Origin of the sequence: Bacillus sp. I-2 (genome assembly GCF_001974945.1) — a bacterium.
Classification (GTDB): Bacteria; Bacillota; Bacilli; order Bacillales; family Bacillaceae; genus Bacillus; species Bacillus safensis.
Genome location: NZ_LZRW01000011.1, coordinates 1 through 115,343, shown reverse-complemented (window position 1 = coordinate 115,343; position 115,343 = coordinate 1). Strand labels below are relative to the sequence as shown.

The 115,343-nt window shown below is 40.9% G+C and carries 126 protein-coding genes (1 of these 126 running past the window's edge); 28 read left to right on the top strand and 98 right to left on the bottom strand.

The window, feature by feature from the left end:
- The 19 genes from ftsZ to BAE31_RS03980 form a co-directional block, all read right to left on the bottom strand.
- On the bottom strand, window positions 1–256 hold the start of the coding sequence (gene ftsZ, locus BAE31_RS04070; protein ID WP_024426931.1) for a cell division protein FtsZ. Its footprint begins 890 nt before the window's first position; 256 of the gene's 1,146 nt are visible here — the first part of the coding sequence; it begins with the start codon at window positions 254–256; its stop codon lies beyond the left edge, outside the window.
- A gap of 33 nt (window positions 257–289) precedes the next feature.
- Window positions 290–1,612 (bottom strand): cell division protein FtsA, encoded by a 1,323-nt coding sequence (gene ftsA, locus BAE31_RS04065; protein ID WP_041108908.1) that lies wholly within the window; start codon window positions 1,610–1,612, stop codon window positions 290–292.
- A 159-nt stretch (window positions 1,613–1,771) separates the two neighbouring features.
- Entirely contained in the window at window positions 1,772–2,140 is a 369-nt protein-coding gene (locus BAE31_RS04060) for a small basic family protein (RefSeq protein WP_003210988.1), read from the bottom strand.
- Window positions 2,140–2,865, bottom strand: coding sequence for a DUF881 domain-containing protein (locus BAE31_RS04055; RefSeq protein WP_076839526.1), 726 nt, complete (start codon window positions 2,863–2,865; stop codon window positions 2,140–2,142). The genes BAE31_RS04060 and BAE31_RS04055 overlap by 1 nt, the downstream gene beginning before the upstream one ends.
- 20 nt (window positions 2,866–2,885) lie before the next feature.
- On the bottom strand, window positions 2,886–3,575 hold the full coding sequence (locus tag BAE31_RS04050) for a DUF881 domain-containing protein (protein ID WP_076839525.1): 690 nt from the start codon (window positions 3,573–3,575) through the stop codon (window positions 2,886–2,888).
- A complete protein-coding gene (locus tag BAE31_RS04045) occupies window positions 3,572–4,351 on the bottom strand; it encodes a cell division protein FtsQ/DivIB (protein ID WP_076839523.1) in 780 nt (259 codons plus the stop codon). The genes BAE31_RS04050 and BAE31_RS04045 overlap by 4 nt, the downstream gene beginning before the upstream one ends.
- Before the next feature lie 125 nt (window positions 4,352–4,476).
- Window positions 4,477–5,388, bottom strand: coding sequence for a UDP-N-acetylmuramate dehydrogenase (gene murB / locus BAE31_RS04040; RefSeq protein ID WP_076839522.1), 912 nt, complete (start codon window positions 5,386–5,388; stop codon window positions 4,477–4,479).
- A 31-nt stretch (window positions 5,389–5,419) separates the two neighbouring features.
- A complete protein-coding gene (gene murG, locus BAE31_RS04035; protein ID WP_075622993.1) occupies window positions 5,420–6,514 on the bottom strand; it encodes an undecaprenyldiphospho-muramoylpentapeptide beta-N-acetylglucosaminyltransferase in 1,095 nt (364 codons plus the stop codon).
- Between the two features lie 196 nt (window positions 6,515–6,710).
- Entirely contained in the window at window positions 6,711–7,811 is a 1,101-nt protein-coding gene (gene spoVE / locus BAE31_RS04030; protein ID WP_024424259.1) for a stage V sporulation protein E, read from the bottom strand.
- A 59-nt stretch (window positions 7,812–7,870) separates the two neighbouring features.
- Entirely contained in the window at window positions 7,871–9,217 is a 1,347-nt protein-coding gene (gene murD / locus BAE31_RS04025; RefSeq protein WP_076839835.1) for a UDP-N-acetylmuramoyl-L-alanine--D-glutamate ligase, read from the bottom strand.
- Window positions 9,218–9,226: 9 nt separating this feature from the next.
- The gene (gene mraY, locus BAE31_RS04020) at window positions 9,227–10,201 is read right to left on the bottom strand and encodes a phospho-N-acetylmuramoyl-pentapeptide-transferase (protein WP_003211854.1); all 975 of its coding nucleotides are present in this window, start codon (window positions 10,199–10,201) and stop codon (window positions 9,227–9,229) included.
- 135 nt (window positions 10,202–10,336) lie between these two features.
- Window positions 10,337–11,812, bottom strand: coding sequence for a UDP-N-acetylmuramoyl-L-alanyl-D-glutamate--2,6-diaminopimelate ligase (locus tag BAE31_RS04015; RefSeq protein ID WP_024424262.1), 1,476 nt, complete (start codon window positions 11,810–11,812; stop codon window positions 10,337–10,339).
- Window positions 11,813–12,023: 211 nt separating this feature from the next.
- Window positions 12,024–13,943, bottom strand: coding sequence for a stage V sporulation protein D (locus BAE31_RS04010; protein ID WP_076839520.1), 1,920 nt, complete (start codon window positions 13,941–13,943; stop codon window positions 12,024–12,026).
- A gap of 128 nt (window positions 13,944–14,071) precedes the next feature.
- Window positions 14,072–16,222: a penicillin-binding protein gene (locus tag BAE31_RS04005; protein WP_076839833.1), complete on the bottom strand. Its 2,151-nt coding sequence runs from the start codon at window positions 16,220–16,222 to the stop codon at window positions 14,072–14,074.
- A 7-nt stretch (window positions 16,223–16,229) separates the two neighbouring features.
- Window positions 16,230–16,577, bottom strand: a complete 348-nt coding sequence (ftsL, locus tag BAE31_RS04000; protein WP_076839519.1) for a cell division protein FtsL — start codon at window positions 16,575–16,577, stop codon at window positions 16,230–16,232.
- A 37-nt stretch (window positions 16,578–16,614) separates the two neighbouring features.
- A complete protein-coding gene (rsmH, locus tag BAE31_RS03995) occupies window positions 16,615–17,547 on the bottom strand; it encodes a 16S rRNA (cytosine(1402)-N(4))-methyltransferase RsmH (RefSeq protein ID WP_024426925.1) in 933 nt (310 codons plus the stop codon).
- Between the two features lie 66 nt (window positions 17,548–17,613).
- Window positions 17,614–18,045, bottom strand: coding sequence for a division/cell wall cluster transcriptional repressor MraZ (mraZ, locus tag BAE31_RS03990; protein WP_003211163.1), 432 nt, complete (start codon window positions 18,043–18,045; stop codon window positions 17,614–17,616).
- Window positions 18,046–18,173: 128 nt separating this feature from the next.
- Complete coding sequence (bshC, locus tag BAE31_RS03985; RefSeq protein ID WP_076839517.1) at window positions 18,174–19,793, bottom strand: bacillithiol biosynthesis cysteine-adding enzyme BshC; 1,620 nt, start codon at window positions 19,791–19,793, stop codon at window positions 18,174–18,176.
- Between the two features lie 65 nt (window positions 19,794–19,858).
- The gene (locus BAE31_RS03980) at window positions 19,859–20,758 is read right to left on the bottom strand and encodes a 2-dehydropantoate 2-reductase (RefSeq protein ID WP_076839516.1); all 900 of its coding nucleotides are present in this window, start codon (window positions 20,756–20,758) and stop codon (window positions 19,859–19,861) included.
- A gap of 210 nt (window positions 20,759–20,968) precedes the next feature.
- Between BAE31_RS03980 and BAE31_RS03975 the strand changes: the two genes are divergently transcribed.
- A complete protein-coding gene (locus tag BAE31_RS03975) occupies window positions 20,969–21,448 on the top strand; it encodes an N-acetyltransferase (protein WP_007499784.1) in 480 nt (159 codons plus the stop codon).
- Between the two features lie 45 nt (window positions 21,449–21,493).
- Here the strand turns inward: BAE31_RS03975 and gerR are convergent, their stop codons facing one another.
- The 3 genes from gerR to BAE31_RS03960 form a co-directional block, all read right to left on the bottom strand.
- Window positions 21,494–22,033: a sporulation-specific transcriptional regulator GerR gene (gene gerR, locus BAE31_RS03970; RefSeq protein ID WP_076839514.1), complete on the bottom strand. Its 540-nt coding sequence runs from the start codon at window positions 22,031–22,033 to the stop codon at window positions 21,494–21,496.
- Window positions 22,034–22,172: 139 nt separating this feature from the next.
- Window positions 22,173–22,346, bottom strand: coding sequence for a 50S ribosomal protein L32 (gene rpmF / locus BAE31_RS03965; protein WP_008354700.1), 174 nt, complete (start codon window positions 22,344–22,346; stop codon window positions 22,173–22,175).
- A 21-nt stretch (window positions 22,347–22,367) separates the two neighbouring features.
- Window positions 22,368–22,886 carry a YceD family protein gene (locus tag BAE31_RS03960; protein ID WP_019743276.1) on the bottom strand — a complete coding sequence of 173 codons (519 nt, stop codon included), beginning with the start codon at window positions 22,884–22,886 and terminating at the stop codon, window positions 22,368–22,370.
- Window positions 22,887–23,092: 206 nt separating this feature from the next.
- Between BAE31_RS03960 and BAE31_RS03955 the strand changes: the two genes are divergently transcribed.
- On the top strand, window positions 23,093–24,340 hold the full coding sequence (locus tag BAE31_RS03955; RefSeq protein WP_076839832.1) for a nucleotidyltransferase: 1,248 nt from the start codon (window positions 23,093–23,095) through the stop codon (window positions 24,338–24,340).
- Window positions 24,341–24,371: 31 nt separating this feature from the next.
- Here BAE31_RS03955 and BAE31_RS03950 read toward each other — a convergent pair whose 3' ends face one another.
- Both BAE31_RS03950 and BAE31_RS03945 read right to left on the bottom strand, forming a co-directional pair.
- Window positions 24,372–25,400 (bottom strand): SepM family pheromone-processing serine protease, encoded by a 1,029-nt coding sequence (locus BAE31_RS03950; protein ID WP_024424271.1) that lies wholly within the window; start codon window positions 25,398–25,400, stop codon window positions 24,372–24,374.
- A gap of 4 nt (window positions 25,401–25,404) precedes the next feature.
- Window positions 25,405–26,184 carry a patatin-like phospholipase family protein gene (locus BAE31_RS03945; protein WP_076839513.1) on the bottom strand — a complete coding sequence of 260 codons (780 nt, stop codon included), beginning with the start codon at window positions 26,182–26,184 and terminating at the stop codon, window positions 25,405–25,407.
- Between the two features lie 156 nt (window positions 26,185–26,340).
- Here BAE31_RS03945 and ylbJ point away from each other — a divergent pair, with 156 nt between their 5' ends.
- Window positions 26,341–27,549 (top strand): sporulation integral membrane protein YlbJ, encoded by a 1,209-nt coding sequence (gene ylbJ, locus BAE31_RS03940; RefSeq protein ID WP_041108885.1) that lies wholly within the window; start codon window positions 26,341–26,343, stop codon window positions 27,547–27,549.
- A gap of 13 nt (window positions 27,550–27,562) precedes the next feature.
- On the opposite strand, the gene coaD is transcribed toward ylbJ, so the two are convergent.
- From coaD to BAE31_RS03895, 9 genes are all read right to left on the bottom strand, one after another.
- Window positions 27,563–28,045, bottom strand: a complete 483-nt coding sequence (coaD, locus tag BAE31_RS03935) for a pantetheine-phosphate adenylyltransferase (protein WP_024426917.1) — start codon at window positions 28,043–28,045, stop codon at window positions 27,563–27,565.
- A gap of 1 nt (window position 28,046) precedes the next feature.
- Complete coding sequence (gene rsmD, locus BAE31_RS03930; RefSeq protein WP_041108883.1) at window positions 28,047–28,604, bottom strand: 16S rRNA (guanine(966)-N(2))-methyltransferase RsmD; 558 nt, start codon at window positions 28,602–28,604, stop codon at window positions 28,047–28,049.
- 310 nt (window positions 28,605–28,914) lie between these two features.
- Window positions 28,915–29,187, bottom strand: coding sequence for a YlbG family protein (locus BAE31_RS03925; RefSeq protein ID WP_024424276.1), 273 nt, complete (start codon window positions 29,185–29,187; stop codon window positions 28,915–28,917).
- Window positions 29,188–29,252: 65 nt separating this feature from the next.
- Window positions 29,253–29,702, bottom strand: coding sequence for a regulatory iron-sulfur-containing complex subunit RicF (ricF, locus tag BAE31_RS03920; RefSeq protein ID WP_007499807.1), 450 nt, complete (start codon window positions 29,700–29,702; stop codon window positions 29,253–29,255).
- Window positions 29,703–29,759: 57 nt separating this feature from the next.
- Complete coding sequence (locus BAE31_RS03915) at window positions 29,760–30,170, bottom strand: hypothetical protein (RefSeq protein ID WP_249895839.1); 411 nt, start codon at window positions 30,168–30,170, stop codon at window positions 29,760–29,762.
- Between the two features lie 70 nt (window positions 30,171–30,240).
- Window positions 30,241–30,489, bottom strand: a complete 249-nt coding sequence (locus tag BAE31_RS03910) for a YlbE-like family protein (RefSeq protein WP_024424278.1) — start codon at window positions 30,487–30,489, stop codon at window positions 30,241–30,243.
- 19 nt (window positions 30,490–30,508) lie between these two features.
- Window positions 30,509–30,922, bottom strand: a complete 414-nt coding sequence (locus tag BAE31_RS03905; RefSeq protein ID WP_041108880.1) for a YlbD family protein — start codon at window positions 30,920–30,922, stop codon at window positions 30,509–30,511.
- Window positions 30,923–31,032: 110 nt separating this feature from the next.
- On the bottom strand, window positions 31,033–32,076 hold the full coding sequence (locus tag BAE31_RS03900) for a CAP domain-containing protein (RefSeq protein WP_024424280.1): 1,044 nt from the start codon (window positions 32,074–32,076) through the stop codon (window positions 31,033–31,035).
- Window positions 32,077–32,198: 122 nt separating this feature from the next.
- Entirely contained in the window at window positions 32,199–32,648 is a 450-nt protein-coding gene (locus BAE31_RS03895; RefSeq protein ID WP_024426912.1) for a CBS domain-containing protein, read from the bottom strand.
- A 134-nt stretch (window positions 32,649–32,782) separates the two neighbouring features.
- Between BAE31_RS03895 and BAE31_RS03890 the strand changes: the two genes are divergently transcribed.
- The gene (locus BAE31_RS03890) at window positions 32,783–33,148 is read left to right on the top strand and encodes a YugN family protein (protein WP_041108878.1); all 366 of its coding nucleotides are present in this window, start codon (window positions 32,783–32,785) and stop codon (window positions 33,146–33,148) included.
- 73 nt (window positions 33,149–33,221) lie between these two features.
- On the opposite strand, the gene ctaG is transcribed toward BAE31_RS03890, so the two are convergent.
- From ctaG to cyoE, 6 genes are all read right to left on the bottom strand, one after another.
- Window positions 33,222–34,100, bottom strand: a complete 879-nt coding sequence (ctaG, locus tag BAE31_RS03885) for a cytochrome c oxidase assembly factor CtaG (RefSeq protein ID WP_034281665.1) — start codon at window positions 34,098–34,100, stop codon at window positions 33,222–33,224.
- Window positions 34,101–34,130: 30 nt separating this feature from the next.
- A complete protein-coding gene (gene ctaF, locus BAE31_RS03880) occupies window positions 34,131–34,460 on the bottom strand; it encodes a cytochrome c oxidase subunit IVB (protein ID WP_024426910.1) in 330 nt (109 codons plus the stop codon).
- A 2-nt stretch (window positions 34,461–34,462) separates the two neighbouring features.
- A complete protein-coding gene (gene ctaE, locus BAE31_RS03875) occupies window positions 34,463–35,083 on the bottom strand; it encodes a cytochrome c oxidase subunit III (RefSeq protein WP_024424780.1) in 621 nt (206 codons plus the stop codon).
- Window positions 35,083–36,954, bottom strand: a complete 1,872-nt coding sequence (ctaD, locus tag BAE31_RS03870; RefSeq protein WP_076839511.1) for a cytochrome c oxidase subunit I — start codon at window positions 36,952–36,954, stop codon at window positions 35,083–35,085. The genes ctaE and ctaD overlap by 1 nt, the downstream gene beginning before the upstream one ends.
- A 175-nt stretch (window positions 36,955–37,129) precedes the next feature.
- Window positions 37,130–38,197, bottom strand: a complete 1,068-nt coding sequence (gene coxB / locus BAE31_RS03865; protein ID WP_041108876.1) for a cytochrome c oxidase subunit II — start codon at window positions 38,195–38,197, stop codon at window positions 37,130–37,132.
- A gap of 279 nt (window positions 38,198–38,476) precedes the next feature.
- A complete protein-coding gene (gene cyoE / locus BAE31_RS03860; RefSeq protein ID WP_034281660.1) occupies window positions 38,477–39,394 on the bottom strand; it encodes a heme o synthase in 918 nt (305 codons plus the stop codon).
- A gap of 393 nt (window positions 39,395–39,787) precedes the next feature.
- On the opposite strand from cyoE, the gene BAE31_RS03855 reads away from it, so the two are divergent.
- Complete coding sequence (locus BAE31_RS03855) at window positions 39,788–40,711, top strand: COX15/CtaA family protein (RefSeq protein WP_076839830.1); 924 nt, start codon at window positions 39,788–39,790, stop codon at window positions 40,709–40,711.
- A 64-nt stretch (window positions 40,712–40,775) separates the two neighbouring features.
- Here the strand turns inward: BAE31_RS03855 and BAE31_RS03850 are convergent, their stop codons facing one another.
- The 5 genes from BAE31_RS03850 to glsA all read right to left on the bottom strand — a co-directional run bounded on the left by BAE31_RS03850 (window position 40,776) and on the right by glsA (window position 48,568).
- A complete protein-coding gene (locus BAE31_RS03850; protein WP_262089388.1) occupies window positions 40,776–42,185 on the bottom strand; it encodes a cryptochrome/photolyase family protein in 1,410 nt (469 codons plus the stop codon).
- 101 nt (window positions 42,186–42,286) lie between these two features.
- Window positions 42,287–45,733 (bottom strand): pyruvate carboxylase, encoded by a 3,447-nt coding sequence (pyc, locus tag BAE31_RS03845; RefSeq protein ID WP_076839509.1) that lies wholly within the window; start codon window positions 45,731–45,733, stop codon window positions 42,287–42,289.
- A gap of 79 nt (window positions 45,734–45,812) precedes the next feature.
- On the bottom strand, window positions 45,813–47,024 hold the full coding sequence (ftsW, locus tag BAE31_RS03840; RefSeq protein WP_024426905.1) for a putative lipid II flippase FtsW: 1,212 nt from the start codon (window positions 47,022–47,024) through the stop codon (window positions 45,813–45,815).
- Between the two features lie 210 nt (window positions 47,025–47,234).
- Window positions 47,235–47,516, bottom strand: coding sequence for an Fpa/YlaN family protein (locus BAE31_RS03835; protein WP_003212509.1), 282 nt, complete (start codon window positions 47,514–47,516; stop codon window positions 47,235–47,237).
- 122 nt (window positions 47,517–47,638) lie between these two features.
- Window positions 47,639–48,568: a glutaminase A gene (gene glsA, locus BAE31_RS03830; protein ID WP_056766357.1), complete on the bottom strand. Its 930-nt coding sequence runs from the start codon at window positions 48,566–48,568 to the stop codon at window positions 47,639–47,641.
- Window positions 48,569–48,688: 120 nt separating this feature from the next.
- Here glsA and BAE31_RS03825 point away from each other — a divergent pair, with 120 nt between their 5' ends.
- Window positions 48,689–49,171, top strand: a complete 483-nt coding sequence (locus BAE31_RS03825) for a hypothetical protein (RefSeq protein ID WP_076839507.1) — start codon at window positions 48,689–48,691, stop codon at window positions 49,169–49,171.
- Between the two features lie 15 nt (window positions 49,172–49,186).
- Here BAE31_RS03825 and BAE31_RS03820 read toward each other — a convergent pair whose 3' ends face one another.
- Entirely contained in the window at window positions 49,187–50,509 is a 1,323-nt protein-coding gene (locus tag BAE31_RS03820; protein ID WP_034281649.1) for a PhoH family protein, read from the bottom strand.
- A gap of 140 nt (window positions 50,510–50,649) precedes the next feature.
- Between BAE31_RS03820 and BAE31_RS03815 the strand changes: the two genes are divergently transcribed.
- A complete protein-coding gene (locus tag BAE31_RS03815) occupies window positions 50,650–51,267 on the top strand; it encodes a YhcN/YlaJ family sporulation lipoprotein (protein WP_041108870.1) in 618 nt (205 codons plus the stop codon).
- A 102-nt stretch (window positions 51,268–51,369) separates the two neighbouring features.
- Complete coding sequence (locus BAE31_RS03810) at window positions 51,370–51,600, top strand: YlaI family protein (RefSeq protein ID WP_024424769.1); 231 nt, start codon at window positions 51,370–51,372, stop codon at window positions 51,598–51,600.
- 31 nt (window positions 51,601–51,631) lie between these two features.
- On the opposite strand, the gene BAE31_RS03805 is transcribed toward BAE31_RS03810, so the two are convergent.
- Window positions 51,632–51,913: a YlaH-like family protein gene (locus tag BAE31_RS03805; protein WP_051009092.1), complete on the bottom strand. Its 282-nt coding sequence runs from the start codon at window positions 51,911–51,913 to the stop codon at window positions 51,632–51,634.
- Window positions 51,914–52,009: 96 nt separating this feature from the next.
- Window positions 52,010–53,848, bottom strand: a complete 1,839-nt coding sequence (gene typA, locus BAE31_RS03800; protein WP_041084955.1) for a translational GTPase TypA — start codon at window positions 53,846–53,848, stop codon at window positions 52,010–52,012.
- Between the two features lie 113 nt (window positions 53,849–53,961).
- Between typA and BAE31_RS03795 the strand changes: the two genes are divergently transcribed.
- Both BAE31_RS03795 and BAE31_RS03790 read left to right on the top strand, forming a co-directional pair.
- On the top strand, window positions 53,962–54,141 hold the full coding sequence (locus BAE31_RS03795; RefSeq protein WP_024424767.1) for a DUF5325 family protein: 180 nt from the start codon (window positions 53,962–53,964) through the stop codon (window positions 54,139–54,141).
- Window positions 54,142–54,416: 275 nt separating this feature from the next.
- Window positions 54,417–55,052 carry a hypothetical protein gene (locus BAE31_RS03790; protein ID WP_041108868.1) on the top strand — a complete coding sequence of 212 codons (636 nt, stop codon included), beginning with the start codon at window positions 54,417–54,419 and terminating at the stop codon, window positions 55,050–55,052.
- A 42-nt stretch (window positions 55,053–55,094) separates the two neighbouring features.
- Here the strand turns inward: BAE31_RS03790 and BAE31_RS03785 are convergent, their stop codons facing one another.
- The 6 genes from BAE31_RS03785 to BAE31_RS03760 all read right to left on the bottom strand — a co-directional run bounded on the left by BAE31_RS03785 (window position 55,095) and on the right by BAE31_RS03760 (window position 59,330).
- Complete coding sequence (locus BAE31_RS03785) at window positions 55,095–55,391, bottom strand: anti-sigma factor family protein (protein WP_041108866.1); 297 nt, start codon at window positions 55,389–55,391, stop codon at window positions 55,095–55,097.
- Window positions 55,388–55,906 carry a sigma-70 family RNA polymerase sigma factor gene (locus BAE31_RS03780; protein WP_041109739.1) on the bottom strand — a complete coding sequence of 173 codons (519 nt, stop codon included), beginning with the start codon at window positions 55,904–55,906 and terminating at the stop codon, window positions 55,388–55,390. Before BAE31_RS03780 ends, BAE31_RS03785 begins: the two co-directional genes overlap by 4 nt.
- Window positions 55,906–56,169 (bottom strand): hypothetical protein, encoded by a 264-nt coding sequence (locus BAE31_RS03775; RefSeq protein ID WP_041108864.1) that lies wholly within the window; start codon window positions 56,167–56,169, stop codon window positions 55,906–55,908. Before BAE31_RS03775 ends, BAE31_RS03780 begins: the two co-directional genes overlap by 1 nt.
- On the bottom strand, window positions 56,159–58,090 hold the full coding sequence (locus tag BAE31_RS03770) for a hypothetical protein (RefSeq protein WP_076839505.1): 1,932 nt from the start codon (window positions 58,088–58,090) through the stop codon (window positions 56,159–56,161). The genes BAE31_RS03775 and BAE31_RS03770 overlap by 11 nt, the downstream gene beginning before the upstream one ends.
- 111 nt (window positions 58,091–58,201) lie before the next feature.
- Window positions 58,202–59,008, bottom strand: a complete 807-nt coding sequence (locus BAE31_RS03765; RefSeq protein WP_076839503.1) for an inositol monophosphatase family protein — start codon at window positions 59,006–59,008, stop codon at window positions 58,202–58,204.
- Between the two features lie 133 nt (window positions 59,009–59,141).
- Complete coding sequence (locus tag BAE31_RS03760; RefSeq protein WP_076839501.1) at window positions 59,142–59,330, bottom strand: hypothetical protein; 189 nt, start codon at window positions 59,328–59,330, stop codon at window positions 59,142–59,144.
- A gap of 287 nt (window positions 59,331–59,617) precedes the next feature.
- Here BAE31_RS03760 and BAE31_RS03755 point away from each other — a divergent pair, with 287 nt between their 5' ends.
- The gene (locus BAE31_RS03755) at window positions 59,618–60,253 is read left to right on the top strand and encodes a DUF1054 domain-containing protein (protein ID WP_024426894.1); all 636 of its coding nucleotides are present in this window, start codon (window positions 59,618–59,620) and stop codon (window positions 60,251–60,253) included.
- Window positions 60,254–60,280: 27 nt separating this feature from the next.
- Here the strand turns inward: BAE31_RS03755 and BAE31_RS03750 are convergent, their stop codons facing one another.
- On the bottom strand, window positions 60,281–60,550 hold the full coding sequence (locus BAE31_RS03750) for a UPF0223 family protein (RefSeq protein ID WP_076839499.1): 270 nt from the start codon (window positions 60,548–60,550) through the stop codon (window positions 60,281–60,283).
- 190 nt (window positions 60,551–60,740) lie between these two features.
- On the opposite strand from BAE31_RS03750, the gene BAE31_RS03745 reads away from it, so the two are divergent.
- On the top strand, window positions 60,741–62,213 hold the full coding sequence (locus BAE31_RS03745; protein WP_139336367.1) for an aminotransferase class I/II-fold pyridoxal phosphate-dependent enzyme: 1,473 nt from the start codon (window positions 60,741–60,743) through the stop codon (window positions 62,211–62,213).
- A 43-nt stretch (window positions 62,214–62,256) separates the two neighbouring features.
- Here the strand turns inward: BAE31_RS03745 and BAE31_RS03740 are convergent, their stop codons facing one another.
- Window positions 62,257–62,376 carry a GapA-binding peptide SR1P gene (locus BAE31_RS03740; RefSeq protein ID WP_003212464.1) on the bottom strand — a complete coding sequence of 40 codons (120 nt, stop codon included), beginning with the start codon at window positions 62,374–62,376 and terminating at the stop codon, window positions 62,257–62,259.
- Window positions 62,377–62,692: 316 nt separating this feature from the next.
- Here BAE31_RS03740 and BAE31_RS03730 point away from each other — a divergent pair, with 316 nt between their 5' ends.
- Window positions 62,693–63,073, top strand: coding sequence for a hypothetical protein (locus BAE31_RS03730; RefSeq protein ID WP_226014930.1), 381 nt, complete (start codon window positions 62,693–62,695; stop codon window positions 63,071–63,073).
- Window positions 63,074–63,199: 126 nt separating this feature from the next.
- Here the strand turns inward: BAE31_RS03730 and lpdA are convergent, their stop codons facing one another.
- The 5 genes from lpdA to BAE31_RS03705 form a co-directional block, all read right to left on the bottom strand.
- On the bottom strand, window positions 63,200–64,612 hold the full coding sequence (lpdA, locus tag BAE31_RS03725) for a dihydrolipoyl dehydrogenase (RefSeq protein ID WP_039178233.1): 1,413 nt from the start codon (window positions 64,610–64,612) through the stop codon (window positions 63,200–63,202).
- Window positions 64,613–64,616: 4 nt separating this feature from the next.
- Complete coding sequence (locus tag BAE31_RS03720; protein WP_076839494.1) at window positions 64,617–65,957, bottom strand: dihydrolipoamide acetyltransferase family protein; 1,341 nt, start codon at window positions 65,955–65,957, stop codon at window positions 64,617–64,619.
- A 107-nt stretch (window positions 65,958–66,064) separates the two neighbouring features.
- A complete protein-coding gene (gene pdhB / locus BAE31_RS03715) occupies window positions 66,065–67,042 on the bottom strand; it encodes a pyruvate dehydrogenase complex E1 component subunit beta (RefSeq protein WP_012009824.1) in 978 nt (325 codons plus the stop codon).
- Between the two features lie 3 nt (window positions 67,043–67,045).
- Window positions 67,046–68,161, bottom strand: coding sequence for a pyruvate dehydrogenase (acetyl-transferring) E1 component subunit alpha (gene pdhA / locus BAE31_RS03710; RefSeq protein WP_024424754.1), 1,116 nt, complete (start codon window positions 68,159–68,161; stop codon window positions 67,046–67,048).
- Window positions 68,162–68,570: 409 nt separating this feature from the next.
- A complete protein-coding gene (locus BAE31_RS03705; protein ID WP_076839492.1) occupies window positions 68,571–69,239 on the bottom strand; it encodes a YkyA family protein in 669 nt (222 codons plus the stop codon).
- A gap of 233 nt (window positions 69,240–69,472) precedes the next feature.
- On the opposite strand from BAE31_RS03705, the gene BAE31_RS03700 reads away from it, so the two are divergent.
- Together BAE31_RS03700 and def are read left to right on the top strand one after the other, a co-directional pair.
- Window positions 69,473–69,652, top strand: a complete 180-nt coding sequence (locus BAE31_RS03700) for a YjcZ family sporulation protein (protein ID WP_026050085.1) — start codon at window positions 69,473–69,475, stop codon at window positions 69,650–69,652.
- Window positions 69,653–69,763: 111 nt separating this feature from the next.
- A complete protein-coding gene (def, locus tag BAE31_RS03695) occupies window positions 69,764–70,321 on the top strand; it encodes a peptide deformylase (protein ID WP_024424751.1) in 558 nt (185 codons plus the stop codon).
- A 39-nt stretch (window positions 70,322–70,360) separates the two neighbouring features.
- Here def and BAE31_RS03690 read toward each other — a convergent pair whose 3' ends face one another.
- A complete protein-coding gene (locus BAE31_RS03690) occupies window positions 70,361–71,140 on the bottom strand; it encodes a Cof-type HAD-IIB family hydrolase (protein ID WP_076839490.1) in 780 nt (259 codons plus the stop codon).
- 396 nt (window positions 71,141–71,536) lie between these two features.
- Here BAE31_RS03690 and BAE31_RS03685 point away from each other — a divergent pair, with 396 nt between their 5' ends.
- Together BAE31_RS03685 and rnjA are read left to right on the top strand one after the other, a co-directional pair.
- On the top strand, window positions 71,537–71,746 hold the full coding sequence (locus BAE31_RS03685; protein WP_008345114.1) for a DNA-dependent RNA polymerase subunit epsilon: 210 nt from the start codon (window positions 71,537–71,539) through the stop codon (window positions 71,744–71,746).
- A 5-nt stretch (window positions 71,747–71,751) separates the two neighbouring features.
- On the top strand, window positions 71,752–73,419 hold the full coding sequence (rnjA, locus tag BAE31_RS03680) for a ribonuclease J1 (RefSeq protein ID WP_012009818.1): 1,668 nt from the start codon (window positions 71,752–71,754) through the stop codon (window positions 73,417–73,419).
- Window positions 73,420–73,511: 92 nt separating this feature from the next.
- Here the strand turns inward: rnjA and ade are convergent, their stop codons facing one another.
- From ade to BAE31_RS03655, 5 genes are all read right to left on the bottom strand, one after another.
- Entirely contained in the window at window positions 73,512–75,242 is a 1,731-nt protein-coding gene (ade, locus tag BAE31_RS03675) for an adenine deaminase (RefSeq protein WP_076839488.1), read from the bottom strand.
- 262 nt (window positions 75,243–75,504) lie between these two features.
- Entirely contained in the window at window positions 75,505–76,173 is a 669-nt protein-coding gene (locus tag BAE31_RS03670; protein WP_008345123.1) for a potassium channel family protein, read from the bottom strand.
- Window positions 76,174–76,210: 37 nt separating this feature from the next.
- Window positions 76,211–77,047 (bottom strand): gamma-glutamylcyclotransferase family protein, encoded by an 837-nt coding sequence (locus BAE31_RS03665; protein WP_076839486.1) that lies wholly within the window; start codon window positions 77,045–77,047, stop codon window positions 76,211–76,213.
- A 4-nt stretch (window positions 77,048–77,051) separates the two neighbouring features.
- Complete coding sequence (locus BAE31_RS03660) at window positions 77,052–78,362, bottom strand: ATP-binding protein (RefSeq protein ID WP_076839484.1); 1,311 nt, start codon at window positions 78,360–78,362, stop codon at window positions 77,052–77,054.
- Window positions 78,363–78,506: 144 nt separating this feature from the next.
- The gene (locus BAE31_RS03655) at window positions 78,507–78,785 is read right to left on the bottom strand and encodes an AbrB/MazE/SpoVT family DNA-binding domain-containing protein (protein WP_024424746.1); all 279 of its coding nucleotides are present in this window, start codon (window positions 78,783–78,785) and stop codon (window positions 78,507–78,509) included.
- Between the two features lie 276 nt (window positions 78,786–79,061).
- Here BAE31_RS03655 and mreBH point away from each other — a divergent pair, with 276 nt between their 5' ends.
- The 3 genes from mreBH (at window position 79,062) to BAE31_RS03645 (ending at window position 81,615) form a co-directional block, all read left to right on the top strand.
- Window positions 79,062–80,069, top strand: coding sequence for a rod-share determining protein MreBH (gene mreBH / locus BAE31_RS03650; protein ID WP_024424745.1), 1,008 nt, complete (start codon window positions 79,062–79,064; stop codon window positions 80,067–80,069).
- Between the two features lie 74 nt (window positions 80,070–80,143).
- A complete protein-coding gene (locus BAE31_RS19570) occupies window positions 80,144–80,275 on the top strand; it encodes a protein YkpC (protein ID WP_003210922.1) in 132 nt (43 codons plus the stop codon).
- Window positions 80,276–80,382: 107 nt separating this feature from the next.
- Entirely contained in the window at window positions 80,383–81,615 is a 1,233-nt protein-coding gene (locus tag BAE31_RS03645) for an aminopeptidase (protein WP_076839482.1), read from the top strand.
- Between the two features lie 38 nt (window positions 81,616–81,653).
- On the opposite strand, the gene BAE31_RS03640 is transcribed toward BAE31_RS03645, so the two are convergent.
- Window positions 81,654–83,273: an ABC-F family ATP-binding cassette domain-containing protein gene (locus BAE31_RS03640; RefSeq protein ID WP_024426884.1), complete on the bottom strand. Its 1,620-nt coding sequence runs from the start codon at window positions 83,271–83,273 to the stop codon at window positions 81,654–81,656.
- Window positions 83,274–83,416: 143 nt separating this feature from the next.
- On the opposite strand from BAE31_RS03640, the gene BAE31_RS03635 reads away from it, so the two are divergent.
- The gene (locus tag BAE31_RS03635) at window positions 83,417–83,692 is read left to right on the top strand and encodes a hypothetical protein (protein ID WP_041108837.1); all 276 of its coding nucleotides are present in this window, start codon (window positions 83,417–83,419) and stop codon (window positions 83,690–83,692) included.
- Window positions 83,693–83,755: 63 nt separating this feature from the next.
- On the opposite strand, the gene lepB is transcribed toward BAE31_RS03635, so the two are convergent.
- The 8 genes from lepB to yknW form a co-directional block, all read right to left on the bottom strand.
- Complete coding sequence (gene lepB / locus BAE31_RS03630; RefSeq protein WP_029706712.1) at window positions 83,756–84,328, bottom strand: signal peptidase I; 573 nt, start codon at window positions 84,326–84,328, stop codon at window positions 83,756–83,758.
- Between the two features lie 211 nt (window positions 84,329–84,539).
- Entirely contained in the window at window positions 84,540–86,432 is a 1,893-nt protein-coding gene (locus BAE31_RS03625) for a PTS fructose transporter subunit IIABC (protein ID WP_076839480.1), read from the bottom strand.
- A 13-nt stretch (window positions 86,433–86,445) separates the two neighbouring features.
- Entirely contained in the window at window positions 86,446–87,357 is a 912-nt protein-coding gene (pfkB, locus tag BAE31_RS03620) for a 1-phosphofructokinase (protein WP_076839478.1), read from the bottom strand.
- A complete protein-coding gene (locus BAE31_RS03615) occupies window positions 87,354–88,109 on the bottom strand; it encodes a DeoR/GlpR family DNA-binding transcription regulator (RefSeq protein WP_039178192.1) in 756 nt (251 codons plus the stop codon). Before BAE31_RS03615 ends, pfkB begins: the two co-directional genes overlap by 4 nt.
- A 318-nt stretch (window positions 88,110–88,427) precedes the next feature.
- Window positions 88,428–89,621 (bottom strand): ABC transporter permease, encoded by a 1,194-nt coding sequence (locus BAE31_RS03610; RefSeq protein ID WP_076839476.1) that lies wholly within the window; start codon window positions 89,619–89,621, stop codon window positions 88,428–88,430.
- A complete protein-coding gene (locus BAE31_RS03605) occupies window positions 89,608–90,309 on the bottom strand; it encodes an ABC transporter ATP-binding protein (protein WP_041108829.1) in 702 nt (233 codons plus the stop codon). Before BAE31_RS03605 ends, BAE31_RS03610 begins: the two co-directional genes overlap by 14 nt.
- Window positions 90,306–91,412, bottom strand: a complete 1,107-nt coding sequence (locus tag BAE31_RS03600; protein WP_041108827.1) for an efflux RND transporter periplasmic adaptor subunit — start codon at window positions 91,410–91,412, stop codon at window positions 90,306–90,308. Before BAE31_RS03600 ends, BAE31_RS03605 begins: the two co-directional genes overlap by 4 nt.
- A gap of 9 nt (window positions 91,413–91,421) precedes the next feature.
- A complete protein-coding gene (gene yknW, locus BAE31_RS03595; RefSeq protein WP_041108825.1) occupies window positions 91,422–92,048 on the bottom strand; it encodes a YknW family membrane protein in 627 nt (208 codons plus the stop codon).
- A gap of 517 nt (window positions 92,049–92,565) precedes the next feature.
- Between yknW and BAE31_RS03590 the strand changes: the two genes are divergently transcribed.
- Entirely contained in the window at window positions 92,566–92,943 is a 378-nt protein-coding gene (locus BAE31_RS03590) for a Rok-like winged helix domain-containing protein (protein WP_024424734.1), read from the top strand.
- Window positions 92,944–92,990: 47 nt separating this feature from the next.
- Here the strand turns inward: BAE31_RS03590 and moaD are convergent, their stop codons facing one another.
- Genes moaD through BAE31_RS03560 form a run of 6 tightly spaced genes read right to left on the bottom strand, consistent with a single transcriptional unit; the run spans window position 92,991 to window position 97,126 of the window.
- Entirely contained in the window at window positions 92,991–93,224 is a 234-nt protein-coding gene (moaD, locus tag BAE31_RS03585) for a molybdopterin converting factor subunit 1 (protein WP_041108823.1), read from the bottom strand.
- A complete protein-coding gene (locus tag BAE31_RS03580) occupies window positions 93,217–93,708 on the bottom strand; it encodes a molybdenum cofactor biosynthesis protein MoaE (protein WP_056766335.1) in 492 nt (163 codons plus the stop codon). Before BAE31_RS03580 ends, moaD begins: the two co-directional genes overlap by 8 nt.
- Window positions 93,705–94,229, bottom strand: coding sequence for a molybdopterin-guanine dinucleotide biosynthesis protein B (gene mobB / locus BAE31_RS03575; protein WP_041109736.1), 525 nt, complete (start codon window positions 94,227–94,229; stop codon window positions 93,705–93,707). The genes BAE31_RS03580 and mobB overlap by 4 nt, the downstream gene beginning before the upstream one ends.
- The gene (locus BAE31_RS03570; protein WP_076839473.1) at window positions 94,211–95,488 is read right to left on the bottom strand and encodes a molybdopterin molybdotransferase MoeA; all 1,278 of its coding nucleotides are present in this window, start codon (window positions 95,486–95,488) and stop codon (window positions 94,211–94,213) included. The genes mobB and BAE31_RS03570 overlap by 19 nt, the downstream gene beginning before the upstream one ends.
- Before the next feature lie 9 nt (window positions 95,489–95,497).
- Entirely contained in the window at window positions 95,498–96,514 is a 1,017-nt protein-coding gene (locus tag BAE31_RS03565) for a thiazole biosynthesis adenylyltransferase ThiF (protein WP_076839472.1), read from the bottom strand.
- Window positions 96,515–96,544: 30 nt separating this feature from the next.
- Entirely contained in the window at window positions 96,545–97,126 is a 582-nt protein-coding gene (locus BAE31_RS03560; protein WP_076839470.1) for a molybdenum cofactor guanylyltransferase, read from the bottom strand.
- 85 nt (window positions 97,127–97,211) lie between these two features.
- Here BAE31_RS03560 and BAE31_RS03555 point away from each other — a divergent pair, with 85 nt between their 5' ends.
- Window positions 97,212–98,129 (top strand): coiled-coil domain-containing protein, encoded by a 918-nt coding sequence (locus tag BAE31_RS03555; RefSeq protein ID WP_076839468.1) that lies wholly within the window; start codon window positions 97,212–97,214, stop codon window positions 98,127–98,129.
- A gap of 47 nt (window positions 98,130–98,176) precedes the next feature.
- Here the strand turns inward: BAE31_RS03555 and rok are convergent, their stop codons facing one another.
- From rok to ahpA, 3 genes are all read right to left on the bottom strand, one after another.
- Complete coding sequence (gene rok, locus BAE31_RS03550; protein WP_041108810.1) at window positions 98,177–98,749, bottom strand: transcriptional regulator Rok; 573 nt, start codon at window positions 98,747–98,749, stop codon at window positions 98,177–98,179.
- A gap of 481 nt (window positions 98,750–99,230) precedes the next feature.
- Entirely contained in the window at window positions 99,231–99,689 is a 459-nt protein-coding gene (locus BAE31_RS03545; RefSeq protein ID WP_024424727.1) for a TlpA family protein disulfide reductase, read from the bottom strand.
- Between the two features lie 82 nt (window positions 99,690–99,771).
- Window positions 99,772–100,314, bottom strand: coding sequence for a biofilm-specific peroxidase AhpA (gene ahpA, locus BAE31_RS03540; protein WP_003211758.1), 543 nt, complete (start codon window positions 100,312–100,314; stop codon window positions 99,772–99,774).
- A gap of 271 nt (window positions 100,315–100,585) precedes the next feature.
- Here ahpA and BAE31_RS03535 point away from each other — a divergent pair, with 271 nt between their 5' ends.
- Window positions 100,586–101,395 carry a mechanosensitive ion channel family protein gene (locus tag BAE31_RS03535; RefSeq protein ID WP_076839466.1) on the top strand — a complete coding sequence of 270 codons (810 nt, stop codon included), beginning with the start codon at window positions 100,586–100,588 and terminating at the stop codon, window positions 101,393–101,395.
- Between the two features lie 22 nt (window positions 101,396–101,417).
- Here BAE31_RS03535 and BAE31_RS03530 read toward each other — a convergent pair whose 3' ends face one another.
- The 14 genes from BAE31_RS03530 to fadH form a co-directional block, all read right to left on the bottom strand.
- Complete coding sequence (locus BAE31_RS03530) at window positions 101,418–101,660, bottom strand: YkuS family protein (RefSeq protein WP_024424725.1); 243 nt, start codon at window positions 101,658–101,660, stop codon at window positions 101,418–101,420.
- Between the two features lie 50 nt (window positions 101,661–101,710).
- On the bottom strand, window positions 101,711–102,889 hold the full coding sequence (locus BAE31_RS03525; RefSeq protein WP_075622950.1) for an N-acetyldiaminopimelate deacetylase: 1,179 nt from the start codon (window positions 102,887–102,889) through the stop codon (window positions 101,711–101,713).
- Between the two features lie 34 nt (window positions 102,890–102,923).
- Window positions 102,924–103,634: a 2,3,4,5-tetrahydropyridine-2,6-dicarboxylate N-acetyltransferase gene (gene dapD / locus BAE31_RS03520; RefSeq protein ID WP_008347987.1), complete on the bottom strand. Its 711-nt coding sequence runs from the start codon at window positions 103,632–103,634 to the stop codon at window positions 102,924–102,926.
- A gap of 109 nt (window positions 103,635–103,743) precedes the next feature.
- Window positions 103,744–104,202, bottom strand: coding sequence for a flavodoxin (locus BAE31_RS03515; protein ID WP_075622949.1), 459 nt, complete (start codon window positions 104,200–104,202; stop codon window positions 103,744–103,746).
- Between the two features lie 16 nt (window positions 104,203–104,218).
- Window positions 104,219–105,112 carry a WD40/YVTN/BNR-like repeat-containing protein gene (locus BAE31_RS03510; protein ID WP_076839464.1) on the bottom strand — a complete coding sequence of 298 codons (894 nt, stop codon included), beginning with the start codon at window positions 105,110–105,112 and terminating at the stop codon, window positions 104,219–104,221.
- Window positions 105,102–105,578 carry a flavodoxin gene (locus BAE31_RS03505; protein WP_041108802.1) on the bottom strand — a complete coding sequence of 159 codons (477 nt, stop codon included), beginning with the start codon at window positions 105,576–105,578 and terminating at the stop codon, window positions 105,102–105,104. The genes BAE31_RS03510 and BAE31_RS03505 overlap by 11 nt, the downstream gene beginning before the upstream one ends.
- A gap of 123 nt (window positions 105,579–105,701) precedes the next feature.
- A complete protein-coding gene (locus BAE31_RS03500) occupies window positions 105,702–106,583 on the bottom strand; it encodes a LysR family transcriptional regulator (protein ID WP_024424721.1) in 882 nt (293 codons plus the stop codon).
- 97 nt (window positions 106,584–106,680) lie between these two features.
- Window positions 106,681–107,124, bottom strand: coding sequence for a cyclic-di-AMP-binding protein CbpB (gene cbpB, locus BAE31_RS03495; protein ID WP_034281593.1), 444 nt, complete (start codon window positions 107,122–107,124; stop codon window positions 106,681–106,683).
- Between the two features lie 146 nt (window positions 107,125–107,270).
- A complete protein-coding gene (gene abbA / locus BAE31_RS03490; protein ID WP_003210802.1) occupies window positions 107,271–107,462 on the bottom strand; it encodes an antirepressor AbbA in 192 nt (63 codons plus the stop codon).
- Between the two features lie 149 nt (window positions 107,463–107,611).
- Window positions 107,612–108,127 (bottom strand): ribonuclease H-like YkuK family protein, encoded by a 516-nt coding sequence (locus tag BAE31_RS03485; protein WP_024426864.1) that lies wholly within the window; start codon window positions 108,125–108,127, stop codon window positions 107,612–107,614.
- A gap of 146 nt (window positions 108,128–108,273) precedes the next feature.
- Window positions 108,274–108,516, bottom strand: coding sequence for a YkuJ family protein (locus BAE31_RS03480; protein ID WP_003212254.1), 243 nt, complete (start codon window positions 108,514–108,516; stop codon window positions 108,274–108,276).
- 184 nt (window positions 108,517–108,700) lie between these two features.
- Window positions 108,701–109,597 (bottom strand): manganese catalase family protein, encoded by an 897-nt coding sequence (locus BAE31_RS03475; RefSeq protein WP_075622945.1) that lies wholly within the window; start codon window positions 109,595–109,597, stop codon window positions 108,701–108,703.
- Between the two features lie 420 nt (window positions 109,598–110,017).
- Window positions 110,018–111,238: an EAL domain-containing protein gene (locus BAE31_RS03470; RefSeq protein WP_076839827.1), complete on the bottom strand. Its 1,221-nt coding sequence runs from the start codon at window positions 111,236–111,238 to the stop codon at window positions 110,018–110,020.
- 64 nt (window positions 111,239–111,302) lie between these two features.
- Complete coding sequence (gene fadH / locus BAE31_RS03465) at window positions 111,303–112,067, bottom strand: 2,4-dienoyl-CoA reductase (protein WP_076839463.1); 765 nt, start codon at window positions 112,065–112,067, stop codon at window positions 111,303–111,305.
- 138 nt (window positions 112,068–112,205) lie between these two features.
- Here fadH and BAE31_RS03460 point away from each other — a divergent pair, with 138 nt between their 5' ends.
- From BAE31_RS03460 to BAE31_RS19445, 4 genes are all read left to right on the top strand, one after another.
- Window positions 112,206–113,063 carry a metallophosphoesterase gene (locus BAE31_RS03460; RefSeq protein WP_076839461.1) on the top strand — a complete coding sequence of 286 codons (858 nt, stop codon included), beginning with the start codon at window positions 112,206–112,208 and terminating at the stop codon, window positions 113,061–113,063.
- 156 nt (window positions 113,064–113,219) lie between these two features.
- Window positions 113,220–113,717: a L,D-transpeptidase family protein gene (locus BAE31_RS03455; RefSeq protein ID WP_034623332.1), complete on the top strand. Its 498-nt coding sequence runs from the start codon at window positions 113,220–113,222 to the stop codon at window positions 113,715–113,717.
- A gap of 73 nt (window positions 113,718–113,790) precedes the next feature.
- Window positions 113,791–115,068 (top strand): MFS transporter, encoded by a 1,278-nt coding sequence (locus BAE31_RS03450; RefSeq protein WP_034281582.1) that lies wholly within the window; start codon window positions 113,791–113,793, stop codon window positions 115,066–115,068.
- A 109-nt stretch (window positions 115,069–115,177) separates the two neighbouring features.
- A partial coding sequence (locus BAE31_RS19445) for a transposase (protein WP_481747477.1) occupies window positions 115,178–115,343 on the top strand: 166 nt, incomplete at its 3' end.

Below are 115,343 nucleotides of genomic sequence, written 5' to 3'. Positions count from 1 at the left end.
TGCTTTCCTCAGCAGCTTTTTTACCGACTTCAGGATTCGCACCTGCTCCAAGCCCTCTTGTCAGCTTAGCACCGATTTGCATTTTCGTTTCTGCTTTTGATAGATTTAACGCCTGTGCATCTGTGTTGACTGCAATGAAATCGACACCTTGTACGTCATTTTCGATCATTCGGTTGACAGCGTTATTTCCGCCTCCACCTACTCCGATTACTTTAATTGATGCTAGGCCGTCTATATTTGTTTCAAACTCCAACATGCTGAATCCTCCTAATCCGTCGAAAATCTAATTCTATTCCCAGAACATATTAAATAGTTTTTTCATTTTGCCCGGTTTTTTATTTGTCTCTTCTTGTGCTTTTTGTTTTACTTTCGGTCTTGGCTGCGCTTCTTTCACTTGTGGTGCAGAAGAAACCGGCTCCATGGATGCGCCTACTTCATGAAACGCCTCATCCGGCATTTGGAATCCAACTTGTCTGCCCTGAATCTTTGCATTGCGATAAGCAAAGTGGATCAGACCCACTCCTGTCATATACTGAGGTTCTCTCACCCCAATATAATTCGGACTTGCAATTCTAACATTGTTTTGCAAGACCGTTTGTGCAAGAGAAAGGATACCTGGTATAGCTGCCTGTCCACCTGTTAGAACGAATCCGCCAGGCAAATCATGGACACCCATATTTCTTAATTCCTCTGCCACAAAGAGCAAGATTTCTTCCAGCCGAGCTTCGATGATATTAGCCGCTTCAAGCTGTGTATACGTCTGTTTCTGGTCGGTACCGATGACAGAAACTTCAAATGTTTCCTCAGACGATGCCTCATCATAAAACGCATGTCCAAATTGTTTTTTGATTCGTTCAGCTTCTTCAGTAGAAGTTCTAAGTCCTATAGACAAATCTTTTGTAATGTTCTCTCCGCCCAAAGGGATACTGTGAGTAGAATAGAGATGCCCGTTTTCAAATACGGAAATCGTTGTAGATCCGCCGCCAATATCGACGAGAGCTACCCCTAGATTTTTTTCATCTTTCGATAATGCTGCCGAGCCCGATGCGAGCGGCTGCAAGCAAATATCCATAATTTCAATTCCAGCTCTCTCTACACATCGGAGCCAGTTATGTAGAATCGTTTTAGAACCTGTAATTAACGATCCATCCACCTCTAGCCGAACACCAAGCATTTTTTTCGGATCAGTGATCTCATCTCTTCCGTCGACGATAAATTGTCTCGGGATGACGTCTACGACGAGATGTTCTTGAGGAATAGATACTACCTGTGCAGCATCTAAGACACGTCTCACATCTTCAGCATGTATTTCTTTGTTTTCACTAGATACTGCGACCACGCCGCTCGTATTCTGAACATGAATGTGGTTTCCGTTAATTCCGACAATCGCCTTTTGTAATGGAAAACCTACCATTCTTTCAGCCTGTTCAAATGCTTGTCTAATAGAATGAACTGTCTCATCTATATCAACAATCGATCCTTTTTTTAACCCTTCTGAAGGGACATTTCCAACACCTATAATGTTAAGCGAATCATCCGCCATTTCTCCGACGATGACTTTAATATTGGATGTACCGATGTCAAGGCTGACGTAAATTTCATTGTTGTTCATTCTATGGCACCTCCTCACATATCAATACTTTCTATTCTATTATTTGCTGAACAACAATACAATGAATGTGTTTTTACAAGTGTGTAACAAAACTTAAAAAATCAACATTTTTTATTAGGATTACTGAAAATATTCGTTACATCATATGTATATCCTTTTTTATGACTCACTTTTTTTCTTTTTTTCTCTAGAAATTGTCCATTTTGTTAGTAGAATTCTTCGAATAACTGCTATATTTTGAAACAATCTAACGCCGAAAGCAAACATTCCGACTAAATACAAGTCTACACCAAGATGGACGCCCAGAAAAGCTAAACTTATTGCAAGTATAATATTAAAGAAAAAGCCTGATACAAACACTAGTTCATCGTATGCCCCTTGCAGATGTGCCCTGATTCCACCAATCAATGTATCAAGTGCAGCAAGTACAGCGAGGGAAAGATAATTAGAATACTCATTCGGTATCGTAAAATTTGTTAAGAAACCGATCGCAACTCCTATGATTAAGCCAAGTACAGGAAGCCACATTAAGATTTTCCCTCCTTTACATCGTCAAGAGGCTTCAACTCGTTTAACTGAATCGCACCGTCATATGCTTTTAATTGAATTTGCGGCTTCGGCTGGCTAATACTTAAGCCGAAATTTTCCTGAGCAAATAAATCACCAATATCTGATACATTTAAACGGCTGTATAATTTGTCGGCCTGGTCGCTGATCATCTTGATGGTCACTTCATCACCATCTAAGCTGTAGCCATCCATTTTCGTCGTGCCATTAATATCTCGAATCACACTTGTATTAATCACACGGTGGTCATTAATGGAAATATGTTTTGCCCCATACATATTGGCTTCGTTGATTAGCTTTTTCAGAAGATCAGGCGGGATATTTTTCACTTCTTCCCCGGTCAGATCCTTGGAGAAAAGCTGAGAGATGTCAACCTCAATTCCCTCCCCTGTCACTTCTGTAAAACCAGCCTTTTCTTTTAAATCTTTTAATGTTTTTGTTAGTTGAGCTTCTTTTGATTGATCTCCTTGATGACCATACTTTTTCAGCATTTCATCATATTTATCAATTTCTTTCAGCAAATCCAATTCTTTACTTTTAGATGCAGATAAATCCTCTCTTAGCTCCCACACATCGCGAGTATCACGAACTTTGGGCTTTTGCAATGAATTAAATTGGATGGAGACCATGATGCCGAATATCACCATTAAGGCTGTCAAACTAAGTAAAGGCTTCTTTTTCCTCAACACCACTCACCTTTTCACTTTTAATCTTTGTGTTTTAAAAGAGGATTCATACGAATATCCTTTTTTTCAATCGTCATCGAAATGTGATCACTTGTCAGCTGATCGACCACTCCTCCTGCAATATTTAATGCAGGTATTAACACAGCCGGATCACCAATAGCAGAAATAACAAATGGCGCTGGATGCTGAACCCCGTCAACTGTGACAACTGGGCCGTTACAATGTATGTATGATTGGTGTGTAATTCTCTGTCCATTAATAGATACGGCAGAGGCCCCTGATATAAACAGTTCGTTTATCACATGAAAAATGTGGCTCTCATGAACAATGTAATTATTGACATTTTGTCCACTCGGGATATAAGATGCATCTTCAAGGGATACTTTTACCCCTTTTCCTTTTACACCGATCTCTCCTGTAAACATCCTGTATTTCTCAACATCTTCCAATACATTAAAATACTGCTCTTTTTCATTTTTCAAATTGTACTCAGTGGCTTGAACCTGTGATTGAAGACTGTATAATTCTTTTTCAAGTTTCTGATTCGCCTTTTCTTGCTTTGTCAGCTGACTTTTCAAGGAGTATTCTTTTTTCCATTGCTCTGTTCGAATGACATCTGCCTGATGCTGCTTAGTATATTGGTATGAAAAAGAAATCAGAAAACCAAGAACAAGCATGACAATTGAGAATATAACTGTTTTGCCTCTCAACGTTCATCTTCCTTTTTCTTAGATTTAAACGCTTCAAAATACGTCGCGACTTCCATATGGATTGTGCCTTTTTCAGATGGCGAAAGTTCTTTTACAATGGCAGGATAGGTTTTCATTTTATTAGCGAATGTTTTAATTGATGCAATCACGGTGTTCCCGTCATTCATATAAAATTTAACGAGCCACTGGTTTGAGCTTGTTGGCACATAATATATTTCTGAGATGAGTTCCTGAATAGAGGCTGGCAGCTGATTTAAAGATCTAACCGTTTGCTTCAGCTTCTCTTTATTGTCCCAATCAACAAAAATAGGTCCTGCATGACTTGGTGTGACTTCTTCTGGTAATGCTGTCCCATTTTCAAGAAGCTCATAGTATAAATTTCCCTTTTGAAGATAAGCAATATTGGCATATTCTTTGACAGCAATACTAACCTTATTTGGAAAATGTTTTTTGATACTGACACTTTTAATCAGTTTGTTTTGTTTAATATGATCTGCTGTTAAATCTTTATTTAAATTCCAAAACTCTGTTTCGCCTTCTTTAATCTGGGAAAGTTTCACAAGCTGTTTTGTAGGGACATGCTCGTTACCCGTAATAGTTAAAGAAGAAATTTTACTGATTGGTGTCTGCAAATAAATAATGATTAAAACCATGATAAAAAACAGTAGAATAAAAGAGATTAGTCTCCGATTCGCTTTCTGCTTCCTTTGTTCTTTAATTTTAGGAATTCGTTCTTCTATATTGACGATCTTTTCATTTTCATGATCAGGCCGCATATATATTCTTCACCCCATTCAAAGCTGCTTGTCCACACCTTTGGGTCATCTTTTGATGAGAAAACAAACGGCATGAAAGAATGCCGTTTGTTTTCCTGCGATGCCATCATTCATAAAACTTGCTTTTACTTTGCTTCACCGATAATTTCTACTTCTGTATGCATATCTACATTGTAGTCATCTTTAATTTTCTTTTGGATGTACTGAATTAAGTCCAGCACGTCTTGAGCAGTAGCCCCGCCAGCGTTCACAATAAAGTTTCCATGCATATCAGAGATTCTTGCTCCGCCAATTTGGTACCCTTTTAAATTCGCTTTTTCTACAAGCTGTCCTGCATATTCAGGCAGCGGATTTCGAAAAATACTTCCGGCACATGGTCGATTATAAGGCTGTGTTTCCTTACGATAGTCTTTATTTTGCTGCATTTTCTTTGTGATTTTCTCTCGATCATCCTGTTTGAGCTTAAACACGGCCTCGAGAACAATGCCTGGTCGTTCCTTTTGAAGGACAGACGTTCTGTAGCTAAAGTTCATCTGCTCATTTGTTAGCCACTCGATGCTTCCATCTTCAAATAAGATTCTTGCTTTCACAAGAATCTTACTGATATCAGATCCGTGCGCACCTGCGTTCATATAAACAGCGCCGCCAATAGACCCTGGAATACCAGCTGCAAATTCCAGCCCTGAAAGACCCTGCTTACTAAGAGACGTTGCAAGCCTTACAACAGAATAGCCGCCGCCAACTGTAATTTCTTCATCATTTACAGTTAAGTGATCAAGTCCAGCGCCTAACTTCAGAACAACACCACGTATTCCTTTATCAAGTACGAGTAAATTTGACCCTCTTCCAATAACCGTCCACTCCGCGTGGTGTTTTTTTATCTGATCCATGATCGTTTTAACTGAATCGATATCTTTAGGAACGATCAATAGATCTGCCGGCCCGCCTATTTTCATTGTCGTATGATTTGCAAGCGGCTCATTTTCAAGCACTTTACCGACTTGCGCTTCTAATAATTCATTCTTCAAGTTCTCCATATTACCCTCCGCCTTACCTAATATCATTCCATCATGTAGTCGTAATTTCTTTTAATACATTATATAAACGTCCAGCCGCATCTGGTACTCCAAGTTCTTTTGTTAATCGGCTCATTTCGTTTAATTTTTCTTCATGACCAGCAATTTCATCAATGGCATGAAGGAGGCTTTCTCCAGAAAGCTCTGATTCTCTTAAAACGATTGCAGCGTCATGCTTTTCTAGTGATCTTGCATTGATTTCCTGGTGATTTGCCGTCACGTATGGGCTTGGGATAAAAATAGTTGGAATTCCAAGGGCTGTCACTTCAGCAATCGTTGTGGCACCGGCTCTTGCAACAATCACATCAATCGATTTCAAGTACTCCGGCATTTGATGCAAGAAAGGCTTTGTGATCATATTAGGTGCTGCACCTTTTTCTTTTAGTTCGTTCAGCACTTTTTCATAATGAACCTCACCCGTGATATATAAAAGCTGATAGTTCTTAGCCTTTAATTCATCTTGCATGTCAATGACTGCTCTATTAATCGGCGCAGCCCCCCGGCTCCCGCCAAAAATAAGAACCGTTTTTTTCGTTTCATCCAGCCCAAACTCCTTCAGAGATTTCCCCTCTTTTATAGAGACGACTTCAGAGGCTCTAGGGTTTCCCGTAAATACAACCTTTTCAGAAGGAAAATGTGCCTTTGCTTCTTCAAAGCAGATGGCTACCTTATCAACATATCTTGCTAGAAACTTATTTGTGATACCAGGCAGGCTGTTCTGTTCGTGAATAATGGTCGGGATTTTCAGCTTAGAAGCTGCATAAACGACAGGGCCGCACACATAACCACCTGTTCCAATGACCGCATCTGGCTTAAATTCCTTTAAGTAAGATTTGCTTTTTTGAACGCCTTTTAGAAATCTCATCACCGTTTTTACGTTATCAAAGGAAAGCTTTCTTTTAAAACCTGAAATTTCTATGGACTTGAAAGGGATATTTTCTCTTTCTACAATTTTCTTTTCAAGTCCATTTTCAGTACCAATATATAAAAATTCTACATCAGGATGCAGTCTTTTCACTTCTTTAATAAAAGCTAAGGCCGGATAAATATGTCCGCCTGTTCCGCCTCCACTGATTACTATACGCATTATACCATTTCCCCTCAATTTTTTTCTGCTCTGAACAAAGTATAAACCCTGTTTTAAACAACAGGGCTCCGTTAAAACCTGTAAAGAAGAGTCAAAAAACACGTTTTCAATACAAAATCTGTCATTTCTACTCTTCAAATCATTTTTTTGTACTTTTGCAAAATAAATGTCATCATGGTTTCATGAACTAGCAGCATTAATATCTAGCGTACCTGCTTACATTCAAAAGTACGCCAATTGCCATCAGCATTAATGTCAGTGATGAACCGCCATAACTTAGGAATGGGAGCGTGATACCTGTCACAGGGATAAGTCCAGTAACAACTGCGATATTAATCATCACTTGAATGGCAACCATTGAAATAATACCAACTGCTAGGAAACTTCCATATAAGTCTGGGGCTCCAAGTGCTATTCGTATGCCTCTCCATAATAGAACACTAAAGAGCAGCAAAATGAGTGATCCTCCAATAAAGCCAAGCTCTTCAGACAATATTGCAAAGATGAAGTCTGTTTGAGGCTCAGGTAAATAAAAGAATTTTTGTCTACTTTGACCGAGACCCATTCCGAACAGACCGCCTGGACCAACAGCGTATAAGGATTGAATAATTTGAAACCCACTGCCTAGTGGATCTTCCCAAGGATTTAAGTACGATGTAATTCGTTTTATGCGGTAGGGCGCTGATAAGACTAGTGCAGCAAATCCGCTGAGCCCTAAAAGACCGAGAAATATAAAGTGAGCAATTCTCGCACCTGAAACAAATATCATAATAATACAGGTTCCAACCATTACCGTCCCTGTTCCCAAATCTGGCTGCAGCATGATGATGGCAAATGCAGAAAACACAATGCCTAATGCTGGTGCGAAACCTTTACGAAAGGATGTGATATTTTTTTGTTTTTCAGATAAGAATTTTGCAAGAAACGCAATCATCGCAAGCTTCATAAATTCAGAGGGCTGAATACTAAACGCACCGACACCGATCCAGCTTCTTGATCCATTTCTCTCCATACCGATACCAGGAATAAGTACAAGCAGCAAAAGGAGAAAACAAACAGCAATCAATATCTTTGACCAAGTCCGCCACGTCCAATAATCGACTCGCATAATGAAAAACATCGCGATAACTCCGATTCCGGCAAACAAAAGCTGTCTTTTTGCAAAATAAAACGAATCATCAAATTTATACGATGCCCACACAGCACTAGCGCTGTACACCATAATTAAACCAATCGTCAATAAAAGTAACGTAATGACAACAAGCAAAAAGTCCGGAGAAGTTTTCTTATTCGTCAAGAGACCGACACCCCAAGCATAATTTCATTTGGGCTGTCAGTCATACGAGAGACAAGCCCTTATTTAAGCATATGCACGGCGTTTACAAACATGTCTCCACGTTCTTCAAATGTTTTATGTTGATCCCAGCTTGCACAAGCCGGGGATAATAAAATCACGTCTTCTTCTTCAGAAATGTTAAACGCCGCAGGTACTGCTTGTTCAACATTATCGACATGTTTTACGTGATGTATTCCCAGTTCTTCACCAAGCTTCACAAACTTAGGTGCCGTCTCACCAAATGTGATAATTCCTTTTACATTTTTCATAAAAGGTTTCAATTCATCAAATTCATTGCCGCGGTCAAGCCCGCCAGCTAGTAAAATGGTCGGCTGATTAAAAGCTGACAATGCTTTACTTGTTGCTAGTATATTGGTGGCTTTACTATCGTTATAGAATTTTCTGCTTTGAATTGTATCTACAAACTGCAGACGATGCTTCACTCCACTAAATGTCGTGAGAACGTGTGCGATTGCTTCATTTGAACAGCCTGCATTTTTCACCACACAAATAGCTGCCAAAATATTTTCTTGATTATGCTCACCAGGAAGAACAACATCCTTTAAATCGATGATATGTTCATTCATGTAGTAGATCGCACCATTTTTAATATATGCACCATGTTCTACTTGCTCTTTCACCGAGAAAAACACTTTTTTTGCTTTTGAAGCTTCAGCCAGTTTTACGACTGATGGATCATCGAGGTTAATAACAGCTATGTCATCTTCAAGTTGATGTGCGTATACCTTCTGCTTTGCTTTTTCATATTCATCACGAGTGTGGTGATAGTCTAAATGTGCATCAAAAATATTTAATATTAAGCTGATTTTAGGTCTGAAATCAACTGTTCCCATTAACTGAAAAGAAGAGAGTTCAGTTACGATCCACTCATCGCCAGCTGCCTTTGCAGCGACTTCGCTGGCAACTGTGCCAATATTACCTGCCACTAAAGTTTTTTGACTGTCTTGTTTCAGCATGTCATAAATCAAAGTCGTGGTAGTGGTTTTTCCATTTGATCCAGTAATCCCAATAAAAGGAGCTGAGGTTAAATGATAAGCTAATTCTATTTCCGTCCAAACTGGAATTTGGCGGCGAAGCGCTTCTTGAACCATCACATTTTCATATGGAATTCCCGGATTTTTAATTAAAATTGTAATTTCTTTATCATCGAATATTCGAAGAGGATGACTGCCACAAATGACATCAATCCCCTTTTCAGATAGAAGCTGAGCAGGTTCATTTTCTTCAAACGGCTTTTGATCATTTACTGTAACATTTACGCCATGCTCATGAAGAATTGAAGCTGCCGCATATCCGCTTTTTGCAAGACCTAATACTAGTACATGTTCGTTTTTTAACATTTGCATCTTATTCAATTATAACCACACCTCGATGTAAATTCCTAAAACAGCAAGTAATAAACCAGCTGTCCAGAAGGTGACAACTACTCTCCACTCAGACCAGCCAACTAATTCATAGTGGTGGTGAAGCGGACTCATCTTAAAGATTCTTTTTCCAGTTGTTTTAAAGGAGATCACTTGAAGAATAACGGATAACGTTTCGACAACAAATACTCCTCCAATAATGACAAGTAAAATTTCAAGCTTTGTTAAAATCGCAATTGCTACAATCGCTCCGCCTAAAGCAAGCGACCCTGTATCACCCATAAATACTTTTGCAGGATGCGCGTTAAACACAAGAAACCCAAGAACGGCTCCTGCAACAGCTACTGAAAAGATCGCTACATCGTACTGTGATTGATTCCAAGCCAGTATAGCAAAGGCTCCAAAGGCAATAGCCGCGGTTCCAGATAATAGACCATCCAGTCCATCCGTTAAGTTCACGGCATTAGAACCTCCGACAAGCATGAAAACAACAAGGATAAAGTAAGCCCATCCTAAATCGAAGCTCACATCTGTTCCTGGAATGCGAATCGTCGTTGCAAACTGATAATAATGGAAGACTGCATAAAAAATCACTGCGATCACAATTTGACCAATTAATTTCTGTTTCGATGTTAAACCTAGGTTTCGTTTCATCGCTACTTTAATATAATCATCTAAAAATCCTAATAGACCGTAGCCAAGCGTGACAAATAACAATAAAAACATTTCTGGACTAATCTCAGAAAATTTGTTGATCATCACAATCGTTGTAATGGTAATAGAAAAGATAATCATAATTCCGCCCATTGTCGGAGTACCTGATTTCTTTTGGTGAGACTGTGGTCCTTCTTCTCTAATACTTTGACCAAATTTAAGTCTTCTTAAAAACGGAATAAAAATCGGGGATAAAAGAACACTGATTAAAAATCCCATTATGATTGTAAACAATATCACCTGTTCAAGCATCGTTCTTTACTCCTTCCGAATTTCCAAAACCGTTTTCCATCAGAAAATTACATTCATTATTAAGGTATTCATTCGCGTTCTTCGTATGTTGTTTTTGTACAAAATGCTTCATTTCATTACACTCTTTTCATCATTTTAAGATTTGTTTAGATCTAAAATAGCGTCCATAGCAACCTTTGCATCATCAAAATCGTAAACTTGATCGCCAACGATTTGATAAGTCTCATGACCTTTACCCGCTATTAAGACTGTATCGCCTTTTTTCGCATTGGCAATTGCAAAAAAGATGGCTTGTTTGCGATTCACAAAACTATGATAATATGCGTCTGGCACCCCATTTTCCATATCCTTTAAAATAGCTGAAGGATCTTCGCTTCTTGGGTTGTCTGATGTAAATACAGGTTCATCTGCATACTTCACAGCGATTTGGGCCATTTGAGGACGCTTTGTTTTATCACGGTCGCCGCCGCAGCCTATCACACAGAAAATTTTGCCCTCTGTTAATTCTCTACACGTTGTCAGGACATTTTCTAAACTGTCAGGTGTATGGGCGTAATCGACGATAACAGGGAAATCTTGATCACAGTTCACAAGTTCAAATCGGCCTTTGACTCCCTCCAGCTCTTCAATAGCACTCACAATCGTTTCAAATGTTAAGCCAGATACGATCCCTACTGATACAGCTGCTAGGATGTTGTACACATTAAACTTACCGATGAGGGCAACTGTCACATTTTTTGTGCCAATTGGAGTGATCAAATCAAATTGAGTTCCCTTCGGTTTGATTTGAATATTCTTTGCCATCACATCTGCTTTTTGCTCTAAGCCATATGTCATGACTTCAGCAGCTGTAACTTTTTCATAATAACTCGAAGCGTCATCATCTGCATTTAAAATCGCATGCTTCGGCTTATCGTGATGAAAGGCACTGCCAAGCTGTGAGAATAGCAAGCTTTTCGCATGTTTATATTCTTCCATTGTGTTGTGGTAATCAAGATGGTCCTGCGAAAGGTTTGTGAAAACGGCAATATCATAATCACATCCATGTACCCTGCCAAGATGCAGTGCATGTGATGATACTTCCATAATGGCTGTGTCTACATCTTGGTCAAGCATCTGTTTAAAGGTTTTCTGAAGTGTGACACTTTCAGGTGTGGTGTTTTTCACATCGAGAATGTCATCATTCACCTTCATATACATCGTACCGATTAAGCCTGTTTTCTTTTCGGCTTTTCTCATCATTTGTTCAATCATGTGTGTTGTCGAAGTTTTTCCGTTTGTTCCTGTGATCCCGATGAGATTCAGCTTATGAGTTGGCTGCTCGTAAAACGCATCAGCTATTCTTGCAAGAGCTCTTTGAGAGTGTTTTACAATAATGACTGGTACATCTGATATGTTAAGAGGGTGTTCTGCTACAATCGCTGCAGCCCCGCTTTTCACCGCTTTTTCAGCATAATCGTGTCCATCTACTGTATAGCCTTTTATACAGACAAAAAGGCTTCCTTTTTTCACCTCTCTTGAATCCATTTCAATGGAAGTGATATCAGGATTTTCGTTTATTAATTCGTTGTTTTCACTTTTAAAGTATGTAAGGAGTTCTTGTAATTTCATTTCATATCAAACCTCTCAAATTCGTTCACGTGCATGTCTTGTGAAAAAAACACACAGTCTATATTTTATCGTAAAAAAAAGGATACATCCAGCGTATTCCTTAAGTTTCTCTTGGAAAAAACACACTTTAGGCTCTTTTTTTCAAACAGGCCTTCTCTTTCAACAAAAAGAGGCAGCCGAATGAGTGCGGCTACCCTCTGTTCATTCTTTATTATTCATCGTTTAAGTATAATCTGATGGTGGAGCCTTCTTTGACTTTTGTCCCAGCAGCAGGCGATTGCTTCACCACTTTACTGCCAGTTCCAGAAGCATCGATCTTAAGGTTAATCAAGAGGGATTCAAGGTCTGAAACAGATCCCCCTACAAGATTCGGTACTTCAATGGTTTTTGTGTCCAGCCACTGGTACTTCTTTTCAATTTGTCCTTTTCTTTTTTTCACACCTATCTCAGGCAAGCTGTCCCGCATAATATGACCCACAATTGGCGCAGCAACTGTCCCGCCAAATTGAATAGTGCCTTTTGGGTTATCTACAGCCACATATACAACGATACTCGGATCATCAGCAGGCGCAAACCCGATAAACGACACAATGTGGTTATTTTCCATGTACTTGCCGTCTTTTACCTTCTGGGCTGTCCCTGTTTTTCCGCCAACTCGATATCCTTCAACAAATGCATTTCGGCCAGTTCCTTGAGCGACTACACTTTCAAGCGCATATCTGATTTCTTTGGATGTTTCTGCTGAAATCACTTTCTTTTTGGCAATCGGTGATTGCTTTTTCACTACCTCTTTTGTGATTGGATCTATCCATTCTTTTGCAATGTACGGCGTGTAAAGTGTTCCGCCATTTACCGCAGCTGCTACGGCAGCTACTTGCTGTATCGGCGTAACAGATACACCTTGACCAAAGGCAGTTGTCGCCTGCTCTACAGGGCCAACCCGGTCCAGCGGGAACAAAATGCCTCGCCCTTCCCCCTGAAGATCGATTCCTGTTTTTTGGCCAAACCCGAAATTTTTAATATAGGAAAATAATTTATCCTTTCCTAGACGATCGCCTAGTTCAACAAAACCGGGGTTACAGGAGTTTTGAACCACTTCTAAAAATGACTGTGATCCGTGGCCGCCTTTTTTCCAGCACCTAAGTCTTGCACCATCAACTGTCACAGAACCGCTGTCAAAAAAATGATCTCGTTTTAAATTGACTTTTTTCTCTTCTAGTGCTGCTGCAAGCGTAATAATTTTAAACGTCGAACCTGGCTCATATGTGCTCCACACCGGTAAATTTCGGTTAAACACTTTCGAGTCAACTGATTGATAATCCGCTGGATCAAAATCCGGTCTGCTCGACATCCCAAGCACTTCACCGTTCTTTGGGTTCATCGCAATTGCAATCATCCCATCTGGGTTATATTTTGCCTGCGCATTGTCTAATTCCCGTTCTATAATGGTTTGCACCTTCGCATCGACAGTTAACTTCATATCAAGACCATCTTTAGGCGGTGTATAATCATCTGCTTCATCTGGCATTTTCTGCCCTTTTGCATCGGAATAGAACTTGACAGAGCCTTTTTCACCTTTTAGGTCATCGTCATAATAGGCTTCCAGTCCAAGTAACCCTTGATTATCAATTCCAGCGAAGCCCAGCACATGAGAAAGAAAACTGCCAAACGGATAGTGTCTGATGCTGTCTTCCGCAACATAAACGCCATCTAAATCAAGCTCTCTGACTTCTTTTGCTTTTTCATGAGATACTTTTCTGCCTTCTGGAGAAATTCGTTCGATGGATGTTTTCTTTGTGACGTGCTTGTACGCTTTCTCTTCAGACATATTCAGTACTGCCGCCAGTTTCTTGCTTGTTTCTGCCGGATCTTTAATTTGCCGCGGGACGACCAATATAGATGGGGCACTTTTGTTCGTCGCAAGCTCTACCCCATTTCGGTCCAAAATATCTCCCCTTTCTGGTTCGAACGGGAGGTTCCGGCTCCATGAATCTTTTGCTAAGCTTGTGAGCTTCTCGCCCATAATAAACTGTACATATCCTAATCTAGTATCTATGATGAAAAAAATGATCACCCCAAACAGCAGCACGAAAAGCAATCGTTTTCTCACTGTTACACTTGATACTCGCACGCCCGGTTCACTCCTTACATACATATGGCTTGTTTCCATCATATGCAGGCCCGTCCTTATGTAGAACGTTTCGTCTATCCCGCCCGGCAAAAGAAAAAACCTAGCAAGTGGTTTGCTAGGTTTTGCAGTTAATTCGGGCTTTTAAATGTCACAGTGACGACTTTATCTGAAATCTCCGCTCCACTTTTCACACTTTGTTTGACAGCATATCCTTGTCCTTTTGTTTCGATATGCACACCGGAAATGGATGCATATTGAAGGACTTCCCGTCTCGACCAGCCTGTCATATCAGGCATTTTTATCGTTTTTCCTGCTGTTTTCAAGAAAACTTTCTGGCTTTCAGAGAATTCAGTGCCTGCACTTGGCCACTGTCGTTTAATGGAGAGGCCGTCGCCGATGACAACAGGCGTTAAGTTTTTATTTTTGGCTTCTGTTTCCGCCTGCTTCACTTCTAAATCTAAGAATGAAGGCATTGTTTCTTGCTTCACTTTTTGTTCGCCTGATTTTTTATCGTCTGTTTTTGTTGGTGCAATATTTAAATATAGCAGACTATTTTTCATCACTGGGTTAAAGATTTGTGCAACTGGGGCAGAGCCAGTTTCTGTTTCAGACAGCTGCGGCTGCTGTACAGCCACATAAACGAGCAGCTTCGGATCATCTTTTGGCGCCATTCCCATAAATGAAAAGACGTAATCGTTTCTTCCCTGGAGGTAACCGCCGGCACCGCCAATTTGTCCTGTTCCTGTTTTTCCAGCAACGTCAAAGCCTTTGATTTGGTAAGGCTGACCTGTTCCAATCTTCGAAGAAACAACCTCACCTAAAATGTTACGGACTTGCTTCGCTGTATCAGAGGAAATGGGTTTTCCAGCTACTGTTGGTTCGTGCTGTAAAATCGTTTTGTTTGTGTTTGGGTCTGTAATATGATCAATGACATATGGCTTCATCATCGTTCCGCCGTTTGCTATCGCTGTCGCTGCTTCGATTTGTTGAATCGGTGTAATGGCAGACGCTTGACCGTAAGCCGTCGATGCTTTGTCATATTCGTATCTGTAATTGATTTTACTTGACGCTTCGTTCGGTAAGTCAATACCTGTTTTGTCATAGAAATGGAACTTCTGCAAATATTGTTCGTAGCGCGTGAAGCCTAATTTTTCTTTTGCCAGCTTTGCAAAAGCTACGTTAGACGAACGAAGAACCCCTTCATGAAAGTCAATTTTTCCCCAGCCATTTCCATTGTTGTGGTCTCTTACAAGGCCGCCTCCTACTTTATAAGTACCAGATTGATATTTATCATTGCCTTGGTAGACCCCTTCTTGGATTGCAGCAGCAAGTGTAAAGATCTTCATCGTTGAACCTGGTTCAAACGCATATGATATGACATCATTGTTATAATTCGTAATGTCTAATTCATTTAAATTAAAGCTTGGCCGCTGTCCCATCGCGAGTACCTTTCCCGTTTTTGGGTCAACGACTGTGGCAATGATTTTTTTCGGTTTATATTTTTTGGCAACCTGCGTCATACTTTCTTCAAGGAACGCTTGGATTTTTTGATCGATGGTCAGCGTGACATTTTTTCCATCCTTCGGAGCGACAATGTCTTCTTTACTATTTGGAAGAGCCCATCCGCTTCTGTCACTGTTATATGTCACATAGCCGTCTTTTTCTTTTAAAAATTTGTTCAGCGCCTTCTCAAGTCCCATCGCGCCTGACATGTCCTTCGTTGCCTCATCTAATCTTGCATAACCGATCAGATTCGACGCAAACATGCCGTTTGGATAATATCGCTTCGTGTCTTTTTCAAATGCGATCCCTGGAAGCTTTAGCTTTTCAATTTTTTCCTTTGTTGAAAAACTGATGTCTTTCCCAGCTTTACCAAACTCCACTTGGAACGCACCTTTAGTATTCAGACGCTTTAAAATTTCGCTTTCACTCATATCAATGACTTTTGACAGCTCTTTTGCTGTCTTTTCTTTGTCGACGACATGCATTGGGTGCTTAGGATCGACCGTCATTTTCTTGCTCATGACCGCAATGAGCTTATAGACAGACGTATCCTCTGCAATCACATTCCCATTTCGGTCTAAAATAGACCCTCTTTTGGCTTCAAGTGTTTTCTTCGATTGATATTGTTCATTTGCCTTTGCGGCTAACACTTGGCCATCGACCGTTCCTGTAATCTGAATATAGATAAAACGTGCAAGGATGATAAAGAAAAACAGGGCGAAGCAAATACTCGCAATTGCCGCGCCTCTGTTCATCATTTTATTCTTTTTAGGCATCGCCATCTTAATCGACCTTCTTAACATCTTTCGAAATGCTTAAGCCTGCTTTTTTCGCCGCTTCGATGATTCTTTCTGGTTCACTCAGCAAGTCTTTTTCTTTTTGAAGCTCAGTGATCTTCTTCGATTCTAAAGATACTTGCTGTTCTAATTTTTGGACTTCAATATTAGCGTGATAGACAGCAAAGGCTTTAGAAATGATGAGAATGGAGCTGCACATAAGAGTCATGACAAACATGACAAGTAAGATTTTTTCACCAAGTGTGATAGAACCTCTTCTTTTAATAACAACCGATTGGCCTTGCTGCTCTGTTTGATATTGTTTTACTTCTCTTTGGTAAGCCAAATTACTCATAAGAAACCTCCTTTTTATCATCATCTATGGTGTCGTTTTACTTTTTTTCTGCAATTCGGAGCTTCGCTGAACGGGCACGGTTGTTATGTTCCAGCTCTTGTTCTGATGCAACGATTGGTTTTCTCGTGATCAGCTTCAGCTTTGGTTCAAGTCCTTCTGGAATCACTGGTAGTCCGTGCGGAAGTTCTGGAAGAGAAGACATTTCTTTAAATGTACTTTTACAAATCCGGTCTTCAAGTGAATGGAATGTAATGACAGAAATTCTCCCCTTCGGATTGAGTAACTCTATTGCTTGTTCTAGTGCTTCTTCAAAAACTTTCAATTCATCATTTACGGCAATTCGGATCGCTTGAAACACTCTTTTTGCTGGATGTCCGCCAGTTCGTCTTGCAGGTGCGGGAATTCCTTCTTTGATAATGTCGACAAGCTCACCTGTTGTTTCAATTGGTGCTTTTTTTCTAGCTTCTTCAATTTTGCGTGCGATTTGCTTGCTGAATTTTTCTTCCCCATATTTGTAGAAAATCCGAACTAGATCTTCAAATGGCCATTCATTCACCACTTGTTTTGCCGACAATGCGGCTGTTTGATCCATTCGCATGTCAAGAGGTGCATCATGGTGATAACTAAAGCCTCTCTCTGGTGTGTCGAGCTGAGGAGATGAAACCCCAAGGTCAAAAATCACACCGTCTACGCTTGTAATGCCTTGTTCATTCAGACGTTCTTTTAAATATCGGAAGTTGCTCTTTATGAAAAGAATGTTCGCTTTAGAATCCGCGAGCTTCTCTCGTGCATGATCCAGTGCAGCATCGTCTTGGTCAAATCCAATCAATGTACCTTTTTCTGATAGTTGAGATAGTAAATATGAGCTATGACCTGCTCCGCCCAGCGTGCAGTCTACATATGTACCGTCTTCTTTGACGTTTAAACCGTCAACTGTTTCTTTTAATAATACTGTCTCATGTTGGAACATGATGTTATGGTCCCACCTTTTTCAAATAGAAATGAATGTGTAGAAAGCTTGCTGCACAAGGGATTATTATATATCAAATCCAATCATGTTTTCAGCAATTTCAGCAAAAGAATCTTCTTGCTCTTCTGTATATTGTTCCCAGATCGACTTACTCCACAACTCAATTCGATTTGAAACGCCGATGACCACACATTCTTTTTCGAGTTTTGCATATTGGAGTAGGTTTGATGCGATGTTTATGCGCCCCTGCTTGTCCAGATCGCATTCAACTGCGCCAGAGAAGAAGAACCGGGTAAACGCACGTGCATCTTTTTTCGTTAGCGGCAGTGCTTTGAGTTTCTCTTCAATTAGTTTCCACTCACTCATAGGGTAGCCAAATAAACATTGATCAAGCCCTCTCGTCAGCACAAACTGTTCTCCGAGACCGTCTCTAAATTTAGCAGGGATGATCATGCGCCCTTTTGTATCAATCGTATGTTGGTATTCACCCATGAACATGATAATCAGAGCCCCACTTTCTCACCCTTACTCTCCACTATCCACCACTTCTCTCCACAAAACTTATTTTACACTGTTTCTACATAAAAAAAAACCCTGAACTAGTCAGGGTTCATTAAAACTTTATTTCAAAGTTTGACAATTTGCTGCTTGTTTTGAAATGAAAATGGCAGATTTTTGAACGTTTTGAAGAATTCTGGACCATATTTGTTTAAAAAGTACATGATATTCCAAATTCTTTCTTGCGGGGCATCTAATGGTTTTAAGCTGCTTTCAATCCGTTCAAAATCTCGAAGGACATATCCTTCCTTCTCTTCCACACGCTGCGCCACCTTTTGATAAACAAATTGAAGCTGGTCTTCGATAAATTTGGCATTTTTATCTAGCAGCTGCTCAAAGTTTGGTTCAACCTTCAGTGCTTCTTGCCTCAATACACCATGAACATTCGCTAATTCACGTTTCGCCTGATCAACGGCTCGAACAAAACTGTCTGGAAGGCTTTGCTCAAAGTGAGCCTCCTTCTTTTCTTTTACTCCTTTTGTGAGCACTTCTTCTAGAGAAAGTTCTCTGACCGGCAGCTTCTTATCGATGTGCCTTTCAAGAATGGTCACGTGCAGTCTTGGAAGAACGGGTGCCATCTTTAATTCAAAATGCTCAAAGATTCCTTTCAGTTCTCCCCAATAGTTGACTTCACCGTGTCCTGCCATAAAAGCAAGTGTTGGGAGAAGGGTTTCCTGCATTAAGGGACGCGTCACCACATTGTTGCTGAACCGTTCTGGGTGCTCCTCAATTTCCTGCAAAAGTTCTTCTTTTGTCCACGTAAGCCCCACTTCTGATATAGAAAACTGGCCGTTTTCTTTTTCAATAAGGAAACGCTCTTCATCATATTCGTAAAACAGGTTCGCCTGATTGTCGCCAGCTTCAATGATCGGCTGATATCCCGCTCGTTTCATGGCAGCCTGCGTTTCATTCAAACGAGCTGTGACCGCATCATTTGTCTCGACAATGTGCTTGAATAACGTACGCTCAAGTGGTTTGACGCCTAAATCTCCTGAATTAAATAGAAGCAGTCCATCTTCTTCAAAAAGGTCACACACAATCCATTCAAAGAAATCCGTAAATGTTTGTGATTTGCGTAAACATCGAAGAAGCTGATCAATCAAGTCATTTGTATATGCAGATTCCTCATACGTTGAAAACACATCGCGGAGCCATTTCTCTGTTTTTTCTTGATGCAGTGGTGTTCTTTTGGCCGCAGTTTTTTTGACGTTATGTAATGGCAGCTTTTGCTTGACTGGACCTTTTTCGCCGGATGTGTAGACAAAATTAATTTCATCTACGTCATGATCCTCACCTGCTACCCAAAAGACTGGAATCACAGGAACGCCAAGCGCTGATTCTTTTTCCTTTGCGAACTGAATAATGGATATGATTTTATGTATGGTATAAAGCGGTCCTGCCAGTAGGCCTGCCTGCTGCCCTCCAACCACCATGACACTCCGTTCATCACGGATCTTTTCAATGTTCTGACGCATCGCTGCCGATTCAAACTTTGCGTGGTATGCACTCATATAATCCGCTAAAGCCTCGCGCGGGAAGCTCATTTCCATGAGATCGTCGTATCTTTTTTTCCATGTGTGCTCAGAATGTATATCATAATCAAAAAAAGCAGTCATCTCTTTTTTTTCTTCTATATAATCACGTATGAATAAATTCTGACTTCGGATGGAAAGTTCAGTCAATTGCATGTTTAGAACTTCCTTTCTTCAATAAATAGTTAGTTTCCCGAAAAAAGTATAGCATGTAAATGAGCTCACTCAAAAGATTTTGTTTGCTTTTTTTCCAATACTTCCAAGCTTCGATTAAAGAAAGTAAGATGTGGCGCCGTAATCTCTTGAGCTTGAGCCTTTTTTAAAAGATAGCCAACGATGGCTTTTCTTTCGGTTTCACGGCCTTTGACGATATCTTGAAGCATTGACGATTGATTGGCAGCCGTTTTTTTACAAATGGAAACGACGTGTGACCAGAGTCGCTCTTTTTCAGCCAGACCTAAAATGGACAATGCTTCTTCAAATGCACATTTCATCATGTATTCATATGCAGGATTTGCGATCAATTCCCCATTTTTCACATGCAATAAAGCCGTGAGCGGGTTAATACAGACATTGACCAGCAGTTTTTCCTCCAGCACTTTTTTCCATTCATCCGTATAAATCATCTGAAATTGGGCCGGCATTTCATTCAAAGCATTTCTCACAGCAACTGTATCCTCAGGATGAAAAGCCCCCCACTTGATGACACCGATCCCTGTATGGTTCACTGCATGGTCTGATACCTTCATGGCACCGTGCTCTACGACACCTATATATATCGAATGCGACGTGTCCCAGTTTTCTAAATCTAATAAGTGGGCCATGCCATTTTGTAAAAATAAGATTCGTTGATGAGGTAATGTTGATAGGCCATCAAGCACCTCTTGCAGATGGTGATATTTCACCGTCACAATCAGCAGATCAAATACTCCTGTAATCCCTGCCCTTGCTTTGACAGACGCCCGGAATGTCTCTCCCATTACCGTTCGCTTAATTCCTGATGTTCGAATCTCCTCTGCTTGTTCTTTTCTTCTTGTCAAAACAGTGATGTCATGATGCTGTGATAAATAACTGGCACAAAGCAGACCAATCGCACCGCCGCCAATGATTCCAATGTTCAACTGCCGCACTTCCCTTTTTCTGTTTACTTCATCATATCAACCATTTTAACAGTTTCAAGCCGCGATGCAAAAAGCAGATAGCGCACCGCGATTGAATTTTTTTAATTTAAAAACTATAATAATAAGTGTAAAAACTTTTTAAGGCGGATGGGATGAAAACGCCTTCAATGACATCACTGTCGACATTATGTGTGTAAGGGGGAAGATCATATGACACAAGTAAAACGACTTCTAATCAATTACAAAACTTTAGAGGAATTTAAACAATTTAAGGAATATGGTATACAAGAACTATCCATGCTTGAAGACCTTGAAAGTAATATGATTGAAAATGACAGCAATTCTCCATTTTACGGGATTTATTTTGGAGATAAACTGGTCGCACGTATGAGCCTTTATCAAGTGGACGGCTCGACGACAACGTATTTTGACCACAATCATGATTATTTAGAGCTGTGGAAGCTGGAAGTGCTTCCTGGGTATCAGCGTAAAGGGTACGGTGAGGCACTTGTTGATTTCGCCAAATCTTTCGGATTGCCAATCCGGACCAATCCTCGCGTCAAATCTGCCGGTTTTTGGGATAAAATGGGCTTTGAAGCGGTCAAATATGATATGGAACGCGATAAAGGTGAAAATCCACTCATCTGGGAGCCTGCCCATATCCAAAAAAATACAGGTGAATCTGCTTAATACTGATGGCAAAACGCCCCTCCTTTCTCTGTGAGGGGCGTTTTCTTATTTAGCATATTCTTTTAAGTTGATATTCTGTTTGACTCTTTCAACAATCCCAATGAGTGCCCGGTAATCTTCTTCTGTCATTTTTAATTGCCGCTTCAAGTGTTCATTTTCTTCCGTGAGCGACTTCAGTTGATGCTGCGTGTCCGCTAGTTCTTCGCGTAAATCAGCAGAGCCAGCAGGTTCTTTTTCAAGCCGCTCTAAGAACTGAATCACTTCTCGCAAGGTCAATTCAGCCTGATCTGAAGTTGCCTTTTCTTCTATCGTTAACGTATTTTGCGGTAAACCCGAGGAATGAATCCCAATCTTTTTACGCAGTTCTTTCCGCTGTTTTTTCGCCAGCTCAATGCCTGCCTGATATTGTTTTCTGACGTATGAATTCCACCTGAATCCACATGCTGCAGCCGTTCTTGACAACGCTTTTCCGACTTCTTCAAATGCGGAAAGCTGCGTTCCTCCATCTCGAATGTGTCTTAAGACGACTTCTGCTAAAAGTAAATCTTCATCTTGCGTCCATGCGTCCTGCCTTGTAATCGTCAATTGATCATCCCCCCTGAATCTGAATACCACATCATATGCGCTTACTAGAGTAGATAGACTATTTGCAGGAGAGAAACCTAAAAAATAGATAAATAAAAAAACGCAAGGGAAGAATTCCCTTACGCTTTTTTATCAAGCATTAGTTGCTTTTTACGTCTTTGCCTTTGTATGTTCCGCAAGATTTGCAGACACGATGAGAAATTTTCATTTCACCGCATTCTGGGCAAGCTACCATACCAGGTACTTGTAGTTTGAAATGCGTACGACGCAATCTTTTTTTCATTTTAGAAGTTCTTCTAAAAGGTACAGCCATTATTCCCACCTCCTTAAAGAGTTAAGATTCATTATTTTCTTCTAAGAGCTTCTTCAAGCCTTCCAGACGCGGATCAATTCGGTTTTGATGTGCATCTTCCGAAATGACCGCCCAGTCATTCCCTTCCTGTGGTGCAGCACCTTTTACGTCTGTTTGGTCGCAAAAGATTTGCATCGGCACTTCAAGAAGAATTTCTTCCTTGACTATAGGCGTTAAGTCGATGATATCGTCTTCTACAACAGATACGTCTTCATCTTCTATATCGTCTGTCTTATGAAGTACAAATAGTTCTTTCGTTGAAATCGCAAATGGATAATTTACATCAACAAGCGTTCTTGAACAAGGCAATGTCATTTCACCTGTGATGGTTAAATCAAATGCGACTTGCTTTGATTCGATCACTCCAGTCCCTTTCACCTCTACTGGTGAAATGCGACGTATATCTGAATGAAGGCTAGTAAGTTCATTTAAGTCAACCGTCTCATGAAAATCGAAGCTGTTTTTAGCTTTTTGATGTAACTGATAAACTGTCCATTTCAATTGTATCACCTCTAAGAGCAACAAACATGATTATAGCTTTCATCATGCTATTTGTCAATATTTTTTCTTTACAGTCCTTTGTGATGTCAGAGCGTTGTTTGACATCAGTTCACGGAATGCCTACACTGAAAAAAATGGGCTTCATTTTTCCCTTATGCTACTGTAGCATAGACCATTTAACCATAGCAAGAAAGGCGGAACATCTATTGAAAGCAACAGGAGTCGTTGTCGAGTACAATCCATTTCATTATGGACATGCCTATCATGTTCGCCAGGCAAAAACACATACCTCCTCAGATGTAGCCATTGCCGTCATGAGCGGTTCCTTCCTCCAGCGCGGAGAGCCTGCCATCGTCTCTAAATGGGCACGTACAAAAATGGCATTGCAAAACGGTGTAGACATCGTATGTGAGCTTCCATACATCTATGCAGTGCAAAAGGCAGAAACCTTTGCAAATGGCGCTGTGTCCATTTTAGACGCTTTAAAATGCCGCTCCCTTTTTTTCGGAAGTGAGGACGGAGACATCAAAGCATTTGAGCGAACAGCTCACGCTTGGCATGAGAAAAAAGAAGAAATTGACCTTTTCACAAAAGCAAAGGTCAAAGAAGGCCTTAGTTATCCGGCAGCCGCTGCCGCTGCGTTTCAAGAGGTCATTGATCCTAAACACTTACTGGATCTGTCTAGGCCTAATAACATTTTAGGCTTCCATTATGTCAAAGCCATCTTAGAGAGATCTCCTCACATAGAGCCCTTTACCTCTCAAAGAATTGCATCCGGTTATCATGATCAAGAGCTTCCTAAACATCAGAAAATCGCAAGCGCGACAAGCATCCGAAAAGCCTTAAAAGAGAATGGGTCATTTGAAACTGTCGCCTCTTATCTCCCGGAAGCCTCGCTTAAGCAATTACATGACTATTATTCTTCTTATGATCTTTTACATACGCAAGAAGACTATTTCAGCTTCTTAAAACATGTGTTTCACACAATGGATACAGCAGAACTAGAAGGCATCTATGAAATTGAAGAAGGCATCGAACACCGCATGCAAAAGGCGATCACACATGCGTCCACCTACGAGGAATATCTATCACTTGTGAAAACAAAACGATATACGTGGACAAGGCTGCAGCGGATGAATACGCACCTTTTAATGAGGGTGAAGAAAACTGTTATGCATGAGCTGCTAAAGGAGAAACAAGCACCATACATTCGTTTACTTGGCATGTCAAAGAAAGGTCAGCAATACTTATCTCTTGTAAAAAAGGAATTGGACGTACCGCTTGTCAGCAAGCTGTCTTCCTTTTCACATCCTGCCCTTGATCTTGACATTCGCGCTTCCCGCGTCTTCAGCCTTCCCATCAGCGAACCAATGCAAACAAAGTTAACAGAAGCAGAATTTAAAAATTCACCGATCCGCTATGATGAAGAGACTGGTCTCTTCCAATCTCGATAAAAAAAACAGCCTAAGGCTGCTCTTTTTTCACTTAAGATGCTTTCTCTTTTAACTTGTTTAAATAGTTCAGTGCGTCCTGCATAGTGTCCACAGGAACGATTTTCATATTACTTTTAATATCTTTTGCTGTTTTTACTGCATTTTTGTAGTCTGAATTTGGATCACCTTTATCGTTTGGTGCAAAGAAGATATCTTTTCCTGCTTTATCTGCTGCAACAACCTTTTGATCTATTCCGCCAATTGGCCCGACCGTACCATCAGCGTCAATCGTTCCAGTCCCTGCAATCGCATAGCCATGTGTTTCGTCTTCTTTTGTCAGCTGGTTATAAATTTCAAGTGACATCATTAAACCTGCCGACGGGCCGCCGATATTTTCAATATCGACCTTAATGGAAGGCGAGACTTTCACATTTCGGTCTGTAAATAATGATACGCCAATTCCAACTCGATTCGGCTCTTCTTTAAAAGGTTTTAACTTCACTTTCTGCGTGATATCCTTGCCGTTTCGTTCAAGAACAAAACGGACAGATGTACCAGCTTTTTGACGGCTGATATACGACACCATTTTATCAGCAGAATCATACGTCTTGCCATCAACGCTTTTAATCCGGTCGCCCACTTCAATTTTGCCGTAAGCAGGCATGCCTTTCATGACGTAGCTCGCATATACCCCATTAAACGTATAATCTACTTTTTTGCCTGCTTTTGTATACGCTGCAATCATAGCATTTTCTTGAGAGCTTTTCATCAGCTGAAGCTGTCTTTTCATATAATCTTCATCCGACTCTCCGTCCGCTTTAATATTTTCTTCTGGGACGATCTCGTCATATTTATTCATTTTCGCAAGCAAATACGTATACGGATTGGCTGGGCCAACTTTTATCGTCATAAGAGAGAAGCTGCCCTTCTCGCCGTATCCACCGTCCACTTGAATGTGAGGGGCAATCTCTGTTGCATCACCCGGCTTTGTCACATAATACGGCAGTTTGACAAAAGTTAAGCCAAATAAGACAAGAACAACGATAAAAAAGCTGAGCCAGCGAATATTCAATTTTTTCATTCGATTAACACTCCCATTTATCAATGACATCTTTCAGTTTACATGCTAGTTGATCTGCGGCGAGCTCACCAGCTTCAATCATCTCCTGAACCTGTGTGAACGAACTAGAGCTAAATGTTTCAAGCCTCGGCCGGATCATGAGATCTGCATGAATGGTTTGATGACGGACCAATTCATTTTGAAGGATGTCCAAACTTTGCATAATCACATCCGATAATCTCGTCGCCTTTTCTGTTTTTTTCACCCTTGATACATCAGAGGCGATAATAAGGTCTGCGCCCATTTCTTTTAAAACGGACACAGGAATGCGGTCAACAACCGCTCCATCCACTAGCTGTCTGCCGCCCATTTCGTGAGGAACAAACACGCCTGGAATGCTAATGCTTGCTCTGACTGCTTGTGAGACAGACCCTTCTTTAAACACAACCTTTTCCCCTGTCTCGAGGTCACAGGCAACCACCGCAAGGGGCATTCTTAATTCTTCGAATGTTTTCCCATATGTAAACGTGTGAATCAGCTGCAAAATACGATTTCCTTTTAAAAGACCGATTTTTGGCAGTGTATAGTCAGCATAATACTTTCTTCTGAAGACAAGTGCAAGTTTTTTCATTTTTTCTACGTCTTGTCCTGCCGCATAAAAGCTCCCAACAAGTGCGCCAATACTGCTTCCAGCGATCATATCTACCTGTATCCCTTGCTTCTCAAGACTAGACAAAACCCCGATATGCGCCATTCCCCTCGCACCCCCGGAGCCTAGTGCAAGCCCGATGATCGGTCGCTTCATGAAAATCCACCCTCCTCTTTCTATGCATATATACGAATCTATAGGTCTAAACATGCCCCTACTGCTCGTATAGTAATAGAAGACAGGCTCGGCTAGTTTCTTTTTCTATAATCACGAGCTCGCCAATAGATCATAACGGCAAGGGGCGAAATCTCCATGAAAAAATGGAACACTCTGTTCATCGCTGCTTTTTTTATTTTCTTAACAGCCACTGTGATTACACACCCACAAGCCTCTTTGCAAGCATCGAAAAATGGACTTGCAATGTGGTGGGAGGTTGTATTTCCATCATTGCTTCCTTTTTTTATTTTGTCCGAGCTATTAATTAGTTTCGGGATTGTCAGATTTGTCGGGGTATTATTAGAGCCATTTATGCGCCCCATCTTCCGGGTGCCGGGTGTAGGCGGATTTGTACTGGCTATGGGAATGGCTTCAGGGTTTCCTTCTGGTGCGAAATTAACGACAAGACTGAGGCAGGAAAGGCAGCTGACGCGGATCGAAGCAGAGCGTCTCGTTTCCTTTACAAATTCATCGAATCCATTGTTTATTTTCGGTGCGGTGGCTGTTGGTTTTTTTCATCATCCAGCTTTAGGCATTGTATTGGCCAGCGCTCATTATTTAGGGAATCTCGCTGTTGGTGTGACGATGCGGGGATATAAAGCGCGCCATGATGCACACCTAAGAAGCCGTAAGAAGTTTTTATTCCCCCCGTTTAAAGAGGCATTCAATGCTCTTCATACAGCAAGACTCGCAGAGAAAAGACCGCTCGGCCAAATGTTAAGTGATGCAGTCATGTCATCAGTCCAAACACTCTTTATGATTGGCGGCTTTATCATCTTATTTTCTGTGTTTAGCAAAATGCTGTCAGTTGTCCATGTGACAGACCTTTTATCTATAGGGCTCGGATATATGCTGCAAACGCTGCATCTTCCGCCAGAATTAGACCTTGCCATGATTGCCGGTTTATTTGAAATCACATTAGGAAGCCAGATGACGGGGTCACAGGAAGTCACCCTTCTCGCTAAAACCATTGTCGTCAGCTTTATTTTAGGATTCAGCGGGTTCTCTGTTCAAGCCCAAGTCGCCGGCATTTTAGCGGCAACCGATATCCGCTTTAAACCGTTTTTCTTTGCCCGCTTGCTTCACGGGATTTATGCAGCTGTTTTTGCCTTTTTATTATTCAAGCCTCTTTATGTCTCTCGATCAGACATGGCTCTCCCAGCGGGTGCCTTTGATGCAGGCCAGCAGGTCGTCATGTTCAGCAGCGTGCTTTGGAATCAGCTTGTGACAGCTGGTCCTTTGATCACACTTTGCAGCTTGATTGTGTATATCGCGCTATACTATCGGAAATTAAAAAATGGATGAGTGCTGGGTGCACTCATCCATTAAATTTTTCCTTCAGCGCTGCTTCTACCTCTTTTGGTACAAGATCTTTGACTGCCCCATGATATTTCGCTACTTCTTTGACAATACTGGAGCTTAAGAAGGAATATTGATTGTTGGTCATCATAAAAAACGTTTCAATTTCATCGTCTAACACTTTGTTCATTGAGGTGCCTTGCATCTCATACTCAAAGTCCGTCACAGCTCTTAGTCCGCGTAAAATGACTTTGGCTTCTTTTTGCTTCGCGTAATCAACAAGCAGGCCGTGAAACGATTCAACTTTGATATTTGGCAGCTCCTTCGTTGCTTGGCGAATAAGCTCACACCGTTCTTCAACAGTAAATAACGGTTTTTTAGATGAATTATTTAGTACACATACATACACTTCATCAAAAATCTTTGCACCTCTTTTGATGATATCCAAATGCCCCAATGTGACTGGATCGAAGCTGCCCGGACAAACGGCTATGTTCCCCATGCTAATTTCCCCGCTTTCTATAGATCGTAATACCAGTCAATCCGTACAGTTCCTGTCTTGTGATTTGAAGCTGTCCTGCTTCTTCTGGCAGCTTCACATCTTTATCATGCTCACACACGATCACGCCGTCATCTGTTAACAAGGCGTGCTCGTCAATCATTTCAAGAAGTGCTTTTAGCTGTTGATCTTTATAGGGCGGATCAAGGAAAATGGCTTGAAAGGATTCCTCTCGTTTCACAACAGCTGCGAGTGCACGCTTTGCTTCATTTCGAAACACTTCACTTTGATCCATTAGCGACAATTGATTCAGGTTTCCTTTAATCGTCTGAATCGCCTTTATATCTCGATCAACAAATATGCAATGATCGAATCCTCTAGAAAGCGCTTCAATCCCTAAACCACCGCTTCCTGCAAATAAATCAAGAGCCCATCCACCATCAAAATACGGGCCGATCATATTAAATATTGATTCTTTTACTTTATCTGTCGTCGGTCTTGTTGATTGACCTGGAACCGCTTTAAGTGTGCGGCCTTTTCTCGTTCCAGAGATGACTCTCATTTTTCCACCACTTTTTCTGCTTGCTTCTATTCGTCATTGTTTATGACAAAAAATTCAACATTATCTTACCACATCACTCCTCAAGGAACAATGCGCGGATATTCATTCATTTTCTATGTATAGATCAAGAAATCCGGGGTCATACTACTTATAACAGCATCTGATGTGGTGCTGTTGCCAACCGCGGAGAAGACTTACGTTTCCCCATAAGTTCTTCCTCCGGTTTCTCCTCTCCCTTTGCCTTCTCCTTAATGTATCATTAAGAATAGAAGGACCCCGCGGGTGATGCCGCGGGGATTTTTTTGTGTCTTTAAAAGCCCACCTTATAATCATACTCTTTTGCTTTGTCCAATTTGGATTCGTACTCTAATTTAATAAAAGGTTTATATGAAGGCTCAACACGTTTCACAAATGGTAACGAGCTGAGTTTAGCCATATGGCGCTCAAGATCATCCATATCACAATAGATCACAGCATATTTCATTTTCCTTGAAATATAGTGAACATTCCCGAATTTTCTTAGCGCTTTTGACTGCTTTAACGAATGCAGCCAGACGACCATCCCTTGACGTTTGGTTTCCATCTTTTCACCTGCCGCTTTTCAATTCTTTTCATTCATTATGTAAAAGACGAGACATTCAAGTCTCGTCAAGATACTTTACAGCCGCAGCTGCCACCTGATCCACAGCCACCGCCGCATGATGATAGACCATCAAAATATGGGTTCCCTGTTGGAACTTTAATATATGCTGATACAGCTTGACCGATTTCAATACTAATCTCATCTAAGATGGATTGAATCGCTGTTTCTGCTTTTTTGAAATCAACCACTGTATCGTGAAGATCTAGCTTTCTTTTGACCTCACGCATTTCCTTTGAGATCGTTCTATAGTCCGGATGATATTTGCCGAACCGCTGCACATCCTCATACTGCTCTTTTACTTTTGTAAAATGGGCAATAATTTGTTGGGCTTCTTCGTCTTGCTGGAGACGCTTAAAGCAGTTGCGGTAATGTTCAGCCTCCTCCGACTGAAGAATCATGGCAGCTAATTGATTTGCTTCCTCTTGGAGCTCCACAGATTCGATTGTCGCATACATAAATGTTGCACCTCCAATTCATAGTTTACCACGAAACCTATGGATCAGAAAATGCTTTTACGTGACAAATACATCCCATGTTTCTCTTTTCTGTTTATATTCTGGATGACGGGAATTCAGCATAACAGTCATTTTATGCTTTCCTTTTGAAAGATGCTTGACCACAAATGCCGCGGTATACTCATTCCCTGCACGTTTCCCGTCTACATACACTGTAAAATATCCCGCCTTCTCGTTCTTTTTCAGACGCTCTGGCTGAAGATGAAAATCTTGAAGTGTACTTTCTATATAGACAGACGACCCTTGCACTTTGTATTTCAAAAAGCCTTGCTGCTTCATTTCGCTTTGGGCTTGCTGCATGACTGGTACTGCTGGGTCTTGCTTAATCACTTGCTCTTCTCCATGTTGACTTTGACACCCGGTGACAAGAAAAAGCAATGCGCCTATTGACAGCATCCATTTCATCATCTGATTCTCCTTTCATCTACGTTTATAGGATGCTCAGGAAATAGACATCTTAATCAACTCAAAAAAAGCCTCAGCCGGCTCCATTTTGATTGCGCATTGCTTGGAACATTTGAATCATCATTTCAGCCATTTGGACGCTATTGCTCAACTGACTCACACGATGAGGAATGGTTTTTTCGTAAAAGTTCATTTTATCTAATTCAAAGGACGTTAGATTTTCAGGATGTCGCGTCAGCTGTCTGTACCAGATAGGACGCTGTCTTATGAATTTGATTCGCTCCTCTTCGGCCATGACAAATTCCTGTACTTCTTTTCGCACCAGAAGCATCCCCTTTCACTTAATCTTTCCTGAAGGAGAATGGGTGCTGACTGCCTCCAGATGAACCTTTCTTTGAACCGTTGGATGAAAATTGGCCGAGTAAGCTTTGTAAAGAGGAAATAGACTGGCTCATTTTGTTAATTTGTTCATTCATTTGATCAGCGTCCATTTTTTTCACAGCAGAAACCATTTTAGACATAAAATCTGCTTTTCCTGCTTCACTTGGCTTAGAGTCTCTTTCTTCTTTCGCATCTTCAGATTTCGATTGCCGGTAAGGTGACCACATCTCATCTTCCTCACCAAACATGACCCAATTCTCGTATACACTTTGCCAGCTTTTTTCTTGCGTTTGCACTTCTTGAATTAACTTCGGATGGCGTCTGACGAATTGTTTAAATTCATCAATGGATGTTTGTTTTTGCTTGTTTGTCATATCCTCACCCCCCATACAAATGCCTACTATACTATATACACCAGCATCTGTTTTGGTGAGCCTCTTTTTCACCATCAAAAAAACAGCTGCGACCATGCAGCTGCTTTCGTTTAAGAAGTTTTCTTGATGAAATTTTGGGTGTAATATTTTTCTTTCACCCCTACGCCAAGATGCGTGTAATCTTTATTTAATAACGCCTTCCTGTGACCTTCACTATTGAGCCAGCCCTCTACCGCTGCAGGTCCATCGACATAGTTATAGGCAATATTTTCACCTGCGAGCTGAAAGCCCACCTCGCCTCTTTCTAACCGGTCTTTCAGCGTACCGTATTTTTTAGATTCATGGGAGAAATAATGATTCTCTTTCATGTCCTCACTATGCATGAAGGCCACTTCAGAGGTTTCATCATCCCACTTTAAGATCGGCAGGTTGTACTTATGGCGGATAATATTGGTCATATCAAAAATTTGTTTTTGACTGGAAGCTTCGATATCTTTCCACTTTTCGCCTGATATCGCCTCAGGTTCTACCAATTGACCTCGGTAGACCACCTCATACGGCTTTTGTTTCACAAATGTATCTGCGTTGAAGGCCCTGATACTTGAAAGGGTGCTTTCAAACTTATCCATGTAAAGCTGAACATACACATCATCTCCCACTTTCACAGTGGGTCTTGTATTCATATCATCTTCTGAGAATTCAAAGCGGTATGAATTTTGTTCATCCTCCACATGAATGTAAGGTGCAATTTGTGTTTTCTTAAATACTTCACTCGTGGCTTGACCGATTTTAAACGGTTCTACATTCAGACCGTCTCCTGTTGCAAACAAGGTCACCACTTTACTATCCTTTACCCCTACTTGAATATAGTGCTTCTTCGATTGGTTGTAAATCCACCAGTCATAATCATATGCGGAAGGATCAATGCGATCTGGTTCTCCCAGCTGTTTAAGCACTTCGTTTGAAGATTTCCCCATAAAGGACATGAGCCCCTTTTTGGGGATGTTGATCGGCTTATCGCTAGATGTTTCTTCATTAGACACCTTCGGTTCATTGCTGTTTTCTTTTTCTGGTGAAGATCCATATTGAATAAACAGAACGTACGTTCCAGATATAATCAGGAGGATGAGGAGTGTTTTGAGCACAGTTTTCAAATAAACACCTCCGTTAAATTGGCAAGGTACAAAAAGTACCTTCTACTGTCATTTAAACAAAACTTGCTCCATTTATCAACGACAATACAGCCTATTTAACACGAATTTAAAATATGCCCCTCTTAATGAAGAAATCCTTGTCCATGATCTTGATCCTGTTGAGAGATTTCTGTCAGTGCCTCTCCCGCGCGATCATTTGATAAATCTTCGACTGATAAATCTCCTAGAGCGACAATCCCTGTTAATGCGCCGTTTTTTACAACAGGAATGCGGCGGAGCTGATGCTCTGACATGAGCCGGACAATTTCTTCAAGTGTTGCATCTTCTTCAGCTGTTAGTACTTCCTTTGTCATCAGCGAGCCCACTTCCTGTGAGTTTGGCTTTTTTTCTGCAATGCCTCTAAGCACAAGGTCACGGTCTGTTACTATCCCAACGAGCTGATCTCCGTCAACCACTGGAATGGCACCGATATCAGCATCTCTCATTTTGACTGCTGCTTCATACGTATTGTCATCTTGCTGACATGTCACTACTTTTTTTGTCATAATATCTTTGATTTTTTTCGTTTTCATGTTGATTCCTCCATCCGTTATTTTCTTTATTACTGTAACCAGCTTATAAAAGAACATACCTTTCACAGTTGAAAGTTTAACGCTTTCATACTATGATTGTCAGTAAAGGGAAATTTTATAAGGAGGGGTTTTGGGTGAAGTTTGAAGATACGGGGATTGAAAAGGTATCAGCTGACTTAAATAAATTAGATTTCATTATGGAAAGTGAAGGATTTGTACGAGCCGATCAATGGGATTATGAGCGTGTGACATACGACAGAAAGTACAGCATGGTAGAGGGAACCTTTTATTTACGGATTTCCGGCTACGCTACTGAAGGAGATGTCGGTTCCAAAAAGGCACACATTCAGCTTCTAACACCGTTACTTGGAAAACACTATTATCCACATGGCGTTGAATACGGCGAAGGCGAAGAATTCCCTAAGTCTCTCATTCAATCAAGCAAAAAAACACTTGCACAGCTGAAGGAAAAACTAGAAGCCATGACGGCTGAAGCATAAAACAAAGGGCTAAAATGATTTTTTAGCCCTTTTCCTCATACGATGAAAGCACAGCCATCTGGCTGTGCTTTTTTTATTCATATTTCGGAATAAGCGCATCTGGTACGGCATCTTTCGCTCTTTCTTTTCTTGCCCAGTCAAAGAAGACAACAGCAAGAATAGAGCCGTACACAATCTCCTGAATAATTTTCATCAAAATCGCACCTAGCTGCTGATCCTCTAGCAGCGGCAAGGTGTGGAACATATCAGGGCCAGTGAGAGCAAGGCCTGCAAGCATATCACTTGGCACACATAAATGCAGTGCTTGTATCCATGCGCCGGCATCAGAATAGGTTGCATAGATCGGTGCTTCACTAAACATGATGAGTGCACAGGCCGGAGTCATCAATATCCCGTCTGCCATGATATATCCAAGCTTCAAAATGCCTGTGATCTGCGGCTGACTTTGGACTTTATGGACAAGCGGCCACCACATGAAAAAGGCAGCGATAAAAATAACCACCGTCATCAATGCGTGGTAAAACGGATCTGTTTTCACAAAATCAAACACAAGCGGAATGTGATACAGCGAAAACAATCCGTTAAATCCAAGCAGTGCAATTAAAGGTTTGGAAAACAAACGGAAAACAGCTTGAATACCTGGTGTTTGAATGATCCGCTCCCATATGGCTGGAGGCAATCCTGTAATAAGGAGAGGCGGGATGACTAAGTATAGCACCGCCATTTGCGCCATATGTGCACTAAACATAATATGCCCCATTAAATCAATTGGGCTCCCTTTCACAGCATACAACAGAACAAGCCCCGTCAGAAATAACGTCTTCTCTTTCACCGTCGCACGGTGCTTTCCCTTTGTCACAAGAAGCAGATAAAGAGCAGCTGCTATCACAATACAAGTCAAATAATAAGGGCTCCATAATGCCCGAAATCCGAATATTTCTAAGTTCTCCATTGCTGCGCCTCCTTCAAGGGCAAAGCGGGTTTACCACCATATAATGGTCAAAAAGGCTAATACGGTAATAAACGCAACAAACACACCTGAGTATAGAAACAAGGCGGGTGTTTCATGCCCTTTTTGGTTCATGTGCATAAAATAATAAAGCTGAAAAGCTACCTGAATGCCTGCAAGCAGTAAAATAAATGGTACTGCGAACCAATTTCCAACGTCTTCTGAGGCGATCGTTAAAAACGCAACAAATGTTAATCCAATCATCAAGCCGAAGGAAATGAGCTGATGCTTCATTTCCTCGGCATTTTTCTTTTTACGATATACAAGATCGACTTTGGACTGATTTGTGTTTTTATTTCCCATTCTTATCCCACCATTCCCATTAAATATACAACGGTAAAGATGAAGACCCACACAACATCAATGAAGTGCCAATAGAGACTTGCCACATAATATTTCGGCGCATTGTATAAATCAAGTCCGCGTCTCATATTTCGAATCATAAGAGCGGTAATCCAGCAAAGTCCGAAGGCAACGTGAGCTCCGTGAGTTCCTACAAGTGTATAGAAGGAAGAACCAAGAGCAGAGCTGGTAATCGTAAATTCATACGCATGCACATAGTGATAAAACTCATAAATCTCAACCCCTAAAAATCCAGCACCTAAAAGGACCGTGATACCAAGCCAAAGCTGCATCTTTTTAAAGGCAAAGTTTTTCATATGATACATGGCATACACACTCGTTAAACTGCTCGTTAATAGAAGCATTGTGGCAATAAAGACAAGTGTGAGGTCAAACATATCAGTTGTTTTTGCTCCGCCTGCATTTGAGTTTTTCAGCGCCAAATAAGTGGCGAAAAGCGATGCAAACAGAACGGTTTCTCCTCCAAGAAACAGCCAGAACCCGACAAACTTATTCTTCCCTTCTAACGTGGCCTTCTCAGGAGAAGCTGGAAAGGTTTCCGCCGTCATTTTTTGTGGTTCCATTATGCTTTCACCCCTTTATCATCGTCGTCGGTCAAATCTTCTTTGTGAATATGGTATCCATGATCATCTTTCAGAGACCTAACGAGCATGGTCGCAAACGTAATACCAAGACCAATGAAGATCACCGGAAGCCCCCAGCTGTGCTCTTGACGATACATGAAACCAAACGCTGACACAAATAGACCGAATGAGATAATGACAGGCAAGATGGAGTTATTCGGCATGTGAATATCATCGAGCGGTTCAGATGCTGTCATTCCTTTTTTACCATCCATTTTTTCAATCCATAATGGATCTAGTCCTCTGACAAGCGGAAGCTGTTTAAAGTTGTATTCTGGCGGAGGCGAAGACACTGCCCATTCAAGTGTTCTTCCATCTCCCCAAGGATCGCTCGATACACGCTCCCCTTTGGCTGTTGTCCAGATGATGTTAATCAGCATGATCACAACAGCTACAAACATAAACAGTGCCCCAATCGTACTGACTAAGTTCCCAAGCTCGAGACCCTGACCTGGCAGGAATGTAAAGACCCGGCGCGGCATGCCCCATAGACCGAGAAAATGCTGGATAAAGAAAGTTAAATGGAAACCGATGAAAAACAGCACAAAGCCAATTTTCCCAAGCTTCTCATTCAGTATTTTTCCAAACATCTTCGGCCACCAGTAATGCACACCTGCTAGAATACCGAATACAACTCCGCCGATAATGACGTAATGGAAATGCGCCACAACAAAATACGTATCATGGAACTGATAATCCGCTGCAGCTGCCGCAAGCATGACCCCAGTTACCCCGCCAAGTAAGAACGACGGAATAAAGGCAACAGAATAAAGCATCGGCGTTGTAAACTTCACATTACCGCCCCATATCGTGAGCAGCCAGTTGAATACTTTAATTCCTGTTGGCACCGCAATTGCCATGGTCGCTACAGCAAAGATCGCATTGGCGATAGGTCCAAGCCCCGTAGTGAACATGTGATGCGCCCACACCATGAATCCAAGGAAACCAATCAATACAGTAGCGAACACCATGGACGAGTAACCAAACAATCTTTTTCTTGCAAACACCGGAATGATCTCAGAAAAGATTCCGAATGCCGGCAGGATCAAGATATATACTTCCGGGTGTCCGAAAATCCAGAACAAATGCTCCCAGATGATTGTATTTCCTCCAAGCTCTGGATTGAAAAAGCTCGTGTCAAACATTCTATCAAGCATCAGCATCGCAAGCCCTGCTGTCAGCGGAGGGAATGCGAATAAAATAAGTGCGGAGGCGACAAATGTCGTCCAAGTAAAGAGCGGCATTCTCATATACGTCATACCAGGCGCTCTCATATTAATAATCGTTGCAAGAAAGTTAATTCCTGCAATCAGCGTACCAATACCCGCGATCTGTAAACCTAAAATGTAGAAATCCATTCCATGACCTTCTGAATTCAGCGTGAGCGAAGCGTATGCAGTCCAGCCTGCATCAGGTGCTCCGCCCATAAACCATCCAAGGTTTAAGAAAATTCCTCCGAAAAAGAATAACCAAAAACCAAGTGAATTCACAAACGGAAATGCTACGTCACGTGCACCAATTTGAATTGGTACTACCGCATTCATTAATGCAAATAACAGCGGCATAGCTGCAAGGAAAATCATTGTCGTTCCATGCATCGTCATGATTTCATTGTAAACCCCTGCACTGACAAAATCATTTTCAGGGATGGCTAGCTGAATACGGATAAACATCGCTTCTATCCCGCCAACCAAAAAGAAAAATCCCCCTGCCACTAAATATAATATGGCAATTTTTTTGTGGTCAACCGTTGTCAAGTAATCCCATAAGACAGCGCCAAACCCCCGCTTTTTAGCTATTGTACTCACCATGAAATCCCCCTCTTATCTCCCATTTGCCCCTTTTCATATAGATGTCTTTCTTCACGATCCTTTAAGCAGACTATGTCTGACAGATGACGACTTCTCGGTTGTAGAGACATATTCGGGAGCTCTTAACAAAAACTTCACATCGATCACATACCCTCTTGAATATCTGCTCTAGTTGTTACTCGATTTTAAGACCTTTTAAATACTCGTAAAGTGCATCCGCTTCTGAGTCATTTAATTTAGGGTACGTTCCTGTCATCTTATTACCTGGTTTAAAGCTTTCTGGATCTTTCAGCCATGCTTTCACATTTTCTTTGTTCATGTCTTTAATTCCAGCTACTTTCGTCCGCTCTCCGAAGGTCGCAAGGTTTGGTGCAGTCCTTGCTGCTTCCGGCCGCTTGTCACCAGGCTCTACTGCGTGACAGCTTAAGCAGTTTTTCTCTTTAAATAGCTTTTCGCCCTCTAAAGCGAGATCCTTTGTGGATTCAGGCTTCTTGTAATCAGCCATTTTTTTCGTCCATCCTAAAAACTCATCTTGAGAAAGCGTTTTAACTTTAAAGTCCATTAAAGCATGTGACGGCCCGCACAGCTCCGCACATTTCCCGTAGAAATATTCCCCTGCATCTTTCGTTCGTTTCGAGTCAAAGGTTAAATAAAATTTGTTGTCATTATCTGTGTTTGTATCAATTTTACCGCCAGCCGATGGAACCCAGAATGAGTGTTTGACATCGGACGCTTTCAGCTTAAAGTATACCTTTTGATCTGTTGGCACGATCAATTCCTGACTTGTGACAATCCCATAATCAGGGTATTCAAATTCCCACCAATATAAGCTGGCTCTTACATTGACAACAAGTGTCTTTTCAGGATCTCGTTTTTTCTTATCCATAGCGCTTGTATCCCCTAGTTCAAGCGTATATGCCACAACAGGTACAACGAGAATAATGAGTAGAAGAATCGGAATCGCTGTCCATGTGATTTCCAGGTTGCGGTTCCCTTCCACCTGCTTTGGAATCGTATCTTCTCCCACTTTAGAACGTTTGAATTTAATGATGACGTAAAAGAAAATGATCGATACAACAATGACGACAAGAACCATAATGAGTGTACTCAGTACCGTTAGGAAAAACTGTTTATCTGCTACTTCCCCAACAGGCTTGAGTGTTGATAAGTATGGTTCACCACAGCCCGCCAAAACGAGCGTCAGTAAGAGAAACAGTGAATAAACACGCCATTTTCTTATCATAATTTGTCCCAACCCCTTTTGCTTGATCTCCTTTGCCTTTCGCTTTTTACCTCTTATTTATAAAATCACTTCTCACTCATCCATAACCCCCGCCTCTTATAAAAGCACTTACATTTCCTCTTTTCATAAAAAAATGATGTTTTTACTCAAAATACCATCTATGTATAAACAGAAAGCCGCCTAAATAGAACTGAATATCAGGCGGCTTTCATAGTTGTTAGAAAATGTTGTGTTATAAGATATAGCCATTGTTTTGATGTGATCAAAGTGTATTTCACTCTAGAATAGTGTAATAATAATCATCGCTACGAAAAAGATGGTTAAGTAGTTTAATGAATAAACGAACATGAGCGTTGACCACTTCATGATGTCTTTCATTTTAAAGCCCATAAGGCCAATAACAAGCCATCCAATATTAAGCAATGTACCAAGTGCGACAATCGGCCATCCTAATCCACCTAAGAAAAATGGAAGCGGAAGAAGACATGCTGTCCAAATGATGATCTGGCGTTTTGTGACTTCAAAGCCATAAACAACTGGCAGCATTGGAATGCCCGCCTTACGGTAATCTTCCGTTTTCTTAATCGCAAGTGACAGGAAGTGCGGGATTTGCCAAATGAACATAATCATAAACAAAACCCAAGCCGTTGTGTCGATTGTACCTGTGACAGCTGTCCAGCCGATTAATGGCGGAACCGCGCCAGATACACTTCCGATAACTGTATTGATGGTGTAATGGCGTTTAGACCACATGGTGTAAAGAACCGCATAAGTAAAGACTCCAATAAATCCAATCACTGCTGATGTAATGGTTGTCATCAGAAGCATAATGAGTCCTAATACAACAAGCAGAATGCCAAATGCATACGCTTGCCCCGGCTGAATTTTACCTGTAACCGTCGGTCTTGTTTTTGTTCTTTCCATTAATATATCAATATCACGGTCAAACGCATTATTAATTGCGCATGAACCGGCAATAATAAGAGAAGAACCAATCATTGTTAACAGCACAATATCAAGATTTCCAAGAAAACTCATACCTGTAAAATAAAAAGCAAGCCACATTCCAGTAAATGTCGTAATGAAATTGGAATTGACGATGCCCATTTTAATCAGAGCAAGAAAATCTTTCCACGCTGTTGTTTCTTCTATTTGTCCATGAATAGCTGCTTCCGCGGCTGTTTTGGAATTTGCCAATGTGTATAACCTCCCTTGCCCAAACCTTCAAACGAACGAATGACACGTAAAATCATTACAACTCTATCATACAAGATAAACAGCTGTAAAAAAACATCCTATTAAATAATAAACGACAAACTTGAAGTTATTTGTGAACTTTTCGTGAATTTATTAGGATATATGTGTGTTTCAGAAGGCGGTGCAAAATGAAATATTCTCTCCTCTATTTCTATCAGACTGTCAAAGAAAGATCAAGCACTCTAAATCTGTAAACTTTGTGAACTAACATATCATTTTTTTGTGAACTTTGGTCATTATGAATTGCAACAGAACACGCATTTGGCTTAAACTTGAGAGCATGTGAGGTTTTCATTTACATCAGAAGTTTTTTAGAGAAGGTGAAATAATTTGATGAAATTTGCTTTAAGGCTATTGAGCGCGATCACAACGTTTGTGATGCTGATCGTACTGATTGGCGGTGCGCTTGTGACGAAAACCGGTTCGGGTCTTGGCTGCGGTAGACAGTGGCCCCTTTGCCACGGTCGTTTCTTTCCTGAAATGAACCCCGCTTCCATCATCGAATGGAGTCACCGCATGTCAACAGGAGTTTCCACCATTCTTGTTCTGGCACTGGCGGTCTTATGCTGGAAAAAAATTAGTCCAGTATTCCGTGAAACCAAATTTTTGGTCATCATGTCCATTATATTCTTAATGCTTCAAGCGCTGTTAGGAGCTCTTGCTGTCGTATTTGGTTCTAACGCACTTGTGATGGCACTGCACTTCGGTATTTCACTCATTTCATTTGCTTCAGTATTACTGCTTGCACTTCTTGTCTTTGAAGCAACCAGATCTGAAACAAAGCTTGTGAAGCCGCTTCATATCGGCAAAAAAATGCAGTTCCATATTTATGGGTTGATCACGTATACGTATATCGTGGTATATACGGGCGCTTATGTGAGACATACAAAGTCAAGCCTTGCATGCTCTGTTTTCCCGTTTTGTTCAAAAGACGGTGCGCTTCCAACGTATTTTAATCAGTGGGTTCAAATGTCCCACCGAGCAGCAGCACTTCTTTTATTCGTCTGGATATTTGTCGCTATGTTCCATGCCATGAAACATTATAAAGAACAGAAGCAGCTGTATTATGGATGGATCATTTCAGCCATTCTCATTACACTTCAAGCCATTTCAGGTGTGATGTCTGTTTATTCTCAGCTTGCACTTGGTTACGCGCTGGCTCATTCATTCTTTATTTCTTGTTTGTTTGGGGTACTATGCTACTTCTGCTTACTCATTGCCCGGTTTAAATATGAAAGCAAAGAGCCATTTAGATAAGAATTGTATCCCCCTTTCATGTGGAGAGGGGGATTTTTTATTGTTGTTTTGCTTCTTCGAATAGCTAGATGGCTTTTTTGCGTCTTTCCTTGTGATCAACTGTCGGCAGCGGGTATGTATCACCTAGCACACAGCTCGATTTCCGTTGTTCATCTATCGGCATTTTACTTGGTTCATGAATCCATTTTTCATCAACACGCTCTAGCTCTGGTACATATTTTCTAATATATTCCCCGCTTGGATCAAACCGCTTCGACTGGGTCGTTGGGTTAAAAATACGGAAGTACGGTACGGCATCTGTCCCAACAGAAGCTGCCCACTGAAATCCTCCGATATTCGAAGCCTCATCATAATCCACAAGCTTTTTTGCAAAATACGCTTCTCCCTTTCTCCAATCAATCAAATAGTCCTTTGTTAAAAATGAGGCAGTAACCATTCTTAAACGATTATGCATCCAGCCTTCCTCATTTAACTGCCGCATCCCTGCATCAACGAAAGGAAAGCCTGTTTCACCTTTACACCATGCTTCAAACAGCTTCTTATCTTCATTCCATTTCATCCCTTGAAATACCGAATTGATTTCTTTTTCTTTCATCTCTGGATAATGAGCATAAATCATATGGTAAAAATCTCGCCACGCCAGCTCTTTGATAAAGGTTTCTCGGCCCTCGTCTTCAAACAGCGCCTCCTCATGTACCGCATGAAAGATCGTTCGAATTGAGATGGCTCCTGTTTTCAAGAAACGTGACAGCTTACTCGTTCCAAAAACAGATGGAATATCTCGTTTTTCATGGTAACGTGTTAGTCTTTTTTGGATAAAGTCATGAAGCGTGTTCATCGCTTTGTGTGAGCCGATTTGATCAAATTTTCTTGAGCATCTCATGATTATACTGCGTAGCTTGTCATTCCCTTTGTGTGAAAGTGACTCATCACAAATCGTATGAGCGCTGCTGAGAAATGATTTGTCAACTTTTATCACAGGCTGCTTCTCTTGCTTTCGCCATGATTGATAGTATGGAGTAAACACTTGATAATGAGTGCCATCCCTTTTTAAAATATCTTGCACCCCGTGAAGGTGTGTATCTTGCCATTTTGATACATGAATGCCCTTCTTTTCTAAAAAAGCGGTTACTTGATGGTCACGCTTTTGACCGATTCCCACTTGATCTTCATTAAAAAAGACAGCTTTGATGTCATATACATCGATAACTTGCTGAAAGGCACGCAAGACATCGCCATAGAGAAGATGAACATACATTTGAGATTCTCTTGCTTCCTTGATAAAATGCGCCAAGCTTTGAAAAAAATGTTCGTTGTTTAAATCGAGGTCCATTTCAGTAAAAAATGGATCTAGATGATAAAGAGCAAATAATTTGTACTCGTGTTTTTTTGCATATGTGATCGCTTTTGATAAGGCGATATGATCATCTAATCGCATATCCCGGCGAAACCAAATCACAACAATGTTGTCCAACCTTCTTCACCTCACTCTATAGTGTAATCACTCTCACTGGCTGCTGCACATTTTAATGCGCTCAAAAAAAAAGACACATCACGGTGGATGTGTCTCGCTTCTTATTCAGGCTTTAATACAATTAATAGATCACCGGTTTGAATCGGTTCTCCATTTGTCACATGTATTTCATCTACGACCGCAGAAAATGGAGCTTGTACAGTCGTTTCCATTTTCATGGCTTCATTGATCATCAAATGCTCACCTTGTGAAATTTTCTGCCCTTTTTCCACGAGTACTTTGATGACAGTGCCTGGCATCGATGCGGCGATGTGATTTGGATTTGAACGGTCCGCCTTCATTTTTTCTTGAACGGAGGATTTGATGCTTTCATCCTTAATCACCACTTCACGCGGCTGGCCATTTAATTCAAAGTAAAGAACTCTTGTGGCATCTGGATTCGGTTCACCAATTGATACGAGTTTGACAATCAGAGTTTTTCCTTTTTCGATTTCTACCTCAATCTCTTCTCCAAGCCTCATCCCGTAGAAGAACGTTGGTGTATCAAGAACAGAGATGTCACCATAGCTTTCTGCTGTTTGGACAAATTCAGAAAAGACTTTCGGATATAAGGCATACGCAATTGCGTCTTGCTCTGTTAACGTCAGGTCATGAGATTCTTTGAACTGCTTCTTAATGTCTTCAAAGTCCACTGGCTTCAGCTTCTCACCAGGTCTGACAGTAAGAGGCTCTTCCCCTTTTAAAATCAGCTTTTGCAGCTTTTCTGGGAATCCGCCATGCGGCTGGCCCAAATAGCCTTTAAATAATTCCACAACAGAATCCGGGAAGTCTAGTGTTGCGCCTTTTTCATAAACATCTTCTTCTGTTAGATCATTTTGCACCATATAAAGTGCCATATCTCCAACTACTTTAGAGGATGGTGTTACCTTTACAATATCACCAAACATGTCATTCACACGTCTGTACATTTCCTTTACTTCATTCCAGCGCTCGCCAAGACCGACACCTTTCGCCTGCTGCTGCAAGTTACTATATTGACCGCCAGGCATTTCATGCTCATAAATTTCTGTATGAGGCGAATTCATGCCGCTTTCGAATTCATGATAGTATTTTCTGACGGAATCCCAGTATTGAGAAAGGCGTTCGACAGATTGGACGTTCATGTCTGGCTTTCTTTCATGTCCATCTAAAGCATAATAAAGTGAGCTTGCACTTGGCTGCGATGTGAGTCCTGCCATAGAGCTGACGGCAACATCCACAATATCAACACCTGCATCAATCGCTCTTGCATAGGTGAACAGTCCATTTCCACTCGTGTCATGCGTATGAAGATGGATAGGGATCGTAAGCTCATCTTTTAAAGCAGAGACTAGCTCGTAGGCTGCCTGCGGTTTTAATAGCCCCGCCATATCTTTAATACCTAAAATATGCGCGCCGGCAGATTCAAGCTCTTTTGCAAGAGATACATAGTACTCAAGATCATATTTTGGACGAGATGGATCAAGAATATCTCCCGTATAACAAATCGCCGCCTCTGCCACTTTGCCTGATTCCCGAACAGAATCAATGGCAAGCGTCATGCCTTTTACCCAGTTTAAGCTGTCGAAAATACGGAACACATCAATGCCTGCCTCGGCTGATTCTTTTACAAATGCTTTGATCACATTATCCGGATAGTTTGTATATCCGACAGTGTTTGATGATCTTAATAGCATTTGGAACAGCGTGTTTGGCACTTCTTGACGAAGCTCTTTCAATCGTTCCCAAGGATCTTCTTTTAAGAAACGGTACGCAACATCAAATGTAGCCCCGCCCCACATTTCCATACTAAACAGCTCTGGCCATAAACCTGCTGTTGGCTGGGCAACTTTCTTTAAATCATGTGTTCTGAAGCGTGTCGCAAGCAGAGACTGATGCGCATCTCTAAAGGTTGTGTCAGTTAAAAGGACGTTATTTTGTTCTTTCACCCAGTTGGCAAGCCCCTCAGGTCCATGCGTATCTAACAATTGTTTTGTCCCAGACGGAATCTCTTGATTGAGAGGAAGCTTCGGTACGTCTGGTTTGTCAAAATGAGGCTTCTTTTTCTCCGCAATACCTGGGAACCCATTAATGGTAACGTTACCAATATAAGTCAACATCTTCGTTCCGCGGTCTTTTTGCTTAGGGAAATTAAATAGCTCTGGCGTTGAGTCGATAAACGATGTATCGTATTCCCCTTTTAGGAACTTCTCATGCTTAGCCACATTTTCAAGAAATGGGATGTTAGTTTTAATTCCGCGAATCCTGAATTCTTGTAAATTTCGGACCATTTTAGCAGCCGCTTGATCAAACGTGAGCGCCCATGTAGACAGCTTGACCAATAATGAGTCGTAATAAGGTGTAATGACCGCACCTTGGAAGCTGTTCCCTGTATCAAGACGTACACCAAATCCCCCACCTGAGCGGTAGGCCATAATTTTTCCTGTGTCTGGCATAAAGTCATTTAGAGGATCTTCTGTTGTGACCCTTGATTGAATGGCAAAGCCGTGTGTAAAGATATCTTCTTGCTTTGGAATACCAACTTCTTTGCTGTGAAGGTTATGCCCCTTTGCAACAAGAATTTGGGTTTGAACGATATCGACACCTGTGATCATTTCTGTGATCGTGTGTTCTACCTGCACCCTTGGATTGACTTCAATAAAGTAAAACTCTCCATTTGCAACAAGGAATTCTACAGTCCCTGCATTAATGTACGATACATTCTGGGCCAGCTGGACAGCCGCTTCGCAAATATCTTCACGCAATTGATCTGTTAGAGACACACTTGGCGCCACTTCAATGACCTTTTGATGCCGCCTTTGAACAGAGCAGTCACGCTCATATAAATGAATGATATTGCCGTGATTGTCTCCAATCACCTGCACTTCAATATGTTTTGGATTTTCAATCAGCTTTTCAACGTATACTTCGTCATTTCCAAAAGCAGCTTTTGCCTCTGACTTCGCACGGTCATAGGCTTCCTTCAGCTCTTCTTTTGATCTGACAATCCGCATCCCCCGGCCGCCGCCGCCTAGTGAAGCTTTAATAATAAACGGGTAACCGTATTCTTCACCGAATTTTTCGACTTCTTCGACCGAATCAACTGGTCCGTCACTTCCTGGAATGACTGGAATACCAGCTTTTTTCGCTTCATCTCTCGCCTTTACTTTATCTCCAAACATATCTAAATGCTGAGAAGTTGGACCGATAAATTGAATGCCTTCCTCTTCGCATCGTCTTGCAAAATGAATGTTTTCGGATAAAAATCCGTAGCCTGGATGAATCGCATCCACGTCATTTCGTTTTGCAATTTCGATGATCCCCTCGATATCGAGGTAGGCATCAATCGGTTTCTTCCCTTCTCCAACTAGATATGCTTCATCAGCTTTATAGCGATGATAAGAGCCCGAGTCTTCTTTGGAATAAATGGCCACTGTACGTAAATTGAGCTCCGTACAGGCCCTGAAGACTCTGATAGCGATTTCCCCTCTGTTTGCAACTAGAACCTTTTGAATTGTTCTCTGTGACATTCTCACTCCTCCATATCCCTTAAAATTTTATATGTACTCTATAATAAAGGAAGAAATGAAAACTGTACACTTTTGTTTTCTAAAGATTCAAAGTTTTCTGCAATCCATTTTTTTCAACCGATGGTTTGCTCATTGATTTTTTCTTTTTGTAACGCTCTTTATATTCAGTAAACATGCTGATATTCAGCAGCATTCCCATACAGATGCTAAGTAAAATGATAGACGATCCCCCGTAGCTGATAAACGGAAGTGTCACCCCAGTAATTGGAATAAGACCTGAAACACCGCCTAAATTGATACAAGTTTGGATCGCAATCATGGAGGAAATTCCTATTGCAAGCAAACTTCCAAACGGATCTTCACACTTTCTCGCAATATAAAAACCTTTCACGACGATGAAACCAAGAAGAGCGAGAACAAAAAACACGCCGAAAAAGCCAAGTTCTTCTGAGATAATTGCCATGATAAAGTCTGTGTGCGGCTCTGGAAGATATCCGTACTTTTGAACGCTTTCCCCTAGACCGAGTCCAAAAAAGCCGCCTGATCCAATCGCATAATATGAATTAATCAATTGATGCCCAGTAGCCCCTGCATCTTTAAATGGATCTTGGAAACTCTCAAAACGTCCGAGACGATTTTGCGTGAAAATTTTATCCCAAAAAAGAATAATAAACGGGGTCACGACGACCATCACTGCACTAAATAGCGCCAGCAGCTTCGCAAGCGTTTTGCCGCTAAAGCCTGAGCATAAAATCATCGCAAGGGCAATCATGCCAATGATAAAGGCTGTCCCATAGTCTGGCTGCAAAATGATAAATCCGCACAGGATAGAGACAATCACGATTGGAGGCGTGACACCTCTTAAAATATGATCAATATAATGCTGCTTTTTGGCATACACAGCAGCAAGATAGATGATGACGACAATCTTTACAAATTCAGCTGGCTGAAGACTAAAAGGGCCTAATTTGATCCAGCTTCTTGCGTTCCCTGCAATATGACCGCCAAAGTACACATAGATGAGGGAAAAAACTGAAATCAGCAGCATACCAATCTGGAATTTCTTATTTGAAAACAGCTGATATGGAACTAATGCTGTAAAGATCAAGATGGCTGCTCCAACAATCATAAATAAGAGCTGTTTCTTAAAAAAGTTATCTGGCGCGGCATCGTATCTGATAACAGATGTAATCATACTTGAGCTATACACCATAACCAAACCAAATGCGCTGATTAAGATAATGGCGAACAATAATGAGTAGTCATACGATTTTAGCATTCTCTTTAACATATAATCCTCTTCCTAACGTCTGTTTCTACTGCTTGATATCTTCTTAGCTGTTCTTATTCTACTACATTTTCTCCGTTTGATCCCGTATTACCTCTTTTATATTGTTCGTCATTCATGAAAGAATCAAGTCCGTTTGCCGTCAATCCATCAAAAGAAAATAGGGGACAAAAAAACTCAAACTTATGTTGTGGCAGTTTGAGTTTTCAATCGTTATTTTTTTGTGAACGCATCATGAAGTGCGGAAAGCTCTCTCTCAAGTTTATCGAGTAGTTTCTTGCCTTCATGTTGATCAACTAATCCAAGCCGGACAGCAAAATCAATCTCCCTCGATAATCCGAACATTTGAGTATCTAAAACCTCTTCATAAAGAGGACATTGCGGCATCGTTAAGTTGTCCATTTGCACTTGGATCAATTTTAAAATTTTATCTGCATCCAATTTTAATAAAGCCAGTGCTTTTTGCCGATGATCGACTAAAATTTCTGACGCCAAAAGTATCCCTCCGTTCCCCAGGCGAGTACCTAATTCTTCTATTTATCATAAAGCGAAACGCCCAAAATTGCAAGCAGATTTGTACAGTTCGCTTTGTGAAAATAAAAAGAAGACATTTCTCATTAAAAGATACTCATCTCATATTTTTCACTCATGAGCTCAAGCAGCTTAATCCCAGCAATACTATTCCCTTTTTCATCCAGGGCAGGACCGAAAATTCCGATCCCAAAATCATATGGTGCCGCTCCCATAATCCCGCCTGAAACACCGCTTTTAGCAGGTATGCCGATATTAATGGCAAATTCACCGCTTGCATTATACATGCCGCACGTCACCATAAAGGTTTTACAAATTCTAGCGACATCTTTTGAAAGAATTTGCTGCCCCGTTTCTGGATGTCTGCCATCTAATGAAAAAACACAAGCAATTTTCGCCAAATCTAAGCTGTTCATCATGATGGCACATTGTTTCGTATACACGTCCATGACCTCTTCTACGTTCCCTCTAATAATATGATATTGCTTCATATAATAGCACATAGCCCGGTTAATCATCGATGTCTCAAATTCAGATGCGGCTGTTTCCTTGCAGTATGTAATGCTTTTGTCATTTGCGAGCTCTCTAATAAAGCCAAGAAGGCGGTTCAGCTGATCTTGCGGAGTCGCTCCTCTTATTAAGCTTGTGACTGCAAGCGCTCCTGCATTAATCATTGGATTCAGCGGCTTATTCGGACTTGCTGTTTCCAGCTTAATCATTGAATTAAACGGGTCACCTGTAGGCTCTTGTCCAACAAATTGAAAGACTTTTTTTGGCCCTTCTTCTGAGAGTACGAGCGCAAGGGCTAATACTTTAGAAATACTTTGCAGGGTAAAGCGTTTATCTACATCTCCTGCCGAGTGACAAGTATTACTCACATGGTACACAGCCACAGATAAATCCGTCTGCTCCGCTTTGGCGAGAGCGGGAATATAGGATGCTACTTTGCCATCTTTGGCCACTTTTTTTGCTTCTTCTACAAATCGCTGAAGCTCTTCATTGTCGCGACATGCCATGCCCAATATCCTCCCTATCTTTCATGTAAGATTAGTGTGTACAAGAGGAAGCATGTTTATGAAAGTGACAAAGCAGGCGAAAACTTCTATAATTTATGGTGGAAAGGGGTTGTCTTGAACATGAGCATCATTCAAATTAAGGGGAACGTAAAGTACAAGATCACCATTGATCCAAGTGTATGGATTTTTGATGACCGCAAATTTTTAATGGATTCATTTTTTGAAAAAAGGACAGCAAATGAAGAAAGTCAGCTGGATCAGGAGCTTGACCAAGAGCGGGTAATCAGAGAAGGACAAACACTTCCACCCACTTTAAAAACAGAGAAGAAGTACGAAAAGGAAAGACTCATCACAGGCAGCTTCGGAATGAAGCTGGGTGATATGCTGAAAAATGCAGAACCGCTTGAACATGCAGACACATGCAAATTTGTCACAGAAACAGAGACAATTGCTGTTCCGCTTTCTCAGGCAATGGAAAGCATTGCACACTTCAGCCAAAATGGGAAGCCTATGACTGAAGAAGGACCAATCCACGTTTATTTCGCGGATCAGTCCAACCTCACTCAGCCGATAAAAGGTGTCAAAGAGCTCATCATTACATAAGACAGAGGGTCTGGACTACAGCAAATCAGCTGCAAGCTGTGCAAGTCCAGACCTTTCTCCTTTGACAAGCTTGACATGTCCAGATATTTGCTGTCCTTTGAACCGCTCAATGACATACGTAAGCCCATTATTTAAGCTGTCTAAATAAGGATGATCAATCTGCTCCGGGTCCCCCATCAGCACAATTTTACTTCCCTCTCCGACGCGCGTTAATAATGTTTTTACCTCGTGTTTCGTTAAATTCTGTGCCTCATCAATGATAATAAATTGATCAGGGATACTTCTTCCGCGGATATACGTTAAAGCTTCCACTTGAATAGAACCAATTCCCGCCAAAATCGCATCAAGTTCACCAGGTTTTTTTGTATTAAATAAAAATTCTAAGTTGTCATAGATCGGCTGCATCCATGGTCTGAGTTTCTCTTCCTTTTCACCTGGCAAGTAGCCTAAGTCCTTGCCGACAGGAACAATGGAACGGGCTACGATCAGCTTTTTAAACATGCCGAGATCCTCTGTCTGCATTAATCCGGCAGCCAGTGCAAGGAGTGTTTTACCCGTACCCGCTTTTCCGATCAATGTTACAAGCGGAATATCACGGCGCAATAGCAGCTCTAGGGCCATCGTCTGCTGAACATTTTTCGGACGGATTCCCCAAACATGCTCTTGATCATAAATGAGGCGTTTCACGTTCTCGGCTTTTTGATCAAGCATTCCTAAAGCAGAGCCGCCTTCATTCCCCTTCATAATGACGAATTGATGTGGGTTTAATGGTGCACTTGTGACTTCTTTTATCGGCAATTGACTTTGCTTATAAAATGTATTCAATTGCTCCGTCGGAATATAGAGCTCATGATAGCCGTTATCAATGTCTTCGTTTTGCAGCACACGGTCACTTAAGAAGTCCTCTGCTTGGAGACCTATAGCATCTGCCTTTACCCTGACTAAGACATCCTTACTGACCAAAATGACAGGCCGGCCGTGAGGCTTTGTTTCTTCCTCTAAGCTCAAATTTTTCGCGACAGCCAAAATCCGATTATCGTTCGTTTTTTCAATAAAAATTTCTTGAAGTTCATGGAAAGAGCGGTGATTCAGCTCGATGCGCAGCGTCCCTTTTGACTCTAGCGTAATTTTTTCATGCAGTTTCCCTTTCGATCTCAAACCGTCGATTAAACGTGAGACGCGCCGGGCGTTTTGCCCAACCTCGTCCATGTATCTCTTTTTCGAGTCTACTTCTTCTAACACAACGGCCGGAATGACGACCTCGTTGTCTTCAAATGAAAAGATTGAATTCGGATCCTGTAATAACACATTTGTGTCTAATACATAAATTTTACTCAGGTCCTTCGCCTCCTGATCGGGGTTTCATTCATCCTTGTCTTTCCCAAAACGATTGTTAAAATATATGTTTTCATGAATAAAGTTAGAAGGTTAATTCAACAATAAAATAAATCATGCAGTTTGTGAAGGAGGGAATATAAATGCGACTATTTTTGACATTATTCATGATTCAAACGATCATTCTGTTAGGCGCTTGCCAGCAGCAGGAAAAGCCAGAGGCGCTGGACAAGCAAGATGGACGCCAGCACTTAGTACGGGTGTCAGACTCATCGAAGAAAAAGACAAATCAAGCCCGCCCATCTACAGATGTTGCGGAGCATCTTGTCAATGTGACAGAGCACGTAGCAGATGTCAATGATGCAACGGCAATCGTCATCGGCCGTTATGCTGTTGTAGGTATTGATGTAAAAAATGATTTAGATAGAAGCAAAGTAGAAACCATTAAATATTCAGTTGCAAAAGCGCTGAGAAATGACCCGGAAGGTGCAAATGCTGTTGTGGTTGCTGATCCGGATACAGTCAGCCGTTTAAAAGAAATGGGCAAAGAAATCCAAGCAGGCCGTCCTGTAAGCGGTATTATGGATGAACTGGCTGCCATTGTCGGCCGCGTGATGCCAGAGATGCCGAGAAATGAGATCGACCGTAACGAAAAGGATCCGACAAATGATCCGAATAATCAGCTCAAAGAACAGGATCAAAAGCAGTTAGAAAAAAATCAAAACGACCAATCAAACCATCATATGAATCAGAAGAACTAATGAGAACGGCTTATATCTCCTGTGATATAAGCCTTTTTCTACGCTGATTTTAAGTAGCTGGAAAACATGCTATAATAAATGCAATAAAGTGAGGTGAAAATGATGAGAGTGAAGTGCTCATTATGTGAAAAGCTTGAAACCATTGATGATGATACACTTGTTGCTAAACGGTTAAGAAACCGGCCCATTCATACATATATGTGCGATGACTGCCAAGAACGCATTAAAATAAAGACTGAAGCTCGCATCAAAACTGGCAGATTCTCTCTTTATCAGGATCCTGCGACGAAAGAGAAAAAGAAGAAAAAAGGAAAGAAAGAACAAAAGACATAAAAAAAGACCTGACACATGTTCAGGTCTTTTTTTACGTACTGACTGTTCCTTCTTTTTTCGCACGATGCAACCGTATTTTATAAATAATCAAAATGGCAGCTGCCACAACCAGTCCTTCCGCTACCGGCAGGAAGATTCCTAGAAATGTGAGAAACGTGCAGCCAAAAATCAAAAACAAATAAATTACGAGCGCTTTTAAAATCGGTAAACGTCTTGCAAAGCCGAGCTTAAAAACAATAATCGCTAAAACAAGGATGGTGCCATATAGGAGCCACATCCCTGTTTGCGGATTTTCATCGACACGAAACAGCATCGCGAAAAAGGATAAATTTTCACTTACTTCCTGATCATTCAAAAAGATTCCCTCCCCTTATCTTTCAGGGTTCTATCTTTTTAATTCTTCATGGAATTAAGATAATCCTGCTAGCTTTTTCTTCTTCGCTGCTTTCTCACGTTCGTTTTTGTCTAAAATTTTCTTTCTAAGACGAATTGATTCAGGTGTAACCTCACAGTATTCGTCTTCATTCAAGTACTCAAGAGATTCCTCAAGTGACATAATACGAGGTTTTTTCATGCTAACCGTTTGATCTTTCGTCGCTGAACGTACGTTTGTTTGTTGTTTCATACGGCTTACGTTTACAACAAGGTCGTTCTCACGGTTATGCTCCCCAACGATCATGCCTTGGTATACTTCAGTACCCGGCTCAACAAAGATCACACCGCGCTCTTCCACGCCTTGGATTCCGTAAGCAGTCGCTTTACCTGTTTCCATTGAAACAAGTACACCTTGACGGCGTCCGCCAACTTGACCAGACTGCATTGGCTGGTAGCTGTCAAACGTATGGTTCAAAATACCAAAACCACGAGTTAATGAAAGAAATTCAGTTGTATATCCAATTAAACCACGTGATGGCACTGTAAAGATCAGGCGAACTTGACCGTTACCATTATTGATCATGTCAATCATTTCACCTTTTCTTGCACCCATTGATTCCATAACAGAGCCAGTATGCTCTTCTGGTACATCAATTTGAACGCGCTCTACAGGCTCACATCGAACACCATCAACTTCTTTTACAATAACTTCTGGCTTCGATACTTGTAATTCAAAACCTTCACGTCTCATATTCTCAATGAGAATGGATAAGTGAAGCTCTCCGCGTCCAGAAACAACCCAAGCATCAGGTGAATCAGTTGGATCTACACGAAGACTGACATCTGTTTGAAGCTGCTGCTCTAAACGCTCTTCGATTTTACGTGATGTCACGTATTTTCCTTCACGGCCTGCAAATGGGCTGTTGTTTACAACAAACGTCATTTGAAGTGTCGGCTCATCAATACGAAGGATTGGAAGTGCTTCTTGGTGTTCTACCGGACAAACCGTTTCACCTACGTTGATGTCTTCCATTCCAGATACAGCGACAAGATCTCCCGCTTTCGCTTCGTTGATTTCCACTCGTTTTAACCCTTGGAAACCAAAGATCTTTGTTACACGGAATTGTTTCACAGTGCCGTCGACTTTCATCAAGGCTACCTGCTGTCCTACTTGCATTGTTCCTCTGAATACACGGCCAATTCCAATTCTGCCAACATAATCATTGTAATCAAGTAGTGCCACTTGGAATTGAAGCGGCTCTTCATGGTTATCAACTGGGCAAGGAATATGGTTCACAATGGCTTCAAACAAAGATTCCATGTTTTCATCTTGCTTGCTCGCATCATTACTTGCTGTACCATTGATTGCTGATGCATAGACAACTGGGAATTCAAGCTGTTCTTCTGTTGCATCCAATTCAATAAACAAGTCGATTACTTCATCGACTACTTCAGCCGGACGAGCAAAGTCGCGGTCAATTTTATTGACGACAACGATTGGTGTTAAGTTTTGCTCAAGTGCTTTTTTCAGCACAAAGCGTGTTTGAGGCATACAGCCTTCATAAGCATCCACAACGAGGAGTACACCATCTACCATTTTCATGATACGCTCAACTTCACCACCGAAATCGGCGTGTCCTGGTGTATCTAAAATATTAATGCGTGTATCTTTATAATGGATCGCAGTATTTTTAGCTAAAATCGTAATACCGCGCTCTCGCTCTAAATCATTTGAATCCATGGCTCTCTCAGCGATATTTTCATTCGCACGGAAAGTACCAGCTTGATGGAGCAATTGGTCAACAAGCGTCGTTTTACCATGGTCAACGTGGGCAATAATTGCGATGTTGCGAAGGTCTTTTCGAAGTTTCACATTTTCATCTCCTAAAATAATTAGATAACTTTCATATTATATCACAATCCCCTTTAAATGCCGATCGTTTTTCTGTAAACTTATATTAACTCTAAAAAAAGGGATGAAGACAAATGAAACAAATCAAATGGCTTCTATTATTATGTGCATTACTTGCAGTTGTCAGTATGGCGTTTATTGGGGTATCTCTTGCAGAAAAAAACATACTGGGCATATGTTTAAGTATCGTGTTCGCCATGATTTTCATGGGTACAGGATTTACATTAAAAAGAAAATTAAACGTGCAATCATAAAATTAGTTAAAAGCCTTTTACATTCTATATGTAGAAGGCTTTTTATTTTGAGTAAAAACAAGACAAATCACCTATGAAAGCTCCATTTTTCAGACGGAACGTATCTTGAAGAATTGACAAAAGTAAGCAATCTGAACCCCTCTATTTATCGACAAGAACTTTTATAGTTCTCCAAAATCAAACATAAAGTTACAATTTTCCTATTCTTCCACAAAGTTTCTCATGGTATGCTTTTCTTGCAACAAAATTTAACAGAAAAGGGAGAGAAAAGAAGCATGAAGAAGTTTTTGAGCAAATCGCTCAGCTCTGTTGTATTTTTCGCTTTAGCTATCATTCTTACTTTCACAACAGTAGCTCCTGGGCAAGCAAGCGCTGCAACTTTCAAAGGAATTCCTTTTGAACAGCAGCAAATCATTAAAGAATTATTGGAGAAAAACGAGCGTGTCATCAACATTCTCATCAATTCATTTGTTGAGGAAGACAACAACTACACATTTGATGTGAAAAAAGCTGTTGAGCTCGGACTAACTGAAGAAGAAGCGGCGACTGCTGAGAAATTCTTAGATCGCGCAGCTGTTCTTACAATCGTTTTCAGTGAAAGCATCACTAAAAACGAAAAAGGAAAATTGGTTTTTGATGCAGCAAAAGCTGTTGAACTTGGTCTTACAAAAGAAGAAGCGGCTAAATTCGAAAAGCTTTTCAAATCAGTGATCAGAATTGCTGATCTTGCTGGCGATGCCCTTGTTCTAGACAAAAAAGGAAACGTTGTGATTGATTCAAAAATCGCAAAAGGTCTTGGATTCAGCTCTACTGAATTACTTGTTTTCAACCAAATGCTTAAGAAAATTCCTCAAGAGCAATTAAAAGTGTTCTATGATGCAGTTCAAATTGCGAAAGAAAAATTAAGCTAAGCTCAGAAAAACCCCCACCTGGTTCATCCAGATGGGGGTTTTTTATTTCAGCCAATAAAGAATGATCATCATGACGTATCCTATACAAAACGCGATACTTGCTCGATATAGCAGCTTGCCATAGTAGCGCTTTTCAAATTTTCTTTTTTCTTCCTTTTCATCTATATATGGCACGAGATCAGGAGTCTGTATAAGGATTATTGGCTCTTTCATTTCGTGATAAAGGTGACGGCAGCTCTCGCAGGATTGTATGTGATCTGCAACAATTTTATTTGTTTCTGCACTCGTGTCCCCCTCTATATAAAGTGGTAACAATTCTTCAATCAAATAACAGCTCATTTATTGAACTCCTCACAATGTAGCATTCGCTTCAGCTCTAATCTGGCTCGATGAAGGGTTGTTTTGACTTTAGATAAAGTCCAATTCAAAATTTCAGCTACTTCTTCATATGACAATTCTTGAATATCTCTTAAAATGAGGACCTCCCGATATGAATCCTTCAGCTGATGAATATGATGCCACAGCCTTTCGATGTCAGCTTGTGTTTCGATGTAATCTTCTGGTGTTGTGAACGACTGCTGCTCTAAGAAATCTATTTCCTCTACGTTTGTAAAAGTCCATTTTATTTTTCGGCGATAATCATTCACAAATGTGTGATACGCAATGGTATAAAGCCATGTTTTCATACTAGAATGTCCCTTAAAGGAGGACAACCCATGCAGTGCCTTCATAAATACGTCCTGTGCAAGGTCCTTGGCCGTTTCCATATTTCCCGTCCGGCGATATAAATATTTAGTGATTTCCTGAAAATATTCTTCATAGATTTTTTCAATTTGGTCTGCTGGTCTGGACATCAAAAATAAAACCACACAGTCATCCAAATCGATAAAACGATAAAAAAGAAGTATAACGAGTAAATAAACCCTTTCATGCGTTTTAAATCGTCATAGTCATTCTGACTTTCCATCGGCGCTGAAGACTGCTTTTTACCCGCGACCACTTGCTGAAATTGCTGTTCGTGTGCCTTCATCCAGCTGGCTGCCTCGCCTCCCAGATCCCCTTCTTGATACAGTTCATATAAGTCTTGAAAGATGGCTTGTTTTTCTTTATCTGTCAAAACGATGCACCTCTTTTGTTCGTCCATTCACTTCATAGATTTTATGCTCATTTGATCCGAAGGTTTGTATGATGACAAGCCATGAAATGTCGATATTCCCTTCTTTGTCGATCATCCTCACAGGTTTTATTTGCTTTTTATAGATCGTAGATGGTTTATACCTCTTAAGTACTTGCTGATAGACGTCTTCCCGATCTTGATTAGATACTGCGTGCGGGATAGAAGAAGCTGATTGCGATTGCACTCTCAACTCAATTCCATCATCCCCTTTAAATAGATTGATGACATGAGAGGAGTGGTTAAATGTAAATTGTTTGCTTTCACTAGTGCCTGTTTCTTTTCTTATGTCTTTTGGCTTTTTCCCTATGATTTTTAACAAATCTTCATCGCTGACGTTCCCTTTTTTCTGTTGAAGAAACGCTTTTGACAGCTTAAAGCTGATAACTTCTTTTGTTGAGCCATTAAACAGAAACTCCGATTGATCTTTAGTTGTGACCCTCACTTCATGCTGCCAATTAAAATAAAATTCATCAATGCCTGTGATTTGATAGGCTGGCGGCTCTAGATTTAAATGTTTATAAATACTGTTGATCCTGTTTTTTATCTCCGTTTCTGTTAGATGGATTCCGTCTATATCCTTTAATTGAAAGATGGCGTTTTCGTATTGCGCTTGTCGAAGGGTCCCTTTTTTCCAAGTGGCAAACGCAAAGCTGTCACGTTCATTCTGAGACATTTTTGGCAGAAGAAGAACATTCGTCTCTCCGTCTTTTTTTTGTACAGCCAATTGAATGCGATGTAGATCGATTGACCGCCCGCTTTTTTCGAAAAATTCAATGGTTTTTTTCCTATATTCTTTATCGGTCAGCCCCTTTCCCTCTACACGACCTCGATAAGAATATCCGCTTAATTCACCTGTAAACGCAGATATATTCACTTCATACTGATCATCTGCAAACACGTAATGATATGGGATAGGCTGATGACTAGCATTTAAATAAAGCGATTGATCTTCTGGTACAAATTTTGAAGCGAATGCTTTTGCACTTACTGCTGATAAAGGGCGATATTCTTGTGAAAAAGTATCTACCAGTTCCGTTTTGGTAAATTGGAACATGGTATGAGGAATATTGACAACCGGGTTGAGTAACAGCAGAAAAAAGACAGTTATACAACCAGCGCCCCACTGCCTTAATCTCAGCTTGTCCCGTAGTAAAGCAGATAACAAATCAATCGTCATTAAGCTTCCTGCTGCTGCCGCTAAAATGACAATCGATTTAAATGAAGATTGGAGCTCATGCTTCGAGATAGAAGGATAAAATATATAAACCAAGGCTGCGAAAATCAAGCCATAGAACAAAAGCAATTCCTTCCACTTTCGCTGCCAAAACAAGCGAAAGAAATTGTGCAGCAACAAAGCGGCAAAGCAAGCCATAGCCAAAATGGTGATCATATCTCTCCATACTAGCCCCGTATCACCGCTAAGAAAGAACTTTTTGCTTTCAGCAAACACAATAAACACTGTTTGACATAAAGGCAGAAGTAATACAGATAAATCAAAAACAAAGAACATACCTTTATTTTTTAAATAAGGAAGAGTAATCACATAGTACAGTGATGCAAGCAAGACATACCCATAGATGAGAAATTGCATGAAATCTGTCAGCACTTCAAATGTTTCGATCGTATACTGTCTAGCTAGGACTTGGTGGATCATTTCAACTGTTATACCGCCAAGCAGAACAACTCTTAATACGATTCCAGCATAGAATGCATAACCACTCTTCTTTTCTTTCCATATGGGAAGTGTCATGAAAAGGACAAATAGTCCAAGTACACACCATTGAATGATGTGGATACTGTACTCGTTTAAAATAAAATACCTTTCAAAATGGAGCGATAAATCACTAAACAAATCAAACATTGATACACAATCCTTTACATGAAATTAAGGCCTCATTCGTATAGACATCCGCCTTACCAAAAAGTTTCAGGAAAAACAAAAAATCACTTCATTCTCATGAAGTGATGTTGTTTATTTTTTATTTCCGCTTCCTTTTATGTAATCATGCAAGATTTTTTCACAAATGGATCGATTTCCAGCCACTATACTGTTTTTGTCTAGGAACGTAAGACGTTCTCCGTGAATATTTGAGTAAACGGCCCCTACTTCATCAAGCAGTACGCAGCCAGCTGCATAATCCCACGGCGCAAGCCTTAAGGTGACATATGCGTCACTTCTGCCGCTTGCAATATAAGCAAGCTCAAGGGCAGCTGATCCAATCGTTCGTGTCCCTCTCACGTCACGCACAAGACGGGCAAATGGTTTGGCGTCAAAATAAGGGCTTTCAATCGCCCATGTCGGATTAATACCCACAATGGCTTTTTCAATCTCCACATCTTTTAATGGAGGGAGCAGGATATCGTTCATATAGGCTCCTTCTCCTTTAATGGCATGGTAGAGCTCGTCATGAATGACGTCATAAATAAGACCGACTTTCCCCACACCATTTTCAAATATCCCGATTGAAATGGCAAAGTTGCGCTTTTGATGGACAAAGTTCATTGTGCCATCGATCGGATCAATGATCCACACAATTCCATCGAGTGAGGTGACCTCTTCCCCTTGTCCCTCTTCTCCTAAAATGTGATGATCTGAAAATGTCGACTGTATTTTTTCAATAAAAAAACGTTCTGTTTCTTTATCGATATTCGTGACTAGATCATTTGGATTTGATTTTGTTTCAATTGATAGACCTTCCTGCATGGACGCTTTAATACGGCTCCCTGCTTCTTTTACCCAGAGCTTTGCAAGACGGTCAATTTCCACCCAGTTTGTCATCAGATTGTAAACCTCTTTTCTATGTAGGACCTATTTGTAATAGCATACTGATATTATGTACGTAAAAGCAAGAAAAAAGCAGCTTCATACAAAAACGAACCGATGAATTGGTTCGTTTTTACCTCACCCTGTTTTACCCTTGAAGCTGCTCCCATTCTTTTCTTAGGCGCTCAAGCTTTCGTTTGCTGCGTTCGATTTGGGTGTCATCTTTTTGTTCGATGGCTTCATGAAGCGTAGAAAGCTCATAATCAACCTCTAATCTCCACACAGCGATGCGATTTTTCTTCTCCTGTCTATACCCCTGCTTCACGATTTGCTTCATTGGTCAACGCCCCTTCCAGAGAATGATTCATTCCTTGTCAGTTTTCATTGATAAAAAATTCAATCGATAAGAGAAATGGTTCTTGCTTATATCGTATGAAGCGATCGCATAACCGCAACGACATTCTGAAAATTGTGTCTTTACCTATTAATGATGTACCACAAAATGAAAGGTTTTAAACGCTGCACCACGCCCTTTACAATCTTTTATCTGACGGTGCATCTTTTTTTGAGCTTGACCCAAGCTATGATAAAATATGATCAGCGAAAAGATACAGGAGGCATAACATGAGTGAAATGCGTTTTAGAGATGAAGATTTTGAAACATTCACAGTTGATGGTTTAGATGAACGAATGACTGTATTAAAAGAAAGAGTCCGTCCAAAGCTTGAGGCACTTGGCGAACATTTTGCACCACTTCTTTCTTCTATTACAGGAGACGAAATGTTTGTACACGTCGCAAAGCATGCTAGAAGATCTGTCAACCCACCAAATGATACATGGGTTGCTTTTGCAAACAGTAAGCGCGGATATAAAAAACTCCCTCATTTTCAAATTGGGCTTTGGAAAACACATGTCTTTGTCTGGTTTGCGCTCATTTATGAATCTCCAGTGAAAGGTGAGTACGGCCAGTTATTTGAAAAAGAGCTAGACACCATCCAGCAGAAAATACCGCAAGATTTTGTTTGGTCTAAAGATCATATGAAACCAGATGTCATGCGTCACAGCGAACTAGATTCCGAACAGCTGAAAACGCTGTTTGAACGTGTTCAAACAGTGAAGAAAGCCGAGCTTCTATGCGGCATCCAGCTGCCTAGAGAGGAAGTCGTTCAAATGAATAATGAAGAATTCCTATCGAAAATCGAAAATGCCTTCCGCACGCTGACGTATCTATACCGCTTCACACAGAAAGAATCTGTATAAAAAAACGAGCCCTTATCGGCTCGTTTTTTACATGCGTATAAGGGCTGTTTCTTCTGCCTCTCTTGCGGTTTTCACTGCACGATAAGGGGAATACCCGCTTCCCTTTTCAAACGCCGCACAATGCGTTTTTTCCTCTGCTTTTGATGGCACAACCTCTTTAAATCGTTTATAAGCATCTAATAACTCCTGCTTCGCAATTCCTTTTTCATAGGCTTTTTCAACAGCCTGAAAAAATGAAATGACCGCAATTTTTTCCTCTGTCGTCCAGTCGACATCCATTGGATATTGATATTCCATTTACTTGTCCCTCACTTTAACACTCATTTCTAATTTGAACTTTTATTATAGCATCTGTTTGATCAGAAACCGATTGATTTTATGCTTTACATTCCGATCAGTTCATAATATAATTCTTTTGTTTTATGCAATGAAATCTGCTGTAATTGGCACAATAATAGCAGGTATTTCGATGAAGGTGGGAAAGCAATTGTCACAACATGATACACCCTTATATACTGGACTAAAAAAACACGCAGCAACCAATCCAGTCCAATTTCACATTCCAGGCCATAAAAAAGGAGCCGGAATGGATCCTGAATTTAGAGCATTCATTGGCGACAATGCATTAAGCATTGACCTCATTAATATAGAACCTCTCGATGATTTACATTCACCTCGAGGGATGATAAAAGAAGCTCAGGAGCTTGCTGCTGAAGCCTTCGGTGCTGATCATACGTTTTTCTCCATTCAAGGCACAAGCGGAGCCATCATGACAATGGTGATGACGGTATGCGGACCTGGAGATAAAATTATCGTTCCGCGTAATGTCCATAAATCAATTATGTCCGCGATTGTATTTTCTGGCGCAGTTCCTGTTTTTATTCACCCAGAAATAGACAAAGAGCTTGGCATTTCTCACGGCATTACACCGGAATCAGCCAAAAAGGCGCTCACTGAGCATCCAGATGCGAAAGGTTTGCTTGTCATTAATCCAACGTATTTTGGTATTTCAGCAGACTTAAAATCAATCGTAGACATTGCCCATTCATTTGATGTGCCTGTCCTTGTCGATGAAGCACACGGTGTGCATATACATTTTCATGATGAGCTTCCCCTCTCTGCGATGCAGGCAGGTGCCGACATGGCAGCAACAAGTGTCCATAAACTCGGCGGCTCTCTTACGCAGAGCTCTATTTTAAATATGAAGGAAGGGCTTCTTTCAAAAGACCGCGTGCAATCGATTTTGAGTATGCTGACGACAACGTCCACTTCTTATTTGCTCTTAGCGTCACTTGATGTCGCTCGAAAACGATTAGCCACTGAAGGTAAGGCACTAGCTGATGAAGCCATTCGTTTGGCTGAATCAGCGAGAAACCGCTTGAATCAAATTGACGGCATTACCTGCATTGGCAAGGAAGTACTCGGTTCAGCTTCCACTTACGATTATGACCCAACGAAATTAATTATCTCTATTAAAGACCTTGGGTTAAACGGACATGATGTCGAAAAATGGCTGAGAGAAAGTTACCGAATTGAAGTAGAGCTCTCTGACCTGTACAACATTTTATGTATCGTCACTCCTGGCGATTCAGATGAGACAATTGATACGCTCGTGACGGCGATGCAGGAAATTGCCGCAGCCTCTACTTGTGAGGGCGGCAAACAAGCGGTAACGGAAGTGCTGCTGCCTGAGATCCCATCGCTTGCTATGACGCCGCGTGACGCCTTTTACGCTACAACGGAAGTCGTTCCGTTTAAGGAAGCAGTCGGCCGCATTATCGCAGAGTTTGTGATGGTATATCCGCCAGGTATTCCGATTTTTATACCAGGTGAAATTATCACAGAAGAAAATATATCGTATATCTTTAAAAATATTGAAATTGGTCTCCCTGTCCAAGGACCTGAAGATTCAACGCTTGAAATGATCCGTGTGATTAAGGAACAAAAACCAATTTTATAAAAAAGAAACATGCAGCCCCAAATGGAGCTGCATGCTTTTTTATTTATTCAGAGGCTTCATCACAGCAATGACAGTGACCACACGTTCCGTATAGCGTTGTCACTTTTTCATTTTCAAATTGATCAATGGTTTCATTGCAATCTTGACAAATAATTGTACCCACGTACATTCCCCTTTTCTTCATTCATAGTTTGAAAGCGTTTGATCTATTTCTTATTTCTATAATATGATGTCACATTTAAGTTGTCAACGGTTAATTGTATGACACATTTAATCATTTTTTATAAATATGTGCTTTTTTCTTATCATATTGAGGGAACGTTTCAATTGTATTTTGCTTCATATCAATTCTGTAACAATTGAGTAACAATCGAAAATTGTCAAAAGGGACATGATACACTAGAGTGACTAACAGGGAACAAGCTCCTAAAAATGTTGGGACAACCCCAAATGATTTTGAGGTGAATAGATTGAATTTTATGAGGACACTTCTCATTATATTCCCCATGCTCTTTGTACTTAGTTCATGCTCATTAGCGTATATCATACCGAATCAGACCGACCAAGTCCGTCATATTCAAAAACCGAGAATTCTCTTTTTTACTGATGCAGAAAACCTTGATAAAGAAAGCCCTTATTATGATGCAGTCCTCGATTTAAAAAATGAATACCCTAAGGAAATGTCAAAAATGATTGTAAAAGAAGATCGTAAAGGCTGGAAAAATGAAGTTGACGAATTACCGGCTATTTTACTTGTCAATGATGAAAAAGTGATCGTGAAGGTGGAAGGAAATGTCCGCAGTAAACAGGAGATCTTATCGCCTTTATGTCATGCTTTAGACCGCGTCAATACAAACTAATGATATTTACCTTGCACTTATATATATCCATATGAAAAAACCCCTCACCACATGAGGGGTTTTTCATATGGTGTTCAGGGCACCAAAAAAACCCTCTCCATCAAGGAGAGGGTTTCATAGGTTTCATTATTTTACGATGTGGATTGGGCTTCCGATTGCTACTTCAGCCGTTTCCATTGTAATTTCCCCTAATGTTGGGTGAGCGTGAATTGTCATAGCGATATCTTCAGCAGTCACTCCAGCTTCGATTGCAAGGCTAAGCTCTGAAATCATATCAGAAGCGCCAACACCTGCGATTTGTGCACCGATCACTAGACCATCCTCTTTACGAGTAATCATTTTCATGAAGCCATCAGTTGCATCAAGAGAAAGTGCACGTCCGTTCGCTGCGAATGGGAATTTCGCTGCAACGATTTCGATTCCTTCTGCTTTCGCTTCTGCTTCAGTGTATCCAACAGTTGCAAGTTCTGGCTCAGAGAATACAACAGCAGGAATACCAAGGTAATCAATTTCAGCTGGCTCTCCAGCGATTGCTTCAGCTGCAATTTTACCTTCGTAAGAAGCTTTGTGAGCAAGTGGTGGTCCATCAACGATGTCACCAATTGCATAGATGTTAGATACGCTTGTACGGCATTGTTTGTCTGTTTTGACAACTCCGCGGTCAGTCAATTCAACACCAACTTGCTCAAGACCAAGCTCATCAGTGTTTGGACGACGACCAACAGTCACAAGTACGTAATCAGCATCAACTGTTTTTTCTTCGCCTTTTACTTCGAACGTAACAGTGACACCATCAGATTTTTCTTCAACGCCTTTTGCAAGTGCGTTTGTATGGATTTCAACGTTTCCTTTTTTCTTCAGGTTACGTTTAACCAATGAGCTCATTTGCTTTTCGAAACCTGGAAGGATTTCGTCTCCACCTTCAAGGATCACAACTTCTGTTCCAAAGTTTGCATAAGCAGTACCAAGCTCAGTACCGATGTATCCACCACCGATGACAACTAATTTTTTAGGTACTTCTTTAAGCGCTAAAGCACCAGTTGAGTTGATCACGCGGTCTGTGTATTTAAAAGTAGGCAATTCAATTGGACGAGATCCAGTTGCAAGAATTGCATTTTTGAAAGTGTAAGTCTGTGCTGAATTTTCATCCATTACACGTACAGAGTTGCTGTCTACGAAATAAGCTTCACCTTTAACGATGTCTACTTTATTCCCTTTAAGAAGACCTTGAACTCCACCTGTTAATTTGTTTACAACAGAAGCTTTCCACTCTTGAACTTTTGTGAAATCAACTGTTACGTTTTCAGCTTTGATACCCATGTCTTCAGAATGCTTAGCATTTTCGAAACGATGGCCAGCATTGATTAATGCTTTTGAAGGAATACAGCCAACGTTTAGACATACACCGCCAAGTGTTCCTTTTTCAACGATTGTTACTTTTTGTCCAAGCTGTGCAGCACGAATAGCAGCTACATATCCACCAGGACCTGCACCGATGACAAGAGTATCTGTTTCGATTGGGAAATCTCCTACTACCATGACATTACGCCTCCATTAAAATTAATTGTGGATCATTCAATAAACGCTTGATGTGGTTAAGGGCATTTTGCGCAGTAGCTCCGTCAATCATACGGTGGTCAAAGCTTAGGGAAAGAGCTAAGACTGGAGCTGCAACGATTTCGCCATCACGAACAATCGCTTTTTCAGCGATACGGCCAATACCAAGGATCGCTACTTCTGGGTGGTTGATGACTGGAGTAAACCATTGTCCACCAGCAGAACCGATGTTTGTGATTGTGCAAGATGCACCTTTCATTTCAGCTGGAGCCAATTTACCATCACGTGCTTTTGTTGCAAGCTCATTGATTTCGTTAGAAACTTCGAAAATCGCTTTGCGATCTGCATTTTTCACAACTGGAACTAGCAAGCCTTTTTCAGTGTCAGCTGCAATTCCGATGTTGTAGTAATGCTTTTGAACAACTTCATCTGTTTTATCATCGATAGAAGTGTTAAGTACTGGGTACTTTTTCAAAGCAGAAGTTAGAGCTTTTACAACGTAAGGCAAGTAAGTTAACTTGATTCCTTGATCAGCTGCAACTTGTTTAAATTGTTTACGATGTGCAACAAGGTTTGTTACATCAACTTCATCCATTAATGTTACGTGAGGAGCTGTATGCTTAGAGTTCACCATTGCTTTCGCGATTGCTTTGCGGATTCCGCTCATTTTCTCGCGAGTTTCTGGGAATTCTCCTTCAAGAACTGGAGCTGCTGCCGCTTTAGGAGCTGCTTCTTCTTTCACACTTTCAGCTGCTTGAGGTGCTGCTTCTTGAGCTGCAGAACCACCATTAACGAAGCTGTCGATATCTTCTTTTAACACACGTCCGTTTTTACCAGAACCTGCAACTTTGTAAATTTCAATGCCTTTTTCACGAGCATATTTACGTACAGATGGCATAGCGATAACGCGTTTGTTTGGATCAGCATCTACTTGCTCTTGTGCGCCTGCACCAGTTGCTGCTGCCGCTTCTTCTTGTGCTACTTCTTTCTTCTCTGGTTCGTTACCAGCTTCAGCAGTACCTTGTACTTGAGCTTCAGTTTTTGCTTCGCCTTCTTCTTCGCTGCCTTTAAATTGAAGATTTTCGTAACCAGGTGCATCAAACGTAATGATTGTTTGTCCTACAGTTGCAACTGTTCCCTCTTCAACTTTTAATTCTAATACTTTTCCTTTAACAGGTGAAGGAATTTCTACAACTGCTTTATCATTTTGTACCTCTGCTAAAACGTCATCTTCATTGATTTCGTCGTTTGGTTTAACAAACCACTTAACGATCTCACCTTCGTGGATACCTTCTCCGATGTCCGGAAGTTTAAATTCAAATGCCACTGTTTTTCGCCTCCTAGATTTTGTTGAACCCTTGTTGTGTATATTTACACGGTCATGTAATTGATAAAGGGGAAGAGAAATAAATTCTTTTCCCCTCTGTCATTTAATTAAAATTCAAGAACTTTCTTCGCTGTTTCAAGTACGTCTTTATGGTTTGGAAGCCATACGCTCTCAGCTTGAGAGAAAGCAAATACAGTATCAGGTGCAGCTACACGAAGTACTGGTGCTTCCAGGCTAAGGATCGCTCTGTCATTGATTTCAGCTACTACGTTTGCAGCAATACCAGCTTGTTTTTGTGCTTCTTGAACAACGATCGCACGGCCTGTTTTTTCAACAGAAGCGATGATTGTTTCAATATCAAGCGGGCTTACTGTGCGAAGGTCGATAACTTCAGCAGAAACGCCTTCTTTTTCTAGCTCTTCAGCAGCTTTTAGTGATTCGTGAACCATTGCACCATAAGTGATGATTGAAAGGTCAGAACCTTCACGTTTCACGTCAGCTTTACCGATTTCAATTGTGTACTCTTCTTCAGGAACTTCCTGACGGAAAGAGCGATAAAGTTTCATATGCTCAAGGAATACTACAGGATCGTTGTCACGAATTGCAGAAATTAAAAGTCCTTTTGCATCGTAAGGTGTTGAAGGAATGACAACCTTGATACCAGGCTGTTGTGCGATAAGACCTTCTAAGCTGTCAGCGTGAAGCTCAGGTGTATGAACTCCCCCACCGAATGGAGAACGGATTGTCACTGGAGAATGCCAGCGTCCGCCAGAACGGTAACGCATACGAGCCATTTGTCCAGAAACAGAATCTAACACTTCGTAAACGAATCCGAAGAATTGAATTTCCATTACTGGGCGGAATTCTTGTAGTCCAAGGCCAATAGCAAGACCGCCAATACCAGATTCAGCAAGTGGAGTATCGAATACACGATCCTCACCAAACTCTTTTTGCAATCCTTCAGTCGCACGGAATACGCCGCCGTTTTTACCAACGTCTTCTCCGAAAACGAGAACGTTTTCGTCATTTTTCAGTTCTGTGCGTAACGCATCAGTGATCGCTTGAATCATTGTCATTTGCGCCATGGCTTACTTCGACTCCTTCTGTTTGTAAATTTCAAGCTGTTCAACTAAGTTGAATGGTTTCACATCGTACATGTTTTCAATCAAGTCAGTGACTTTTTGCTTAGGCTGTTCGTCAGCTTCTTTGATTGCTTGTTTGATTTGTTCTTTTGCATCTTCGATGACTTTATTCTCTTCTTCTTCAGACCATAGGCCTTTATTTTCCAAGAATTTGCGGTAGCGTACCAATGGATCTTTTTGCTCCCACTCGTTTTCATCTTCTTTTGTACGATATCTTGTTGGATCGTCACCAGCCATTGTATGTGGGCCGTAACGGAATGTAAGAGTTTCGATTAATGTTGGACCTTCACCATTTACAGCGCGCTCACGAGCTTCAGCAGTTGCTGCATAAACAGCTAATGCATCCATACCGTCAACTTGTACGCCTACGATACCAGCTGCAGCTGCTTTTTGTGCAATTGTTTGTGCAGCAGACTGCTTTTCAACAGGTGTAGAGATCGCATATCTGTTGTTTTGGACAACAAAAATCGCTGGCGCTTTGTAAGCCCCTGCAAAGTTAATACCTTCGTAGAAATCACCTTGTGAAGCTCCACCGTCACCAGTGTAAGTGATTGCAACAGCTTTTTTACCGCGCTTTTTCAAACCAAGAGCTACACCAGCAGCTTGAATGATTTGTGCACCAATAATGATTTGCGGTGAAAGTGCATTCACATCTTCAGGCATTTGATTACCAACAAAGTGTCCGCGAGAGAACAAGAATGCTTTTGTTAGCGGAAGACCATGCCAGATTAATTGTGGTACATCACGATATCCTGGAAGAATGAAATCTTCTTTCTCAAGTGCAAAGTGAGTTGCAAGTTGAGAAGCCTCTTGTCCAGCTGTTGGCGCATAGAAGCCAAGACGTCCTTGACGGTTCAATGAAATTGAACGTTGATCTAATACACGTGTAAACACCATACGGCGCATTAATTCTTTTAATTGGTCATCTGAAAGATCCGGCATTGCCGCTTCGTTTACGACTTCGCCTTTTTCGTTTAAAATTTGAAACGTTTCAAACTGCTTTTTGATGGCATCAAATTGCTTTTTGCTATCAACAATTGCTTTTTTTGTTTTTGCAGCCATTCTAAAGTCACCTCTTCCTTTCTTTTAACAGTCCATTTGTCGTGAATCCATTTATACATACAGATATAGGATAACCCAAAATACTCATATGACTCCTGTATATAATAGCCACTAAGATCGTTGTCGAAACATTGGTTGACCACTCGTTTTTGAGTCCTTCTAACTGTATTAACGATAGTTCACAAAAAACTAATACAACTTCTGTTAACAAGGAATAGTTTACAACAAGAAAAATAGTCCGTCAATTGATTTAACGGCTTTATTTAAATAAATGTATTCGCTTTACTTTTTATGGCGAACTGTATCAATCTGTTTAACAAACAACCCGAACTGTACTAGTATAGAGTGTACTGCTGTACTACAATAGAAAATGTTTGTTTTTGTCGAAAAATAAAAAAAGAGCTGTTTTTCAGCTCTTTTTTGACTCTTGATCTGCCGCTTTATACAAAGCCTGTTTATACTCATTCAATTGGTCTGTATATTGATTGAACTTCTTACTTTCTTTTCTGACTTTACTATATGAACGATTCACGGCCTTCAGCTTAGACTTCAGCTCTTTATATCCTAAATCCTTTTTCTTTAAAGATTGATACAAATGCTGATCTTGTTTCAGCGCCTTTTGATACTCCTTGTAAAGCTGATCATATGACGCATATCGTTTCTCAATCGATTTGACCGTTTGATCGGCTTTCTCTTTTAACTCCGCATCCTTCAATCGCCCGGCAGATTCTTTTACCGTTTTCAATTCTTTTTTCGATTGATCCATGCTGTCTTTTTCTGTTTTTAAATGTTCTTCTCGTTTCGCTGCTGATGCTAACGCCTGATCAGAAAGACTTGACACTGTTTTTGTATGGTCCTTTGTTGTTTGAATCATTTTTGTATACAGCTTCTGCTCTTTTTTCTCATAGCTTTGCAGTGTACCTTGCTCTTTTTCGAAAGATGCTTCTTTTTCACTCATTTTCGTCATCGCATCCTGCATATCATTGAACGGACTTTGACCTCCGCATCCTGCCAGCAAAAGGGTACATATCCCCGCTAAAGCAGCACCTGCTTTCATGCTTCTTTTCATCTGTTTCATCACAAGGTCCCCCTTTACATCTCCACATACCACTATAATTTTTATAGGCGTTTGTGACAAGGAAAGAGGTCAGTCAGATGAGACGGAGAAGATTTTTTTCAAGCCATAGGCGCATGACTATACAAATAGTGCATTCATACATAGTTTATATTACACGCTTCGCCTTCACTTATGAGAGGCCGAGTGTATTTCCAAAGGAGGTCAAAAGTATGTCTAATTATAGTCATGGAAGTATGTATGGTGGATACGGCGGTTACGGGTATGGATACGGCGGTGGCTGTTGTTACCCAAGTTATGGCGGTGGATACGGATGCGGATACGGTGGCGGACGTACATTCGCTTTAATCGTTGTGCTTTTCATCCTATTAATCATCGTTGGTGCAGCATTCTTAGGCGGCGGTGGCTGCTGCTAAGGCGGCTTAAGCCTCTGACCGGTCTCATAGGACCGGTCTTCTTTATTTCATTGCATATGTTGTGTATCATTTTATATACTTTACATACAAAGGAAATAGGAGTGAAGTTTTGTGATTACCATGGATGATATCGTAAGGGACGGACACCCCGTCTTAAGACAAACAGCTGAAGCGGTCGAGCTCCCGCCGACAGAAGAGGAAAAACAGCAATTAGCTGACATGATCGAATTCGTTAAAAACAGTCAGGATGCTGACATTGCTGAAAAATATGGACTAAGACCCGGCGTTGGATTGGCAGCTCCGCAAATCAATATTAGTAAACGGATGATCGCTGTTCACTGCGAAGATGAAGACGGAGAAGAATACAGCTATGCTCTGTTCAACCCGCGTATTGTCAGTCATTCAGTCAAAAGAGCTTATTTAGCGACTGGTGAAGGCTGCTTATCTGTTGATGAAGCTATCCCTGGATTTGTTCCTCGATATCAAAAAATCAGGGTCAAGGCTACAACTCTTGAAGGAGAGGACATTGATATCCGCCTAAAAGGGTTCCCCGCCATTGTCTTTCAGCACGAAATTGACCATTTAAATGGCATTATGTTTTATGATCATATTCAAAAGGATCAGCCATTCGCTGAACCAGAAAACTCTGTTGCAATCGGCAGATCATAACATAAAAAGAAGACCCGGCGATCTAAGGGTCTTCTTTTTTTATTCTTCAATGAGGCCAAGATGGGTCACTGCATGGAATATTCCGTCCTCATCTACTGGCTTTGTCACAAAATCGGCCAAATCTTTCAGTTCACTCACAGCATTTCCCATCGCAACGCCTGTTCCAGCAAACGAAATCATTTCTCTGTCGTTCAGTCCGTCTCCAAAGGCAATGGTGTCCTTTTGATCGTAAGGAAGTCTTTCGATGACACGTTTAATCCCTTCAGCTTTTGATCCGCCTTTTGGCAGAACGTCTGTTGACAGCTCATGCCATCTGACAAGATCAATCTCTTCGCGGAATGCCTTATACTGCACTTCCTCTTCTGCCTTACAAAATAAAAGCATTTGAAAAATGTCGTTTTCTTTAAAGAAAGACAAATCATGCTCAGGATGTTCTGTTTTTAAAGTACCGATTCCTTCATGGATAAACGGATGATTCGGCACAGACGCCTTCATCGTTTCTTCTCCCATAAAAACAAGCGGATGATCATGACGATCCGCTGTCTCATAAATCCGCTCCATCAGCTCCTGCTTCAGCGGATTGCCGTAAATAACGTCTCCCTCATACATGACATACTGCCCGTTATAAGCAATGAATGAGTCAAGCCCTAATTCTTCTAAAATGGGCCGAATCAGAAAAGGAGAACGCCCAGATGCAATAAAGAGGTGATGGCCTTTTTCTTTTAATAAATGAACTGCTTGCTTCGTTGACTCAGGTATTTTTTTATCATGGTCATATAAAGTACCGTCGATATCAAAGAAGATGACTTTTTTATTCATATCTCGCCCTCCTGCCCTTTGTTATGTATACACACTCCTTTTCATCATACAGAAAGATTTCCGCTTTCGAAACCAATTCCTTATGAAAACGCCTATTTCCCACATATATCCATGTAACATTCATTAGAAACATCATATAATACAAGTATATAGAGAGACCGGAAACGCTGTTTTAGCTTACTTCAAATCGAAAGGAGGCGGCATATGATGCTTCGTCGTCTGCGCAAGAAAATCCGAAGACAATGGAAGGACATGCTTCGTAAAAAATCGATTGCTTAAAGGGATCTTCCGCACATTTGCCGAAGGTCCTTTTTTCTCAGAGACTTTTCTTATGCGCGTTTTTTTAATATAATAGAATAAGCGAGTGTAACATACGGTATTTAAGGAGAGATTTGGATGATATATAAGGTATTTTTTCAGGCAAGTACTACTGAGGTACCTGTAAGAGAACACACAGATTCACTATACGTTGAAGCGGTTTCTGAAAGAGACGTACGCGATAAGTTGAAAAAACATAACTACAACATTGAATTCATTCAGCCTGTAGACGGTGCTTTTTTAGACTATGAACGAGAAAGTGAAAATTTTAAAGTATTGGAGCTATGAGAGGAATGAAATTTGTTAAAAACGATCAGGCGGCGGTTTTTGCGCTCGGCGGTTTAGGCGAGATCGGTAAAAACACGTATGGCGTTCAATTTCAAGATGAAATCATTTTAATTGATGCAGGTATTAAGTTTCCTGAGGATGAGCTTCTTGGAATTGACTACGTCATCCCTGACTATACGTACTTAGTTAAAAACGAAGATAAAATCAAAGGTCTTTTCATCACTCACGGACATGAAGACCACATTGGCGGTATCCCTTACCTTCTCAAGCAAGTGAATATTCCAGTTTACGGCGGCAAACTCGCAATCGGCCTACTTCGTAATAAATTGGAAGAGCATGGTCTCTTGAGACAAACAAAACTTCACATTTTTGAAGAAGAAGATACCATTAAATTTAGAAAAACAGCTGTGTCTTTCTTTAGAACGACACACAGTATTCCAGATTCTTATGGAATTGTCGTCAAGACACCTCCTGGTAACATCGTACATACAGGTGATTTCAAGTTTGACTTTACTCCTGTTGGCGAGCCTGCCAATTTAACCAAAATGGCTGAAATCGGAAAAGAAGGCGTTCTTTGTCTTTTATCTGATAGTACAAACAGTGAGATCCCAGAATTTACGATGTCTGAAAGACGCGTAGGTGAAAGCATTGATGACATCTTTAGAAAAGTCGATGGACGTATCATTTTTGCCACGTTTGCTTCAAACATTCACAGACTTCAGCAAGTGATTGAGTCTGCTGTTGCCAACGGCAGAAAAGTCGCTGTATTTGGACGCAGTATGGAGTCTGCTATTGATATTGGACAAGATCTTGGCTATATTAAATGTCCAAAAAACACGTTTATTGAACATAATGAAATCAACCGCCTTCCAGCAAACAAAGTAACCATTCTTTGTACTGGGAGCCAGGGTGAACCGATGGCAGCTCTTTCTCGTATTGCGAACGGTACTCACCGCCAGATTTCCATTAACCCTGGAGACACTGTTGTCTTCTCATCTTCACCGATTCCAGGTAACAATATTAGCGTAAGCCGCACCATTAACCAGCTTTATCGTGCCGGCGCTGAGGTCATTCATGGCTCGCTTAATAATATTCATACATCTGGTCACGGCGGACAAGAAGAACAAAAACTGATGCTCCGTTTAATTAAACCAAAATTCTTTATGCCGATTCACGGTGAATACCGCATGCAAAAAACGCATATCAAGCTTGCGAATGATTGCGGCATCCCTGAGGAAAACTGCTTTATCATGGATAACGGTGAAGTTCTTGCACTGAAAGGCGACGAAGCAAGTGTCGCTGGCAAAATTCCATCAGGCAACGTGTATATCGACGGAAGTGGTATTGGCGATATCGGAAACATCGTCTTAAGAGACCGCCGCATTCTTTCTGAAGAGGGTCTTGTCATTGTAGTCGTCAGCATGGACATGAAAGAATTCAAAATCTCTGCTGGTCCTGATTTGATCTCAAGAGGTTTTGTCTACATGAGAGAATCTGGAGACCTGATCAACGATGCACAGGATCTAATTTCAAAGCATCTTGAAAAAGTAATGGAACGTAAGACAACTCAGTGGTCTGAAATTAAGAACGAAATTACTGACACCCTTGCACCTTTCCTTTATGAAAAAACAAGACGCCGTCCAATGATCTTACCGATTATTATGGAAGTGTAATCACAAAAAGAGACACAGCCAAGCGGCTTGTGTCTCTTTTTTTCACCATTCATTGAAAAAAGCGCATATATACATATGCGGTTTCTCTCTTTTTATGATTGAATTGGGAGATGCTGAAAGCTTCTGACATCAAACAAACCCTTTGTCGTCATTTTCACATCAGGAATGACTGGGAGTGCCAAGAAGGACAGCGTCAAAAATGGATTAAAATCTAAAGTAAAGCCTGTTTCTTTCAACGCTTCATGGAGTGCATGAAGGCTTTCATTTACAAGATGTGCCGGCTGATCTGAAAGTAAACCAGAGATCGGTAATGGCAGCGTATGAAGAGACTGGCCCTCTTTGACAACCGTCAAACCGCCCCCTGCTTCTTTTAATGCGTCAATGGCTTTCACGATATCAGCATCATTTGTGCCAACCGCAATTAAATTGTGAGAATCATGCGCAACCGTTGTTGCAATTGCGCCCTTTTCTAATCCAAAGCCGCTGACAATCCCTATCCCCATTTCAGATAAGCCTTGATGGCGTTCGACAAGCACCATTTTTAATACATCTCTTTCTGTATCACTAGTGAATTGTCCGTTCGTTTCTGAAGGAGAGATTTGTTCTAATTTTGTTTCTAGCTGATTCGGAATAATGCGGATGACATTCATTTTTTGATGAGCTGTGATAGGCAGAGACAGATCCTGCTCTTGAACGTCTATAGCATGAACAGATTGTAATAAGGCTGGACTTGGTGCAATTTTTTCGACACCTTGCTTGTACTCTCCATGCTGCGCCACCAATTCTCCCGCAATAAATACGCTGGTGATGTCTACTTGATGAAGATCAGAGACAAGCATAAAATCAGCATCAAAGCCTGGCGCAATGGCTCCCTTTGTTTTGAGGCCAAAACACTCTGCTGCGTTTAAACTTCCCATTTGATACGCTAAAAATGGGTCTAATCCTTCTTTTATAGACATACGTACTTGTTCATCAATACTTCCTTCAGCCATTAAATCATCTAAATGTTTATCATCGGTACAAAAGAAAAAGCGTCTCGCATTCTTTTCATTCACAGCTGGTAAAACGTTTTTCACGTTTTTGGCAACAGAGCCTTCTCTCAGCATGACATACATGCCTCGTTTTACACGTTCAAGGGCTTCGCCGGCTGTTGTCACCTCGTGATCTGTTTGGACACTAGCTGTGCGGTACACATTTATTAATCGGTCCGTTAAGCCTGCTAAATGGCCATCAATCAATTTATTCTCATTTTGAGCATCAAGCAGTTTTTGAAGCATATCTTCTTCTGCCTGCTCCACACCGACGTAATCCATCACCTCGGCAAGACCAAGAACCTCCTTCTCTTGATACAAAGGCTTTAAATCTTTCGCTTTTAAAACAGCACCTGATCGCTCAAAACTAACTGCCGGTACGCAGGATGGCAGCATGAAATAAATATTTAAGGCAGCTTTTCTCGCTTCTTCCAGCATAAAACGGATGCCTGTGATCCCTGACACATTGGCAATTTCATGCGGGTCTGTTACGACAGTTGTCACACCGTGCGGGACGACAGCTTTGGAGAATTCAGCAGGGGTAACCATAGAGGACTCGATATGAACGTGGCCATCAATAAAACCGGGTACAAGCATTTGACCTGCTGCATCCAGCTCCTGTTCTCCCTCGTACTCTCCAATCCCTACTATTTGTCCATTTTCAACAGCGACATCAGTGTCTAGCCATTCCTGGTTAAACACGTCCATAACCTTCGCATGTTTAATCACTAGGGCTGCTTTTTTTCTCTTTGCAGCTACCTCAATTTGATGTCTGAAAAGCTCCTTATCCAACGACACTGCCTCCTCCAAGTAAACAATATAATGTTTCTTATCGTAAACGAATCTGTTTGCCCAGTCAATGACATTTAGAGAAATTCATCCAGATAAAAAGACTGATTTTTATTTCTGAATAGTGATAATTGCACGAAAAATATGATGATTGACTTTAGCTGTTTATGCAGAACAAAACAGCCCTTTTAAATGTCTTCTTCCCTCTTCATTGTCCACCCCATATGTACACAATCATATAAAAAAACACCCCGCCCAGGAGTGTTTAATAATCGTTCTGCATTTCTCGTTTTTCAAAGCGTCCGATATCAGCTACTGCCCCGATGACAATTAGAATATCTTCTTTTTGAATCATTTCATCTGCGAGCGGCGAAACAATCACTTCTTTCCCACGCTTAATCGCCACAATATTAATGCCATATCTCGCTCTAATATCGAGATCTAAAAGAGAATGCCCTGCAAGCCTGCTGTTGGCAACGATTTCGATGAGGCTGTACTCATCTGACAGCTCAAGATAATCTAATACGTTATTGGAGATGATTTTATGTGCAATTCGTCTGCCCATGTCCCGCTCTGGATGAACGATGCGATCAGCCCCAATTTTATTTAGTACCTTTTCGTGATAGTCATTTTGCGCCTTTACGGTGACCATTTTGACGCCAAGCTCTTTCAGCATGATCGTCGTTAAAATACTGGCCTGAATGTTTTCACCAATCGCAACGATGACATGATCAAAATTACGGATACCGAGATTTTTTAAAACAGATTCATCCGTCGAATCACCAATCACCGCATGTGAGGCAATTTTCGCGTATTCGTTCACTCGATCTTCATTCATATCCATGGCCATGACTTCAAGTCCTTCTTCGCTCAGCGCCTTGCAAATACTTCCGCCAAAGCGTCCAAGACCAATGACTGCATATTCCTTTTTCATGTTCAGACTCCTTTTATCTCACTTACCATGCATTTTACTACGGTTTGATTAACGAATCCATATGCGAGCGAATTTTTTTGCGGAACGCTTTACTTAAGTAAAGATCTGCTCCTTTTTCAATTTCACTGCGGTAATGACCTGGCGGAGCAATTTCATCGCTCTTTTGAAGAACTAGAAAGGTTAAACAGTCTTCATATATTTGATCACCTATTTTGACATCGACAAAAGCTGGACGATATGTGCCCTCATAGACGCCTTCTCGTTTGTACAAATATCGAATGGCATCAAAAGGAACCTCATATAAAACGCCCTCTGTTTCTCCGCCGTCTTCTACCATATCGGCTCTTGATCCATCAGGCCTTACCAATGTAAATCTAGTTGTAAAGCCGTTCAGAGCACCGCCGCCGATGATTTGTTTAAAATAATGATCAACTTCCGCCAGTTTAAATCTTGCATCATCCATACAGGAGCCATAGGCAAAATAATAGAAGGATGCCGGCTGCTGCTGCCACAGTCTATATTCCTTCCAGCAGCCGCTCTCGATCTCCTCCAGCGATGATGCCTTCTGCTTTGGTAAAGTGTATGTAACAGCCGCCACCGGCCCTTGGTCTGTCATGACATCGACCACCTGCTTGTCATACCCTTCCTCAAGTAAATCTATCTTATTCAGCGTGCTTGCGGTTACCTCGTACAATTCTCCATATACTGTGCTTTTCTCTTCTGGAACGCACGCAGGGTATCCTTGACCTGTATCATAGATTCTGCCACTGATCCAAGCTGATTTAGCTAATGGCCTGCTTTCTTTCATATAGGTCTCGTGGTGCTCTTCATGCTGCAGAAGCGTCCCATATACAAATAAAGCTTTCGCCTTCATGAAATCACGTCCTCTCGCCTTGCTGCTGTCTGCATTTTTGCCACACAGGTAAATAGATATGAAAAGCTGTACCTTTTCCCAGCTCACTGACCACATCCATCCTACCGTGATGATCTTTTAAAATTGCTGCACAGATGGTGAGGCCAAGTCCCGTCCCTTCTGTTTTTGTGGAGAAGAAAGGATCATATATTTTCTGAATATCCTCTTCAGACATCCCTTTTCCTTCATCTTGAATGGTAATTTTCCATTCGTTCATCACTTTTTCTGTTGATATGTATATACTGCCGCCTTCAGGCATAGCCTCAATGGCATTTTTGATTAAATTAATGAACAGCTGCTTCATTTGGTTAGCGTCTGCTAATATAGCGCCGGCATCCTGCTTTTTAAATGGCTGTTTGAGATCAATATTCGAAAGGACTGCATTGGTTTTTAGCAATGTAATGACCTGCTCTAACAGTGCATGAAGCTGAACTTCTTGAAACTGGACCGACTGCGGCTTTGCCAGTACAAGCAGCTCACTTAAAACAAAATCAATCCGTTTAATTTCGGAAAAGATAATGTCAAAATAATCGGTTCTTTCAGGATATTGCGTTTTCATCAGCTGCAAAAAGCCGTTTACTGAGGTCAGCGGATTTCTGACTTCATGGGCGATTCCAGCGGCTATTTGTCCTGCAACGGCTAACTTTTGTGCCTGCATTTGCACTTGTTGATTTGATCTTTCAAGTTCAAGCTTTGCCAGCTTTTGTTTTGTAATATCTGCAACTGTTCCAATACCACCAGTAAACTGATGATGCTCATCAAAGTAGAGCTTATAATGAACGTCTCCCCATACTTTCTTCCCCTCTTTATGAAGAAGCTGCAGCTCGATCCGCCCTGAATCTTTATGCTCTTTGATGACAGATGACAAATGCTGAATAACTCTTTCTTCTTGATCAAAGTACTGGTTGTACATCGTACCTAGACATTCATCTATGTCATAGCCGGTCATTTGTTTCCATGCTTGATTTAAGAAGATGATGTGCCCTTTTTCATCTGTTTCAAAGACAATTTCTTGCAAGTTATCTGTAATTCGATTCAGCCGCTCTGTCAGTTCGTGTGCTTCTTTTTCTCTCTTATTTAGATCTGACACAAGTAAATTCAAGCGGTCTACATATCCTGAGACAACCCAGATCCCTGCTAACACAACGACTGTAAAGGCTAGATCGAGCGGCCAATTAATTTGATAGCCGCCTACATAATAAAAGAAATCCCAGCTTATGATTAAGATAAATGCAAGAACAGATAACACGATCCGCACTTGATATGTTTTGTTCAAATGATTCCACCTGCCGCCCTGAGATTCTTTGTTAATTGTACCATTTTCCACTTATTTTTTGAGGGAGAAGGGGCATTTTTAAGGAACTTTTTTAAAGAAAAAATAGCCTGTTCTCAGCACAAAGGAAGAGAGCAGGCTATTTGATTACTTCTGAAGAGCTTCTTGCAGCTCTTTTAACAGCAGTTCTGCGCCTTCAGCGCTTAATGTAATTTGACCATTTCCATATTCATGGTTCTCTGATGTAATCTCACCAGTCATGAGACAAACGCCCTCTGGCTGATATTTTTTCAAGACGATTTTATCTCCATCTATAAAAAATTCCATACTGTCTTTAATAGCGATATCAAGTGCTCTTCTCAATTCGATTGGCATCACAATACGCCCTAGTTCGTCTACTTTTCTTACGACTCCGATAGATTTCAATTTCGTTCCCTCTTTCTTTCATTAGCTCAAGATCAATCTGTTTTTCACCAATTGATATATCGTAGACGTAAGAGATTCTTAAAAGGTTTCTCCTCTATAAAAATTTTTTTCATAAAAGAAAAAACAAAGAGAAAATTTATTGTGATTGTCAAAATGATACTTGAATTTTACAGATTCATTTCAAGGTGATCACAAACCCCCACAAATGACATCAACCCTCTGAACTTTTAAATGTAAAATTGTTTTAAACAGCAAAAATAGAGATTGGGTGAAAACATGTTTCAAAATGCCGAAATTGGAATTGATTTAGGAACAGCTAACATATTGGTTTATAGTAAAAATAAGGGAATTATTTTAAATGAACCTTCCGTCGTAGCAGTCGATACAGAAACAAAGACTGTACTTGCCGTCGGATCAGAAGCAAAAGAAATGATCGGGAAAACACCTGGAAAAATTGTTGCGATCCGTCCGATGAAAGACGGTGTCATCGCTGATTATGATATGACAACAGATTTACTTAAACAAATCATGAAAAAAGCAGGAAAAAATATCGGGTTTACCTTCAGAAAGCCAACTGTCGTTGTATGTACACCTTCTGGTTCAACAGCTGTTGAGCGCCGCGCCATCAGCGATGCTGTGAAAAACTGCGGAGCAAAACATGTGCATTTAATTGAAGAACCTGTTGCAGCTGCAATCGGTGCTGATCTTCCGGTAGACGAGCCTGTTGCAAACGTCGTAGTCGATATTGGCGGCGGAACAACAGAAGTTGCGATCATTTCATTTGGCGGCGTTGTCTCTTGTCATTCGATTCGAATTGGCGGCGATCAGCTGGATGAAGATATCATTACGTTTGTCAGAAAGAAATACAACCTATTAATCGGCGAACGGACTGCCGAGCAGGTGAAAATGGAAATTGGGTATGGTCTCATTGAACATGAGCCTGAATCATTAGAAGTGCGCGGTCGCGACCTTGTGACAGGTCTGCCAAAAACGATCACACTTGTCTCTCATGAAATTCAAGGCGCCATGCGAGAATCACTTCTTCATATTTTAGAAGCGATCCGTGCCACACTAGAGGACAGCCCTCCAGAGCTAAGCGGAGATATTGTAGACCGCGGCGTCATTTTAACTGGCGGAGGCGCTCTTTTAAATGGAATACAAGAATGGCTTTCTCAAGAGATTGTGGTTCCAGTCCATATTGCAGCCAATCCCCTTGAATCTGTTGCAATTGGAACAGGTCGTTCATTAGAAGTGATCGACAAATTGCAAAAAACTTTAAAATAATCTTCTTGTTCTACTTCTTTTTTTGTCATTTCGATCATATCGTGAGAAATGGATAAACGTGAAGGAGGAAGAACATGTTGCTTGATTTAGGTAAACGGGTCGTTGTCACAGTCATTTTAACGGGTATTATTTTAGGAGGAATGAGCCTGTCGTTTTCACATATGCCGCCTTCTAATGCACAGCCTGTGAAACAACTGAACCGCTAAAAAAGCCGCACAAAAGCGGCTTTTTTATTTTAGCTTTAAACGGGCTCCCCATTTTCCTTTTCGGTCATAAATCTGATATGATGAACATGACTAAAGGAGGGTTTTTTATGAGTTCATTTGAAAAACAACTAGATCAATATGCGAAGACCATCGTTGAAGTCGGTGTGAATGTACAAAAGGGGCAGGAAGTCGTTGTATCGGCATTTACTGAATCTGCACATCTTGTTCGTCTTGTAGCGAAACACGCGTATGAGCGCGGGGCGAAAAACGTACATATCCGCTGGAGTGATGGTGTTCTCACCCGTTTAAAGTATGAACATGCGCCACAGGATGTATTTGAGCAATTCCCTGAATGGGAAGCACAGATGATGGAAACCATCGCAAAACGCGGAGGCGCTTTTATTACCATCCTGTCAGAAAGCCCTGACCTTTTGCGAGGCATTGATTCGAAAAAAATCGCTGCACAGCAAAAAGCTGCTGGTTCAGCACTACATACATATCGTCAATACGTTCAATCTGACAAAGTCGCTTGGACAGTCGTAGGTGCTGCATCAAAAGAATGGGCGAAAAAGATTTTCCCTGATCATACAGATGAAGAAGCTGTCACGTTATTGTGGGATCAAATCTTTAAAGTCGCACGCGCTGATCAAACAGATCCAGTTGAGGCTTGGAAAAAGCACGATGCGTCATTAAATGAAAAGGTCAATATACTCAATGAACGCCACTACCACAAGCTTCATTATGAAGCACCGGGCACAGACTTAACGATCGAGCTTCCAGAGCAGCATATTTGGGTAGGTGCTGGCAGCGTAAGTGAACGCGGAGTCTCGTTCATGGCCAACATGCCGACAGAAGAAGTCTTTACCGTACCGAAAAAAGACGGTGTAAACGGGACAGTCTCAAGCACAAAGCCGCTCAGCTATGCTGGAAACATCATTGATGAGTTTTCATTAACCTTTGAAAATGGCCGGATTGTGGATGTGAAAGCAAAAGAAGGCGAAGATATTTTAAAATCTCTCGTTGAAACAGATGAAGGCTCTCATTATCTAGGTGAGGTTGCCCTCGTACCAGATGATTCACCAATTTCTAACTCAAATATTCTTTATTACAATACACTTTACGATGAAAATGCATCAAATCACCTTGCCATCGGCAGCGGATATGCGTTTAATATCGAAGGCGGAAAAGAAATGAAACGAGAGGAATTGGATGCTGCGGGTGTGAACAGCAGTATTACACACGTTGATTTTATGATTGGTTCAAAGGAAATGAATATTGACGGAATCACAAAAGACGGGAAACGCGAACCGATCTTTCGAAATGGAAACTGGGCGATTTAATCAAAAAAAGACATCCACATTTGGATGTCTTTTTTGTGTTATGCGTAAAGCTCTTCAAGTCTTTTTTGGATGTCTTGATCCGATAAAAACTCATCATATGTTGTTTGTTTATCGACGATGCCATTTGGCGTCACTTCGATAATCCGGTTTGCGACTGTTTCAACAAACTGATGGTCATGAGATGAGAAGAGCATGGCTCCTTTAAAGCTCATGAGACCGTTATTCAGCGCTGTAATGGATTCTAGGTCTAAGTGGTTCGTTGGCTCATCCAGCAGCAAAATATTCGCTCCAGACAGCATCATTTTTGATAACATACAACGAACCTTTTCTCCTCCTGATAAGACACTTGCTTTTTTCTTCACTTCTTCCCCAGAGAAAAGCATACGTCCCAAGAAACCACGCAGGAAGCTTTCGCTTTGATCATTCGGAGAATATTGACGGAGCCAATCAACGAGATCAACATCGTTTCCTTCAAAGTATTCACTATTATCTTTCGGGAAAAAGGCTTGTGACGTTGTGACGCCCCATTTAAATGATCCGCTGTCTGGCTCCATTTCACCAGCAAGGATTTTAAATAATGTGGACACAGCAAGCTCATTACGGCTTAAGAACGCAATTTTATCTTCGCGGTTCATAATAAAGCTGACATTATCCAGTACTTTTACACCGTCAATTGTTTTTGATAGACCTTCTACTTGAAGGACATCATTTCCGATTTCACGCTCTGGCGCAAAATGAACATACGGATATTTACGTGAAGACGGCTTAATGTCATCTAAAGAGATTTTATCAAGCAATTTCTTTCTTGATGTCGCTTGCTTCGATTTAGAAGCGTTCGCACTAAACCGGGCAACGAATTCTTGAAGCTGCTTAATTTGTTCTTCTTTTTTCTTATTCGCTTCTTGGCTTAGTTTCAGCGCTAACTGGCTGGACTCATACCAAAAATCATAGTTACCGACGTATACTTGGATTTTTCCGAAATCAAGGTCCGCAATATGTGTACATACTTTATTTAAGAAGTGACGATCATGCGAAACGACGATGACGGTATTTTCAAAGTTAATGAGGAACTCTTCGAGCCACTGGATTGCTTGTAAGTCCAAGTGGTTCGTCGGCTCATCGAGAAGAAGAACGTCAGGCTTGCCAAATAAAGCTTGAGCTAAAAGTACTTTTACCTTTTCAGAACCGCCAAGCTCAGACATTTTCTTCGATTGAAGGCTTTCTGGAATGCCAAGACCCTTTAATAGGATTGCTGCTTCACTTTCAGCTTCCCAGCCGTTTAATTCGGCAAATTCACCTTCAAGCTCCGCTGCACGAATCCCGTCTTCATCTGAGAAATCAGGTTTCATATAGATCGCATCTTTCTCCTGCATCACATCATATAGACGTTTGTGACCCATGATGACGACTTTCAGCACTTCAAACTCTTCGTATTCAAAGTGGTTCTGTTTTAAAATCGCTAAACGCTCGCCAGGACTCATATGAACATCGCCCGTTTGAGGCTCAATTTCTCCAGAAAGAATTTTTAGGAACGTTGATTTACCAGCTCCATTGGCACCAATTAATCCGTAACAGTTGCCAGGAGTGAATTTAATATTTACTTCTTCAAATAGTTTACGATCAGCAAAGCGCAAACTAACATTATTTACTGCAATCATTTATTAATCCTCCATCACTCATTCATCATTATGAAGTATAACATGAATAACGTTTGATAGAAACGTCTCTCGCTAAGAACGAAGGCTTTTTGTCTATTATGATATAATAAACGGGAATGATTGATTGAAGGAGTTCGGGCGATTTGAGATTACTCACACTGTTGGAATACTGTTTATTGATTTTCTTTATGGGCATTTATTTATCTGCAACAGGCTTTAATGCGAGGGACTTTGGGCTTTATATTGGGCTTGTCCTCATTTACACACTGGTCCACATCTTTTCCAAACGCTTTTTACAAAAGCGGGGAAAAGAAAACCAAAAGATCGGATTGTTTCGATCCGTTTTAGCCATTACCGGATCTGTGTTCGCTTCTGTTCTTGCGATTGTAATCATTGTTACGGTGCTCACACCAAATTAAAAACGACCCTTCTGTAAGGGTCGCTCGTTCAAGTACCTTTCTCTTGCCCATGAGAAGGTGCTTTTATTTTGTCTGTCGAATATCGCCAAATGGGAAGAAAACAAATTCTGATGTCCCGACAACCCGATCCTTTTCAATGAGGCCAAGTCCATTTCGGCTGTCCATGGAATTGAGTCTGTTGTCCCCCATTACAAAGTAATCGTTTTTCGGTACTTTCACTGGACCAAAATCTCCAGTTAAATGCACTTCATACTCTTTCGCATGCGCCTTGTTCTCTTTTAAATAAGGCTCATCTACTTTTTTACCATTAATGTAAAGCGTATCATCCTTCATTTCAATCGTATCACCTGGAAGGCCGATCAATCGTTTGACATAATGAATCTTCTGACCATCTTTTCCATTAATAATCACAATGTCACCGCGTTTCACACCACCGAGATAATTAATGGTTTTGTTGACAAACAGCTTTTCCCCGTCATGAAGGGTCGGTTCCATTGACTCTCCTTCCACCACATACGGTTCAAATATAAACGTACGGATGAGCAAGACGAGCGCAAGTGCGATTAAAATGGCTTTGATCCATTCAAACAGTGAACTTTTCTTCTCTGTTTTGGCTTGCTTCGCATCAGATTGAATGTCATTTTCGTTTTGTTTGTTTTCTTCGTTCAAAATACTGCTTCCTCCTAAGACTTTCTGCTAAAAGACTTGAAACGTGAATTGAATAACTTTACTTTATCATATGTCAATTAAAAATTCACAAGACAACCATCTAATTAGATATTTTTTCCTAATTCACTGATAATTAAACAAAAAGAAGCACCGTTTTACACGATGCTTCTCATCTGCATTACGCTTCTTGCCTAACTGGTTTTTTCAAAATACCCAGTAAAATCGCTGTCACAACGGCACCGATTAAGATGCTGATGATATAAAGAACTGGATGATTTGTTACCCAGAAAACAAATAGTCCGCCATGCGGTGCAGGAAGCGTCACTCTGAAGAATTCCGTTAATCCGCCAGCAACTGCTGCACCAATAACAGCTGAAGGAATCACACGAAGAGGATCTGCCGCCGCAAATGGGATTGCTCCTTCCGTGATGAAGGCAGCTCCCATGAAGTAACATGTAATCCCTGCTTCACGGTCACGTTTTGAAAACTTATTTCTAAAGATCGTTGTTGCAAGTGCAATACCTAGTGGTGGTACCATTCCGCCTGCCATAATTGCAGCATGCGGTGCATAGTTGCCAGCAGCAATCATCGCAAGACCAAATGTGTAAGCCGCTTTGTTAATTGGGCCTCCCATATCAATTGCCATCATACCAGCTAAAATAATACCCATTAAGACAAGGTTTCCCGTACCTAATGATTCAAGCCAATGTGTTAATCCGTCCATCACCATTTTCACTGGTGTGTTGACAATATAATGCATGATAATGCCTGTGAAGAAAATACCGAACAATGGATACAGCAGAACCGGTTTAATCCCGTCGAGTGTCTGCGGTACGAATGTAAATACTTTTTTGAGCAGCACAACAATGTAACCTGCTAGGAAACCAGCAATCAATCCGCCTAAGAACCCTGCACCTGCTGCTGACGCCATAAAACCACCGACCATACCTGGCGCAAAACCTGGACGATCTGCAATACTCATGGCAATAAATCCAGCTAATACCGCAACGATTAAGGCAAGTGCATTATCGCCGCCAATTCCTTTTAAGACAGCTGCAAATGAATTAAATGAAGGGTCCTTAGGATCTGCTGAGTTAATGCCCCAGAAGAATGAAATCGCAACAAGGATACCGCCTCCGACAACAAATGGAAGCATGTTACTTACACCACTCATTAAGTGCTTGTAAAATCCGCTTCTTCCTTTGCCAGATGATTCATTTTCGTCTTTAGAAGAACTGCCGCCTGAACCTTTATAAATCGGCGCATCTTGATTGATTGCTTTTTCAATTAATTCCTGTGGACGGCGAATACCAGCTGTTACAGGGACTTCAATGACATGCTTGCCTTTAAAGCGTTCCATTTCTACTTGCTTGTCCGCTGCCACAATGATGGCTGGTGCTTCTTCAATTTCTTTTGCTGTAAGGGCATGTTTAATACCGCCAGAGCCGTTTGTTTCAACTTTAATGTCAACGCCCATTTCTTTTGCTTTTTCTTTCAAAGCATCTGCTGCCATAAATGTATGGGCAATGCCTGTCGGGCAAGCTGTTACTGCTAAAATTTTAGCAGGTTTTCCTTCTGCTGCCGGCTGCTCTTGAACTTCCTCTTCTTCTTCATCATCTTGATCATGTGTATTGATGATCTCAATGATTTCATCTTCAGTCGCCGCTTCAAGGAGCTGCTTTCGAATTTCTTCACGCATAAGAAGTGTGGATAAACGAGAAAGTGCCTCTAAGTGCGTGTTGTTTGCGCCTTCAGTTGCGGCAATCATAAAGACAAGATGACTCGGCTGCGCGTCTAGTGATTCATAATCAACGCCAGCAGTTGAGCGGCCAAATGCAATGGCAGGCTCTTTTACACTTGCTGTTTTAGCATGCGGGATGGCAATTCCTTCACCAATACCAGTAGAGCTCTGTTTTTCGCGATTGATCACAGCTTCTTTGTAGCCCTCTTTATCATTTAACTTGCCTGCTGTATCTAAAACAGTGACTAGCTCTTCAATGACTGCTTCTTTCTGCTGGCTGTCTAATTGAAGCTTAATGGTATGCTTCGTGAGTAGTTCTGTAATTTTCATGATGACTCCTCCTTTAAATGCGTGTGACTTTTACTTGTGGTAATAGTGTGTCGACAAGCTCTTTTGTGCCAAGCTCCTCAGAAAATGCTGTAGCGCTTCCTGAAGTGACACCAAGCTTAAATGACTCTTCAATTGAAAGGCCTTTTGAAACGCCGGCTAAAAAACCTGCAACGACTGAATCCCCTGCTCCAACTGAATTAACGAGCGTTCCATTTGGAACATTGGACTGATAGATTCCTTCTTTACTGAATAAGAGGGCGCCATCACCAGCCATGGAGACGACGACATGTTCAGCACCTTGTTCTAACAGCTTTTTCCCATAAGGAATGGCTTCTGCTGCTGATGAAATACTCGTCTCAAACATTTCACCCAGTTCATGATGATTTGGCTTCATTAAGAACGGTTTCATGTCTGCTGCTTTTTTTAACGCTTCGCCAGAAATATCAAGAACAACTCTTACATCTTGCTCTCGGCAAACTTCAGCAATACGCTCATATGTGTTATGAGGTAATGATGAAGGAATGCTGCCAGCTAAAACAACGACATCTCCTTCAATCAATGAAGAAAATTGAGATAGAAACGACTCAAATTGCGCTTCAGTAATAGATGGGCCGAGTCCGTTGATTTCTGTCTCTTCACCTGTTTTTAGTTTCACATTGATTCTTGTATCTTCTGACACCTCATGAAAGGCTGTTTGTAATTGTTCATTCTGTAAAAAATCTTGAATATATTTGCCTGTAAATCCACCAATGAATCCAAGTGCTTTCGATTCAACACCGTGACGTTTTAATAGCCTTGAGACATTGATTCCTTTACCACCTGGATATTTTTGATCATAGGTTGAACGATTTAAACCGCCGACTGCAAAATCCTCCACGTGTACGATGTAATCAACTGATGGGTTTAAAGTAACTGTATAAATCATGTTTTCACTACCTTTATAACCGTTTTTTCATGGTAATTATCGAATGAATCTTCTTTTGCGTCGTTTGTGATAATGGTGGCTTCCTGTAAACTAGCAAAGGTTGAAAACGATATTTCGCCAAACTTTGAGGCATCTGATAAGATATAGGTTTTTTTCGCCTGTTTCATGGCTCTTTTTTTCATGAGTGCTTCCTCTGGATCAGGTGTTGTAAAACCCGCCTCGGGATGAATGCCGTTTGTCCCAACAAAGCTTTTGTCAAAACGATAATTTTCCATCGCTGTCAAAGCTGCGGCTCCCACCATGGCTCCTGTTCGATGTTTCACTGAGCCGCCTATCAAGTAAAAGGTAATGCCTTTTCTCATGAGTGCTTCAATGTGCATCACACCGTTTGTCACCACGACAATATCTTGATCTGGATCGATATATTCAATCATTTGCTGTGTGGTTGTACCAGCATCTAAATAAATACAGTCGCCCTGTTTTAAAAGAGATGCCGCTGCCTCTGCTACCAATGACTTTTCTTGAAGGTTTTTGGCAGATTTCTCAAATACATCTGGTTCAAGGCGAATACTCGAAATCTTGGCTGCTCCTCCATGAACCCTTTTAAGAAATCCTTTTTCTTCAAGGGCTGATAAATCTCTTCTAATTGTAGATTCAGACGCATCCGTCATCATCGTTAAGTCCTGTATTTTAATGACATCATTTTCTTCTAAGCTGTCGATAATGAGTTGATGTCTTTCCGGTGTTAACATGAGAACACCCCTTTTGAAAACGTATTCATTTTGCGCGCACCTTTATTGTAATCGCTTTTTTCAACATTATCAATACAAAACAATCAAATACATTCAATAACTATCAAAATCTTTCACCATGGTCATCTTACCTTTATATGTACCATTTGTAAACTGAAAAATATGTGACAATAAGATGAAAGTCATGATATTAGCATTTCTATCATTTTTTATTTCATTCAATGGAACTAAAAAAAGCTTTTATGCGATTTGCATAAAAGCTTTTGATGGGTAATGAAGGCGAATGTAAACCGTTTGTATGCTTTTTACTTCTCTGAATTATTCATACCTGAGCGATTCAATAGGGTCTAGTCTCGCTGCTTTATTCGCTGGAATTAACCCAAAAACAATACCAATGAGCATACTAAACAGTACGCCTCCACATACTACTTGCCAAGATACAAGAGACGGCCAGCCGGCAAATAGTGATACTAACGAAGCACCGCCTAAGCCAAGTGCAATCCCCATCAACCCGCCGATAAGCGTTAAAACAACAGACTCAATTAAAAACTGAACGAGAATTTGAGCCCTTGTTGCGCCCATCGCCTTTCGAATACCGATTTCTCTCGTCCTCTCTGTCACAGAAACGAGCATAATATTCATCACACCGATGCCGCCGACAAGTAAAGAGATACCAGCTATTGAGCCAATGATCGTTGTCATGACGGACGTTATTTGCCCGATACCTTCTGCGATTTCTTCCATATTGATCATTTCGTAAGCATCTTCTGTATGATGATTTTCATTTAATAGGGCAGCCGCGCTCTTTCCTACTTCCTTCATTTGATCAGCATGTGCTACTTGAATAGACAACTTATCATATTCATTCATACCAAATGTGGAGGTGAGCATTGCAAAAGGGACATATATTTCGTTCATATCAAATGAAAACATCCCTTTCTGTTTTGCTAACACACCAATGACTTCAACTGGCTGTCCGTTCATCCAAATCAGTTCACCTAATGCCTTTTGTCCATTGAATAGCTCTTTTAGTAAGCCATCCGAGATGAGGGCAGCTCTTCTGCCGCTTCTAAAGTCAATATCTCTTAAATTCTGTCCTTCTGCGATTTGTAATGAATGTACATTCGTATACCCCTCATTTATGCCGTTAACTGTCGCATCAACTGTCGTATCTTGAAATCTCAGCTGCATTCCTTGTGCAGTCGAGGAGGCGACCTGCTTTACCCCATTGATTGTCCTAATGCTTTTTATGTCTTCCTCAGTAAATGAGGCTTCGAATAAGGCATTTGGATTTGCATTTAACTCTTCGTCAGAAGGCGTATATGTCATATCAATGGTATTGTTTGGACCTGAAATCGATCCTTTTAACATTTGCTCACCGCCTTGACCAATCGCCACGACTGCAATGACTGATCCAACACCAATAATAATCCCAAGCATCGTTAAAATAGAACGTAATTTATGAGCTAAAACCGAATTCAGTGCTATTTTGATATTTTCAAAGAGTTTCATTCATAGCGTCCCCTTGTATCCATCTATCTTCAACAAGCCGTCCATCTCTCACAACGACCGTACGGTTTGTATACGCAGCTATTTCTTCTTCATGGGTGACAAGCACAATCGTTGTCCCTTCCTCATTCAGCTGTGTAAACTGTTCCATAATTGACATGCTTGTTTTTGAGTCGAGCGCACCAGTCGGTTCATCTGCTAAAATAAGCTGAGGCTTATTGACAATCGCTCGTGCAATTGCCACCCTTTGCTTTTGTCCTCCTGACAACTCACTTGGCATATGTTTCATTCGATCGGTCAAACCAACCTTTTCAAGTGCCGATTCTGCACGTTCTTTTCTTTCCTTTTGGCTGATCCCAGCGTAAATCATTGGCAGTTCAACATTGCGCCTCGCATTTAACCTTGGCAGGAGGTGAAATTGCTGAAAAACAAATCCAATGGATTGATTTCGAATGACCGCAAGCTCTTGATCCTTTGCTGCTGACAGCTCTGTACCTTGAAAATGATAGTGTCCTGTCGTCGGACGGTCTAAACAGCCAATAATATTCATTAATGTTGACTTTCCAGAGCCGGACGGGCCCATAATGGACATATACTCGCCTTTCTCAATGACAAGATTCATGTCACTTAATACATCAAATGTTTCGTGTGCGACCTCATAGCTTTTTGTTACGTTGGAAAGCTGAATCATTCAGCATTCACTTCCATTCCGTCATACATATCATCTGTTGGATGAGCAATGATTTGATCCTCTGCCTTGACACCTTTTGTCACTTCAAGATCATGACCTGTCGTTTCCCCTATGACCACTTTTACTTTTTTCAGTACATTTTTTCGAACAACATAAACGTATTGTCCATCAGTCTCTTTTTTTACTGCTGTTTCAGGAATCGTTTGCGCTTGGCGCTTATCTGTTTCAATTTCCATGATCATTTTAAAACCAGGCTTCGCCTCAGGTTTCTTTCCCTTTATTTCAACTTCAACAGGATATTGAACCGTTTGATCGCTCGAAGTTGTTTCGGCTGCAGTCTGGACAGGAACAGCGCCCACTTTTTTCACGACTCCTTGCCAGCTCTTCCCGCGAATGACATCAGACGTTACCTTCACTTTTTGTTTCTTTTTGATTTTGATGGCATCATACTCTGAGATCAAACCCCGCACGATCATTTTTTTCTCATGACCAATATGGATGATCGGCTGCCTATCTTCCGGCCCCCCTGCTCCGGCCTCTTGCTCAATGGAAATCACTGTTCCATCAATTTTACTATGTACGGTTAAATCTTCTATTTGCGCCTTTACTTTTTCTTGGCTGATCTCTGCTTGCTTTTGTTCTAATTCAGCCGCTTTCAGTTCTAATTGAAGCTGATCTCGCTCGCTTTTGGCATTAGCGTCAGATCCGCCTGCTTTTTTCTCATCTAATTCACTCAGCCTTTTTTGCAATTGTTCCAGTTTTAATGTACTTGACTCAGCGGCTAGTGCTTGCTGCTGCTCCTCAAGCTCCAGTTCCTTGTTTTCATATGTAAGAAGCGGCGTTCCAGCCTTTACCTTTTCCCCTTCTTTCACAGCAATTCCCTTCAATTTCCCCTTCTCCTCTTCTTCATAGATGAACTGCTCTTCAGAGAACGAAAGTGTCCCGGGTGTCATCACCGTAGATGTGATTTCTTTCGGCGTGAGTTTGACTGTTTTAATCGCTGCTGTAGAAGCAGGCTTTGCTTGGTTTTTCGCAATATTAAATCCAATAAATAGTCCAATCATAATAATTAAAATAGATCCAATGATGATTTTCTTTCTCATAAAAACCTTCTACCCCCAGCTTACTGATATGTTAATTGCTGTTCCTACATATTGAAAAATTAACGATAAGATATAAAAAACGCCGATAATCACCCAAGAAATTCTCGGTGATATACGCCCAACTCGGATGAATAAAAAGCCTGTTAAAACAAGATTCCAGATCACAAAAAGATCGATATTGGCTAACACCGCCTGCCATGGACCAGAAATTCGTATGAGCGCGTTTAACGAGGTAACCGTGATGTCTTTTGGAACATGAAAAAGGATTACTGCCAAATGAGAAATAATCGTCCCAATGATCGTAACGGGCGTAATGAACAGGACCGCTGAAAACAGCTGCCGAAATGATGCATCACCTTTCGCTAAAAATACGATGAACTTATATATAGCAGCATTGATGACAATCCCAAATACCAGACCAATAAGCGTCACCACATAAACAACAGGTACCGGCAAACTTAAATCTGCCCACATTCCCTTATTTACGAGCTCAGACAAATAAGTCACAACGACTGTTAAAATAAGCACACAAGATAAAGGCCACCAAACAACTGGATGTTCCCATACTCTTTTCAGGTGCTCTGATGGTCTTGTGCTCACTCCAATGATCGTAGGTTTTTGCATGTTTTCTTTCACCAAATGTCATCCTCTCTATGTCAAGCAAGTATGCAAACGCACAATGACGCTCTTTTTCTTTCTATTTTATCAAAAGATTGCCAATAAGTGATCGATCATTTAATTTTCTTATTTTCGTTGAGAAAAAATTTTATCTATTATTCTATTTTCACGAATGAAACCCTTCAAATGACCTCATGATCCGACAATATTCACATCAAGAATCGTGCTTTTACTGACTTAAAAACATTTTATTAAGTAAACAATATGTCTTTCGGAATAAATATCCTTTTCTTTTGGATTCGCATGGTCTTAGATAGACACAACAATTTTTTGTTAAAATAATCCTAGTAATTTCGGCGAATCCCGGCTTTATAGGACTATGATTGGTTTCTTTTACAGAACAAATAAGTCTTTAGTATCAATACTTTCATATTAAAAAATTAAAAATAAAGGGATTTTACTTGATCAAAAGTTATTTTTTCATATAATGTAAAATAGAGGTAGGTTAAATGATAGTGGAAATGGAGTCAAGTGAATGTTAAGAGAAAAATTGAAAATGCAATTGATTTTACTGTATGAAAAGGAACAAGAAGCATGGCAATACTTTCGAAAGGAAAGAGAATCGATTTATCATGAGCTCAAATTACTTGATATGAAAGAAAGCAGACCTTCTAACGACAAAATATACTACGCTGCAAGATGTGTAGATATTATTAAAGAGAAAAAGGGAAGCATTGTGAGCACAAAAGAATTAAAGGAACAGCTTCAAGCTCAAACAGATTTCAATGTGAGACGAATCAGCGAATTGTATGATCTCATTCAGCAGCTCGATCCTCACATTTCTAAAGCAAGAAGGGGATGTTTTATTTACGAAGATCACACCCAAGCACCTCTACAAACTTTTCACACATAAAAAATTGGTTACAGCCGGGTGGCCATAACCAAATCCTCTAATATCTATTATCCACCACTTACAGGAGGAATGAGTGCAACAGTGTCCCCGCTACGCACTTCAGCATTTTCCCTCGTATATATTTCGTTGACTGCAACCATTACGTTTTGTGCAGCATCAACACCATATACCTCCTGTAATTCTAATTTAATCTCATCAACCGTTGTTTGATCTTTTTGAATGATGATTTGTTGTTTACCGGCCTTCTCAGCAAGGCCGGCGAACAATAACACATTAATCATGCTGATCACCTTCTTTCTCTGCAAGTTGAAGATGGCTAGGTTTACCTTCTGGATATGAAACCGTTTCAAGCTGATCACCTATCCAGGCTTCTCCGTCTTCCCAATATTCTTTTTTCCAAATGGGAACGATTTCCTTGATTCGTTCAATGGCATATTCATTGGCTTCGTAGGCAGCCTTCCTATGAGGAGACGAAACGGCGATCGCAACAGCAATATCCGTTATCTCAAGTGTTCCAATCCGGTGCACAATCGCTGCTTCAGTGTCAGGCCACCGATTCTTCATTTCTTGTCCAATCTGCCTTAGCATATTTTCCGCCATTGGTATGTATGCTTCGTAGGTTAAACGCAATGTTTTCTTGCCGTTTGTCCATTCTCTGACCGTCCCGATAAACGTTGTAATGGCTCCTGCCTTTCGTCTTGTCACATGCTGAATCAATTCGTTTACCTCAATCGGCGTTTTTGTTATTTTAAAAAGTTCGCTCAAAACGTGCCGCCTCCCTTCAATAAGTGAAAAGCAGATGTCATCCCGCGCTTATCAAAAGCTGAAAACACAGGAAACGGGTAATTTTCGGTTAATGGATTCTCTTGAGAAAAATAAATAGCTGCTTGTATATTAGAAAGAGTCGAAAGGTCATTAAGCTCCTCTTCATTCTTGACACAAACGATTTTGCGATAAGGCGCCTGTTTGTACCCCTCTATGAGAACAGCGTCTAACGGAAGATGCTGACACATGTTGAGCAGCTGCTCTAACGTGATGTGCTGCATCGAAAAGTGAAATTCACCCTCTCCTTCAACACCTGCGGCATATGCACCTGCCTGAATATATCGATCAGTATCTTTTTCTTTGAAAAGACGATCTGGTGTCCCGCCATGTCCATGGTGTTTAAAGCAGCCTAGCTTCAGCCCTTCACGTTCAGCCAGCTGACAGAGCTTTTCGATCAACGTGGTCTTGCCGCTATTTTGATAACCGACCACCTGTAATATGCTTAATTTGTCATCCAGCATGGAGACCCACCGCCTTTGTGCTGAAACAGCAGAACATCAACTTGATCACCTGCTTGAAAACCTCTTGTTCCCCCAGGCAGCACGATGAAACAGTTAGCCTCTGCAATAGAGGTCACTGCACTTGATTTATCAAGACCTGTTGGAGTCACACTGATGTGACTGCCAGTGAATTGAAGGGCCGCCCTGACAAATCGAGTGAACGGATTGGCTTTCGGAAAATCATGTGTGAGTTTCGCCTCAGCGAAGCCGGGAAACGGATTTTCTTTCCTATACCATTTATAAATGATCGGTTTCACAAATAATTCAAAGCCCACAAAACAGGCAGCAGGGTTGCCGGACAGCCCAAACAGCAATTGACCATTCGGCATTGCAGCCACAGTCGTCACACTTCCAGGTCTCATGGCTACTTTATTAAACAGGACCTTGGCTCCCAGCTTTTCATAAATGGCAGGCAGAAAGTCAAAATCACCCACTGACACACCGCCTGTTGTGATCAGAATGTCTACCTTGCTCATGGCTGCTTTTACTGCATGATAACTTTTGTCAAAATCATCGGAGACTCCGCCTAAATCAAGCGGCTCAGCTACGGCCTCAAGTACTTGCGCATAGACCATACTAAGATTACTATTTCTAATCTTGCCGTCCACCATGGCATCACTTACTTGAAGAAGCTCTGTGCCTGTTGAGATAATGCCAATCACCGGTTTTTTGACAACTGGCACTACCGCATATCCGAATGTCGCCAATAGAGCCGTGACGCCAGGAGTGACATCTGTTCCTTTTTTGACCATCACGTTTCCTTTGAGTACCTCTTCTCCTTGACGAGAAATATTGTCTCCCTTTTTCAGCGGTCTTTTCAGTGACATGAATGATTTGCCGCCTTTTTCAAAAGTCTTCGTCAGTTCAATCATGATAACGACATTTGCGCCATTTGGAATTTTTGCTCCTGTCATAATACGAATGGCCTGAAAGGGACCGATGGTTTTTGCTGAGACCATTCCTGCACCAATATGATCAATGACCTCGAATTCCACTGGATGCGCACTTGACGCTTCTTTTGTATCTTCTGCCCGAAGTGCAAAGCCATCATAAGGAGAACGATCAAATGCCGGAACATCATGGTCTGCCAAAATATCTTCTGCAATAAACCGTCCAAGGCTGTCTTTTAAAGGGACCCATTCTATTTCTCCATTTTTTTCGTATTGGTGGACTTTCTTTATAGCCTCTTCTACTGGTATTGGCTGCCGTCTTTCCATCACACATCACTCCTATATCCCTAGCAGTCTTGCTAGTAATGAATTGGCTTCTTTTTCATCATTTGTTCCATGGATTAATGCACGTCCCCCTTTGAAACAGACCATTCGGTAGTTTTCATAGCGTACATGGATTAAGAAGTCGTTTACTTCCACCTCACATATAGATGAGAGCCGCTCTTTCATATGCTGAAATGATAGTTTTGCTAAATCCTTTGAAACAATTTGAACGGTGTCACGTCCGCAAAGGACCGTCGATTTTTTACGCTGGTCATGTAAATAAGGATAGGTTCTTGCCGTGCCGCAAGTTGGACAGGTCTTCTCTTTAGTGCGAGATAAATCCATTTTAAAGGATGTGGACTGCCAAAGATCAAACGTGACAAATTTCCGCTCGATTTGCTCTTCATGACCTGTTAAATACTTGAGTGCCTCTGTTTGCTGATAAGCAGAGACCATTTGAACGGCAGGTGAAATAATCCCCGCTGTATCACACGTCAAGCCGTCAACAGGCATTGCCGTGAACACACATGATAAACATGGCGTTTTATCCGGCAATATGGTCATATACATCCCCTGACTGCTCACACAAGCGCCATATATCCACGGCGTCTTCGTTTCTAGTGATAAATCATTCATCACCATTCTTGTCTCAAAATTATCTGTTGCATCAATGACGATATCTGCTCTCTGGAATAACGGCCTTAACAGCTCCGCCCCTGCATCTTCAATCAGGGCGTGTATCGTCACTTCATGATTGATCTGCTCGAGACGTTTTTTTGCCGCAGCTGCTTTTGGCACATGTGCCTTTGCATCATGTTCCGTGTACAGCTGCTGCCGCTGTAAATTTGAAAATTCCACATAATCACGATCGACAATCGTAAGCGTACCGATGCCAGACCGAACAAGCCCTTCCGCAGAGGCGGTACCAAGAGCACCGGCTCCAACGATCAGAACGTGACTTTCAGCCAGCGCATGCTGTCCTTTTTCCCCAACCGGAGGGAACAAGATTTGTCTTGAATATCGGTCATTCAATGCTGTTCTCTCCTCACCGTTTTTTATGTATCATATCATACCGTTTTCAGGTAAATCGCTTCTTTTATTGATATTACGAAATTCGTTTGATGTCACGTTCAATTCTTCCTCTGAAACGATGCGCACATGAAGCTTTTGAAGCAAGTCCTTGACGGCAAATTGATTCTCTTTTAAACACGCGCGAATAAAAGGCAGTGAGCGGCGGTGATAAAGCGCAAATAAAGGCTGTAATCTGCCCTGAACAAGCGGGATGATAGCGTCTGCGTGCTCGCTGCAATAGGACGATAATACTTTCGCCGTTTCCTTCCGTATGAAAGGCATATCACATGCCGTTACTAAATACCATTCTGCCTCTTGCTTTTGCATCGCCGTATATATGCCGGCAAGCGGTCCGCATCCGCGCACCTCTTCATCATCTAACCACACACTTTGTTCACCTCTTGCTTTGAAAAAAGGAAGAAGCGATGGATGGCTGATGATAACTGTCTGCTCTTCTAAAAGCTGCTCTTTCACATGCTCATATAATGGTTTCCCTTGATACATATGACTTGCCTTTGGCTCTCCAAAGCGTCTGGAAGCGCCTCCAGCTAAAATTACATTCACTACGTGCATCCTCTAAGTCCTCCTTTGATATGGTTGTTCTAATCGCACTCCTTTTGCATACTTTATTGGTAACATGAATAAGGAGGGTCTATCGATGAACAGGCGCCATGCTTCTCCCCTATTCCATGATTTATCTCAAGAGAATTTATACTTAAAAGCTGAAACTGCCAAATATCAACAAATGATCTCTGATTTACAGTCCTCATATACGTATTCTAAAAATAAGAAGTTAACTCAAGAATATCATGAGATGAAAAAGGATTTCACGCAATTAAAACAACAATTGGATGAAATGACCAATGATCAACACAGTGCTGCCTCAAAAATACAGGAACTCTCCTACAGCAAATCAGAATTATTACATAAAATGGTCCTTCTTCACGAGATGCTGCAAAAGGAAACCTATCATAGAAGAAAAGAAACCGAAGAAAAACACAGGCTGCATTTGAAAGTTGTCAAATATAAAGAAATCTCTCAACAATTAAATGAACGGATAGAGGATCAAGATAAACAGCTTGCAAAAGAGGAGAAAAAAGGAAATACTTTATCCGCAGTGATTGAGAAGCTGCAGCAAACATTGAGCGATAAAAATGCAGAGTTTCATGTATTACAGGAAGGCGTCAGACACCTTGAAGAGCGTTTTTATGAAACACAAGAGAAATTGCTACAAATAGAAAAAGCAAAAGAAGCGATTTTTTACGAAACGCTCACAAGCTATCAAAAACAGTTAGCAGAAAGCGAAGAATGGATCGCCTCTCATTTTGCTGATATTGACCAGTCAGCACAAACAAATGCACAGCCATTCTCACGAGACCGCATCCTGCAAACGACAGAAGAAATCGAACCGATCTTGAAGAAACTCAACGAACAAGTTCAATCACTTCAGGAACAAGTCGATGCAGTGCAGCGTAACGGAGAGGTCATGACAGTCAAAATCGACAGCTTTAAAAAACAGCGTGATCACCTGCCCAAGGAACGCAAAATTGTCTATACAGTTGATCAAAAGAAGTAATTCTCGAAATAAAAAACTGCTGGCTTTTATGCCCAGCAGTTTTTTATTTATTCGTCTTCTGTTTGAATGTCGCCTTCTAAAATATACTGTCCGCGATAAGGCTTCTTCACTTCAGGGTACATTTTAATTAAGCTTTGCATAAACGTTGTCATATTTGGGATTTCAAGACCGCTCTCTTTTTCGATCTCTTTTTGAAGCTCTGAGCTTTTAATCGCTGCATTATGACGTTTTAACGTTTTAATCGCAGCTTCACGAAGCTTCGCTGCCTTAGAGCCAGGACGAGCTGTGCCTCTTCTGCGTCTTGTCGATCCTTCAGGAATACCTACAGGCGCACCGTTTAGCTGTCCTGTTCCTATAGATGACGATTGTGGTTGTGCCGGCTGCTGGTAGCTTCTCATTTCTTGCGCAGCAAGCTCAGCTAATACAGGCAGTGAATCCGTCTTTCTCTCTGTACGTACTTCTTTTTTTGTATCTGACACTAGACCTGTTCCTTGACGGTCTAATTCTCTTAATTTTGCATAAATCGCATCTCGCTCAATTTGATATTCACGGATGACCTTTACTTCTGCCTCGTTTAATTGTTCCAATCGTAAACGTAACGCTTCCCTCTCATTAAACAATGGATTTCCCCCTCATCATATAAAAAATATTCTATAGTAAATATTAGATTAGAAAACTAATTTTATCAACTATTTTTTTATCATTTTACAGTTTACTAACAGATAGGTATTTTCAACTAAAATTTTGCCAAAGAGGAAAAATCGGCACCCATTTCATTGCCACTATAGGCTTTTGACAAACCTTAAAATATTGTAAAAAAATTGAATAAACGCTTATACTACTTGATTTATATAGTTATTTACCTAACTGAAATTTCTTTTGTGCAAAAACGTTCTGAATAGTAAAAAGTTAAAATCTTTACATTTTCATTTCAAAACAAAAATGTAAATAGGTCGTTATACCTTTTTGTTTCAGGGATATTTTTTAATAAACTCCCTCATTTTCTCTTTTCTTAGGAATAATACCTACACAAAAACTCATCCGAAGCCATATGCTCCCTATTTTTGTCCATGAAAAAACCCCCATTTATGGGGGGGAAGCTTATTCTGCAGCCTTTTCAGACTCAGAAAGCACTCGATTGACACGTTTTTCAAGCATTTTCATTCCGCTTCCGCCGGCTTGGAAGTGGCGCAAAGCACCTGTTTTATCAAATACATAATATGCCGGTACATATTCGTTTTCAAAGGCTTCTGTTAAGTGATGATCACTGTCCACAAAGATTGGCTGCGTGATTTCATGCTCTTTCGCAACTTCTTTGATTTTTTCTAAATCTAGGTCATCCTCTGAACGAGGCATATGAACTGCCACAACGTTTAGTTGATCCTTGTATTCATCACGGAATTGATTGACTTGAGGCATTGCCTCTTTACAAAGATGACAGCTGACTGACCAGAAATGAATCAATGTTGGTTTGTCACCAATCAAATCTTCTTTTGTTACTTCTCCATTTAACCATTCTTTTGCGCCAGTTAGTTCTGGCATTGGTTGACGTAATTTCATTATGAAGCGCCTCCATCCATTGTATGTGTCGAAACAAAAAGGTCTAACATCAGTTAGACCCTCCTGTTTCTTCAGTTATCAATTAAAGTGTTTTTTGACCAGGTTTCCAGTTCGCTGGGCAAAGTCCACCAGTTTGTAGTGCTTGAAGAACACGTAATGTCTCATCTACATCACGACCGATGTTGTTGTGGAATACTGTTTGGTATTGAAGTTCGCCTTCTGGGTTAATGATGAATAAACCGCGAAGAGCAATTCCTTCTTCTTCAATTAAAACGCCGTATTCTCTAGATACTGTGTGGTTAGTATCAGCAGCTAACGGGTATTTTAATTCACCTAGACCATTATCTTTACGGTCTGTATTGATCCAAGCAAGATGCGTGTGGATTGTATCAGTAGATACACCAATGATTTCTGCATCTAAATCTTCGAACTCATCATAACGATCGCTCATTGCTGTAATTTCAGTTGGGCAAACAAATGTGAAATCCATTGGATAGAAGAAAAGAACTGTCCATTTGTCATTCTTCATGTTTTCCTCTAAACTTACTTTACCAAATTCCTTGTTAGCAAGTACTGCTTCCATTTCAAAACGTGGAGCTTGCTTTCCTACAAAACGCTCTGCCATATGTAAATCCCTCCAAAAAATAATATCTTTATACAGTCTTCTTAGCTGTATATAAAATGAGAATCAAAACTTAAAATTCTCATTTAGTTAATAACTTCACAATTACAATTATAATACTTATGCGATTTTTAGTCAATATTAATTAATAATAAATTTAATTAACGATTTGTCACAATTCCTGCTCTACTTATCAAAAGTTTAACATGACTTGCATAAGGGAACAAATGATTAGCTTCTCTTTTAGAGCATACATAGAAAGGTTTTGAAGATTATGAGAGCATTTCAACAAGTAGATTGGGTTTCCATTATCCTCAATAGCAGTATAATTTTGCTAAAAATAGTCGCCATTTTTGCCATTTACTTTATCATCAGAGCCATAGGAAACAAGATGATTAAACGCGCCTATTCAACATTCGCTGAAAAGCATGAAGTCTCTTTATCAAGAGCTCAGACACTGCAAAGTCTGACGTTAAATATTTTCGCCTACTTATTGATTTTTATTCTAGTTGTGATGATCCTCGACTTATTTCATTATAACCCGACCGCTTTACTGGCAGGTGCAGGCGTTGTGGGACTTGCGATCGGTTTTGGCGCTCAAGGGTTAGTGAGTGATATTGTGACTGGATTCTTTATATTATTGGAAAAACAATTTGATGTAGGAGAATATATAACGGTCGCTGGCTTCGATGGGATTGTCGAACAAATTGGCCTAAGAACCACGCAGCTTCGAAGCTTTGACGGCACCCTTCATTTCATTCCAAATCGCAGCATACTGAATGTGAGCAATCATTCTAGAGGGACGATGCAGGCACTCGTTGATATTGAGCTGTCACCGGATGAAAATGTGGATCAGATGATCACAGCCCTTCAAGCTGCCTGTGATGAGGTGCGGGAGGAAACTCCTCAAATTATCGAAGGTCCTCAAGTTGTCGGCGTGGAGGCGTTCGGTTCCTCTTCCCTTGTGCTGCGCATCATAGCGAAAACTGAAACAATGGAGCAATGGCGGGTGGAACGAATCTTGCGCAAAAAAATGAAAGAAGTACTCGATATAGAAAAAGAGCAAAAAGAACCGGGATCATAATCTACCGGTTCTTTTTCTTGTTTTATTGAACACGCTGTTCTACTTCTTGGCAAATTTCATCAGCCGTCATACCTGATGCTGTAATAACAGATGCCTTTGTTGTTGTGTCTGAAATGCCAAGAACATTTGAATCTAGTCCTGTGACGACATAACAGTCACACTGATCCATTTGCTGCTCATTTTGAATACGTACGACATCATACCCTTTTTGCTTCAATAGTTCTTCTACATCGGATAAAGATTGTTCTACACCAATTCTTGTCATAATCAAGAACACCTCCTGTTCATAAGGTGTACAGGAGACAGCTCGATTATTCATTCGCCAGCTTGCTTTTTAAAATAAGCCGTCATGACATTCACAGCTGTTTCAATCGCGTTTTCATCAGGCTGGAGCTTTGCATGGTGCAGGCCGTATTCTGAATCGACCCCTAACCAAAACATAAAGCCGGGATACTTTTTCAGCATGTACCCAAAATCTTCTCCTGTCATGGCTTCTCTGCATTCAATCACATTTGCTAGCCCTTCTTCAGCTACATATGACATAAATTCCTCAGTCAAATCCTTTGAATTGTCCACTTCGTAATAAGATGAAGGGTATCGAACGGTTGCCTTGCATTCGTAGCCAATTTCAATACCTTTTGCCAATGCTTCAATTCTCTTTCTCACCTTGTCCATAGACTCTGGGGATAGTGTGCGAATGGTACCGTCAAGCTTTGCATGCTGCGCAATAATATTTTGAGCCGTTCCACCGGTAATTGTACCGACTGTAATGACCGCACTATCAAGGGGGTCGACATTACGCGAAATGACCGATTGCAGCTGACCTACAAGTGCACTTGCAGCAACAACCATATCATTTGCTAAATGAGGATACGCAGCGTGTCCTCCTTTTCCTTCAAGCTCAATCACAAGCTCACTCGTATTGGCAAATAACAAACCAGGCTTCGTAGCAATTGTTCCAACAGGGTATTCAGGTGCGATATGCAGCGCTGTAATAAAGTCAGGCGTCCATTTTTTCAATACATCACTTGCAAGCATCGGTTCAGCTCCGCCTGGACCTTCTTCTGCCGGCTGGAAGATAAATAATACATCTTCTTTGATCGGTTCATGAACGAAATGATCAATGATACCAAGTGCAATGGTCATATGAAGGTCATGTCCACATGCATGCATCTTTCCTTCATGCACAGATTCAAATGGATACCCTGTTTCCTCAGGAATAGACAGACCATCCATATCTGCACGATAAGCAAATACGCGCGTTGGATTTGTTCCCTTCACTTTCACAAATAGCCCAGTTCGCCACGTTTCAATCTCAACTCGATCTTTTGAATAGGTACTAAGGTGCTGAATGAGATACGCTTGTGTTTTAAATTCTTGGAAACCAAGCTCAGGGATTTGGTGTAAATCTCTTCGAATGGATATTAATTGCTCACGATTTAACAAGTGAACTCGCTTCCTTTCTTCTATACGAATAAGACGTGGATATCTCATCCACGTCTTTGTCTTCAGCTGCGAATTATATGAATTAAAGCTGACGCAGTTCTTGTTTGATTTCAGTCTTACCTTTTGTTTTCTCATCGATGTCTTTGATTTTCTTTGCAGGTGTACCTGCTACAACTGTGTAAGGCTCTACATCGTTTACAACGATCGCACCAGCAGCTACTACTGCACCTTTACCAATTGTCACGCCTTCTAGAACAACAGCGTTCGCACCGATGACAACGTCATCTTCTACAACAACTGGTTTAGCAGACGGCGGCTCAATGACACCTGCAAGAACAGATCCAGCACCGATATGACAGTTCTTACCTACTGTCGCACGGCCGCCAAGCACCACGTTCATGTCAATCATCGTACCTTCGCCAATCACAGAACCGATATTAATAGAAGCACCCATCATAATGACTGCATTATCACCGATTTCAACTTGATCACGAATGATTGCCCCTGGCTCAATACGGGCTTTAATGTTTTTCAAATCTAACATCGGAATTGCAGAGTTGCGGCGGTCATTTTCCACGACAACATCTTCAATTTTGTCTTTGTTAGATGCTAGCGCTTCTTGAATTTCGCTCCACTCACCGAAAACAACTCCAGTGTTTCCTGTGATGAATGTTTTTGCATGTTCACCAAACTCAATACCTTCTAAGTCACCTTTGATATAGACTTTGACAGGTGTTGATTTTGTACTATTTTGAATAAATGAAATAATTTCATTAGCGTCCATTTGTTTCATGTATGTATGTCCTCCTCTTAATTTATACTTCATTACTGTACCAAAGGAGTGTTTTAATGACAAGTGTTAGAGTCATCTCCGCAATGGAAAATAAAACAAGCGGGACCGATTATCCCGCTTCTTGCTGGTGAAGCTGAACAAATTGTCTGCCAAAAGAAATTAATTCGTCTTCCTCCTCCCCTTCTGGATTCAGCTCAATCTTAACTGAGGGCAGGACAATGTCACCGCCAAGCTCCTTCACTTTTTCTTCGATTAAATCAACAGCTCCGCAAAAATGTTCGTAAGATGTATCGCCAGAACCAAATACTGCAAATGCTTTTCCCGTTAAATCAAGCTCTTCCATTTCTTCATATAAATCAATAAAATCATCCGGAAGATCGCCATCTCCCCATGTATACGCCCCTAACATAATGTGCGAGTAATCATTGAGCAGCTCAGCATCAATATCCATCGCTTCATGCCGATCCACGCCGGCTCCTGCTTCCGTTAACCCTTTTTCAATTAAATCTGCCATCGCTTCTGTATTTCCAGACATCGTGGCATATACCAATAAGACCTTTTCTGTCACTTTTTCTTCCTCCTTATCAATGAATCAATGCAGGCTCCTCATATGGCCTGACAAACTTACTTTCATATAAACCCGCACAGAAAAAGTTTTCGTTTTGATTGGCTACACGAAAACCATGTCCTTTGATCGTATCAAACCATTTGAGCTCTTTTTGCTCGATATCAAGCTGATACACTTTAGAAAATCCGTGTTCGTCTTGTGAGGTGGTCACATACACAATGCCATTATCCTCTGACACATCCAAAAATGATTCTTCTTTAGCAAAGGCCTGTGATTGAATATCATGCAGAATATTTGTATGTAAATCTAAAATTTGAACAGATCCTTTTTTGCCTTTTTTTGAACCTAACGCACAAACAAGAAGATGTTCATGACAGAGCAGCATAGAAGCCGTCATTCGGTGCTCCTCTCTGTTTAGAAGAAAAACCTGTTCACTCTTCAAGTCATACACCCATATTCCTCCGTGAACCTCATGAATCTGTGTTCCAATATAAAGGTGATCACCAGCAGCACATAAAGAACGAATGACCGGCGGATGATTCACATGAGCAAACGGCTTCATAATTTCCCAGGAAATTCCGAAATCATTTGACACATAGATACTATGTTTTCCATGCGCACACACAAATCCATCTTTGCGTCCTGTAATAGACCAAACGACTGCATTTGTTGGGAATGAAGATAACGCCCATGTGTTGCCTTCGTCTCCTGATCTAATTACTGTGCCATTTTCACCAACACCGAATAAATAAGGGCCAATATAGCTGATCGCATGGATTTTATGCTTGAGCTTAAACAGCTGCTGCCATCCGCTCTCCACATTATAGTGAAAAATACCTTCACGTTTTACAGCAACAAAGTATCCACCACTTTTAGATGCTGCAACGGCTGTTGCTCCTTTATGAAACATGATTTTCAACTCGTTTCTCAGATAAAGCAGCCCACGTTAAAAAGCTCGCAGCAAATTCCTGACAGCACGCCACATCTTCATCTGTATCCGGTGCAAGCTCCATTTTTAATGTTTCAGGAAAAACAGATGCACCCGTTGATTTCAGCATGTCATGGAATGTATGGACAGCCTCGCAAAACTTCGGATAGCTGTAATCACCCGATCCAAAGACAGCTGCTTTGATGTGACGAAGTTCCAGCGTAGAGACCTCTTCATAAAAATCCTCTGCTTCATATGGCAAATCTCCATCACCCCATGTATAAGAACCAATGAATACGTAATCGTATGAGGAAAGGTCTTCAGCATTCGTATCATCAAACTCCATCATCTCTGTATCGATCCCTTTTCCTTCAAGTGTTTGCTTTAAGATCGCTGCCATATCTTCCGTATTTCCAGACATACTCGCAAATGCAATTAGTGCTTTCATCTATCGGTCACCTCATCTAAATGATAATCATTTTCAATTATTATATGTACACTTTAAATGATAATGATTTTCATTGTCAAATGATTTCATAAAAAAAAGTACCTCCTAATTCCAAGAAGGTACTTACACGGCATCATTCTCAAGCATTTCTTTAACCACACCAACAAATGCTTGTACCTGTTTTAACTGAAAAGACGCTTCATAGCCTAGCAGCCATGTGTCACGGCCGATTTGCTCTCCGTTCACATCAACAAGCGGTGTTTTATAAACACTTTTTTCGTGGTCATATAAGGTAACAGAAGGCAAAATGGCGTAGCCGATGCCGTGGTAGGCCATTTGTTTACATGTTTCAATTTGGTCTACTAAAATCGTCTGCTTTGGAGACACTTTAAACTTTTGGTGCCACCAGTGCTGGATTTCCTGATAATACGTGCTGTCGCTTTTAAATTGGATAAATGGCCGCTCTGTCTTGATTAATTCATCTACGTCCTTGATCACGGAATCAACTAAATATAAATGATCTGTCATCAAGTATTCCTTTGTCCCCTTCCAATCAGGGTTTCCGCGAATGATTCCTATGTGCACGTGGTCTTCATACAAGCTTTTGAGCATTTCACTGCTCCAGCCAGTAACGAGTGATACTTTGGCATTTGGGTATTTTTCAACATACCGTTTTAACACCTTTGGCAGCCAGTGCTGTCCAATAATCGACGCCACCGCAAGCTTGAGTGTACCGTGAATATCACCCTCAAGTTCATCAATTCGCTCTCTCACTCGATCCTGTTCAACCGTCACCTCTTTTGCAAATTGAATAATCTGTTCACCTGCCGAGGTCACAGTCAGCCCCTTTTGTGAACGAAAAAAGATTTTGGTACCCCATTCCTTTTCGATCGTCTGCAATCTTTGAGATAATGCAGGCTGGGAGACAAAGAGCCGCTCTGAAGCCTTTCTCATATTCAATTCTTCACTTAGCACAACAAGCATATGTAACTCCTGAAGCTGCATGGGTGTCCCCTTTCTCTCTATAAGTTTTCCTTATTTTATATGCTCATTATATAAATTTTAACTTATGAAGGCAAAAAAAAATAAGCTGGGCTGCAGCTCATTTTTTTGCGGAATGAATGACCTCATTTAAGCGCTTTAATACAACTCGTCGAGTAAAAATGCCTTCAAAGACCTGCTCCTCATTTTCTACACAAACAAATCCATTATTCGTCACAGCGTGAACGCCTTTTAGTACAGGATCTGTTGTTTTAAGTCTCGGAATATCCGTCAGCATGACCTCTTCAACCTTCAACTGGTCGAGCTTCTCGAATTCGATACGTTCTAAACCGAAGATTTTATCCATAATCATATTCGTTCCGATTAACCCGTGTAAATGATAAGAAGCGTCTAATACCGGTATGGCTGTATATCCTGTTTTTGTTAGAACCAATAGGGCATGCTCAAGATTATTTCCAATTTGAACATGTGCCACCTTATCTGCATCAATCATATGCTCGGCTACTGTTGACTCAAGCAATTGAGTCGGTTCTATCTCTATCATGTTTCTTCGACCCCTTTTCTCTCAATCATCAATCATACATTCCCCTTTACCATTAAGCATAAACTAAAACGAAATTTGTCGAAAGATTTTTTCTGCATAAAAAAGATACTCAGCCCCCGAGTATCTAATAGAATGTTAAATCAATATTAATTCTCAAACCTTACTCTGTCATACAATGTGATCAATTGCTTATACGTATTGTCGTCGACATTTTTTGTTCCACATTCTATATCATTGATCTCACTGCTTAGTAATTCGACAGCATATTCCTGATTCAGCAATACGTTTAATAATAGCTTTTTCTCTTCTTCATTAAAACGATTTTCGATGACGCTCATTCAACATCAGGCCCCCTGTTTCATATATGCTTTTATATTGATTAGCAGGCTTTTGAATGTCTGCTTCCTCTCTATACAGCTAGAATAAGGAACTAGAATCGAATCGTCAACCGCACGTTTCGACAAGGTTTGGAGAAAAATGACGGAATTTATTTTGTGTATCGATTGGCATAGCAAAATGCTGCATATGAGTCGGGTTTTATTTTCGCTTCAATTCCCATAGCTGTGATCATTCCGGTCATTTCCTGAATCAGCTCTTTTGTACTTCCTTTTTTGCCAATATCCAGATGGGCTTCAAAACGAAGGTCTGCCCCTTCCTCAGCAAACGGAAGAAGCAAATCCATCAGTTCTGTTAAAGGCCCCTCAAGGATGTCTGCACATACCTTTTGGCTAAACGCTGTCTCTAATGAAATTTTTTCTCTAAGACTTTGCACGGGTCTCTCGATCACTTGTTGTGTGAGACAGCCCCAAGCTCCTTTGCCAATCCGGTGGAGATGAATTGCAGTCATAAATGTTGTGACATTTTGATTGACCTGAGAGTCCGTACCAATTGATAACACATAGGCGGATCTAGGGTCTTTTCGAATAAAGTCTTTCATTCTCATGACGACATCAGAAAACGCTAAATGATCTTCAGAAAGATTGTAGAAAAAAGAATCACTCACAGAAAGGAACTCCTTTTTAATGGTCTCTTATCCGAAAAATGCGCTGATTGATCATCTTCCATTTGTACATATCATCTATGATGATCCATGTATGCTGCCGCAATAAACGAAGGAATCCTCAGAAAAAACATTTCATACGATTCAGCTTAGGATTGTAGAAGCTCAAAAATCTCAATCGAAATCATATCAATGTTGTCAAATGGGAAAGTATTTGGCTTATCCCCTTGTTGAAAAACAGTCAATTCAAACGTTTGATTCTTTTCGAAATACTTAACACTACAGATTTTCTCACCGTTCACTTCGAAATAACGCTGTGCCGGCTCGTTTGCAGCTTCTGCTGTCTCTTGAAGACTTTGCAGCCTTGTAATGATACCCATTAATTGTGACATTCTAAAAAAAGACTCCTTTCAAAAAAACAACTCAAGATGAACCCGTATTGATTATACACAAGTCCTACAAAGCATCATACCATAAAGTGTTCTCAGATGATATTTTTCCTCTTGAATTCAAAAAAAGAAAAAGAATCTGTTTTTTTAGTTTGAGTCTTTTTTCTCATCTCATGCACCATGATTTTTATAAACCAGCAGATCTCATCAACCGTTTCGCAATTTCATCAAAATCCTCTTTTGAAATGCCTGGTGCAAACTCTTCCGGTAATTCTCTATAATCTGGCACAGGTGCACCTTGCGGGGTGCCCTCAATGACTGTCAGCGGCTTTCCATCAATCGGATGGCTGCCTTTCCAAATTTTATTGATATCCTTGTAATCCGTATCACTAAATGTATACAGCTTTGTATGAACATTCTGGTCTTCAAATTTCCTCGCTGAGTCAAAGTATTTGTTGTCGAGGTTTGGGATTGGCAGCATCTTCCCAACATCTACTCCTGTAGCGACTTCAAGTGCCTTTGCATATGCCACAATATGCACGCCGCCCCTGACAAGTAAATAACCGATCATCTCTCTTGCTGTAGGATGGTCCGTCATTTCATATACGCGCATTTTGTGCGTACGTGCTCCGCATTCAAGAAAGAAATTATGGAGAAGATCAAGAATGAGGTTGCCACTTGAGAACACATTCTCTCCGGTCCAAGGTTTTGCCATTGAATCAAACGGATAGCCTGTTTGGGCTGTTTGAATAAAATGCTGTGTATTTCGTTTATCGACAGCTGCCTTCATCGGCGTCGTATCTGGGTCCCCGCCATGGGTAGTTCCTGTAATCATGAGATTGATGGCTGTGGTTACAAGCTCAACATGACCAAATTCTTCAGCCGTAATACTGGATACGAGGTCATAAAACGGTTTAAGTTTTCGTTTTCCTCTAAAGTTAAAGGATTGAAACATGTAATTATTTAATGTGGACATTTCACCGAATTTTCCGCCGAGTAATTCTTGCACAGCAGCGGCACCATTTGCATCTGGGTGATCTGGCCTTGGCAAATCAATGAGCAGCCGCATGTCACGTTTGATCATGATGTTTCCCTCCTACCGTCTAACTATCATCACTTAAGATGTATGGAAGGTTTGGGCTGTCCTATGCATGAAGGGAAAGATTGAAGCACAAAAAAAACTTGGCGGGGGTAGCGCCAAGTTTTTTGGATCTTGATCTGATAGAGGGGTTGGGGAACAGAGAGTAGCTTCTCTCTATAACTAAATGATAATGATTATCAGTTTCATTGTCAACCATTTTTTATTTCTTTTTTCTATCAAAAAAAGCAGCCTGCAAGGCTGCTCAGATTGATGACAAAAGGCTAAAATTCCTTTTGTTTATATTTCAGCGTGATAGAAAACCTTTGAAGTCTAGAAAGGACGAGTACCGGAGAGGATTTTACATTCGTGAGCACTGCCACGCAGGACTTAACGAATGCGAGGGTTTGTCTTCACGCCGCGTCTTCAAATTAATCCATCTTGCTCATATAAATAAGCATACGGAAGGTCTATAAACAAATACATATCTCCCTCTAAAGGATAAGAAAACGTACGTATCCTCTCACCGGTTTCTAAATCACTGTAAATATCGCTGAAAAATCCTTTTCCGCTAATTCTCATTTGAAGAATATTTGCTAGGAAATAAGGACGCCAGCTCCAGTTTTTTTCGATATACTCCGGCTGAAACAGCCATTCTTCTTCTTTTTTGAACACATTTCCAGTGATTTGAAAGCCTTCTTCATTACACATATAAATCCGGAAGCTGCAATCTGTTAGTTCAAGTGCCAGTTTTTGAATGAGCTCATCATTTGTGCTGCACGCTTTCTTTAAAGTCGTAACAGCTTGATGAATTCGTTTATAAAATGTTTCAGAATGTTCGTAGACCGCTTGCAGCTTCTTTTTCTCATGGGCAATAAATTGCTGAAATTCTTCTCTAAGCTGATCTTTTCGATGGCTTCGGTCGATTAGTTCTCCCGCAGGCTCATGAAGATAGAACCCTTGAAAATATCTCCCGCCATTTCTCCAAGCATACTGCAGCTGGAAATTCGCTTCAATGTCCTCATAAATTAAGGCAGCTCCTATTTTTCTCGCAAGCAATGAAATACTGTACAAGACATATTCATAGGAAGGAGATGGCGCCGATGCCTTTAATGCCTGTAAATCTATTTTTAATAAATCAGGTGAAAGCAAGGCAATCCGGTCCAGATTACTGCTTTCTTTTCCTATATTTGAGACGGCGATTTTAATCCCATATGTACGATAATACGTTAACGTATGGTATAGCTGTTCAATGTCGCCGCTAAACGTATGCTCTGCAAACTCAATAACAAATCGGTTAAGCTGAATGCCCCTTGCTTCATATTCTTTTAAAAGTTCTAAAAAGCTTTCTCCATGATCCAGCATGAGGATATTGGCATCATGATTAATAAAAATGAGCAAATCGTCATCTGCTGTTGTGAAGAGATCAAGTGCTTGAGTCAATACTTTGTAATCTACTTCCAATTTATATTCGTCAGGAATAGATGAATCCGTAAAGAAGGAGCCTAGGCTGACCGTTTCTGACTCAAGCTTCATTCTTCCTAGAATCTCATAGCCTATCACTTTTTGCTCTTCCGCACTGAATATTGCTTGATAGTGCGGGAAAACATCTTCAATATTCGTTAAAATATCCAATGGATCGACCATTTTCATCACCTGCTTCTCTCTTTGTGTGATTATACCACATCAAAAGCAGGTCTTACATCGTCAATCAAAATGGTGATTGGTTGAGCCATTGTCCCCCATCCATCGTGATACAATCTCCATTTATATAAGACGCATGCTCAGACAATAAAAAGCTCGCAAGCGCTGCAATTTCCTCAGGTGTTCCCAGTCTGCCAAGAGGAACACTATCTAATGTTCTTTGCGCTGCCTCTTCAGATTCCCATAGTTTATCTGCACCGCCTGTTCTCTCAATTGGACCTGGTGCGATCGCATTGACGCGAATTCGATATTGCTTCCCCCATTCCACAGCAAGCGTTCGAGTGAGAGACAACACACCGGCCTTTGCTGCCGCCGAATGCGCCACGCCTACACCAGCACCCCATGCATAGGTGGCCACCATGTTAATCATACTTCCCCTTTTCTTTTGACGAATCCAGTAATTCCCCACTGCATGGCTGCAAAAAAATGTACCGTTTAACACAATATCAATGACAGCCTTCCAGCCGTTAGGAGACAGTTTTTCTGCTGGCACTAAAAAATTTCCTGCTGCGTTGTTAATGAGGGCATCGACATCACCAAATGTATCCACTGCAAACTTGACCATTTGGTCAGCATCCTCTGGGTTTCGTACATCCATTTGGAAATAAGCGACAGATCCGCCCTTCTGCTTCATTTCTTTTGCCGTCTTTTCCAGCGTCTCTTCCGTTCTACCAGTAATCACGACATTCCAGCCTTCAGCTGCCAAATGATCAGCCATCACCTTCCCCATACCGCTTGATCCCCCTGTGACAATCACTGTTTGTTTCGTCATTTGTTCTCCCCCTCTGTGTCATTTGAATGACTATTCATTCATTATTGTCTATCATATCATGATTGACCCTCGGTGCACCATATGGGAGATTATCCAAATATGATGCTATACTTAATTTTATTTATAAAGGAGTCTTATATGAAGCAGCTTTCCCGCAGACAATTTTTAAAAGGAGCAGCTGGTGCGAGTATTCTCGGTTTTTTGGCTACAAGTTGTGGATATGGATATGCCAGGTACATTGAGCCGCGCATGATCGATACCGTGTCACTGACCATTCAAGATGCTCAGCTTCCAGCTTCATTTGACCAGTTTAAAATAGCCCAATTTAGTGACGTTCATTTGAGTGATACATTCGGTGCGAAGAATCTAGAAGCCATTGTCCAGAAAATCAATGCTGCATCTCCAGATCTCATTGTGTTCACAGGTGATCTCGTTGATTTTCAAGCATCCTCTGAAGAGCATGAAAAAGCGAAGGCTTATTTGAATAAGCTTCATGCTCCGTTCGGTAAGCTTGCCATCTACGGAAATCATGACTACGGACCATTTGGCGTGGAGCTTTATGAGAAAACAATGGAGGCTTGTGGATTTACGTTATGTAAAAATGATGTGTTTCTATTAGAAAAAGATCATGCGCATATTCAGATTGCTTCACTGGATGATCTCATGATGAGCGTGCCTGATTACGATTTGATCAAACGGGAAGTATCAACTGATTTATTTACATTACTGCTCGTCCATGAGCCTGATGCCGCATTAGAGCTGAAAGCAACACCTATTAACTTGCAGCTTTCCGGGCATACGCATGGCGGTCAAGTGCAGCTGCCTTTCTATGGACCGATTCTCACAGCACCTTACGGCCGTACATATATAGAAGGTTTATACGGCAGCGATCAGCACCGCATCTATGTCAACCGTGGACTTGGAACAACGCGGCTGCCGCTTCGGTTTTTAGCCAAACCCGAGTTAACCTTTTTTACCTTGACATCTCGCGTATAAATAGAAGCCAAACCGCCCTCTCCTGCATATGTATAATCAAAGTTCTTTTTCATGACAAATGTTAGGAGAAACCTTACTGGGCCTGATTCCGTCCATATAGTATGTCAAGTGACGGCATCATGGCTTCTTTTATTTGAGTAAAAGGAGTGTGCTTTGGTGCTTCGATACACGGTGAAAAGTGGAGAAACCCTTGCTTCTATAGCACTTGATTTTCGAACTACAACAGATGCCTTAAAAGCTGCAAATCCGTCACTTCAAGCTCGTGAGCCCGAACAAAATGAGGTCATTATCATTCCTGGTTTACCGGATCCTAATACGATCCCTTACCGCATTTTTGTTTCAATTTCAACGAAACGTCTCGTTTTGTTTTCTGGATCACAGCTTATTCGTTCGTATCCGATTGCAACAGGGAAAATTTTAAATATGACACCGACAGGTTCTTATTATATTGTCAACAGACAGCCAAACCCAGGAGGTCCCTTTGGCGCTTATTGGCTGAGCCTCTCAAAAATTCATTACGGCATTCACGGTACGAATAACCCGTCTTCAATTGGTAAAGCTGTTTCTAGAGGATGCATTCGAATGTATAATCAGAATGTCATCGAGCTTGCTTCACTCGTTCCAAACGGAACACCTGTGACCATTAGCCAGTAGAAGAAATCAATTGTACGAATGCTTAAAATTTTATATGATATAAAGTGGGATCTTCAGGTTAAGGAGCGTATTTATGGATATTTTTAAAAACAGAAATTTTGTTCGTCTCTTTTTTGCAGCACTTGCTTCGCAAATGGGGACAACAGTAGGCAATATGGCGTTTGCCTTTTATTTGCTCGACCATTTTAGTCATCAGCCCGCATACGCCACATTGGCTGAGCTCATGTATTCTCTTCCTACCGTCTTTGTCTTTTTTATGGTCGGTGTGGTCGCAGACCGTTTTGATCGTAAAAAAGTCGCAGAGAATTGTGATTGGATACGAGCTGGGCTGACGATTGTATTATTCATCGTTATTTATTTTAATTCACTGCCACTTATTTTCTTGATCTTGTTCATTCGAAGTGCCATTACGAAGTTCTTCTATCCAGCTGAAGCTTCTCTCGTTCAGGCCATTTTAAATAAAGATCAATATGCAAAAGCCGCTGGTTTAAATCAAATGCTGTTTAGTTTATTTATGGTATTTGGCGTTGGAATTGGTGCCATCATGTATAAAACGATTGGACTTCACGGTGCCATTACAATTGATTTAGTCAGCTTTATTATTTCAGGCATCCTGATTCGTTCATGTAACATTCCAATTGAAGCGCGTCAGCCAAATGGACAAGCTGGCTGGAGAGGCATGACCATCAAAACGTCTCTGAAAGATTTTAAAGAAGGCATTCTGTATATTTTAAAAAACAAATTATTGGCTTCTTTAATTTTTGGCTTTTTTGTTTTCGGTCTAGTCAATGGCGCATTTGCCGTTCTTCCGATGTTTACAATGAAATATGGACTTTCACCGGACCATTTTGAGCTGCATACATCCTTCTTTACAATTGCGATTGGTGCAGGATTGCTCGTTGGAAGCTTAATGGGCTCTGTCCTCGCTAAGAAGGTAAAGATGCAATATCTCATGTCGATTCCAATTCTGGTCGCAGGTATTTTGATTTTTGTCCTTGGTTCTACCCATACATTATGGTTGTTTTATGTCACATCATTTGTCATTGGTACATGCATTGGCCCAGTCAACATTGTCATTGGCGGCTGGCTGCCTAGAATCGTCCACCCTCGCCTGATGGGCCGTGTGTCAGGATGGGTTGATCCGCTTACTATGTTTGCTCAATCGATGACATTAGGTCTGATTGCTGTATTATTTCCAAAACTCATCACAAATGTTTCTTATATTTATTACGGAATGGGCTTTATTATTTTACTCGTCTTCCTTTTTTACTTCATTACACTGCCAAAGTTCAGCAGAGAAGCTGCCGACTTAGACGTGCAGCGTGAACTAAAGGGTCAGGGAGTTCAATAAATGAATAGTCAAAAGGACTTTCTTTATAAAGAAAGTCTCAGCTTGTAGACAAAGTCTACAAGCTTTTTTGTATAATAAGGGTAATAACACATTTCTGTGGGGGATAAATATGTTATCGAAACGTGAAGAAGAAAGAAGAAATCAATTAGAAGTCGTGGCCTTAGATGAATTAGTGCCTGAAGATCATCTCGTACGAAAAATTGATCAAGCGATCGATTTTGATTTCGTTTATGATCTTGTCAAAGATCATTATAGTTCTGATAACGGCAGACCAA

What these genes read in the sequence shown, in the direction of transcription:
- BAE31_RS03760 (WP_076839501.1), bottom strand. Translation starts at nt 59,330, where the DNA reads ATGAAGCAAATCGTGAAGCAGGGGTATAGACAGGAGAAGAAAAATCGC.
- coaD (WP_024426917.1), bottom strand. Translation starts at nt 28,045, where the DNA reads ATGGGGAACATAGCCGTTTGTCCGGGCAGCTTCGATCCAGTCACATTG.
- murB (WP_076839522.1), bottom strand. Translation starts at nt 5,388, where the DNA reads ATGGAGAACTTGAAGAATGAATTATTAGAAGCGCAAGTCGGTAAAGTG.
- pfkB (WP_076839478.1), bottom strand. Translation starts at nt 87,357, where the DNA reads ATGATTTATACAGTTACTTTAAACCCATCAGTTGATTACATCGTACAC.
- BAE31_RS04005 (WP_076839833.1), bottom strand. Translation starts at nt 16,222, where the DNA reads ATGCCTAAAAAGAATAAAATGATGAACAGAGGCGCGGCAATTGCGAGT.
- BAE31_RS03625 (WP_076839480.1), bottom strand. Translation starts at nt 86,432, where the DNA reads ATGAAAATTACAGAACTACTCACGAAGCATACCATTAAGCTTCAATTA.
- BAE31_RS03765 (WP_076839503.1), bottom strand. Translation starts at nt 59,008, where the DNA reads ATGACAAACTGGGTGGAAATTGACCGTCTTGCAAAGCTCTGGGTAAAA.
- pyc (WP_076839509.1), bottom strand. Translation starts at nt 45,733, where the DNA reads ATGTCACAGAGAACAATTCAAAAGGTTCTAGTTGCAAACAGAGGGGAA.
- abbA (WP_003210802.1), bottom strand. Translation starts at nt 107,462, where the DNA reads ATGAGCGTCATCGAAAATCGTTTTAATGAAGAAGAGAAAAAGCTATTA.
- rpmF (WP_008354700.1), bottom strand. Translation starts at nt 22,346, where the DNA reads ATGGCTGTACCTTTTAGAAGAACTTCTAAAATGAAAAAAAGATTGCGT.
- glsA (WP_056766357.1), bottom strand. Translation starts at nt 48,568, where the DNA reads ATGGCATGTCGCGACAATGAAGAGCTTCAGCGATTTGTAGAAGAAGCA.
- pdhB (WP_012009824.1), bottom strand. Translation starts at nt 67,042, where the DNA reads ATGGCGCAAATGACAATGATTCAAGCGATCACTGATGCGTTACGCACA.
- BAE31_RS03450 (WP_034281582.1), top strand. Translation starts at nt 113,791, where the DNA reads ATGGATATTTTTAAAAACAGAAATTTTGTTCGTCTCTTTTTTGCAGCA.
- BAE31_RS03615 (WP_039178192.1), bottom strand. Translation starts at nt 88,109, where the DNA reads ATGTTAACACCGGAAAGACATCAACTCATTATCGACAGCTTAGAAGAA.
- ctaD (WP_076839511.1), bottom strand. Translation starts at nt 36,954, where the DNA reads ATGGTGAGTACAATAGCTAAAAAGCGGGGGTTTGGCGCTGTCTTATGG.
- fadH (WP_076839463.1), bottom strand. Translation starts at nt 112,067, where the DNA reads ATGACGAAACAAACAGTGATTGTCACAGGGGGATCAAGCGGTATGGGG.
- BAE31_RS03480 (WP_003212254.1), bottom strand. Translation starts at nt 108,516, where the DNA reads ATGTCACAATTAATGGGTATCATTACAAGGCTGCAAAGTCTTCAAGAG.
- pdhA (WP_024424754.1), bottom strand. Translation starts at nt 68,161, where the DNA reads ATGGCTGCAAAAACAAAAAAAGCAATTGTTGATAGCAAAAAGCAATTT.
- coxB (WP_041108876.1), bottom strand. Translation starts at nt 38,197, where the DNA reads ATGATAAGAAAATGGCGTGTTTATTCACTGTTTCTCTTACTGACGCTC.
- BAE31_RS03640 (WP_024426884.1), bottom strand. Translation starts at nt 83,273, where the DNA reads ATGATTGCAGTAAATAATGTTAGTTTGCGCTTTGCTGATCGTAAACTA.
- ftsA (WP_041108908.1), bottom strand. Translation starts at nt 1,612, where the DNA reads ATGAACAACAATGAAATTTACGTCAGCCTTGACATCGGTACATCCAAT.
- ftsL (WP_076839519.1), bottom strand. Translation starts at nt 16,577, where the DNA reads ATGAGTAATTTGGCTTACCAAAGAGAAGTAAAACAATATCAAACAGAG.
- bshC (WP_076839517.1), bottom strand. Translation starts at nt 19,793, where the DNA reads ATGCAATTGACTGAACTTTCCATCCGAAGTCAGAATTTATTCATACGT.
- ftsW (WP_024426905.1), bottom strand. Translation starts at nt 47,024, where the DNA reads ATGTTAAAGAGAATGCTAAAATCGTATGACTACTCATTATTGTTCGCC.
- BAE31_RS03670 (WP_008345123.1), bottom strand. Translation starts at nt 76,173, where the DNA reads ATGAAAAAGGAATATGCAGTCATTGGTCTTGGACGCTTTGGCGGAAGT.
- BAE31_RS03505 (WP_041108802.1), bottom strand. Translation starts at nt 105,578, where the DNA reads ATGAAAGCACTAATTGCATTTGCGAGTATGTCTGGAAATACGGAAGAT.
- rnjA (WP_012009818.1), top strand. Translation starts at nt 71,752, where the DNA reads ATGAAATTTGTTAAAAACGATCAGGCGGCGGTTTTTGCGCTCGGCGGT.
- BAE31_RS03915 (WP_249895839.1), bottom strand. Translation starts at nt 30,170, where the DNA reads ATGATGAAATGGATGCTGTCAATAGGCGCATTGCTTTTTCTTGTCACC.
- moaD (WP_041108823.1), bottom strand. Translation starts at nt 93,224, where the DNA reads ATGATTAATGTGTTATTGTTCGCCGGCCTTGCTGAGAAGGCCGGTAAA.
- BAE31_RS03785 (WP_041108866.1), bottom strand. Translation starts at nt 55,391, where the DNA reads ATGAGCTGTTATTTGATTGAAGAATTGTTACCACTTTATATAGAGGGG.
- BAE31_RS03925 (WP_024424276.1), bottom strand. Translation starts at nt 29,187, where the DNA reads ATGGAAACCAAACGTCAAGGGATGGTCGTCTGGCTGCATTCGTTAAAG.
- BAE31_RS03500 (WP_024424721.1), bottom strand. Translation starts at nt 106,583, where the DNA reads ATGCAGCTTCAGGAGTTACATATGCTTGTTGTGCTAAGTGAAGAATTG.
- BAE31_RS03855 (WP_076839830.1), top strand. Translation starts at nt 39,788, where the DNA reads ATGAAATTTGCTTTAAGGCTATTGAGCGCGATCACAACGTTTGTGATG.
- BAE31_RS03795 (WP_024424767.1), top strand. Translation starts at nt 53,962, where the DNA reads ATGAAACAAATCAAATGGCTTCTATTATTATGTGCATTACTTGCAGTT.
- ctaF (WP_024426910.1), bottom strand. Translation starts at nt 34,460, where the DNA reads ATGGGAAATAAAAACACAAATCAGTCCAAAGTCGATCTTGTATATCGT.
- BAE31_RS03780 (WP_041109739.1), bottom strand. Translation starts at nt 55,906, where the DNA reads ATGTCCAGACCAGCAGACCAAATTGAAAAAATCTATGAAGAATATTTT.
- BAE31_RS03665 (WP_076839486.1), bottom strand. Translation starts at nt 77,047, where the DNA reads ATGAAGGCGAAAGCTTTATTTGTATATGGGACGCTTCTGCAGCATGAA.
- BAE31_RS03810 (WP_024424769.1), top strand. Translation starts at nt 51,370, where the DNA reads ATGAGAGTGAAGTGCTCATTATGTGAAAAGCTTGAAACCATTGATGAT.
- BAE31_RS03605 (WP_041108829.1), bottom strand. Translation starts at nt 90,309, where the DNA reads ATGATTCAGCTTTCCAACGTAACAAAAAGCTATGAGGTCGCACACGAA.
- BAE31_RS03600 (WP_041108827.1), bottom strand. Translation starts at nt 91,412, where the DNA reads ATGAGAAAGAAAATCATCATTGGATCTATTTTAATTATTATGATTGGA.
- BAE31_RS03645 (WP_076839482.1), top strand. Translation starts at nt 80,383, where the DNA reads ATGAGTTCATTTGAAAAACAACTAGATCAATATGCGAAGACCATCGTT.
- BAE31_RS03945 (WP_076839513.1), bottom strand. Translation starts at nt 26,184, where the DNA reads ATGAAGCGACCGATCATCGGGCTTGCACTAGGCTCCGGGGGTGCGAGG.
- ctaG (WP_034281665.1), bottom strand. Translation starts at nt 34,100, where the DNA reads ATGGAGAACTTAGAAATATTCGGATTTCGGGCATTATGGAGCCCTTAT.
- mraY (WP_003211854.1), bottom strand. Translation starts at nt 10,201, where the DNA reads ATGCTTGAACAGGTGATATTGTTTACAATCATAATGGGATTTTTAATC.
- BAE31_RS03470 (WP_076839827.1), bottom strand. Translation starts at nt 111,238, where the DNA reads ATGGTCGATCCATTGGATATTTTAACGAATATTGAAGATGTTTTCCCG.
- BAE31_RS03770 (WP_076839505.1), bottom strand. Translation starts at nt 58,090, where the DNA reads ATGTTTGATTTGTTTAGTGATTTATCGCTCCATTTTGAAAGGTATTTT.
- BAE31_RS03815 (WP_041108870.1), top strand. Translation starts at nt 50,650, where the DNA reads ATGCGACTATTTTTGACATTATTCATGATTCAAACGATCATTCTGTTA.
- ctaE (WP_024424780.1), bottom strand. Translation starts at nt 35,083, where the DNA reads ATGGAACCACAAAAAATGACGGCGGAAACCTTTCCAGCTTCTCCTGAG.
- rsmD (WP_041108883.1), bottom strand. Translation starts at nt 28,604, where the DNA reads ATGAGAGTCATCTCTGGAACGAGAAAAGGCCGCACACTTAAAGCGGTT.
- BAE31_RS03460 (WP_076839461.1), top strand. Translation starts at nt 112,206, where the DNA reads ATGAAGCAGCTTTCCCGCAGACAATTTTTAAAAGGAGCAGCTGGTGCG.
- BAE31_RS03905 (WP_041108880.1), bottom strand. Translation starts at nt 30,922, where the DNA reads ATGACAAACAAGCAAAAACAAACATCCATTGATGAATTTAAACAATTC.
- mraZ (WP_003211163.1), bottom strand. Translation starts at nt 18,045, where the DNA reads ATGTTCATGGGTGAATACCAACATACGATTGATACAAAAGGGCGCATG.
- BAE31_RS03895 (WP_024426912.1), bottom strand. Translation starts at nt 32,648, where the DNA reads ATGAAAACGAAAAAAATCAAAGATATTATGACAAAAAAAGTAGTGACA.
- BAE31_RS03610 (WP_076839476.1), bottom strand. Translation starts at nt 89,621, where the DNA reads ATGAAACTCTTTGAAAATATCAAAATAGCACTGAATTCGGTTTTAGCT.
- BAE31_RS03475 (WP_075622945.1), bottom strand. Translation starts at nt 109,597, where the DNA reads ATGATCAAACGTGACATGCGGCTGCTCATTGATTTGCCAAGGCCAGAT.
- BAE31_RS03510 (WP_076839464.1), bottom strand. Translation starts at nt 105,112, where the DNA reads ATGTTTCATAAAGGAGCAACAGCCGTTGCAGCATCTAAAAGTGGTGGA.
- ylbJ (WP_041108885.1), top strand. Translation starts at nt 26,341, where the DNA reads ATGAAAAAATGGAACACTCTGTTCATCGCTGCTTTTTTTATTTTCTTA.
- mobB (WP_041109736.1), bottom strand. Translation starts at nt 94,229, where the DNA reads ATGCTGGATGACAAATTAAGCATATTACAGGTGGTCGGTTATCAAAAT.
- cbpB (WP_034281593.1), bottom strand. Translation starts at nt 107,124, where the DNA reads ATGATAGAGATAGAACCGACTCAATTGCTTGAGTCAACAGTAGCCGAG.
- BAE31_RS03555 (WP_076839468.1), top strand. Translation starts at nt 97,212, where the DNA reads ATGAACAGGCGCCATGCTTCTCCCCTATTCCATGATTTATCTCAAGAG.
- BAE31_RS03530 (WP_024424725.1), bottom strand. Translation starts at nt 101,660, where the DNA reads ATGACAAGAATTGGTGTAGAACAATCTTTATCCGATGTAGAAGAACTA.
- mreBH (WP_024424745.1), top strand. Translation starts at nt 79,062, where the DNA reads ATGTTTCAAAATGCCGAAATTGGAATTGATTTAGGAACAGCTAACATA.
- ahpA (WP_003211758.1), bottom strand. Translation starts at nt 100,314, where the DNA reads ATGGCAGAGCGTTTTGTAGGAAAGCAAGCTCCACGTTTTGAAATGGAA.
- BAE31_RS04060 (WP_003210988.1), bottom strand. Translation starts at nt 2,140, where the DNA reads ATGTGGCTTCCTGTACTTGGCTTAATCATAGGAGTTGCGATCGGTTTC.
- BAE31_RS04045 (WP_076839523.1), bottom strand. Translation starts at nt 4,351, where the DNA reads ATGCGGCCTGATCATGAAAATGAAAAGATCGTCAATATAGAAGAACGA.
- BAE31_RS03560 (WP_076839470.1), bottom strand. Translation starts at nt 97,126, where the DNA reads ATGCACGTAGTGAATGTAATTTTAGCTGGAGGCGCTTCCAGACGCTTT.
- ricF (WP_007499807.1), bottom strand. Translation starts at nt 29,702, where the DNA reads ATGTATGCGACAATCGAATCTGTGGAGCTCCAAGAGGAAGCAAATCAA.
- BAE31_RS03790 (WP_041108868.1), top strand. Translation starts at nt 54,417, where the DNA reads ATGAAGAAGTTTTTGAGCAAATCGCTCAGCTCTGTTGTATTTTTCGCT.
- BAE31_RS03535 (WP_076839466.1), top strand. Translation starts at nt 100,586, where the DNA reads ATGAGAGCATTTCAACAAGTAGATTGGGTTTCCATTATCCTCAATAGC.
- BAE31_RS04015 (WP_024424262.1), bottom strand. Translation starts at nt 11,812, where the DNA reads ATGAAATTACAAGAACTCCTTACATACTTTAAAAGTGAAAACAACGAA.
- BAE31_RS03705 (WP_076839492.1), bottom strand. Translation starts at nt 69,239, where the DNA reads ATGAAACAGATGAAAAGAAGCATGAAAGCAGGTGCTGCTTTAGCGGGG.
- BAE31_RS03950 (WP_024424271.1), bottom strand. Translation starts at nt 25,400, where the DNA reads ATGAAAAAATTGAATATTCGCTGGCTCAGCTTTTTTATCGTTGTTCTT.
- BAE31_RS03700 (WP_026050085.1), top strand. Translation starts at nt 69,473, where the DNA reads ATGTATGGTGGATACGGCGGTTACGGGTATGGATACGGCGGTGGCTGT.
- murD (WP_076839835.1), bottom strand. Translation starts at nt 9,217, where the DNA reads ATGCAAATGTTAAAAAACGAACATGTACTAGTATTAGGTCTTGCAAAA.
- BAE31_RS03805 (WP_051009092.1), bottom strand. Translation starts at nt 51,913, where the DNA reads ATGCTGTTTCGTGTCGATGAAAATCCGCAAACAGGGATGTGGCTCCTA.
- BAE31_RS03755 (WP_024426894.1), top strand. Translation starts at nt 59,618, where the DNA reads ATGAGTGAAATGCGTTTTAGAGATGAAGATTTTGAAACATTCACAGTT.
- rsmH (WP_024426925.1), bottom strand. Translation starts at nt 17,547, where the DNA reads ATGTTCCAACATGAGACAGTATTATTAAAAGAAACAGTTGACGGTTTA.
- BAE31_RS03545 (WP_024424727.1), bottom strand. Translation starts at nt 99,689, where the DNA reads ATGAAATTACGTCAACCAATGCCAGAACTAACTGGCGCAAAAGAATGG.
- BAE31_RS03685 (WP_008345114.1), top strand. Translation starts at nt 71,537, where the DNA reads ATGATATATAAGGTATTTTTTCAGGCAAGTACTACTGAGGTACCTGTA.
- BAE31_RS03590 (WP_024424734.1), top strand. Translation starts at nt 92,566, where the DNA reads ATGTTAAGAGAAAAATTGAAAATGCAATTGATTTTACTGTATGAAAAG.
- BAE31_RS03730 (WP_226014930.1), top strand. Translation starts at nt 62,693, where the DNA reads ATGAGGACACTTCTCATTATATTCCCCATGCTCTTTGTACTTAGTTCA.
- BAE31_RS03975 (WP_007499784.1), top strand. Translation starts at nt 20,969, where the DNA reads ATGACACAAGTAAAACGACTTCTAATCAATTACAAAACTTTAGAGGAA.
- BAE31_RS19570 (WP_003210922.1), top strand. Translation starts at nt 80,144, where the DNA reads ATGTTGCTTGATTTAGGTAAACGGGTCGTTGTCACAGTCATTTTAACG.
- dapD (WP_008347987.1), bottom strand. Translation starts at nt 103,634, where the DNA reads ATGAAACAAATGGACGCTAATGAAATTATTTCATTTATTCAAAATAGT.
- murG (WP_075622993.1), bottom strand. Translation starts at nt 6,514, where the DNA reads ATGCGTATAGTAATCAGTGGAGGCGGAACAGGCGGACATATTTATCCG.
- BAE31_RS03825 (WP_076839507.1), top strand. Translation starts at nt 48,689, where the DNA reads ATGAGCATCATTCAAATTAAGGGGAACGTAAAGTACAAGATCACCATT.
- lpdA (WP_039178233.1), bottom strand. Translation starts at nt 64,612, where the DNA reads ATGGTAGTAGGAGATTTCCCAATCGAAACAGATACTCTTGTCATCGGT.
- BAE31_RS03525 (WP_075622950.1), bottom strand. Translation starts at nt 102,889, where the DNA reads ATGAGATATCCACGTCTTATTCGTATAGAAGAAAGGAAGCGAGTTCAC.
- BAE31_RS03690 (WP_076839490.1), bottom strand. Translation starts at nt 71,140, where the DNA reads ATGAATAAAAAAGTCATCTTCTTTGATATCGACGGTACTTTATATGAC.
- BAE31_RS03750 (WP_076839499.1), bottom strand. Translation starts at nt 60,550, where the DNA reads ATGGAATATCAATATCCAATGGATGTCGACTGGACGACAGAGGAAAAA.